This window comes from Aphanothece hegewaldii CCALA 016 (assembly GCF_003007785.1).
GTDB classification, from domain to species: Bacteria; Cyanobacteriota; Cyanobacteriia; order Cyanobacteriales; family Microcystaceae; genus Chroococcus; species Chroococcus hegewaldii.
Window position 1 is genome coordinate 1 of sequence record NZ_PXOH01000022.1, and the last position, 82,370, is coordinate 82,370.

At 38.4% G+C, this 82,370-nt stretch carries 81 protein-coding genes and 1 tRNA gene; 33 read left to right on the forward strand and 49 right to left on the reverse strand.

Going from position 1 to position 82,370, the window contains the following annotated elements:
- Positions 1–41: 41 nt before the first annotated feature.
- Positions 42–281, reverse strand: coding sequence for a hypothetical protein (locus C7H19_RS17290; RefSeq protein ID WP_106458177.1), 240 nt, complete (start codon positions 279–281; stop codon positions 42–44).
- A 401-nt stretch (positions 282–682) separates the two neighbouring features.
- On the reverse strand, positions 683–1,864 hold the full coding sequence (locus tag C7H19_RS17295) for an RtcB family protein (protein WP_106458178.1): 1,182 nt from the start codon (positions 1,862–1,864) through the stop codon (positions 683–685).
- Between the two features lie 128 nt (positions 1,865–1,992).
- Here C7H19_RS17295 and C7H19_RS17300 point away from each other — a divergent pair, with 128 nt between their 5' ends.
- Both C7H19_RS17300 and purF read left to right on the forward strand, forming a co-directional pair.
- Positions 1,993–2,586, forward strand: coding sequence for a rhomboid family intramembrane serine protease (locus C7H19_RS17300; RefSeq protein ID WP_106458179.1), 594 nt, complete (start codon positions 1,993–1,995; stop codon positions 2,584–2,586).
- A 218-nt stretch (positions 2,587–2,804) separates the two neighbouring features.
- A complete protein-coding gene (gene purF, locus C7H19_RS17305; protein WP_106458180.1) occupies positions 2,805–4,277 on the forward strand; it encodes an amidophosphoribosyltransferase in 1,473 nt (490 codons plus the stop codon).
- A 121-nt stretch (positions 4,278–4,398) separates the two neighbouring features.
- Here the strand turns inward: purF and C7H19_RS17310 are convergent, their stop codons facing one another.
- The 6 genes from C7H19_RS17310 to C7H19_RS17335 all read right to left on the reverse strand — a co-directional run bounded on the left by C7H19_RS17310 (position 4,399) and on the right by C7H19_RS17335 (position 11,521).
- Positions 4,399–4,956 (reverse strand): Uma2 family endonuclease, encoded by a 558-nt coding sequence (locus tag C7H19_RS17310; RefSeq protein WP_106458181.1) that lies wholly within the window; start codon positions 4,954–4,956, stop codon positions 4,399–4,401.
- 53 nt (positions 4,957–5,009) lie between these two features.
- Entirely contained in the window at positions 5,010–6,353 is a 1,344-nt protein-coding gene (locus tag C7H19_RS17315; RefSeq protein ID WP_106458182.1) for a TldD/PmbA family protein, read from the reverse strand.
- Positions 6,354–6,383: 30 nt separating this feature from the next.
- Positions 6,384–7,031 carry a DUF2834 domain-containing protein gene (locus tag C7H19_RS17320; protein WP_106458183.1) on the reverse strand — a complete coding sequence of 216 codons (648 nt, stop codon included), beginning with the start codon at positions 7,029–7,031 and terminating at the stop codon, positions 6,384–6,386.
- A gap of 237 nt (positions 7,032–7,268) precedes the next feature.
- The gene (locus C7H19_RS17325) at positions 7,269–8,705 is read right to left on the reverse strand and encodes an FAD-binding domain-containing protein (protein ID WP_106458184.1); all 1,437 of its coding nucleotides are present in this window, start codon (positions 8,703–8,705) and stop codon (positions 7,269–7,271) included.
- 141 nt (positions 8,706–8,846) lie between these two features.
- Complete coding sequence (locus tag C7H19_RS17330) at positions 8,847–10,667, reverse strand: peptidylprolyl isomerase (protein WP_106458185.1); 1,821 nt, start codon at positions 10,665–10,667, stop codon at positions 8,847–8,849.
- A 128-nt stretch (positions 10,668–10,795) separates the two neighbouring features.
- Positions 10,796–11,521 carry a 2-phosphosulfolactate phosphatase family protein gene (locus C7H19_RS17335; RefSeq protein WP_106458186.1) on the reverse strand — a complete coding sequence of 242 codons (726 nt, stop codon included), beginning with the start codon at positions 11,519–11,521 and terminating at the stop codon, positions 10,796–10,798.
- 191 nt (positions 11,522–11,712) lie between these two features.
- On the opposite strand from C7H19_RS17335, the gene C7H19_RS17340 reads away from it, so the two are divergent.
- Positions 11,713–12,828 carry a DUF3747 domain-containing protein gene (locus C7H19_RS17340; protein WP_245927600.1) on the forward strand — a complete coding sequence of 372 codons (1,116 nt, stop codon included), beginning with the start codon at positions 11,713–11,715 and terminating at the stop codon, positions 12,826–12,828.
- Between the two features lie 17 nt (positions 12,829–12,845).
- Here the strand turns inward: C7H19_RS17340 and C7H19_RS17345 are convergent, their stop codons facing one another.
- From C7H19_RS17345 to C7H19_RS17390, 10 genes are all read right to left on the reverse strand, one after another.
- The gene (locus C7H19_RS17345) at positions 12,846–13,163 is read right to left on the reverse strand and encodes a hypothetical protein (RefSeq protein WP_106458188.1); all 318 of its coding nucleotides are present in this window, start codon (positions 13,161–13,163) and stop codon (positions 12,846–12,848) included.
- 150 nt (positions 13,164–13,313) lie between these two features.
- Positions 13,314–14,171 carry a metal ABC transporter permease gene (locus C7H19_RS17350; protein ID WP_106458189.1) on the reverse strand — a complete coding sequence of 286 codons (858 nt, stop codon included), beginning with the start codon at positions 14,169–14,171 and terminating at the stop codon, positions 13,314–13,316.
- Positions 14,172–14,180: 9 nt separating this feature from the next.
- A complete protein-coding gene (locus C7H19_RS17355; RefSeq protein ID WP_106458190.1) occupies positions 14,181–14,933 on the reverse strand; it encodes a metal ABC transporter ATP-binding protein in 753 nt (250 codons plus the stop codon).
- A 2-nt stretch (positions 14,934–14,935) separates the two neighbouring features.
- Positions 14,936–15,919 carry a metal ABC transporter substrate-binding protein gene (locus C7H19_RS17360; protein WP_106458191.1) on the reverse strand — a complete coding sequence of 328 codons (984 nt, stop codon included), beginning with the start codon at positions 15,917–15,919 and terminating at the stop codon, positions 14,936–14,938.
- 143 nt (positions 15,920–16,062) lie between these two features.
- Complete coding sequence (locus C7H19_RS17365; RefSeq protein ID WP_106458192.1) at positions 16,063–16,554, reverse strand: Jag family protein; 492 nt, start codon at positions 16,552–16,554, stop codon at positions 16,063–16,065.
- A 6-nt stretch (positions 16,555–16,560) separates the two neighbouring features.
- Positions 16,561–17,715, reverse strand: coding sequence for a membrane protein insertase YidC (yidC, locus tag C7H19_RS17370; RefSeq protein WP_106458193.1), 1,155 nt, complete (start codon positions 17,713–17,715; stop codon positions 16,561–16,563).
- Between the two features lie 116 nt (positions 17,716–17,831).
- Positions 17,832–18,227 (reverse strand): PH domain-containing protein, encoded by a 396-nt coding sequence (locus C7H19_RS17375; protein ID WP_106458194.1) that lies wholly within the window; start codon positions 18,225–18,227, stop codon positions 17,832–17,834.
- Positions 18,217–18,585 carry a ribonuclease P protein component gene (gene rnpA, locus C7H19_RS17380; protein WP_106458195.1) on the reverse strand — a complete coding sequence of 123 codons (369 nt, stop codon included), beginning with the start codon at positions 18,583–18,585 and terminating at the stop codon, positions 18,217–18,219. The genes C7H19_RS17375 and rnpA overlap by 11 nt, the downstream gene beginning before the upstream one ends.
- Before the next feature lie 41 nt (positions 18,586–18,626).
- Positions 18,627–18,764, reverse strand: a complete 138-nt coding sequence (rpmH, locus tag C7H19_RS17385) for a 50S ribosomal protein L34 (protein ID WP_106458196.1) — start codon at positions 18,762–18,764, stop codon at positions 18,627–18,629.
- Between the two features lie 216 nt (positions 18,765–18,980).
- On the reverse strand, positions 18,981–19,694 hold the full coding sequence (locus tag C7H19_RS17390) for a biliverdin-producing heme oxygenase (protein WP_106458197.1): 714 nt from the start codon (positions 19,692–19,694) through the stop codon (positions 18,981–18,983).
- A 591-nt stretch (positions 19,695–20,285) separates the two neighbouring features.
- Here C7H19_RS17390 and C7H19_RS17395 point away from each other — a divergent pair.
- A complete protein-coding gene (locus C7H19_RS17395) occupies positions 20,286–21,026 on the forward strand; it encodes a response regulator transcription factor (protein ID WP_106458198.1) in 741 nt (246 codons plus the stop codon).
- A gap of 336 nt (positions 21,027–21,362) precedes the next feature.
- On the forward strand, positions 21,363–21,971 hold the full coding sequence (locus C7H19_RS17400) for a hypothetical protein (RefSeq protein WP_106458199.1): 609 nt from the start codon (positions 21,363–21,365) through the stop codon (positions 21,969–21,971).
- A 36-nt stretch (positions 21,972–22,007) separates the two neighbouring features.
- On the opposite strand, the gene dnaA is transcribed toward C7H19_RS17400, so the two are convergent.
- From dnaA to C7H19_RS17420, 4 genes are all read right to left on the reverse strand, one after another.
- Positions 22,008–23,372: a chromosomal replication initiator protein DnaA gene (gene dnaA, locus C7H19_RS17405; protein ID WP_106458200.1), complete on the reverse strand. Its 1,365-nt coding sequence runs from the start codon at positions 23,370–23,372 to the stop codon at positions 22,008–22,010.
- Between the two features lie 83 nt (positions 23,373–23,455).
- Positions 23,456–24,100 (reverse strand): glycerol-3-phosphate 1-O-acyltransferase PlsY, encoded by a 645-nt coding sequence (gene plsY, locus C7H19_RS17410; protein ID WP_106458201.1) that lies wholly within the window; start codon positions 24,098–24,100, stop codon positions 23,456–23,458.
- A gap of 5 nt (positions 24,101–24,105) precedes the next feature.
- On the reverse strand, positions 24,106–25,290 hold the full coding sequence (locus tag C7H19_RS17415) for a DUF3086 domain-containing protein (RefSeq protein ID WP_106458202.1): 1,185 nt from the start codon (positions 25,288–25,290) through the stop codon (positions 24,106–24,108).
- A gap of 29 nt (positions 25,291–25,319) precedes the next feature.
- Positions 25,320–25,706 (reverse strand): DUF3119 family protein, encoded by a 387-nt coding sequence (locus tag C7H19_RS17420; protein WP_106458203.1) that lies wholly within the window; start codon positions 25,704–25,706, stop codon positions 25,320–25,322.
- A gap of 166 nt (positions 25,707–25,872) precedes the next feature.
- Here C7H19_RS17420 and C7H19_RS17425 point away from each other — a divergent pair, with 166 nt between their 5' ends.
- Both C7H19_RS17425 and C7H19_RS17430 read left to right on the forward strand, forming a co-directional pair.
- Entirely contained in the window at positions 25,873–26,145 is a 273-nt protein-coding gene (locus C7H19_RS17425) for a hypothetical protein (protein WP_106458204.1), read from the forward strand.
- On the forward strand, positions 26,142–26,453 hold the full coding sequence (locus C7H19_RS17430) for a clan AA aspartic protease (RefSeq protein WP_245927602.1): 312 nt from the start codon (positions 26,142–26,144) through the stop codon (positions 26,451–26,453). Before C7H19_RS17425 ends, C7H19_RS17430 begins: the two co-directional genes overlap by 4 nt.
- A 73-nt stretch (positions 26,454–26,526) precedes the next feature.
- Here C7H19_RS17430 and C7H19_RS17435 read toward each other — a convergent pair whose 3' ends face one another.
- The gene (locus tag C7H19_RS17435) at positions 26,527–28,440 is read right to left on the reverse strand and encodes a long-chain fatty acid--CoA ligase (RefSeq protein WP_106458205.1); all 1,914 of its coding nucleotides are present in this window, start codon (positions 28,438–28,440) and stop codon (positions 26,527–26,529) included.
- 314 nt (positions 28,441–28,754) lie between these two features.
- Between C7H19_RS17435 and C7H19_RS17440 the strand changes: the two genes are divergently transcribed.
- On the forward strand, positions 28,755–29,816 hold the full coding sequence (locus C7H19_RS17440) for a DUF2157 domain-containing protein (protein ID WP_106458206.1): 1,062 nt from the start codon (positions 28,755–28,757) through the stop codon (positions 29,814–29,816).
- Between the two features lie 17 nt (positions 29,817–29,833).
- Here C7H19_RS17440 and C7H19_RS17445 read toward each other — a convergent pair whose 3' ends face one another.
- From C7H19_RS17445 to C7H19_RS17465, 5 genes are all read right to left on the reverse strand, one after another.
- Positions 29,834–30,241, reverse strand: a complete 408-nt coding sequence (locus C7H19_RS17445; protein ID WP_245927604.1) for a putative toxin-antitoxin system toxin component, PIN family — start codon at positions 30,239–30,241, stop codon at positions 29,834–29,836.
- Positions 30,231–30,473 (reverse strand): hypothetical protein, encoded by a 243-nt coding sequence (locus C7H19_RS17450; RefSeq protein WP_106458208.1) that lies wholly within the window; start codon positions 30,471–30,473, stop codon positions 30,231–30,233. The genes C7H19_RS17445 and C7H19_RS17450 overlap by 11 nt, the downstream gene beginning before the upstream one ends.
- A 116-nt stretch (positions 30,474–30,589) precedes the next feature.
- A complete protein-coding gene (gene rpmA, locus C7H19_RS17455) occupies positions 30,590–30,865 on the reverse strand; it encodes a 50S ribosomal protein L27 (RefSeq protein WP_106458209.1) in 276 nt (91 codons plus the stop codon).
- A 32-nt stretch (positions 30,866–30,897) separates the two neighbouring features.
- On the reverse strand, positions 30,898–31,287 hold the full coding sequence (gene rplU, locus C7H19_RS17460; RefSeq protein WP_106458210.1) for a 50S ribosomal protein L21: 390 nt from the start codon (positions 31,285–31,287) through the stop codon (positions 30,898–30,900).
- A gap of 152 nt (positions 31,288–31,439) precedes the next feature.
- Positions 31,440–31,526, reverse strand: a tRNA-Ser gene (locus tag C7H19_RS17465).
- A 156-nt stretch (positions 31,527–31,682) separates the two neighbouring features.
- Between C7H19_RS17465 and C7H19_RS17470 the strand changes: the two genes are divergently transcribed.
- Complete coding sequence (locus C7H19_RS17470; protein WP_106458211.1) at positions 31,683–33,308, forward strand: glycoside hydrolase family 15 protein; 1,626 nt, start codon at positions 31,683–31,685, stop codon at positions 33,306–33,308.
- 282 nt (positions 33,309–33,590) lie between these two features.
- Here C7H19_RS17470 and C7H19_RS17475 read toward each other — a convergent pair whose 3' ends face one another.
- A complete protein-coding gene (locus C7H19_RS17475) occupies positions 33,591–34,913 on the reverse strand; it encodes a dihydroorotase (protein ID WP_106458212.1) in 1,323 nt (440 codons plus the stop codon).
- Positions 34,914–35,022: 109 nt separating this feature from the next.
- Between C7H19_RS17475 and lepB the strand changes: the two genes are divergently transcribed.
- A complete protein-coding gene (gene lepB, locus C7H19_RS17480) occupies positions 35,023–35,634 on the forward strand; it encodes a signal peptidase I (protein ID WP_106458213.1) in 612 nt (203 codons plus the stop codon).
- Positions 35,635–35,735: 101 nt separating this feature from the next.
- On the opposite strand, the gene C7H19_RS17485 is transcribed toward lepB, so the two are convergent.
- The 3 genes from C7H19_RS17485 to C7H19_RS17495 are packed head-to-tail and all read right to left on the reverse strand — an operon-like array spanning position 35,736 to position 36,716.
- On the reverse strand, positions 35,736–36,092 hold the full coding sequence (locus C7H19_RS17485; protein WP_106458214.1) for a HepT-like ribonuclease domain-containing protein: 357 nt from the start codon (positions 36,090–36,092) through the stop codon (positions 35,736–35,738).
- On the reverse strand, positions 36,082–36,372 hold the full coding sequence (locus C7H19_RS17490; protein WP_106458215.1) for a nucleotidyltransferase family protein: 291 nt from the start codon (positions 36,370–36,372) through the stop codon (positions 36,082–36,084). Before C7H19_RS17490 ends, C7H19_RS17485 begins: the two co-directional genes overlap by 11 nt.
- A gap of 2 nt (positions 36,373–36,374) precedes the next feature.
- The gene (locus C7H19_RS17495; protein ID WP_106458216.1) at positions 36,375–36,716 is read right to left on the reverse strand and encodes a DUF433 domain-containing protein; all 342 of its coding nucleotides are present in this window, start codon (positions 36,714–36,716) and stop codon (positions 36,375–36,377) included.
- A 135-nt stretch (positions 36,717–36,851) separates the two neighbouring features.
- Between C7H19_RS17495 and C7H19_RS17500 the strand changes: the two genes are divergently transcribed.
- Positions 36,852–39,050 carry a phosphoketolase family protein gene (locus tag C7H19_RS17500; RefSeq protein ID WP_106458217.1) on the forward strand — a complete coding sequence of 733 codons (2,199 nt, stop codon included), beginning with the start codon at positions 36,852–36,854 and terminating at the stop codon, positions 39,048–39,050.
- A gap of 86 nt (positions 39,051–39,136) precedes the next feature.
- On the opposite strand, the gene C7H19_RS17505 is transcribed toward C7H19_RS17500, so the two are convergent.
- On the reverse strand, positions 39,137–39,568 hold the full coding sequence (locus tag C7H19_RS17505; protein WP_106458218.1) for a hypothetical protein: 432 nt from the start codon (positions 39,566–39,568) through the stop codon (positions 39,137–39,139).
- A gap of 102 nt (positions 39,569–39,670) precedes the next feature.
- On the opposite strand from C7H19_RS17505, the gene C7H19_RS17510 reads away from it, so the two are divergent.
- Positions 39,671–41,143 carry a DNA phosphorothioation system restriction enzyme gene (locus C7H19_RS17510; protein ID WP_106458253.1) on the forward strand — a complete coding sequence of 491 codons (1,473 nt, stop codon included), beginning with the start codon at positions 39,671–39,673 and terminating at the stop codon, positions 41,141–41,143.
- Positions 41,144–41,399: 256 nt separating this feature from the next.
- Positions 41,400–41,879 (forward strand): cupin domain-containing protein, encoded by a 480-nt coding sequence (locus C7H19_RS17515; protein WP_106458219.1) that lies wholly within the window; start codon positions 41,400–41,402, stop codon positions 41,877–41,879.
- A gap of 393 nt (positions 41,880–42,272) precedes the next feature.
- Here C7H19_RS17515 and C7H19_RS17520 read toward each other — a convergent pair whose 3' ends face one another.
- The 8 genes from C7H19_RS17520 to C7H19_RS17555 form a co-directional block, all read right to left on the reverse strand.
- Entirely contained in the window at positions 42,273–43,208 is a 936-nt protein-coding gene (locus tag C7H19_RS17520; RefSeq protein ID WP_106458220.1) for a permease, read from the reverse strand.
- A gap of 73 nt (positions 43,209–43,281) precedes the next feature.
- Positions 43,282–44,496: an S-layer homology domain-containing protein gene (locus C7H19_RS17525; protein WP_106458221.1), complete on the reverse strand. Its 1,215-nt coding sequence runs from the start codon at positions 44,494–44,496 to the stop codon at positions 43,282–43,284.
- 23 nt (positions 44,497–44,519) lie between these two features.
- Positions 44,520–45,743 carry an NAD(P)/FAD-dependent oxidoreductase gene (locus C7H19_RS17530; RefSeq protein WP_106458222.1) on the reverse strand — a complete coding sequence of 408 codons (1,224 nt, stop codon included), beginning with the start codon at positions 45,741–45,743 and terminating at the stop codon, positions 44,520–44,522.
- A 4-nt stretch (positions 45,744–45,747) separates the two neighbouring features.
- The gene (gene mtnA / locus C7H19_RS17535; protein WP_106458223.1) at positions 45,748–46,797 is read right to left on the reverse strand and encodes an S-methyl-5-thioribose-1-phosphate isomerase; all 1,050 of its coding nucleotides are present in this window, start codon (positions 46,795–46,797) and stop codon (positions 45,748–45,750) included.
- A gap of 71 nt (positions 46,798–46,868) precedes the next feature.
- Positions 46,869–47,129, reverse strand: coding sequence for a BrnA antitoxin family protein (locus C7H19_RS17540; RefSeq protein WP_106458224.1), 261 nt, complete (start codon positions 47,127–47,129; stop codon positions 46,869–46,871).
- A 2-nt stretch (positions 47,130–47,131) separates the two neighbouring features.
- Complete coding sequence (locus C7H19_RS17545; RefSeq protein WP_106458225.1) at positions 47,132–47,398, reverse strand: BrnT family toxin; 267 nt, start codon at positions 47,396–47,398, stop codon at positions 47,132–47,134.
- Positions 47,399–47,480: 82 nt separating this feature from the next.
- On the reverse strand, positions 47,481–50,162 hold the full coding sequence (locus C7H19_RS17550; RefSeq protein WP_106458226.1) for an ankyrin repeat domain-containing protein: 2,682 nt from the start codon (positions 50,160–50,162) through the stop codon (positions 47,481–47,483).
- Between the two features lie 118 nt (positions 50,163–50,280).
- A complete protein-coding gene (locus C7H19_RS17555; RefSeq protein ID WP_106458227.1) occupies positions 50,281–52,812 on the reverse strand; it encodes a S8 family serine peptidase in 2,532 nt (843 codons plus the stop codon).
- Between the two features lie 296 nt (positions 52,813–53,108).
- Between C7H19_RS17555 and C7H19_RS17560 the strand changes: the two genes are divergently transcribed.
- The 7 genes from C7H19_RS17560 to C7H19_RS17590 all read left to right on the forward strand — a co-directional run bounded on the left by C7H19_RS17560 (position 53,109) and on the right by C7H19_RS17590 (position 58,563).
- Positions 53,109–54,053: an SGNH/GDSL hydrolase family protein gene (locus C7H19_RS17560; RefSeq protein ID WP_425428914.1), complete on the forward strand. Its 945-nt coding sequence runs from the start codon at positions 53,109–53,111 to the stop codon at positions 54,051–54,053.
- Positions 54,054–54,065: 12 nt separating this feature from the next.
- Positions 54,066–54,593, forward strand: a complete 528-nt coding sequence (locus C7H19_RS17565) for a carbonic anhydrase (RefSeq protein WP_106458229.1) — start codon at positions 54,066–54,068, stop codon at positions 54,591–54,593.
- A 63-nt stretch (positions 54,594–54,656) separates the two neighbouring features.
- A complete protein-coding gene (locus C7H19_RS17570) occupies positions 54,657–56,384 on the forward strand; it encodes a succinate dehydrogenase/fumarate reductase flavoprotein subunit (protein ID WP_106458230.1) in 1,728 nt (575 codons plus the stop codon).
- A gap of 356 nt (positions 56,385–56,740) precedes the next feature.
- Positions 56,741–57,724 carry a sirohydrochlorin chelatase gene (locus C7H19_RS17575; RefSeq protein WP_106458231.1) on the forward strand — a complete coding sequence of 328 codons (984 nt, stop codon included), beginning with the start codon at positions 56,741–56,743 and terminating at the stop codon, positions 57,722–57,724.
- A 6-nt stretch (positions 57,725–57,730) separates the two neighbouring features.
- Positions 57,731–57,967, forward strand: coding sequence for a regulatory protein SipA (sipA, locus tag C7H19_RS17580; protein ID WP_106458232.1), 237 nt, complete (start codon positions 57,731–57,733; stop codon positions 57,965–57,967).
- A 174-nt stretch (positions 57,968–58,141) separates the two neighbouring features.
- A complete protein-coding gene (locus C7H19_RS17585; protein WP_106458233.1) occupies positions 58,142–58,375 on the forward strand; it encodes a hypothetical protein in 234 nt (77 codons plus the stop codon).
- Between the two features lie 2 nt (positions 58,376–58,377).
- Complete coding sequence (locus tag C7H19_RS17590; RefSeq protein WP_106458234.1) at positions 58,378–58,563, forward strand: DUF6887 family protein; 186 nt, start codon at positions 58,378–58,380, stop codon at positions 58,561–58,563.
- A 63-nt stretch (positions 58,564–58,626) separates the two neighbouring features.
- On the opposite strand, the gene C7H19_RS17595 is transcribed toward C7H19_RS17590, so the two are convergent.
- Positions 58,627–59,403: a tetratricopeptide repeat protein gene (locus C7H19_RS17595; protein WP_106458235.1), complete on the reverse strand. Its 777-nt coding sequence runs from the start codon at positions 59,401–59,403 to the stop codon at positions 58,627–58,629.
- Positions 59,404–59,922: 519 nt separating this feature from the next.
- Here C7H19_RS17595 and C7H19_RS25795 point away from each other — a divergent pair.
- From C7H19_RS25795 to C7H19_RS17630, 8 genes are all read left to right on the forward strand, one after another.
- The gene (locus C7H19_RS25795; RefSeq protein ID WP_425428915.1) at positions 59,923–60,834 is read left to right on the forward strand and encodes a hypothetical protein; all 912 of its coding nucleotides are present in this window, start codon (positions 59,923–59,925) and stop codon (positions 60,832–60,834) included.
- A gap of 22 nt (positions 60,835–60,856) precedes the next feature.
- The gene (locus C7H19_RS17605) at positions 60,857–61,354 is read left to right on the forward strand and encodes a DUF427 domain-containing protein (protein WP_106458236.1); all 498 of its coding nucleotides are present in this window, start codon (positions 60,857–60,859) and stop codon (positions 61,352–61,354) included.
- Between the two features lie 44 nt (positions 61,355–61,398).
- Complete coding sequence (locus C7H19_RS17610; RefSeq protein WP_106458237.1) at positions 61,399–61,644, forward strand: AbrB/MazE/SpoVT family DNA-binding domain-containing protein; 246 nt, start codon at positions 61,399–61,401, stop codon at positions 61,642–61,644.
- A 409-nt stretch (positions 61,645–62,053) separates the two neighbouring features.
- On the forward strand, positions 62,054–63,745 hold the full coding sequence (locus tag C7H19_RS17615; protein WP_106458238.1) for an iron uptake porin: 1,692 nt from the start codon (positions 62,054–62,056) through the stop codon (positions 63,743–63,745).
- A gap of 71 nt (positions 63,746–63,816) precedes the next feature.
- Positions 63,817–66,378: a phosphoenolpyruvate--protein phosphotransferase gene (gene ptsP, locus C7H19_RS17620; protein WP_106458239.1), complete on the forward strand. Its 2,562-nt coding sequence runs from the start codon at positions 63,817–63,819 to the stop codon at positions 66,376–66,378.
- A gap of 42 nt (positions 66,379–66,420) precedes the next feature.
- Positions 66,421–68,265, forward strand: a complete 1,845-nt coding sequence (gene ptsG / locus C7H19_RS17625) for a glucose-specific PTS transporter subunit IIBC (RefSeq protein ID WP_106458240.1) — start codon at positions 66,421–66,423, stop codon at positions 68,263–68,265.
- Positions 68,266–68,625: 360 nt separating this feature from the next.
- Entirely contained in the window at positions 68,626–68,778 is a 153-nt protein-coding gene (locus C7H19_RS25800) for a hypothetical protein (protein ID WP_181280654.1), read from the forward strand.
- An 86-nt stretch (positions 68,779–68,864) separates the two neighbouring features.
- Positions 68,865–69,119 carry a hypothetical protein gene (locus C7H19_RS17630; RefSeq protein ID WP_245927608.1) on the forward strand — a complete coding sequence of 85 codons (255 nt, stop codon included), beginning with the start codon at positions 68,865–68,867 and terminating at the stop codon, positions 69,117–69,119.
- Between the two features lie 11 nt (positions 69,120–69,130).
- Here the strand turns inward: C7H19_RS17630 and lepA are convergent, their stop codons facing one another.
- Positions 69,131–70,942 carry a translation elongation factor 4 gene (gene lepA / locus C7H19_RS17635; protein ID WP_106458241.1) on the reverse strand — a complete coding sequence of 604 codons (1,812 nt, stop codon included), beginning with the start codon at positions 70,940–70,942 and terminating at the stop codon, positions 69,131–69,133.
- A gap of 244 nt (positions 70,943–71,186) precedes the next feature.
- Here lepA and C7H19_RS17640 point away from each other — a divergent pair, with 244 nt between their 5' ends.
- The 4 genes from C7H19_RS17640 to C7H19_RS17655 all read left to right on the forward strand — a co-directional run bounded on the left by C7H19_RS17640 (position 71,187) and on the right by C7H19_RS17655 (position 75,845).
- A complete protein-coding gene (locus tag C7H19_RS17640; RefSeq protein WP_106458242.1) occupies positions 71,187–71,417 on the forward strand; it encodes a type II toxin-antitoxin system CcdA family antitoxin in 231 nt (76 codons plus the stop codon).
- Between the two features lie 252 nt (positions 71,418–71,669).
- Positions 71,670–73,277: a GAF domain-containing hybrid sensor histidine kinase/response regulator gene (locus C7H19_RS17645; protein ID WP_245927610.1), complete on the forward strand. Its 1,608-nt coding sequence runs from the start codon at positions 71,670–71,672 to the stop codon at positions 73,275–73,277.
- Positions 73,278–73,465: 188 nt separating this feature from the next.
- Positions 73,466–74,935 carry a TldD/PmbA family protein gene (locus C7H19_RS17650; protein WP_106458244.1) on the forward strand — a complete coding sequence of 490 codons (1,470 nt, stop codon included), beginning with the start codon at positions 73,466–73,468 and terminating at the stop codon, positions 74,933–74,935.
- A gap of 100 nt (positions 74,936–75,035) precedes the next feature.
- Entirely contained in the window at positions 75,036–75,845 is an 810-nt protein-coding gene (locus C7H19_RS17655) for a tetratricopeptide repeat protein (RefSeq protein WP_106458245.1), read from the forward strand.
- 138 nt (positions 75,846–75,983) lie between these two features.
- Here the strand turns inward: C7H19_RS17655 and C7H19_RS17660 are convergent, their stop codons facing one another.
- From C7H19_RS17660 to C7H19_RS17685, 6 genes are all read right to left on the reverse strand, one after another.
- Complete coding sequence (locus C7H19_RS17660) at positions 75,984–76,832, reverse strand: transglutaminase family protein (protein WP_106458246.1); 849 nt, start codon at positions 76,830–76,832, stop codon at positions 75,984–75,986.
- Between the two features lie 4 nt (positions 76,833–76,836).
- Positions 76,837–77,865 carry an alpha-E domain-containing protein gene (locus C7H19_RS17665; protein WP_106458247.1) on the reverse strand — a complete coding sequence of 343 codons (1,029 nt, stop codon included), beginning with the start codon at positions 77,863–77,865 and terminating at the stop codon, positions 76,837–76,839.
- 15 nt (positions 77,866–77,880) lie between these two features.
- Positions 77,881–79,317, reverse strand: coding sequence for a circularly permuted type 2 ATP-grasp protein (locus tag C7H19_RS17670; RefSeq protein WP_106458248.1), 1,437 nt, complete (start codon positions 79,315–79,317; stop codon positions 77,881–77,883).
- Between the two features lie 99 nt (positions 79,318–79,416).
- Positions 79,417–80,406, reverse strand: coding sequence for a GTP 3',8-cyclase MoaA (gene moaA, locus C7H19_RS17675; RefSeq protein ID WP_106458249.1), 990 nt, complete (start codon positions 80,404–80,406; stop codon positions 79,417–79,419).
- Between the two features lie 70 nt (positions 80,407–80,476).
- The gene (locus C7H19_RS17680; RefSeq protein ID WP_106458250.1) at positions 80,477–80,827 is read right to left on the reverse strand and encodes a type II toxin-antitoxin system PemK/MazF family toxin; all 351 of its coding nucleotides are present in this window, start codon (positions 80,825–80,827) and stop codon (positions 80,477–80,479) included.
- The gene (locus C7H19_RS17685) at positions 80,824–81,117 is read right to left on the reverse strand and encodes a ribbon-helix-helix protein, CopG family (RefSeq protein ID WP_106458251.1); all 294 of its coding nucleotides are present in this window, start codon (positions 81,115–81,117) and stop codon (positions 80,824–80,826) included. Before C7H19_RS17685 ends, C7H19_RS17680 begins: the two co-directional genes overlap by 4 nt.
- A 143-nt stretch (positions 81,118–81,260) precedes the next feature.
- Between C7H19_RS17685 and C7H19_RS17690 the strand changes: the two genes are divergently transcribed.
- Positions 81,261–82,181, forward strand: a complete 921-nt coding sequence (locus C7H19_RS17690; RefSeq protein WP_106458252.1) for an alpha/beta fold hydrolase — start codon at positions 81,261–81,263, stop codon at positions 82,179–82,181.
- The last annotated feature ends 189 nt before the right edge of the window (positions 82,182–82,370 follow it).

Here is an 82,370-nt window from a genome sequence, read left to right on the forward strand (position 1 = left end):
TTATTATTTTCTTAACAAGGGTTTTATTTGTTATCTGGCTTTCAAACTCTTGATTTGTCAAGGTTCAGGTCGCGTTCGGAGTTTGGTTTTTGGCGTTTCGCTTGAACCGCTCTCTTTACCGCGCATTTACCAATATAAGCAATTCTCCAAGGAATGTCAATACCCTTGCCAAAAGTTTTTTTCAGTCTCTCGATTCCTTTTGGGGTAAGGCTTTTGGCGATTTTGACCTCTAACATTCCTCCAAAATTCCCCAAATTTCTCAAAAAATATTGATGGCTCATCGGCTCAAATCCTTATACAGCAATCTTTATAAGCATTAAAAAATTTTCTTTCTCTAGGCGACTTTTTTTGAGTGAGGCTATATAACTTTGATACTTGCCTTATATATGTATCTAGGTAAGACAGTTGCCATAACTATATAGAAAATTTTTAGTTGGTTTCGGATTTAGCCAAACAATTCAACCAGAGGACAAAATCCTTAAAGAGAGCGACAATTTAAAATCAAGCGAATCTATACAATAGATTTAATACTATTGCTCATGCTTGATAGATAGAATAATTGCAATGTCTTCAACCTCGAAATTGTAATATCTACACTTTTTGCACAATTTTACAAAAGTTAATGTATGAAATGATGTTACCTCATGGTATAATTGCCGCCAAACCTTTCTTTATTGTTACTCTACCCTTTAACACACATTACTTGTTTGAGAGTGGCAACAATCTCTACTAAATCGGATTGTTGATTCATAACTTGTTCAATAGGTTTATAAGCTCCAGGAATCTCATCAAGAATTTTATAATCCTTGCGACATTCTACACCTTCGGTTTGCTGAATTAAATCATCAAGAGAAAAGTGTTTTTTAGCTTGAGTTCGAGACATTAAACGCCCTGCACCGTGAGCGCAAGAACAAAAACTCTCTGCACATCCTTTTCCTTTAACAATATATGATTTAGCTCCCATTGATCCTGGTATAATACCGTAATCATTTTCTCTAGCACGTACCGCACCTTTACGAGTTACATAAACATCTTCACCAAAATGATGTTCTTTTTCTGCATAATTGTGATGACAATTTACGGATAAAATGGGTTTAGTAAGTTTACCTCCTGCTATATTTTTTTCGACAATATGTTTAAACCGTGCCATCATAATTTCGCGGTTCATTCGTGCATAGTCCTGCGCCCATTGTAAATCTCGCCAATAAGCTTCAAATTCTGGTGTACCTGCAACAAAATAAGATAAATCTGGATCAGGTAATTTAATTTCAGTCAATTTAGCTAAATTTTTTGCTGTTGAAATATGACACTGAGCCAGTTGATTTCCAATACCGCGTGATCCAGAATGAAGCATTAGCCAAACTTGATTATCAGTATCTAAACAAAGTTCGATAAAATGATTTCCCCCACCTAACGAACCAAGTTGTTTAATGGCTTTTTTATCTAGGTTTTGTACCCCTTTATGTAAATCTTTAAAGTGTTGCCAACCTAACCAGTTAGTCACATTTTTTTCTATTTCTTTGTTTTCATCAAAACCAACAGGTATAGCTTCTTCAATCTCTAAACGAATTTTTTTCAGCTTTCTTTCTAGTTGATCTCCATGAAATGGCATTTTAAGAGCAGCCATTCCACAACCCACGTCAACTCCGACGGCTGCGGGAATTACTGCATCTTTGGTCGCAATAACTGAACCTACTAACGCCCCTTTTCCTAAATGTACATCGGGCATTAAAGCGACGTGTTTGTAAACAAAAGGCAAAGAAGCAACATTTTTCGCCATCTGTGTTTCTTTGGGTGCAAGGTCGTGACCCGCCCAAGACAGTATTGGTGATGCTGTCTTTAAATCTAAGGTATTGTATGACATATTTTTAATTACATTATATATTACAATTATAATACATAATGAACGGTTGTCAAGAATGACATACCTATAGCCGTTGTTTTGAGAGACAGGATAGAATAGAGGCGACCTCCCTCATTGAATAAACTGATATGAGCCGTCCCTTAAAAAATTCAATTCATCAAGAGTTCAAAACTCAAGTCACGATTTTAGGTAGTTTTTTAGTCACTTTTTGGATAGTAGAAATTATTGATCGATTCGTTTTTCGAGGTCGGCTTGATGTTTACGGCATTATTCCACATTATTTAATTGGTTTACGAGGTATCTTATTTGCACCGTTTTTACATGGAAATTTTGCTCATTTAATCGCTAACTCAGTACCCTTTGTAATTTTGGGCTGGCTAGTAATGTTACAAGAAACAAGTGATTTCTTTATTGTTACAGGCATTACCATGTTAGTCGGAGGTTTGGGGGTTTGGATTTTTGGTATTCCGGGTTCTGTTCATATTGGAGCAAGTATTTTAATTTTTGGCTATTTAGGATTTTTGTTATTAAGAGGATATTTCCAGCGTAACTTTGCTTCTATTATGCTTTCCGTTATTGTTGGTGTACTCTATGGTGGTACGGTGTGGGGTGTTTTACCTTCTCAACCTGGTATTTCTTGGCAAGGTCATTTATTCGGCTTTTTAGGTGGTGTTTTAGCCGCGAAAATAATTGCTAAGGAAAAACGGAAATATGATTCTTAACAAGAAAAATATTGACAATAATTACTTATCATTCTCATTAATTTTAACTATATTCGGATTTGAAGATTTTATTCTTTTTTGCAATACCCGATCGCTTGAAGATTGCTGATATAATCGGGTTAAAGGAATATTAAGATTAGTTAAATTTCTTCCGATTGATTAGTCTATATATTGAAAAATGCAACTTTATCGGCCGTCCACAGGAGCCACCTGATCCCATGACTGTTTACGACGAGTTTTTGATTGATCCCTACTCTATCAATTCATCTGACAAACCTGAAGAGGCTTGTGGTGTATTTGGTGTTTATGCTCCAGAAGAAGAGGTCGCCAAATTAGCGTATTTTGGTTTGTATGCTCTACAACATCGGGGTCAAGAGTCTGCGGGTATTGCAACTTTTGAGGGAGAGACTATCCACTGTTACAAAAATATGGGGTTAGTAGCTCAAATTTTTAAAGAAGATATTCTTAAAACTTTACCAGGAACGATCGCCGTCGGTCATACGCGCTATTCAACCACAGGCTCAAGTCTTCGGGCTAACGCTCAACCCGCAGTTGTTGAAACAAGTCTCGGCGCTCTCGCATTAGCACATAATGGTAATTTAGTCAATACTTTAGAGCTTCGTCAAACCTTAGAAAAACGGGGTTGTGATTTTGAGACAACAACAGACTCAGAAATGATTGCTGTAGCGATCGCTCAAGAAATAAATAGCGGACAGGATTGGATCGAAGCGGCGATTAATGCTTTTCGACTTTGCTCAGGGGCTTATAGTTTAGTCATTGGTACACCTGTAGGCTTGATGGGTGCAAGAGATCCCAATGGAATACGCCCACTGGTTTTAGGCGAAATAGAAACCGATGCAGGAAACACTCGTTATGTTTTAGCATCCGAAACCTGTGGTTTAGATATTATTAGTGCAACCTATATACGAGACATCGAACCTGGCGAACTTGTTTGGATTACAGAAGACGGTATTACCTCTCATTTTTGGGGAAAATCAGAACGTAAACTTTGTATTTTTGAGATGATTTATTTTGCTCGTCCTGATAGCATTATGCACGACGAGAGCTTATATACCTATCGTATTCGTTTAGGTGAACAACTCGCTAGAGAGTCTTATGTCGAAGCTGATTTAGTTATGGGTGTACCTGATTCTGGCATACCTGCTGCAATTGGTTTTTCCGAAGAATCTGGGATTCGTTACGGTGAAGGATTAATTAAAAATCGCTATGTGGGAAGAACTTTTATTCAACCGACGCAACACATGAGAGAACATGGTATACGGATGAAATTAAATCCATTAAAAGATGTTCTTAATGGCAAACGAGTGATTATTGTTGATGATTCAATTGTTAGAGGAACTACTAGCCGTAAAATTGTACGAGCTTTACGAGAAGCAGGAGCAACAGAAGTTCATATGAGAATTTCTTCACCTCCAGTAACTCATCCTTGCTTTTATGGGATTGACACCGATAATCAATCACAATTAATAGCCGCCACCAAATCAGTAGAAGAAATCCGTCAACAAATTGAAGTTGATTCTTTAGCGTATTTAAGTTGGCGAGGAATGTTAGAAGCAACAGGAAAAGATCCTAATAGCTTTTGTTCGGCTTGTTTTAACGGTGATTATCCGATTACAATTCCTAATAATCTTAAAGGAGCTAAATTAATCTTAGAAAAATCAGGAGTGTAATTTTAGAAATTCTCGAAGTGCGAGATCTTTTTAAGATACTTTGAAACTCTCGCCGCTTAACTGCTTTTGGTGGAAATTTAACGGCGGCGACTCGTCACTTCATTGAGCGGAGACTAAATTATTATTCAAATTCTGGCGGCCAAATTTCATTAATTGGGAGTTCCCAACCAGGTAATAAATCAGGAAGAGTTAAAACATCTTGATTTCTTAAAATAATGGGAGTAGCTTCGGGACGATAAATGATCACATTTTTTTGATCTGGATCAATTAATATACCTATTTTGGCTCCAAGTGATAAAAATAACCTAATTTTTTCTTCTATAAGTTTAACTCTATCACTTTGTGATTTAACTTCTACAACTAAATCGGGAACTAATTTTGCAAAACTTCTAACCGTGCGTTTTAATCTTGCTGCTTGTACAAAAGAAATATCGGGGGCTTTAACATCACTATTCGGTAAAATAAAGCCTCCCGCAGAATCAAAAACTCTCCCCAAACGACGAGGATAAATCCAATTTCCTAGGGAACGACTAAATAAAAATGAAACTTCGCTTGATGTAATATCTGAAGGACCCATAATCAATACTTTTCCGTCATCTATCTCAACTTGATAATCATGCCCCGCGTCTGATAAAAGACTTTGAATTTCTTTTAATTGTTTAATTGTCATATTAGACATAATTAATCACCTCTCTAGCTTAGAATTTAGGTGGGAATAACCCACCCAATTAATTATTGTTCTCCAGTAATCGAAAGTTCCTCAACCCAAATCCGAGGACAAATTCCACCTGGAGTTACTTCTGCTTCGGATTCGACAAAAATAATCGATTTTAGAAGCGTTAGAAAGTCACCAGCAACAGTCGCAGAATCGATACTTGTATATTTTCCTTTGTTGACTAACCAGCCATCAAATGGTAAAGAAAAAGAACCTTGTAAAGAATTTACACCCGCATGAAGGGCTTGTAAATTATCGATTAAAACAACATTTTCTGCTTCTTCTAAACGATAAGTTTGTGTCGAATTTTCGCAAGCATAAACATGATAGAAATGTGAACTAACACCAACTTTAGCCCCAATACTACCATGTCCAGTAGGTTCGGTATTCATTCGTTTAGCCGTAATCGTACTGTGAAGAAAATTCTTTAAAATCCCTTGGGAAATTAAAGTAATTTTGCGAGTTGGCGTTCCTTCTCCATCAAAAGTTTCAGCAGAAATATTTTCAGGATGAAGCGCATTATCATCTACACATAAATATGGTGCGGCAATTTGAGAGCCTATTGATTCTGGAGTCGATAAACTTTGTTTATCAAGAATACTTTGGGCATTAAAAAGATTAGAAAATCGACCAAATAAACTCAAGAAAGCACGAGGTGAAAAAACAACCCTATATTTACCCGTTTTAATTGGTTTATAGTCTAGATGGCTAATTGTTTTACTAACTGCTTCCTTGATACAACCATCTATATCAAGATCTTGTAAACTATGACTGATTTTAAATGCGCCAGAACTGCGAGGCTTTTTACCTTCTTGCTCAGTTTTAGTATACAGATAGATGGATGTGTAGGCGCGAACTTCTTCTCGCATTGCCCCTTCACTATTAAGATAAAAACGGTTGCCGTCCTGTTGACCTAAACCGTTGTAGGGTACACTTTCAATAGCAGGATGGGCATCTATTACCGTTTTTTCTGCATCAATCAATTTTTCAATGAGATCCGATACAGGTGCTTGATCTGGGGTTTCTTGGGGAATACTAACCGTCGGAGCTTTTGCTTGTGGACTAAAATCAGGTACATTATCTTTTACCCCAAAAAAACTCGCCTCAGATGCTGTTTTTAAGGCTAATTTTAAACCCGTTGGATCAACATCGGTAGTAGAAGTAACCCCAACTTGATTATTTTTATTCCACACTCTAACAATAACGCTAGAACGGTTAGACGCTTGAACCTGCTTGGGTTCTCCCTGAAAAACTTCGACACTGGTATCGTCTACCGATGAACCATAGATATCATATTTATCGATACCCAGTTCACGGGCGATCGCTGCGGCACTCTGAGCTATTTCTTGAACCTTCGGCATACTTTCAATAATCTTATTACGCTTTACTTCCTAGTCTATCGTTGTTTCCCTTAAAGGCGGGCGGATCATTAAATAAATAGCAGATCCCAATAATGGAACTAAAGAAACAAGCCAAAATAAAACATTATTTTTTAGTCCACGTCGTATCATGTCATCTTTCAAAAGAATGGGAAAAAGAAGACATAATAGGCAAAAATCTAAACTCATTACATGAATAAATCTGCTAGTTTGCCACTGTTGAATAAAATTACTCGAATCTCCCATTGAAAAAGCATAAAATAAAAATGCTATAGTACCTAAAGTGGCTGATAAACCTATCCAGCGAGAATCAACAATTTTGAGTAAGAGTGTTTTTTGTCCATCAAAGTTACTATTAGGTTGACGCAAAATTAAATAAGGCAAAATAGCAAAAGCACCTACAGCGAAAGAAAATAGAGCAAATGGCCAAGCGGGTATTTTTTGCATCCGTCCATCAGTAATTATCACGCCAGAATAAATTATTGGCCAAATTCCCATTATGTTAAATAAACTGGTAATTATTGGGTTAATGCCGTCCCATTTCCCAGTACTTAAATTAATGATTAAATCTAAAGTATCAGGTTGATTGGGTGGCGCAAAGAAAAAAGCGTAAATGACAAATACTAACCAAATTATACCTAGAATAATTTTTTGAGCCATGATATTTAGAGGATTTTATCTATTGTAAGGATTAGGATGCCAAAATTTTTTGATAACTATTTAAAATATAGCAGTTTTTTAATTAATGAAATATTTTTGTATGGTTATAAATTAAATTACTATAAAACTGGGTTTGAGACAAAACCCCGACAATGGATTTTATTTAATTGAGAAAAGATATAATTTAATAATTTTTTGAGAGGGTTTAAAGACTAAACCCCGACAATTAATAATAATTTATTCTACATTCTGTTTAATTTGTTGATATCTTCGCTTAAATTCTCGCTGTTGCTCATTATGATCGACAATAGGATCGGGATAATTACAACGATGACGTTCTAAGGGAGAAATTTTTCCTGTTACTAATTCTTCAGTATCTAGTGAGCGTAATTCGGGCAACCATTGACGAATGTATTCACCTTCTGGATCGAATTTTTGTGCTTGAGAAGCAGGATTAAAAATACGCAAAGGTTTAGGGTCCATACCACTAGATGCACTCCATTGCCAACCACCATTATTAGCAGATAAGTCGCCATCAAATAATTTTTGCATAAAGTATTTTTCTCCCAATTGCCAGTTAATAATTAAATCTTTGGTTAAAAAACTAGCAACAATCATTCTACAGCGATTGTGCATCCAGCCAATTTCATTCATTTGACGCATGGCTGCATCAACAATAGGATAACCTGTTTTTCCTTCACACCAAGCTTGAAAATGTTCGTCATTATTTTCCCAAGGAAACTCTTTAAATTCTTTTCGATATGCTCCTTTTGCTAATTCTGGGAAAAAGTACATACAATGTTGGTAAAATTCACGCCAAGCTAATTCTTGTTGCCATGCTTTGACACTATTTCTCACTTCATCACTACGACTATTTTCATAAACATCACTGGTTGCTTGCCAAACGGTACGAATACCGATCGCACCAAATTTTAAAGCTGCGCTCAGTTGAGATGTTCCGTCAACGGATGGATAATTTCTTTGCTCTTGATACTCATTAATAGCTTGATCAATAAATAACTCAAGTCTTTCTAGGGCTGCTTGTTCACCAGGTTCTAAAAGTAAAGGATTTTCCCAAATAAACCCTAAATCTTTAGCAGTTGGTAAATTAATTGTACCGACTTTAGAGGCTAGTTCTAATTCTTGTTCGTTTAAACCTTGTAGTTTTTCTATTTTAGGAGTCGGTGAGGCTTTTTTTTGCTGGCTCCAATTTTTCCAAAAAGGAGTGTAAATTGTATAAACTTTATTGGATTGAGTCAGAATATCGTTAGGTGCGTGTAAAAGTTGATCCCAAAAATTTCTATATTTAATGCCTTTTCCTTGTAGTATTTGTGTGACTTTTTTATCTCTTTCTTTAGCGTAGGGTTCAACGTCTAAATTAAAAAAAACTGCTTGTGCTTGTAATGTTTCTGCTAGGTTGGGAATAACTTGACTCGGTTCCCCTTTTATGATAAGTAATTGACTGCCAATTTTTTGATAATGTTCTTGTAATTTTTCCAAGCAACCAATCATATAAGTTACTCTTGCTGGTGCAATCGCATCTCCATTTAAGATAGTTGGATCTAGACAAAATACACCGACAATCTTTTGTGTTTGTTGATAAGCTGTGGCTAAACCAATGTTGTCAGAGATTCGTAAATCTCGACGATGCCAAAATAGAATTAAGTCTGTCATAGAAATTTGAATTAGATATAGTTTAATTGTACTAAATAAGGGTTAATTTTTCATCTAAAGCAAAATCTACCCTTATTGAAAGCTTTTTGCCCTCTGTCTAGGGTAGAAGTCTATTTTTGAGGCGAAGAATGTAGATTGTTCTTAAGCAATAGGACGATGCTCGTTAAAACCAGACAGGATATAATGCTGTGTCGCACCGGTAAGGGTTCCGAAGAAAGGATCGGCCGCGACATCCGCGTTGATCGGATTAGCAAGATAGGCATTAGGATCAAAGGTAATCTGTCGATAGCTTTCTCCTCGTCCAATCAAGAGATAATGATTAGAAGCGGCTTCTACTTTGGCTGCATAATCGGGAATTGAGGCAAAGTGGTTAATTAAATCAGGATTTGAAGCTAAATAGCGATCGCTGGGAAAAAGATTCGGCTCACGTCGTGGTTGTTCGTAAAAACCGTTCTGAATGTAATGTTTAGTAGCTTTTTGAGTATCCGTATCAAAAGCTCCGAGTAAATCATCATAAGAAACTAGATAACGAGCAGCATCAAAGGTAATCTGTCGATAGCTTTCTCCTCGTCCAGACAAAAGATAATGATTAGAAGCGGCTTCTACTTTGGCTGCATAATCAGTAATGGGTGCAAAGGTGTTAATTAAATCAAGATTAGAAGCTAAATAGCGATCGCTTGGGAAAAGATTCGGATTTCGTCCTTCAGCAAAACCATTAGTAATAAAATGTTTGGTTGCTGCTGCGGTATTAGTGCCAAAAGCGGTAAATAAATCTGGGTAAGAATTGATATAACGGGCAGGATCAAAGGCAGTTGTAGAACGTCCTTCGACGAAACCATTATTAATATAGTGTAGGGTTGCGCCAGCACTATCGATCGCTCCTGGGATGGGTTTATTCCCAAAAGCCTCGATTAAATCGCCATTACCAACATAGCTAGAGGCAATATAACGGAATTCATCAAAGGTATCTAAAGGACGATTTTCATTTTGTCCATTGGTTAGATAGTGATTGGTGAGTACAGCTAGCTCGTAGCCAGAGTTAATATAATAAGGAATTAAATCTATAGGGTTAGACGCTGCGTAGGATGCGGCATCAAAAGTAGAATCGTTGACAGTAACAGTAAATGTATCTAGTGCTTGCTCACCTAATAAATTAATAGCACTAATTGTGATTTCTGCTGTTCCTACTTGATTAGGAAGATAATCTATAAAAATTTCCTGACCATTAATTGAAACATTGACTAAATTGGGGTTAGTGTTATTCACTAATGAGAATTGAAGCTCATCGACTGAAGTATAAGTAATTTCTTGAAAACGGACAAAATCATCGGGACTGTCTATCTTAGGATTATTTGCGTCGATTATTAAAGGGATCTGATTAAAAGTTGAACTAGCATTAAAAACTGGAACAGCAGCGATCGCATCAATTGTCGCCAAATCATCATTAGATAATACTTGTCCAAAAACGGTAAACCCACCATTTTGATTATCAAGATTGCTTGAATTATTATTTAAGTTAAAAAACCATTGATTTGTTGCACTATTTGGGTTATTTCCGACTTTAGCCATCGCAATTGTACCCCGTAAATTAGAACGATTAGGACTATATTCGTTTTGTACAGGGGAATCGCTGGTAATTAATTGGGGGGATAATTCATCAACTGTATAGCCACCACCTTGAATAACAAAGCCTGGTACGGAGCGATGTATAATTGTATTAATATAAGCTTCTTGTTCAACATAATTCAGAAAATTGTCTACGGTTAAAGGTGCGCCCGCTCCATTTTGGTCAAATAAAACAATATTAATTACGCCATTTCCAAGGGTTGTATTATAAAGCTGAAAATTAGCAATTAAGCCTGTTGTCTTTGGATCATCGAAATAATTTAATAAATCGAATATTGTTTCTTCTGAGTTACTTCCTACTGTTATATCGCTGATTGGATTAATGATGATTGTCATAACTTTTTTCCTAAGTTTATAAATTTATTTCTATTAATTAGCTTAACATATCGTTTTTTTTGCTCATAAAAAAGAGGAAAATAAATTAATAAAAATTTTTCCTCTATGTGTAATTACTGAATCAGGCTTTACAACTTAACTAAAATGCTCGGTTCTTTTTGAATAGGTAGAATATCAAGATAATCAATTTGAGAACAGTATTTTAAATCTTCATGACAATTTAAACGAAGTAATCTTTTTCCATGACTGGATTGATTAAACATTTCTAATAAATTATCTTGCCAATGGTGATAAAGAGCAAGAGCCGCAATAACCTCATCATTACCGATGTCTATTTTATCGGTATGTTGTTTTAACGAATCAGCGATCGCACCTGCACAGGTAGTATCTTCGAGGGAGTATCCACCTTCCCAACCCGAACCCACTAACCAAACTGTTTCAGGTTGTTTGTGTAACAAATAGTTAACGGCGGCTTGACGATTGATCAGCGATCCAGTAATAACCGATGGAGACTGTTCAACTCGTTGCAAGGCTCTAGTACCATTAGTAGTGGTGATAAACAAGCGTTTACCGCCAACGATATCGGGGGTGCAATCTAAAGGAGAGTTTCCCATATCACAGCCCTCTACTGGTGCGCCGCCTCGTTCTCCGGCTCGTAACCTTTTTTCGGGTGGCCAAGTTTCACTCACTTGCATGAGAGTCGTTAGATCACTAAATGCTTGAACCGAGTCAGCACCAGCATTTAAAGCGGTTGCGATCGTGGTTGTTGCTCGTAATACGTCGATAACAACAGCGCAATCAGGCAAATGATCAATGGGGGTTAGTTCGGGAGTGTGATAAACAAAAACCTTCACTGTTATTATGATTAAACTATAAAGAGTTGGGGAAATTCTATCATGACATTAAATTGATTTATCAAGAAAACAAAAATTGATTGATCTCGTCTTGATTGATACAACTATCTTTTATTCTTTGAATACTTTTTACTAATTTACTTATGAGACTAGCGTTTTTGCAGCCGATTACTTCTTTTTTCGTGATAGTAATGACTTGTCTGGTAGGATCTAGTTCATCAGTACAAGGTGTTAACTTTGAGCAACAAGAGATTGAGCAAAATCAACTGATTGCTATTGCTCGACCTTATGGGGATCATCAGTATGATTTATTAATTTTGCAACAAATACCAGGTAAACAACAATGTTGGAGTGAAATAGGTTCAAATCCTGTGACAGTTGACCCATTATTACTTAATTTTGATTTTACTGGAAGTTGTGAGCGTAGTACTGATCCTAATGGTTATTCAATTCGGATTGATGGTCAAGATTATGGCATGGAATATCTTCTAAGATTGGTGATGCGAAACAATGAACTTTTTTTGATTGGAACAAGTCGTAATAATGCCAAAAAACCTGATGTAATTGTTGGTCGTACAAATGGCATTGCACCAGGTTTACTTAAAATTAATTTAAATCCGGGATGGCGATTTAGTAAACGTGCCTATCAAGGAAAAGCATTAGGTCATGTGTACTTAACTGGGAATAGTCAAGCCATTGCATCAATTAATATGAATATTTTAAATGCAGCAAACCCGACTCCAAGATCTTCATCTTCATCAAGTTCTATTAAACCACCAAAAGAATTAACGTTTACCGCAGAAGGAACAAAACCTCAACCCCCCGTTATGCCCGCGCTACCGCCCAAAAGTTCGCCATCGTCTTTACGACCTCTTCCGCCGGTTCCGTCTCTTCCTGAAACGAATAATTCTCAACCGCCGTTACGACCTCTTCCGCTGGTTCCGTCTCTTCCTGAAACGAATAATTCTCAACCGCCGTTACCTCCACCTCTGCCCAGTGTTGCTAGTACGACAAATAATTCATCATCCCGAAAAACCCTATCAGATACGCTTTCTAATTTATCAGGTACTCCCACCCCAACAGTGGCTCAATCACCCCCTCAAAGCCGATACAAGGTGATTGTACCTGCAAATAATAGTGAGCTAAAAAGCCAAGTGCGATCGCTCTATCCTGATGCTTTTCCAACTTCATATAAAGGAAGTTCAGTTTTGCAAATTGGAGTATTTAGCACTCAAGACAAAGCTAAACAAGCTTTACAAAGTCTGACGAGTGCTGGAATAAAAGGTCAGATTATCGCCGCCCCGTGAACGAAGTTTCAACGAGATCACGATTGAGAGCTAATAATATATCGAAATAGTAACAAAACAATTGCACCTAAGATAAAAACACTTAATATCGTTGCCACTAACTTTAAAACAGTAGTGAGTAGAGAGAAAACAAGAAAGATAACTCCCACAGTAACGCCAAGCTTGGCAATCATGGGTAAACCATCGTACCATGTTTGAATCTGATTTGCAGTTTTGGTGATTTCCTGATGAGCAGTTGATGAGTTGTCTGGATAAGATACAGGCTGTGGATCGATTTCAATCACTTCTATCGGTTCGGTTGCGTTGTCTTTATTTGGGTTTTCTGAAAAGGACATAGACGATTAACGCTCTTATAATCGTTTAATATAACTCAAAGTTGCTGGTAAGTTTTTTGACAGTCATAAAACTACATCTCATGTTACCAAAGATTTTTGTAAGCACAAAGCGGATCAAGTTTCAGGAGAGTGCTAAACGAGCATAGGTATTTATTCTAAAATCGATTGTTTTCGCATTTTTGCAATCAAACCATGTTTAGGAGCAACCACCATCGTGACGACAAAAATTAAAGTTTGCAACACCACAATACACCCGCCAGTTGAAGCATCTAGATAATAGCTGAGATAAGTTCCCATTACGCTAGAGAAAATGCCAGAAATTACCGCAAAAATCATCATATAATCAAAACGATCGGTTAATAAATAAGCGATCGCTCCTGGTGTAACCAGCATAGCTACAACCAAAACAATACCAACAGCTTGTAAGGCGACGACAATCGTTAATGATAGTAAGGTGAGCAAAATATAGTAGAGTGCTGTCGTATTTAAACCAATTGAACGCGCATGAGTTGCATCAAAACAAAATAGTAATAAATCTTTTCGCAGTACCAGAATAACAGCTAAGGTAATCGTACCAATCACAACGGTTTGGATCACATCTGGCGTAGAAATACCTAGCACATTACCAAACAAAATGTGCATCAAGTCAACATTGCTAGGATTTTTGGAAATTAGCACCAATCCTAAAGCAAAAAATCCTGTAAAAACTAACCCAATTACTGTATCTTCTTTAATACGAGTTTTAGATTGAATAAAACCAATTGCTAATACTGAACTAATACCAAAGATAAATGCTCCCAAGGCAAACGGTAAATTAAAAATATAGGCTAATACGACACCAGGCGTAACCGAATGAGAGACAGCATCCCCCATTAATGCCCAACCTTTGAGGGTCATGTAACACGATAGCACCGCACAAACCATCCCGACAAAAGCACTCATCAACACTGCTTTGAGCATGAAATCATATTGAATTGGTACGGCAAACCACTGCACAATTAGATCCATTTGTCAACCTTAATATTCTTGATTTAATCGGACATTGGGCATGACACCGCCAAAAGTGCGAGTCAGATTTTCTGGAGTAAATACGTCTTGTGTTGCGCCATAGGCCAAAATCGTTTGATTAATAAACACAACCTGATCACAAAAAGTGGCAACTGAATTAAGGTCATGAGTAGAAACTAGAATCGTATGTCCTTGTTGTTTTAGCTCAATAAGTAATTCTGCGATCGCTTTTTCGGTTTTGACATCGACTCCTGTAAATGGCTCATCTAGTAAAATTACTGATCCTTGCTGTGCTAATGCTCGTGCTAAAAAAGCTCGTTTTTTTTGTCCCCCAGATAGTTCACCAATTTGACGATCTTTAAAAGGAGTCATTTGTACGCGTTCTAAACTATCAGCTACCATACGGCGATCGCAATATTTAGGAATTCTTAAGAGATTCATATAACCGTAACGCCCCATCATCACCACATCCCAAACACTAATTGGAAAGTTCCAATCTACTTCTTCAGACTGTGGAACATAAGCCACAAGTCCTCGTTTTTGCGCTTGTCTAATGGGTAAGCCATTAATTAAAACCCGTCCTGTAGTGGGTTGTACAAACCCCATAATTGCCTTAAATAGCGTCGATTTTCCGCTACCATTCATCCCCACTAAACCCGCGATTGAGCCTTCGTTGAGAGACAACGTAGCCCCATGTAATGCTATCTTACCGTTATAGGCAACTGTGACGTTTTCTACCTGAATACGTGCTAAATTTTGCATTTTTAACCCTCTTGTAAACCTTTGATTAAAGTATTAATGTTATAGTCCAACAGCTTAAGATAGGTTGGAGCCACACCATCAGCCGCCGATAGAGAATCGACATAAAACACACCACCAAATTTCGCTCCAGTTTGAGCAGCTACTTGCTTTTGTGATTCAGCACTCACCGTACTTTCACAAAATATTGTCGGAATTTTGTTCGTCTTGACTTCATCAATTACTTTACGAATTTGTTGCGGTGTTCCTTGGTTTTCCGCATTCACTGGCCATAGATATAATTCTTTTAATCCATAATCTTGAATAATGTAAGAAAATGCTCCTTCACAAGTAACCATGTAGCGCTTGTTTGGGGGTAAAGCTGCTATTTCCTGACGTAATTTTTGATCAATCTCCCGAATTTGCTGGCTGTAGGTTGCTGCATTAGCGGTGTAATAAGCTTCGTTTGCTGGATCAAGTTTTATTAAAGCTTTACGAATGTTTTCCACATAGACTAAGGCGTTTTGTGGCGACATCCAAGCATGAGGATTAGGTTTACCCGCATAAGCATCATCAGCAATTAGAACTGGTGTCACTCCGAATGAAAGGGTAACATGAGGGACATCTTTGAGACTGCCATAAAATCTTTCTGCCCAGCGTTCTAGCCCTAAACCATTATCTAAAATTAAATCAGCTTTTGAGGCTTTTGTTAAGTCACTTGGTGTTGGCTCATAGCCATGAATTTCTGAGCCTGGTTTGGTGAGAGATTCTATAATTGCTTGATCGCCAGCCACATTTTGAGCGATATCGGCTAATACTGTAAAAGTGGTTAAAATTACTTTCTTTGATTCGGTCTGGTAACTGGTTTGGGACGGTGAGGGGTTGATTGCAGTTGGATTAGTCGAAGTGGTATTCGGGTTACAGCTACTTAAACAGATTAATAAAAATGAGCCGACTGCGATCGTCAGATTTGTCTTTTTTCGGTTTTGATCACCATATATCCGATTCATGGGTGATTCATTTCATAATCTTTTCATTTTTTAGCCTATCATAATCTGGAACAAAATGAAAGAATTATGATAATTGTCAAATTAAACAAAAAAATTCCTTCTGTGATCATCATTGCAGAAGGAAAGAAACAAAGAAGTTATTTTTAGCGTAACCGAATGACTAATCGTCGATCGGGTTCTTGACCGCGACTTTCAGTCTCAAGATCATCTACATCTTGTAAAAAAGTATGAATTTGACGACGTTCAGCAGAAGATAAAGATTTCATTTCCACTTCTTGCCCAGTTTGTCGGACTTGTTCAACAACACTTTTAGCCCAAGCGAGTAATTCAGCTTGTCGCTTGAGACGATAACCATTGAGTTCAACGGTAAAAGCTTGCTGATTTTCTTCTTCTAAATCAATATTGAGAATAGTATTAGCTAAATATTGAATAGCGTCGATGCCTTCGCCTTTAGGGCCAATAATAATTTCAATTTGTTCTCGCGTTAAGTTAGTTTGATCGATTAATAACCAAGATGCCCCTTGTTCAATTGGGTCTACTTTTTCGGCTCCAATGTTCACTTCAGTTGGAAACCCCATCAGTTTTAGTACTGTTTCTAACCACTCTTTCCCGCGCTGAATTTGCTGCTCCCTCATTTTTCTTTATCCTGATGTTTTTTCCTTTTTCTTAGATGACCGTTTCTCAAACGGTAATGCTTCTCTGACTTGCTCTGCTTTTTCTTGTTGTTCAATTAATTTTTGCAAGTTTTCGGGTAAAGGTTCTCGCATGAGAAGGACGGTTTGCAGGGTTTGGAAAATGTTTGCGACTAGGATGTACATTAACACCCCGGCAGGAAGTGGGAAAAAGAGAAACATTCCACTAAAAATGATCGGGGTAAGCTTATTCACCGTTTGCTGTTGTTGAGCATTTGCCCCACCACTGGAAGCACCGGTCCCCGATAACTCTTGGTTGATGTAGATACTCAAACCGAAGAAAATGATCATGGCGAGGATATCCCAGTTAATTTGACCATTTTCACCTGTTACGCCAACTTTTCCTAAAGCATCAATAAAAAGAAACCCTGTTTTTGCAGCAATTCCTGGAATTGTCGCTTTAATGGTGGCTTCTCCTGGGGCTAAAGCTTCTAAGGTTCCATCGGGGTTGACGGTAACGCGGTCTGTGCCTTTAATGACTTCATATTGGGGCTTTAGTTCAGCATTAGAAGATGTACCAACCAGTTTAGAAAATGATGTCCCTTCTGTGGTTTGAAATTCAACTTGTGTTTTGCTGCCAACGGCTAATTTATTACCGGTGGGTAATAAAGCAGAGATCGGGTAATGAATTCCATCATCGACATAAAAGTTCTGTGTTTTAGTCGCGTAAGGTTGGGGGACAATTTCGGTGATTTGCTCTTTGGGGAAAACTTGTACGTCAATGTTGTAGTTGACATCGGAAAAAGGTGATCCTCTAAGAGTAGCGAAAAGAGCCAATAAAATTGGCATTTGTACCAATAGCGGTAAACATCCAGCTAAAGGGTTGCCAAGCTCCTGCATGAGTTTGGCCATTTCTTCTTGTTGTTTTTGTGGATCGTTTTTATATTTTTTCTTGATTTCCTCTTGTCGTTCTTTCATCAAAGGTTGAGTAATTCGCATTTTTCTCATGTTGCGAATTTGACCGGCGCTCAGAGGAAAAAGAGCAAAACGAACCACAAGGGTTAGCGCAATAATTGCAAAACCATAGCTATGCACAATCCCATAGAAGAAGTCTAGGATAGGCAGCATGATGTTAGTGGAAATGAATCCGACTCCGAAGTCCATTGCGTCAAAATTGGGGGTTTCCCAACAGTAATGTTATATCTTTTTAACTACTTTACCGAAAACTGGTCATAGGTTTATGGTAGTGACAAAGGAACCGCTAACCGAACCATCTCTGTTTAAGTTGTGGTAATCGCTTCGACGGTGCGTCCTGTTTTGTCGGCTACTCGTTCGGCAATATAATCATGCACTTCTCTAAAGTTGGGCATTGAGCGCAGTTCTAAGCGACTTCTATCTTTAAGAGTGACAACGAGATCGCCCCAGAGTCCTATTCCTCGCGGCATTTTAGCAATTTTAACGATTTCCGAATAAATAATATCAGTGCGATCGCGCCCCATCCAACCACCTGTCACAGAAATTCTTCGATCTGTGATTTTATAACGCAACCAAATCGCTCGAACGACTGCGCCAATGGTTAGGGGTAAACAAATGACCGTAAACCCTAATAAGATATTGATGATTAAATCCCCGATATGGGGCCCACCCTCATAAAATGTGTTTTCTTTAATGCCCATTGATTAGTCCGGCCCTAGTTAATAACGTTTTTATCTCTTGCAAAAAATGCTCGTATTTACACTCTACCGCAGGAGGGCGTACTACGACTACTACTCGCCATCCGGGTATGATGTCTGCTAATAAGGCTCGGATTGCTCCTCTGATTTGCCGTTTTATGCGATTTCGGATGACTGATTTTTTACTAACTTTTTGACCGATGGATATCCCAAAACGAGTGGGTGAAAGCTGCATTACATGAGACGATACATCTTTTAAAACAATTAAAACAAGGTGAGAGGTCGCATGACGTTTTCCTTGTTCATATACTGCTTTAAAGTCGTTACGATGTTTGAGTCGATGGATTAAGGGCAATCCCACTGTATCTTATGTTTCATCTCTTAAAGTAAGGTAGGAATGATCTATACGCTCAGACGTTCACGTCCTTTTTTACGTCTACCTTGTAATACTTTTTGTCCCGTTGAGCTTTTCATTCTGGCTCTAAAACCAGAGGTTCTCTTTTGTTTGCGATTGGTTCCTTCTAATGTCCGCTTAGTCACGCTTTGTTTCTCCTGTTTTAGTCCTTAAAAACACAATTTTTAATTATACCAAATATCTTTCTACTTTTCTATTATTACTGGTCAGGACTTCACAAAAAACAGCAGACAATCCCAAAATCTAAACAGCGATCCCAAGCCAAGCGCTCGTCAATAGACCTGCTATCCAGTTTTCGAGATTGTCGTAAAGGTCGTCTTCCTTGAAAATGGAGTCATCAATTATTCGGCTGTAGCCAGTTCAGTACTACCTTTTTCACGACGACGGGTTAAGGTGTTAAAGAGCATGATACCAATGGCTTTGATCAAGTTGCCTTCTAATTCTTGGAATAATTTCATGTTCATCCCGAAAGCGTCATTAGCTTCGGTGACAATGCGATCTGCTGTTTCTTGATCAATTGGTAAGTCATTCATTGTCTGACGATATTGGTTTTTAAAAGCTTTCTCGTCAGAAATGTCTTTAAATTCATAAAAAGCGGTTCCACCGTTGTCTAGGTTCATCGCGTTTTGAGCGATTTTTTTGAGAATTTGTCCGCCAGATAAGTCTCCTAAGTAACGAGTATAGGAATGAGCGACCAATAATTCGGGGTTTGTTGCGGCTATGTCGTGAATTTGTTTGACATAAGCTGATCCGGCTGGAGATGGTTTTACTTCGTTGCGCCAGTTGGCTCCATAGTAGAAGTATAGGTCTTGTTCTAATGCTTGTTTACGGTTTAATTCGGGAAAATAAATTTTAGATACGATCGGATGTTGAGCTAGTCTTTCCATTTCTTCTTCCATTGCGGAATAGACAAAGTAAAGATTTGCGACTAATTTCCGATAGGAGTTTTTTTCGACAACACCTTTGAGAAAGCACTTGACAAATCCTACATTTTCTGCCATTGTATGAGACTTTTTCGTTCCTTCCCGTAACTGAGTTGCTAAGTTAACGCTCATAATGATGTTTCCTATACTTTTAGTAATTTGTAGGGGTGTATGATGAGTTACAAAAACTGAAAAACCGCCTAATTCGCTAGAGTAAACTTATTTGATGAGAATTTTCATTAAGTTTTCTTACAACAATGCAGCTTAAATGTTGAAGCCAACGCCAAAAATCAATCAAGTCAAATTGAATGAGTAATTTTATATAAATAAAATTTATATTTTTATTTACAATTAATTAAAATAATAGATACTTTTGCCATAATTCGGGAGCAATTCTCAAAGAAATTCAAATTAAGGCGATAGGAAGTGACAAAAAAGCTTTATATTACTGAGGCGCGTGTATTTTTTCACCAACCATGACTAATATAATTGATTAGCTTATCCAAACGTCCCATTTTCTCGCTGTACATAAATCTTAATAATTCCCCGAAATTTGTTACAATTGTTCATGTAAACTTGAAAAAAAGGAATCAATCATTACTAAAATTCAATAAAATTAGACCTAACTTAGTAAACGTGCTTATAATCGGTACAGTATTCTTATTTTTAGATTACATTTTTTATCTTATTGTTACATAACCCTTTAGCGATAACTTTTTGGTGATGCCTCGAATACTCGTAATAGATGATGACGCTGCAATTTTAGAATTAGTCTCCATTAATTTGGAGATGGCTGGTTACGATATTAATCAAGCCGAAGATGGGATCAAAGGTCAAGCACTAGCGGTACAGATCCAGCCAGATCTAGTCATGCTAGATTTAATGTTACCCAAAGTGGATGGTTTTACCGTTTGTCAGCGACTAAGGCGAGACGATCGAACAGCCGATATCCCAATTTTGATGTTAACAGCGCTAGGACAAACACAAGACAAAGTAGAAGGTTTTAACGCTGGTGCAGATGATTATTTAACCAAACCGTTTGAAGTCGAAGAAATGTTAGCAAGAGTTCGCGCATTACTCAGACGGACCGATCGTATTCCCCAAGCGGCTAAACATTCTGAGATACTGAATTATGGAGCATTAACCCTAGTTCCCGAACGATTTGAGGCCATATGGTTTGGTAAGACTGTTAGATTAACTCATTTAGAATTTGAGCTACTGCACTGTTTATTACAGCGTCATGGTCAAACTGTTTCGCCGAGCGATATCTTAAAAGAAGTTTGGGGATACGATCCAGATGATGATATCGAAACAATTCGCGTTCATATTCGCCATTTGCGGACAAAATTAGAACCCGATCCGCGTCACCCTCGCTATATTAAAACAGTTTATGGCGCTGGCTATTGCTTAGAATTGCCTAATGCAGAACAGTTAATGCTAGATTCAGATGTAGCAAGCGCATAAAGAATAACTTGCGTTAATTTATTTAAAGGATGAGTAAGCTGAAAAAGATTAAAAAATTCAGCAACACCCATCCTCTGTATAAGTCAAAAATTTAGGTTTACGCTAATACTTATACTGAAGTCGCTTATTTAACTGTAAGATATTAATTATTGATAAGAGTTGAAAGATGACAAGCTCATAGCACTAGCAATTTCATTACTTCAATATTTGTTAAAAAAAGACTTCTGTAAAAGCAACTAAAATTAAAATTGCCAAATTAATTTTAATTTTGGTGAGATAAGATGAATTTAGGAGCAGAAACCCTGATTATTTTTAATCAGTAATAGCATATTTAGTATGAGTTGGACGATAAAAAAGCAAGTTTTTTTTCAAGCGATCAGTTTAAATGTATTAATAGCAATCTTGGCAAGTGTTGTCTCATCTGAGCTAAAAGTAATGGCCCAATCAAAGTATATATGGTATAACTGCATGACTCGTGAAGTGTTTACCCCAGAAAAACGAGCTTGGTGCAATCGTTGGAAAACCTTACAAAATGCTACTTATACCGTACCAACAAACTTTGAGCCAAACGCTGAGTATATTACCGTCACACTGAATAATGGTCGTTATCAACGAGAAGATAGTCGCTTCTTCGTCGAACTCGTTAACGAAAAAGGATGGCTTGCTTTTGGTGATCTCAACAATGACGGAAAGGAAGATGTGGCAGCTATCTTCGGAGTAAGTTTAGATCCTGATGGTAAAAAGGTTGCGACATATCTAACAGCAGTATTAGATATTGACGGAAAAGCACAGGCACTAACTCCAGTTAGACTAGGAGAGCGAATTATGCTTAACAATTCTCTTACCATTAATAATAGCCGTATTACAGTACCTTTTTTAACTCAAACGGAGGTATTTGAGCGCTTTTATGTTATTGATGGAACTACCGTAAAATCTTTACAGTAATTTTAATGTAAGGTTGAGAAATCCGATACTTTTTTACTAAGGGGAGGAAGTCAACGTTAACTGTTTAATGCGATCATTGAGTTGAGATAAAGTCTGTCTAAGATGAAAATCTTTTTGTTGTAGTTGGTTAATCTTATCACAGCTATACATTACCGTTGTGTGATCCTTGCCACCAAATTCTTCACCAATACGAGGTAAACTCAGATCTGTGTGTTGTCGCATCAAATACATCCCAACTTGTCTAGCTAAACTAATTTCTCGACGACGCGAGTTACTTTTGAGATCTTCAACGGATACCTTAAACACATCAGAAATGAGGTTGATCAGAATGTCTGGAGAAGTCACCAAGCGATCGACTGGAGGGTTTAAAACGGGTGCAAGATTATCCACTGTCATCGGTAATGCAGAAATCGAAATATAAGTAATTGCTCGTAATAAAGCCCCTTCTAATTCACGTATATTAGAAGTATAGTTGGTTGCTAGATATTCGATGACATCTCGCGGTAATTGCATATTTTCGTAAGCGACTTTTTTCTGTAAAATGGCGATGCGAGTTTCTAAGTCGGGTACTTGAATATCTGCGATTAAACCCATCGAAAAGCGCGAAATCAGACGATCTTGCAAGCTAGGAATGTATTTAGGTGGACGGTCTGAAGCAATGACGACTTGTTTTCCTGCTTCGTATAAAGTATTAAAGGTGTGGAAAAATTCTTCTTGGGTGTATTCTTTTCCTTCAATAAATTGGATATCATCGACGAGGAGTACATCGGCTGTACGATAATGCTCACGAAACTTTTCTAGACTATCTTGACGAATGGCTGCAATTAAATCATTGGTAAATTGTTCGGTGGAAACATAAAAAATATTAGAAGTAGGATAGCATTCTAAACGATAGTGGGCGATCGCTTGCATTAGATGAGTTTTCCCTAGTCCGACACCTCCACACAAAAACAATGGATTAAAATCTCGTCCTGGTGACTCAGCAACGGACAACGCAGCAGCATGAGCCATACGATTAGTGGGACCAACGACAAAACGAGAAAATGTGTATCTTGGATTTAGTTTAGAAGGTTTTGGGTGTTCTGTGCCATCTACACTTTCTATCACTGTATTTAGCTCAATATGGTCAGGTTCCCCTAAAATTGCCCCATTTTCCCCAGTCGTTAAGTAAATTTCAATTGGATGACCTAAGATTTCTTGCACAGCTTCTGCAATAATTTTTAGATAGTTTTTCTGTAAATGATTCAAAATAAAAGGATTAGCCGCCTCAATAACTAAACAGTGATCCTGTAAGTCTTTGAGTTTTGCCGTTTGAATCCAAGTTTCAAAAGCGGGACGGGTTAACTGAGACTGGAGACGTTCAAGAACTTGATTCCAAAAAGTTTGAGCAGAGATAGACACAGGTTTACAAGATCTAAAAAATGTACGCGAACAAGGCGGGTCACTTCATTATATCCATGTAGAAAATAGGAGATAGGATCGCCTTAACCTTCTTGTAACTTTTGTCCGATGCGTGGTTCGGTTCCAGCGATAAGACGCTCAATATTACTACGATGTCGTACTATTACATAAATCCCCGCAAAAGCCGCAAAAAGTATATAAGGTAGGGGTTGTTGTAATAAAATCATCAGGAATGGAACAGCGATCGCACCTGTGATCGAACTAAAAGAAACAATGCGAGATATCCCTAAAACGGCGAGAAAACTGCCTAATGTTCCTAAACCCACCCAAGGACACATCATCAACAATACGCCTAAACTGGTGGCGACGGATTTTCCACCGCTAAAATTAAGGAATACAGATTTACTATGACCGATTAAGGATGCGATCCCAGCTAGAGTGATTAACCAAAATTTCCAAGTTTCAGGAAACGGGTTAATGTCGGTTGTATAAATGCTTTTGGCTAATGCGATCGCTCCAACTCCTTTAAGTAAATCAATGACTAAAACGGTTATTCCTGCTGGTTTTCCTAGATTTCTTAGTACATTTGTTGCACCTGTTGATCCCGATCCATGTTCTCTGATATCGATCCCTTTAAGATATTTTCCGAGTAAATATCCTGTGGGAATGGAACCGAGTAGATAGGCAAATAGGATCAATAAACCACTGGCTAAAAAAGGATTGATCATTTGTATTAGAAAGAGTAACTTGACATCTGTTGCGGATCGAGCGCAAAGGCTAACCACAAGGGGAATTGTAGCAGGGAAAGGTTGATCCGGTCTTCGGTGTCATCAATGATAATCAACGGTAGTAATTTTTCTTCCATCAAGCGATCAGCTTTTTGTAATAATGCTTCTGGAGATTCAAATAAAACAACGCCTCTTTCTGGTCCAAAATCAGCGCGAGAGATGCCTAAACAGTCTTGTAGCCCTCTGCGCCATTCGCCTAGTCTTTCGGGGCTATCGGCTAATACGAGTGTCCGACAGCGATCGTTATGAATATTGCGTAAGATGGAAATGATTGATGAAGCAATCAAGATATTTTGTAAACGGCTGCCCATTCCTCGAACTGCACCGCGCCCACCTTGATTAAAAAACCAGTTTTGGACTCGTTCGGCGTGGATTGGTTCAAATGTACGCCGTAATTGCCAAGCTGGGCCATAATAATCGGGACGACTGCGATATTGATCTAATAGTTCTCGGATACGACGATTTTGGTCTGAGAAGCCTTGTTTAGCGAATTGGGGCTGTTGAGGTTCATTTTGAGGTCGGGTACCTCCAGATACGAAGGGACGTTCTATAGGGCGTTCTGGGGGTTCATAACTGGGTAATTCTAATTGTTCGGCGGCGGCGGCTAAATCTTGTAAACTACCGACTAAGTATTCTTTAAATCCTTGAACGCGGATGGCTAAATCTTGGGAGACACCCGCAAAAGTGGTTCGCATTTCTTCCCTAATGCGATCGCGTCTGCGTTCGAGTTGTTCGATAGAAATTTCAAGAGCTTGTTTTTGCTGTTCTAGTTCTTTTACGCCCTCTTTTACCATTTTCTCGATGTTTTTTTGCACATCTTGAACTTGTTCGGCTAAAATGCGTTCTTTTTCGGCTTTTAGGTTAGTGACTTCGGTTTCTAGTTGTTTTTTTTGACTTTTTAAGTTTTCTATTTCCTGTTGGATGGAGTCGTCTGCTTGTTGGGACAAAATGGGGACACTGATTTCTTCTGGTTTTGCTGCTATTTTTAAAATTTCTACTTCTGTGTTTTCTTCGTCATCTTCATCAAAAGGAGATGGTAAAACATCAAATTCTTTAGAATTTGTTTTGACTTCATCATCTTTTTTAAGAGGCAAATCATCTAATGATTTGAGGAATTCTTCCGAGTTCATTAATTCTATATACCTATTTTTTTTAATTTTTATTCTTTGCTGCAATACTTTTCTAAGCAAGTTCTAAGCATTTTAGCATCAAAGATAATCGGTAAAAAGTGAATACTCTTGACTTCTTTAAAATAAAAAAGAATCGGAACCTTTGACCAGAAAATTTCCCAGTTTTGCCAATCTTGGTAGGGAAACTGACGAATCAATTGACCCGAACGATAGACATCTAAGGCTGTTTCCGTAAATTGTAGCCTAATTGCTACCGTCTGAAACATCAAAAATAGACCAAACAGTGAGAAAATTCCACCGATCCAAGGTTGAATCAGTAAAATTGGTAATGAAAGACCAACTAGCACCAATGGTATTTTGTAATTGGGTGCTAATTCTACTGAAGTCGTTACAGAAGACGAATTAACGCTAGTCATTGGTTGCTCACAGCTTCTAACAGACAATCCCATTGTACAGAAAAAGCTTAACCACCCGTAGAAAGATCATAAAAACGCTAGTAGAGTGGGTCTTAGCTCATCCTACCGAAGAGTGAGATATTATAGAGAAGTCCACAAAAGCCGAATAGCGATCAATAGTCAATATATGCAAGCAATTTTGTTAAGCCGTGAAGAGGTAGCCCGACGCGCCAAGCAATTGTATGAAAGCAGCATTCGCTCATTAGTGGAGACAGAAGAGAACATTGGCAAGATGGTTATTATTGACATTGAGACAGGTGACTACGAAGTTGATGAGACTGGCTTAGAAGCTGCACACAACTTGAATGCTTTGCATCCATTTGCTAGGCTTTTTGGGATTCGTATTGGATATAATGTGGCTGCTTCGTTGGGTGGTGTAATGGAGCGTGTCAGCAAGTGATTTCTGGGATTGTGATTGATAGACACGCGATCATTTCATTGACATTTCTTCTTCTCAATGGAGGGACATTTCCAATTGAGTTTGTCATAGACACAGGTTTTACCGACTATTTATGTTTACCACCAGAAGCAGTTATGCTGTTAAGGTTGCCGTTTCTGTATGACCTCTCTGTAAACTTAGCTGACAACAGTGAAGTTACAGTGGCAGTTCATGAAGCAACCATTCTGTGGGATGGAGAAAAACGAGCCGTTCGTACATTTGCAACAGGGCGACGACCACTGATTGGAACAGCTTTACAGCTTTGCTGAACGAGCAAGAACTTGTGATTCAGTTTACGGAAGGTGGCTTAGTGACGCTCAACGAGTTGTAAACCACAACCACTTACTCAAACATCCCATTAATCAAATCTTGATACTGTTGTGTGACCACAGGGCGCTTAATTTTTAGGGTTTGGGTCATTGTTCCGTTTTCCTGGGAAAAAGGTTCAAGTATTATTCTAAAAACTTTAATTTGGTCATCAGCGCGATATCCAGGGCGATTTCTCACTTCTCTATTGAGTTCCTGTTTAAATAAGTCTTGTACGGGTTTGCTGTAGAGATCACTTTTTTCGATTTCGGTTCTGGATGTGTGATAATCTGGAAAAGATAGATTAAACTGCCCATCTTGTGACCATTTTTTGAGTGCTTCTAAATTGGGTACAATTAATGCACCTAGCGCTTTTTCATCTTGACCGACTAGCATGATTTGGTCAATATAGGGACTACGGACACAAGCATCTTCTATCGGTTGGGGTTCGATATTTTCGCCGTTAGATAGTACAATTGTATCTTTAGCGCGACCGGTCAAAACGAGGTCATTCATCGGTGTCACCCATCCCAAGTCACCACTATCAAACCATCCATCAGCATCAATGACTTTTGTGGTAGCTTCGGGTTTTTTATAATATCCTTGCATAATTTGCGGTCCACGAATTAAGACGAGTCCCTTTTCTCCGTTGGGGAGAGGTTGACGGGTTTCGGGATGAACTATGCGAATTTCTGTATAAGGAAAAGGTTGTCCAGATGATCCTCTCAAGTTACGATCGAGAGTACGTGCATTCGTAACAGGTGAAGTTTCTGTTAATCCATAACCGACCAGTACAGGTATATTAATGATTTCATAAAAGGTTTCGATGTGTCTTGCTAAGGAACCACCACCACTAATAAAGGCTTTGAGATTTCCACCAATAGCCTGACGAATTTTATTATAGACTAAGCGATCGCCTAAAAAATGGATTGGGGCATAAACTAAAGATTTGAGACGAGCAATAATACGCTCACTGGGTGAAGCATGAAGATGATCTAAACTTAAATTATCGGCAATTCGTTTATTAATTACATAGCGTTCGGAATTTTTTAAAAAGAAATTGACTAACTTTTGCTTACTTTCGCTTTGTTCTCTAAATTGTTTTTGGACTCCTTCATACAAAGACTCCCAAATTCTGGGAACACCGACCATATAACGGGGTTTATACTGGGTTAAATCATTTTTAAAATAGCGAATATTCGTATAAAATTGTGTACAACCTTGGGAAATGAGAAAATATTCACAACTCCGCTCGTAGGAATGCCAAGAAGGAAGTATACTCAAAACATGATCGCCAGGTTCGGGTTGCACGATGACACCGATCGTTTTAATTTGATGTAGTAAATTACTATGAGATAACATTACTCCTTTGGGTTGTCCTGTCGTTCCTGAAGTATAAATAAGAGTAGCTAAATCTTTTTCGCTTAGATGAGACGGTTGTAAAGTAGATGTGGAACCTAGGTTAAGTAATTGTTGAAAATTAATAGTTTTTATCGGTGTTTCGTTTGTCGTTTCTTCTTCCGATAAAAGAATAATAAATTGAATTGGTAAATTTTGAATTTCGGGGAATAATTTCTTGAGAGTTTTTTGGTCTTCTACAACTAAAGCTACACTATCACTATCTTTTAGAATATACAGTAATTCGGAGCGCTCGGCTTGTGATGAACGGACTGCATTTGAACATCCTGCCATCATAATACCTTGATCGGCGACCAACCAACGAGGACTATTATCTGCAATTAGAGCAACTGTAGACTTAGTTTGAATACCTAATGCTTGCAGACCCGATGCAAAATGTTGAATATTCTGGCACAATTGCGAATAAGTTAGGATAGTTTCTGGTTTACTATGGGGGTCATGAAGTGCAACAATATTCGTAAACCGTTGTGCTGCAATTGCCCAAACTTCGGGTAAAGATTGAATAGCAGAATAATCAACTAGAGAACTCATGGTTTTATAGTTTGTCAAGGTGTGATGGATAAATAAGAGTATAAGGCTAGAGATGGACTCTTATTACTTAATCTATTTTATCGTTGAACGAGAACACAATCTATAGTAGACAGTTTCAATATTTACACAATTTTTATTTATTTTATGACAATTACTAAACCGTCATAGAATTAAGTTTGATTTTTTATATTTGTGAGCATTATAGAATTAATACCAAATCCACCATAAATTACATCCTTAAAATTCTGTAGGAATTTGGTCTCCAAATCCTGTAAAAACAATGATTTAGTATAACATCATCAGGAATTGAACAAATGAAGCTAAAAAGAGAAGATTTAGACTGGGTAACGCGAGAAGGAATTATTACCCCACAACAAGCAGAAGAATTATGGAATGCTTTATCACAACGATATCAGGATTCTGATGATTATCAAAACAAACCACGTTTCAACTTTGCCAATTTTGCCTATTATTTTGGAGCATTAATTGTCATTTTAGCGATGGGATGGTTTATGACAAAAGCTTGGGAAAGTTTCGGTGGTGCGGGACTTTTTTTTATTGCGATCGCTTATGCAATTAGTTTTATATTAGTCGGAAACAATCTTTATTTTCAGCAAAATTTAAAGATACCAGGTGGTTTATTATTTACGATGGCTGTTTGTATGAGTCCTCTGGCAATTTATGGTTTGCAACGTTGGACGGGTTTCTGGATACAAACTGATCCTGGAATTTATCGAGGTTTTTATGAATGGGTAAAAGGTAGTTGGTTGTTGATGGAATTAGGAACAATTATCGCGGCATTAATTACTTTAAAGTTTGTTCGTTTTCCTTTTTTAACTTTACCTATTGCTTTTTGTTTGTGGTTTATGTCAATGGATTTAACCCCGATAATTTTTGGTGAAAATAATTTTGATTGGAAAAATAGAGCTATAGTTTCTATGTGGTTTGGTATTGGTTGTATCATTGTTGCCTATTTAATCGATATAAGAATTAGAAGAAATCAAGGTGATTTTGCTTTTTGGTTATATTTATTTGGTTTATTTAGTTTTTGGTTTAGTTTACCATTTTTGGGTGATGATACTGAATGGTCTAGATTTTTGTATTGTTTAACTAATTTAGGATTAATTGTTTTATCTTTGCTCTTAAAACGTCGCTTGTTTATGGTTTTTGGTGGAATTGGTGTCTTTTACTATTTAGGACATTTAGCTTATCAAGTCTTTCAAGATTCTATTTTATTTCCTTTTTGTTTAACTATTTTGGGTCTTCTAATTATTTATATAGGGGTCTTATATCAACGTCATTATCGAAATATTGAGCGTTATTTAGAGAGTATTATTCCATCAGCAATTAGAGATTTATTACCAAGAGAAAGATAAATTTTAATAACATATTTTTAAAAATTAAAAAAATCTTGAGGTGTAATAATAGCAATGCCACGAAATGGATTAAGCACTAATAAATCTTGGTCACCACTAATAATAACTGTTGCCTTTCCACAAACGGCTAATTCAAGGAATTTATTATCTTTTGTATCTCGGCAAGCTTGTATGTTTTGATCTACATAAATAAATAAAGCTTCTAAAAGAAAATTTTCTAAAAAATCATATCTTAATTCAAAAGAAGCATATCGATCAAACTTTTTACGCTGTAAGACTTCTGTCAGTTCTTCTTCTATAGAATCCGAAATTAAAACAGTTCCTTGAATAAATGCTTTATCTATAGACATTCTAGGAATAGATTGAGGAAATATAGCTGCACTAACAATAACGTTAGTATCAAAAACATAAAAATTACTCATCATCAAGAATTGCTTGCAGTATTTCTGGTGTCAGCCCATTTGCTTGTGCTTCTTGCGCTAATTTATCCATCGCTTCTTGTAAAGATTCTCTAGGTTTAAGAGCTTTTCTTAACTGGAAGTTTAAAAATGCGACTATTTTTCTCTTTTTGTCTTCTGAAACTGCTTGATAGACTCTCGCTGTTTCGGCATCAACGGGAATTGTAATAAATTCCGTTTTGACAGTTGTATTTTCCATAGGTTTTTAAAGTTGTTGAGATTAATAACAATTATACTGTTTTAACTAATTATAGATAAAAAAAGATGCCATAAAAATGACACCTAATTTAATTCTAAAAAGTCTAAAAAAATATTCTAGCTTGCGGCCACTTCTTGAGCTACAGGATAGACACTGACTTTATAACGTTTTCTGTCTTTGTGTTCAAAAGTCACTACACCATCGGTTAAAGCATACAGGGTGTAATCTCTTCCACAACCGACATTGTTACCAGGATGAACGCTACTACCGCGTTGACGGATGATGATATTACCTGCTTTCACAACTTGTCCACCATAACGCTTAACTCCAAGTCGTTTAGCTGTAGAGTCACGACCGTTACGTGTACTACCTGTACCTTTCTTATGTGCCATTTTATCTCCTTATGTTTTTTTGTAAATGTTTTTTATTCTTCTTCAGCACTAGCATTAGTCAAGACAAGACGTTTCATATCTGTCTCTACCATTGCTAAAACTTCGCCATTGACGGTAATGGAGTTAATCATAAAACGAGTTAACTCTTGACGATGACCCCGTTTTTTGCGGGTTTTCTTTTTGGGTTTCATTTTGTAGACGAGGATTTTTTTACCTCTGCGATGGTCTAAAACCGTACCTTCTACGATCGCACCTTCTACAAAAGGCTGACCTACTGTTATTTGATCATCATGACTGATCAAAAGAACTTTATCAATCGAACAAGTTTCACTCGCTTCCACGTGTAAACGTTCGATATCATAAAAGCGTCCAGGTTCTACTCTTAACTGTTTACCGCCTGTTTCAATTATTGCGTAACTCATAAAACATTTCTCTTTCTTATTTGCCGTACAGGTATCTAGAAAAGAATTAACTCATCTAGCATTTGCCCATGTCTGAACCTGATCCGAGCAGGAATTAGACACACAATCTACAATTATCTAATATTTATTGATAATTTGTCAAGATAAAAAAGCGGAGAGGGTGGGATTTGAACCCACGTACGAGTCACCCCGTAACCTGATTTCGAGTCAAGCGCATTCAACCGCTCTGCCACCTCTCCATATTTCAGATTAATATTATAGCATATCGTTGTCTAAAAACATAAAAATGTGAACAACATCAACTAAAGTGAAGTTTTAAGCAGGGAATTTTTTAGAGTCTAAGTTCCGCTATACTTTACACATCAAAAAGCTGAATATAAAAGGATACTTTTTAAATGTCTGCTAAGATCAAACGATTTATTCTGCTGATTATTTTATTGCCGCTACTCTTAATGTCTTTTCGCTTAGTTGCTGCGCCTTCTGCTGAAACGAGCGCTTATCAAAAAGTTAAGATTTATACTGAATCTAAGAATCCCGCGCAAATTGTTATTGCTCCAGAAAAAGAGTTTATTACTTGTTTTAATGATAGTATAGCGGGTTGGGTAGAAAAAAAACTTACGCCCGCTTTAGTTAATCAAATAAACAACCGATTAGACCCTTATTTAAAAATAGAATTAAATGCCCAAGGTTTCGCCAAAGCAGCTACACGTGTTTTAGAAACCGAAAAAGATGAGACTAATTATGATGCGATATGGGTTAGAGATAATGTCTGGGTTTATTATGCTTTATTACAAAATCCTAATCGTCGTGCCGATGCGAGAAAATTATTATTAGCCTTGTGGGATTATTATGCGACAGATGCTCAAATTGCTAGATTTAGACAAATTATAGCCAATCCTGCTTTGTCTACAAATTCAATGGCGATGCCTCATATTCGTTTTGATGGTAATTCTCCCACTTTAGATGATGTGATGGTTGATGGGAAGCCTCAAGATTGGAATCATCGTCAAATTGATGCACATGGACTTTTATTTATAGCTATTGGTGAAGCTATATCCCAACAATTAATTGATCTTAATGAACTTACCGAAAAACGGCTACGGGTTCTCGCTTTATATCCTTTATTTTTACAAAGAATTAAATTTTATGATTATGAGGATGCGGGAGCATGGGAAGAAATTCCTCGTAAGAATACCTCTAGTATTGCTTTAGCGACACGTTCTCTACAAGTGTGGGGTAAATTAATGTCTGCTCAAAATAATTCTGCTTACTCCAAACGATTAAAAGATTTTCTTTTAAAGCAATCTACTGATATTAGCAATGTTTGGTCAGAACCTTCACTTAATACCTTAATTTCTCAGGGATTAAATACCGTTAAAATACAACTTCGTTTAGGGGGAGAGTCACCTAATTATAAGCCGGATGACGTTCGTTTTAGAAGAGCGGATGCAGCTTTAGTGGTACTCATTCAACCCTCACCTTTAGAAGGATTAACAGAAGATGAAATGCGACACGCTCTTTTAATTATAGAAACATTAAAGCGACCAACGGGAATTTTACGCTATACCAGAGATAGTTATCAAGAGGGGAATTATTGGATTAAATCTCCTGTTGCGGATAAAGATGCGCCTACTTTAACGGGGGATACGTCTTCAAATGATGCTTTTATGTGGCGACTAAGTCAATTAATTCCTGATACCGAAGCGCAATGGTTTTTTGATAGTTTACTCGTTTTAGCCCGCTTACATTTAGCAGAAATTACCAAAAATCCTCAACTACGTCAACAAGATATTCATGCTGCTACAGTACACCTAAAACGCGCATTAGGGCAAATAACTGGACAAGGGTTAATAACAGCCGATGGAAAAAGTGTAGGAGCTTGGCAAGCCCCAGAAAGTATTAATACAATAGTGATAGATGGTCGAAGATTCTTTTTACCTTCTCCTATTACGCCGCTAAATTGGGCGAAAGCGGGTTTAAGTATGGCTTTGGATAAATACGAAACCGCAATTAGTCAGTAGTGGTTTGGTTTATGGAAATTAACAAATTAATTTGGTCATCGTTAGTATTGCCAGTGAATGAATTCACTGTCTCACAGCTAAAGTCGGTTTCAACCGACTAATTGTAAGGAGTTTAGTCCGTTTTAACGGACTTTAGCTATAAGACAGGGGTTTAAACCCCTGGCGAACCAATTAGAAGAATGAAAATCTCCAGAATTAACCTAAAATCCTTGAACCATCGTGGAAAAATCTGGGTTATTGGAGATGTCTAATTAATGTTTTATCTTCTGTTGTCTTTATTATCTACTCCCCAAACGTTAAAGCTTTTCCTCTAATTTCTGTATTTAGTTTTCCTTTTTCGTAGACGATTTGACCCCCAACAATGGTATAAACAGGCCATCCGGTTAAATTCCATCCTTCAAAGGGACTCCAAGCGCATTTAGTTTGTAATTCTTCGCGCAAGACAGGCTTATAAGTGTTTAAATCGACTAATACTAAGTCTGCATCATAACCCGGTTGAATGAGTCCTTTATTGGGAATTTTATAAGCTTTGGCGACAGCAGTAGACATCCAGTTAGACACCTGAGAAATGGTACAGTTTCCCTGCATGGCTTGGGTTAACATGATGGGTAAGGATGTTTCAACTCCTGGCATTCCAGACGGACTATTGGGATAAGTTTGGGCTTTTTCGGCTAAAGTATGGGGTGCATGGTCAGTCGCAATAAAGTCGATGACTCCATCTCGTAAAGCTTGCCATAATATTGTAGGGTTATTTTGCGATCGTAATGGCGGATTCATTTGCGCTAATGTGCCAATTTTTTCGTAAGCATCGGTGTTTAAAACCAAATGTTGGGGAGTTACTTCAGCAGTTACCCAACTGGGTTTATCTTCTCTGAGTAATTCAGCTTCAACACCTGTAGACAAATGCAGAATATGTAAACGTCGTTGATATTTTTTCGAGAGTTTGAGGGCTAATTTTGTGGCGTTGAGGGCGGCGGTTTCGTCTTGTATGATTGAATGTATCGATGGACTGGTAATATCTTTGTACTGCTGACGGCGTTCGAGAATACGCGCTTGGTCTTCGGCATGAACCGCAATTAAACGTGTACCATTAGCAAAAATAGGTTCTAATTCTGCTTCGGTTGACACTTGTAACGGGCCGTGCATTGAACCCATAAAAATTTTAATACCACAAGTCGGGTGTGCTGTCACTAAATCGGGTAAATTTTCGGCAGTTGCACCAATAAAAAAACCATAATTAACTAAACATTTTTCCGAAGCGCGTTGTAGTTTATCGTTTAAAGCTTCTTGGGTGGTTGTCAAAGGGCGAGTATTGGGCATCTCTAAAAAAGATGTTACGCCACCTTTAGCACAAGCACAAGACGCGGTATGTAAATCTTCCTTGTATTCTAGTCCAGGTTCGCGGAAATGCACTTGTGGGTCGATGACACCAGGTAACAAAGTTAAGCCCGCAGCGTCTATGATCTTACTATGTTCACTCTCAGAAATATTAGAGGCAACTTGAGCAATCTGTCCACCTTGAATGAGAACATCTCCAGTCAAAAAGTGACCATCGCTCAAAAGAATTTGTGCCTGACGAATAAGTAAAGTGCTAGGATTCGACATGATAGAGTAGGATGGACGATATCTTAATCATGACATCATGTTGATGTAGTTACACTAGATAAGGAATTTATCTGTTACATTAGTTCCTATTCATCGCTGTTAAATAATTATGACTCGTAGCGTGAACCCTAAATCAAAACATCAATCAAAAACCTCTGATGAAAATCCTTGGATAGAGGGCATCAAAACCGTTGCTACTGCAGCTATTCTAGCATTTGGTATTCGGACATTTGTCGCCGAAGCCCGCTATATTCCATCATCCTCGATGGAACCGACTTTACAAATTAATGACCGACTGATTATCGAAAAAGTAAGTTATAAATTTGGGGAACCCGATAGAGGAGATGTCGTCGTCTTCTCACCAACTGCTAAATTAAGAGAAGAAAATTTTAAAGATGCTTTTATTAAACGAGTCATTGGTTTACCTGGGGATAAGGTAGAAGTTAGCAAGGGAACCGTTTATATTAATGGAAAAGCTTTAGAAGAAGATTATATTGCTGAGAAACCTAATTATGACTTTGGGCCAGTTACCGTTCCCGAAGGACAGTATTTAGTATTAGGAGATAATCGTAATAATAGTTATGATTCGCATTTTTGGGGATATGTACCCAAAGATAATTTAATTGGTCGTGCGGTGGTGCGTTTTTGGCCAGTGAATCGTGTCGGTGGAATTGACCATACACCAGTTTATCCAAAAGGGTCAGTTGGTTCTCAAAACTAAACAAAAATTTAATTGAAAACCTTTCATTCTGCTAGGTCTTACGCTCTGATTTTTTATTCCAGGGCGATATTGACGTTTTTTCCGATTATGTTAATGATTAATCAACAAAAATTATCTTTTTCTAATTTTAATAAAATATCCTTAACTTGTTCGAGCAATGGAGCAATTTTATTTTCTACTATATCCCAAAGAATTTCATCTTCTAAGCTAAAATAAGAATGAGCCAAAATATCCCGCAAACCTGCAATTTTTCGCCACTCAGTTTCAGGATATTGATTTCTGATTTCCATTGGCACATTTTTTACTGCTTCACCAATAATTTGTAGATTTCTTACTACAGCATCATAAGTTTTTTCATCACTCACAAAATCTTCTACTTTCATTCCTTGGGTATAACGCTGAATTTTCGTCCCACTCGCTAAAATATCTTCCAAATATAATCGGAGACTACGTGACATCTATCGCTTCCTTTAAAACTGAACTGCGAATTTGAGGTTTTAGCATTTTTTGACTGACTAAATCCACCTTTACTCCTAAATAATCTTCTAAATAAAATTTTAAATCCATATATTGATCAAACGTTACTTTTCCTTCAAATTCAACCAGTATATCTAAATCACTTTCTGGTTTTGCCTCATCTCTTGCTACCGAGCCAAAAATTGCCAGCGATTTAACTCCAAAGCTAGTAATCATTGTTTGCTGTTGTCGTAATTTAGCTAATATTTCATTTTTAGTCATATTTACTCATTTTCTTGAATATCTTGTTCAATTTCTTTAGCAAAAAATTCAGCATAAAGCCAAGCATTCGCTAAATTTGTAGCTGAAATAGTTGGATAATCTTCTAAAAGTTCTGCTTTAGTAATGCCTAAACGACGAGCATTTACTAATATCCAAACAGGAATCCGAGTCCCCATAATACACGCTTTACCGCCACAAACTCCAGAGTTTTTCTCAATTCTTTGCCAAGCATTCGCTAAACTATTCGATAATATTTGGATAACTTCTGCTTTTTCTTTGGGCGTAAGATTTAATAATTTTGGAGTTAATTCAGCTAGATTAGATGATTGTTCTGAGGTTGTCATTCTCGGTTGTGCAAAAATTGTATAGAGAACTATAAACTATTCTATCCATAACCCCTGACTAACCCAATCTTATGAATACACCCAAAACTGTAAGATTAATTTAATACTTGCAGATTATATTTAAGGGTTATCTGAATGACAGTTACAGCCGCTATTCCTGCTTTTTGTCAAGGAATTCAGCATTATGGAGAAAATATCCCAGAATTTGAGAAATATGGAAGAGAAGCCGCAATACAAGAAGGAAATACCGCAATTACATCGCCTAGTGACGCGAGAGCCGTTTATCAAACCCTACTCGCTGCTGATGCGCTACGTTATCTCACTCTACAAACTACAGCAACAAAAGAGTCAGGACATCCGGGTGGTTTTGCGAGTGTGGCTGAGGGTATCGCTTCATTAGTGATGTTGGGTTACAAAAATCTAATTACAGAAGTTGGCCATCATGCCCCTGGATTTTATAGTAACGTATTTCTTGATCGCTCTCTCGAAGCAATGGGCATCAATACGGTACAGCAACTCGGCGAACGTTTTCGGGAAATGCACGGACTTCTAGGACATCTTTCGGGGCAAATACCCGGACTCCTCAACCCCGCAGGGCCTTTAGGACAAGGGCAACATTTTGCAATGGCAGGGGCGAAATTACATTCAAATGTACTATTTCCTGTAACGATTGGTGATGGGGGTTTGGGTGAACCATACATCATGAGTAGTTTTGCTCACTTTCATACGGCTTATCCAACTGTAACGAATTTTTTGCCTATTTTGGTTTGGAATGGTTACTCACAGGAACATCATAGTATGGTGTCCATCAAATCAAATGAGGAAATGATTAACTATTGGAAAGGGAACGGTTTTTCTGAAGTTATCCTAGTTAATGCGAAAGACTTTGATGATGTGAACCAACCTAGTGAATATGTCGATAGCACTAAATTTTCTTTTCCTCAACGGTTAGCGTTTACCCAAGCGGTTCTCGAAGCAACCGATAAAGCGGCTAAGTCGGCATTAGGTGGCACATTAACGGTTTTAATCATTAAACAACTTAAAGGCGCAGGAGTCCATAAACGCGGCGCACAGTCCCATAATTTATACCCCGGTGACACTCTAGAAAAAGATTACATTGTTAATGCGCTCAAAGAACGGGCTTTATCTCCTGATGCTTGGGCTATAGTACGAACCAACTACGAACGCGCTGCAGGTGGGCCAGCATCTAAGATAGTAGTGACTGAAACTGAATTACCTTTACCCGACTTAGGAACACTCCCGATGACTGAATATGCAGTTGGAGGAGATAAAAAAGTAGCGACGACTGCGATGGGTGAACTGGTGGTACACGTCGGAAAACAAGACCCTAATTTTGTAGTGACGAATGCAGACGGTAACGCAGCATCAGGCATCAATAATATTAATGTTGGTCTAAAAATTGTTCACCCTACTGTTGATGATATCTATTTCCAAGCCCCACAAGGTCAAGTTTATGAACCTCTTAGCGAGGATGCTTGTGCAGGTTTAGCCGTCGGTTTAGCGTTATTTGGTGCGAGGACGTTATGGTGTTCCTATGAGTCTTTCGCTATAAATGGTTTACCTATTTTCCAAACCGTTACCCAAGCAATGACCGAGTTACGTCGTCCGACTCCTTCAACGGTTACACTGTTTACAGCAGGTGCTTTAGAACAAGGTCGTAATGGATGGACTCACCAACGCCCTGAAGTAGAAAACTATTTTGCTGCAATGATGCGAAATGGGAATGTTTTTCCCTTATTTCCCTGTGATGCCAATAGTATTCAAGCGTGTTATGAATGGGCATTAAATACGAAGAATAAAGGTATTGTCATTACCGCGAGTAAGTCACCGTTACCTGTACGAGTCACTTTTGAGCAAACCCGTCAAGCTTTAGCCGATGGTGGCGTTATTCTCCATGATAGCGAAGGAACGAAAAAGGTCGTATTTGCCGTTATTGGGGATATGACGTTACTCCCTGTATTCGAGGCTGCAACTCAGCTAGAAAGCCAAGGAATGGGGGTTAGAATTGTTTCTGTAATTAACCCGCGTCGTCTCTATCGTTCGAGTGATGTGATGTCAGAAACTTGTACAGATGCCGATAATCATTTCTTAGATGATACAGGTTTTGAACGCTTATTCGGTGGTGATGCCTTAATTGGTGTCACGGGTGGTGCAAGTGGAATGTTAGAACCCATTATGTTACGCAGTACGTCTAAACGCGATGTTTTTGCTTGGAAACGAGGCGAAACAACGGCGAGCGCTGGGGAAATTATGGCTTTTAATGGTTTAACGGCTACAGAATTAGCAAAACGGGCTACAGAATTAACTCACTAATTCCGTAGTTTAATTGTAGGGGTTTGGTCTCCAAACCCTAAACAATATAGGCAATTTATTTACTGGCAATATTGATGTTATAACCATTACTCTTTAATTCGCTCAAAAATCGTTTCAATCAATTTTTGACTAATTATTTGATTATTAATCACAGGTTTACTCGCAGGAAAACACGATATACCAAATAATTCTATCGGATATTTTACCCCTAACACTAAATCACTGCTGTTAAAAATTGGCTCGTATTCTTGAGGTACCTTAATATTTTCTATCCAACACTCTCCATAAATAGTCTTGGGATCAAAAACAGCGATTCCTAATTGTCCATCATCGTAGCGAAAAAACTTAATTTCTCTAACATAGCGTTTTTTGGTACGAGATAAATCTTCAAATAAGTCTTTTAAGTTTATTTCCGTGCTTAACAAACTTAGAACATCCATAACTGCGTCTACATCACTGCCAAAGAGTCTAAGCCTATCATAGCATTGATCGATCGCTTTGTCTGTGATTTGAATCACGCTCTTTGTGTGATTTGGATCACAAATATCAATTCAAATCATTTAACTACAAACTCAAGTCATGTTTATAATTAATTTTATTTGCTTGTTTGCTCAATGACGATGCAAAATGAAATTGATTGTTATACATTAGAAATTAACTGGGAAAAATTAGCACAAGATTATGTAAAATCTTGGCAGTCTCAACGAGTATCAGAAAAAAGAGTCTTTTATAAAACTTCCCCTTCTGGTTATCCAACAATTCCTAATTCAATTTCCATACGAGACTATCAACAAAACGCGATTTTAAGTTGGTTTCAAAATAAAGGACGCGGCACTTTAAAAATGGCTACAGGAAGCGGGAAAACCATTACAGCTTTAGCCATTACTACAGAACTCTATCAAAAAATTGGTCTACAAGTTCTTTTAGTCATTTGTCCCTATAAACATCTCGTTACACAATGGGCGCAAGAATGTGTAATATTTAATTTAAGACCAATTTTAGCAATGATGAGTGTTTATAATTGGCAAAGTCAGTTATCAAATGAACTGTATAATCTTAGCTCAGGACATCATTCCTTTTTAACCGTTATTACGACTAATTCAACGTTTATTTCCGAAGGTTTCCAAACTCAGCTTAAATTCTTTCCCATCAAAACATTAATCATTGGTGATGAAGCTCATAATTTAGGCACACCGCGTCTAGAAGAATGTTTACCTCGTAAAATCGGTTTAAGATTGGCTCTTTCTGCAACCCCTGAGCGTTATTTTGATGAAGAGGGAACCGATGTCGTTTTAAACTATTTTGGTGATATTTTACAACCCGAATTTACTCTAGCAGATGCCATACAAAAAGGGGCTTTAGTTCCCTATAATTATTATCCGATTTTTGTAGAACTCACAGAATCCGAAGCTTTACATTATGCTAAACTAACTCAACGCATTGGTTGGGCATTAACTAAAAACGATCGTCTTAATGGTAATGATACCTTAACTTCTCTTTTAATGCAGCGATCGCGTTTAGTTGGTGCTGCAAACAATAAACTTAATGCGTTACGAACTCTAATGCAAAATAGACTTTGTACTCATCATACTTTATTCTATTGTGGTGATGGTTCAGTCGATCAATCCACTTCTGCTCATCGTCGTCAATTAGAAGCTGTTACCCATCTTTTAGGGAGACAATTAGGTTATCGTGTTAATACATATACCGCAGAAACACCAATCACCGAAAGAGAACAACTAAAGCAACAATTTGAAAGCGGAGAATTACAGGGTTTAGTCGCTATTCGTTGTTTAGATGAAGGGATTGATATTCCATCGATTCAAACTGCTGTTATTCTAGCCAGTACTGCAAATCCTCGTCAATTTATCCAGCGTCGCGGCCGAATTTTACGCCCTCATCCAGGCAAAACTCAAGCTAATTTATTTGATATGATTGTATTACCACCAAAATTAGATAGAGAAACTTGGGAAGTCGAACGAAATTTACTCCGCAAAGAATTAAAACGGTTTGTCGAATTCGCTCAATTAGCACTCAACGCAGATGAAGCAACCCAACAGTTTTTAACTTTGCAACAACAATATTGTTTATAACTTTTTGTCAATATTTTTGTACTAAATATCGAGTCTGAGGAAAATTTTGTCTATAATAACTTTTAACTTGCAAATTAGTTGCTAATAAAATGATGACAACTCAATTATCACCTTTAGCTAAAGGAAATTTTTTGATGAAGCAACTCAGCAATTTTTCAAAGTTAGATTTTGTCAATATTTTTGTACTAAATATTGAGTCTGAGGGAAATTTTGTCTATAATAACTTTTAACTTGCAAATTAGAAGTCAATAAAAATATGACAACTCAACCATCACCTGTAGCTAAAACTGGGGAAAACTTTACGGTTGCTGATGTGGGGGAATTTTCCCAACTCCATCAATATGTATTCGAGCATCACAAAAAAGGAGTTGCTATAGAAGGTAAGATTTTCCTAAAACAACTGCTAAGTCTGACAAGCGCAGAAGTTTCCCTTAATACCTTATCTCCTAAAACTTCAATTCCCTTTTATCACAAACATAAACTGAATGAAGAAATCTATATTTTTGTACGAGGTGTAGGAGAATTTCAAGTTGATGAGCAGGTGTTTACTGTGAGTGAGGGTACAGTTGTTCGGGTTGCTCCTGATGGGGTACGTTGTATCAGAAATACTTCGGATGTAGAGGGTTTAAATTATATTGTTATTCAGTCTCAAGTCAATTCTTTTTTAGATTCAACAATTGCAGATGGAATAGGAGTACCCAAGCAAGTTAGTTGGGAAGATAAACAAAAAATTTAGATACTCAAACAATAGCAGCAATCGAGATCTGATTTCAGTGATTTCCTTAAATATGGTGAGACTTGCTGGAGTTATATTAATACTTCGTAAATGAAGCTTTACTCCCTGCTCAAACTTAGTATAGGAAATATGAAACACACGAATGATTGCTGCTATTGACGGCTAACGAGACAGAGGTTAACTTAAACAGGGTTTTCTCCTAACTTGACTTTAACTGCAACCTTGTAAGTTATATCTGTTGCTTCAAGCTGATGTAGCTTTAATTATTAATTTATCACCCTTTTCGGGTGGTGTCTTGTGTTCGCAATTAAAGTTTACACAACAGGGATCGTGTTAAACAATGTTGATTTTGATTAAAATTGATTAAGAATCGTTTTTACTTCTTTAGATAGATTAAGCAAGATAATAACCAAAAATTAAACTAAAAAATAAAGTAAATAAAAACAGAAGCAGAATTAAATACAAAACTACCTTGGGATGAAAAACAGTGATTAATAAATTAAATCCTTTTAGATCAATGACAGAACTAAATAATAAAAATGATAGCCACGCTCCTGGTAACAAATTAGATAAAATCGGATATAAGACAAAACTGTTATAAGGCGATCCTAGAGATAATAAAAATCCTAACAGTAACATAATCAAGATTTGAGATATGGTATTTTGCCCCCATTGCATCATCTGAATTTGGGGTAAAAAAGTGTGTACAATAGATGCGATCGCACATCCAAAAACTAACCAAGTTCCTAACTCAATGCTTTCTCGAATAAAATTACTGAGAAATAGTTTTAAAGATGAATTTTTGGGTTTTTCTAAATCATTTTGAGGATCATTAACTAAAAAAGTTCCTGTTTTGAGTAAAGTTGAGCGAGTGTAAGATAAGCTTTCGGTTTCATCAAAAATAATCGATTTATCACGAGAAAAACTAAAAATAATACCCACTGCGATCGCAATAATTCCAGTTGCTAAAACGCGATAGAAAAGAAAATTATTAAAATCGGGCAAAGCTTTGTATGTTAACCAAATCACGACAGGATTAATAGTAGGTGCAGCAACCAAAAAACTAAATACAATAGATAAAGGCACACCTTGTAATAATAATCTTCTCGCTACAGGAATATTGCCATATTGAGTTACAGAAATAATTAAACCTAAACAACTGCCTAAAATCGCGCCTATAATACGATTACGAGGTAATAAATTCGCTAATTTTTGTTTAGGAAGAAAAACCAACAACCCGCTAGATACAATAACCCCAAAGAGTAACCAAGGTAACGCCGTCACCAGTAGAGTAAAAAATAGGGTTATCGCTTGCTCAGTTAGATACATATCATCATATTTAGGGGGGGTTAGTTTGTTTTAGTAAATCATAGTACATCCCCCAATCACAACACCCAAGGGTTTATTGTGTAGGTTGAGTTTGATTTTTTGCTTGTAAGACTTCTTCTGCATTTATTCCCTCACCCTGATAGCCAAAATACCACAATGTTGATGCTGCTTCAGCACGAGTAACCGCTTTTTTCGGTTGAAAAAGAGTAGTATAACCGAAGACACGACGAATATTTGCTAAATCACCATTTTGATAATCAGCATACAGCGATCGTAGTGCTTTTGGATCAACTTTAGAGACATCTTGAAAACCCCAAGTGTCTTTAACATTTTCTATTGTCGCAGTCGGTAAACCTTTACGAAGATCAAAAGGAACTTTCCAAGACACCAAAACTTCTCTTGTTAAAACGGCTGTGGGGCGAAATAATAAAGCATTATTATCCCCAGTCAAACGAGATGGAATAATTCCCGCTTCTGCTAAACCTTGAATATAAGGAAAATCAGGATCAGAAACATTGACATCTTGAAAAGCACTTTGAGAAGTTGTCTCACCTAAACGAATTTGTTTACCTGGATCATTTTGATAAAAAGTATTATTTGCTCTTACCAACCAACGGGCAAACTCTCGCCTAGTAATAGCCGTATTTGGACTAAATAAATTGCCATTTTGGGGTGTCAAAACTCCTAAAGTTCCTAAATCTTGAATATGACGGCGTAAAGGATCAGAAACTTGTGCTATATCCGAAAAACTTACGCTTTCTTGTGTAGGTAATTGGTTTGGAGTGATTGTAGGAGATGGGTTTGGCGAGTATGAAATTGTACCGCCTTCTCGTTGGTAGTCGATAGTAAATTGAGTTTCAGATGAATTACCTTCTAGAGTAATAGTTGTTTGTAAGCCATCTTTACTAGCTACTAATGTATTATTGCCATCAATCGACGAAAATGGAGTAATAATCTGCCAGTTATTCCCTTGAAATTGCTGTTGATAAAATTCCCCAATCTGATTAATTGGATCAGGCGTAACCCATCTTGTTTTTCCGATATTTTCTGTTGAATTAGGTTCAACTGAAAGTAATTTTGCTGTGGGATATTGGGGAATTTCGGGGGGTAAAGTATTGGTATTGGGTGTGCTTCCAACTTCGGGTGTAATGGTGGGTGTTGGATTATTTTGTAAATTTGGATCTGGGGTAAATCTGCCTTCTAAAAATTTATTCCCACTACAAGAATTCAGAAGACTTAAAAGTGTTATTAAGAGCGTAAAAGAAGTATATAATCTAACTTTTGGCATAGTTTTTTTAATTATTATATAACTTAAGATAGATGAATATTTTTGAATAATTTTTTTCCAAAAAGTTTAATTTTCTGAATAAAAAATCCTTTCAAACCTTTGGTATATTTTTCAAATGTGTAATGGAATAGAATATCGATAATATCGTCTAAAGATAGATATTTTAGATAAGATACTCCTTGATCTATTCTAGCATCGCTATATTCTAAATAGACTTTACGACTAATTTGTTCTGACCAATTCCAGCGTTGAGAAAAATATTGCTTTAATTCTGCTTCATAACTTTTAAAATCTTGATGATTATTCTGTAGATAATCTTCAATATATCGACAAGCAACCTCAGCACTTTTCATCGCGTATCGAATTCCTTCACCACCTAGAAAATTAACTGTTGATACCGTATCACCAATAGCAATGATTTGATTTTTGTAATAAATATCATTTAATTTAGGTGAATATTCTAAAATCGAGCCATGAATATCAATAATTTGATAGTGTTCTAACTTAATATAATCTTGTATAATCTGATAAATATATTCTTTAATTGGCTTATTTTTTTGAATAAATTTATGTTTACCTTCCAGAATGGCTGTACCTACTTTTAGTTGATTATTCTCCATCGGAAAAATCCAAGAATAACCTTGTGGACTCCATTTATAACCTAAAAAGAAAATTAATGAATCACTATATTTTTGATATAATTCCTCATCAACTTGAATTAAATATTCTATGCCAATTCCTTTTAAAAAATTAGGTTTATCTTTTTTGTTCGGATAAATAACAGTTCTAGAATAGCCTGTTGCATCTACTAATAATTTAGTTTGTATCGTAAATGGTTCGCCGCCTTTTTTATGCAGATAAACTGTAATTTTGCCATCTTCATTACCATACTTTAAATAACGACAACCCAACCAAACAATACCGCCATTATTTGCGACATCTTGGGCTAAAAATGCTCTAAGTTTCGCAAAATCAAAAACCACACCTAATGGTTGTTTAGCTTGCCAACTGCGATAAATATTAGTCGAAATAATCTCGATATTTTGCCAGTAACGAGAGACAACAGATTCAGGTAAATTGTAGTTTTGTAAAGTTTCTAGAGGACTAGCTGCACTCGAAAAATTATTATTTTGAAAGTCCTCATGCTGTTCAACCAATAAAACCAGATAGCCTAACTTTGCTAATAATCTAGCACAGTGACCACCTGCTGGCCCTGCGCCTACCACTACCACATCAAAAAACTGCATTGACTTAATATTTTAATCCTAACAATTCACTCGGTTTAACGGCTCCTCGTTCAGTAATAATAGCAGTAATCAACTCAGCAGGAGTGACATCAAAAGCAGGATTATAAAAATCAGCCCCTTGGGGAGAAATAATCGTTTTTCCGACTTGATAAATTTCCGAGGGATCTCGTTCTTCAATAGGTATTTCTGCCCCCGTTGCTAACTGAAAATCAACCGTTGATAAAGGTGCAGCCACATAAAAAGGGACATTGTGCATTTTCGAGACAACCGCTAGACTGTAAGTACCGATTTTATTCGCAGTATCGCCATTAGCCGTAATGCGATCGGCCCCAACAATCACCGCATCAACCATCCCTTGTTTCATACAATGGGCAGCCATACTATCCGTAATCACAGTGACTGGTATCCCCTCCTGAACACACTCCCAAGCCGTTAATTTTGCCCCTTGTAGACGTGGACGCGTTTCATCCGCAAAAACTTTCAAAAGTCGGTTAGCTTGCCATGCAGACCGAATAACCCCTAATGCAGTGCCATACCCAGCCGTTGCCAAAGCCCCTGTATTGCAGTGGGTTAAAATTCTCAGTTTGTGGGGTTGAGTTGGGAGTACAGCAAGACCATTTTTGCCGATAGTTTCACAAGTTTGGACATCTTCAGCTTGGATATCTTGGGCGGTTTGTAGTAAAATTGCTCTAATTTCTTCTACTGTGCCTGGTGTTTCATAAGCTATTCTGAGCATCCGAGAAATTGCCCAAAATAAATTAACTGCGGTGGGGCGAGTTTCTCTCAGTAACTGGGCGACTTTTTCGAGTTCTTTTAAAAATACATTAGTTTGGGTGGTTTCAATTTCCCTTGCACCGAGATACATTCCATACGCAGCAGCAACCCCTATAGCGGGCGCACCTCTCACGATCATTGATTTGATCGCCTCCGCCATATCATTACAGCGACTAATCTCAACAACGGTGTATTCTTGAGGTAGACGAGTTTGATCAATTAAAGACACTTTATCATGGTGCCAACGAACAGGAGAGATACGACTAGAGACGAGGGTCATGGATTTATCGATTAATAGAGTCCGACCTCTATTCTAGACTTTCGGTTAAAAAGTTGAACGTTTGCCAAAATTCATTTCTCAATTCTTTCGAGTTCTTCTCTTAAAACTCTACGCAAAATATCTTCTAAGTGTTCATGATTTTGTTGCTGAATATGTTGACGTAGTGCCTCATTGATTAGAGTTTGGTAGTTACCACCACCTGCTATATGAACCTTTTCACGAAACCACGCTAAAACATCGTCATCTAGTCGGATAGTAATGCGAGTCTTTCTGGGTGGGATCGGTTCGATCGCTCCTTTTTTACCTTGACTAAAATCGTACTCAACCTCCATATTTAACCTTCCTCATATTGTGTACGTTCTTGTCGAGTAGCTTTACGAGCGGAGATAACTCTAATTTTATTACCACGCCACGTAAAGACAACAACTAAAATTCTGCCCAAAGCATCCATACCAATGGTAATCTGCCTTTCTTCGTCAAACCGTTCATCTATGATCGTGATGGCGTGATCGTCATTAAAAACGGATACCGCATCAGCAAAATCTATACGATGTTTGCGAAAATTGGTTATTGCTTTGTCTTTGTCCCATTGGTATATCATTTAATTATAGTATGTACATCTGTACACCTATAATAAACACAAATATTGATGACATGAAAGTCTACCATTGCACTGACTTTGCTCAATCCCACCAGAAGTAAAGACGATCGCTATTATCTAAATTTTCTGCTAAAATTTCAACTGAGCCACAGCCTTGATCGACAATATCTGGACAAAAATCATACATCAAATTAGCCAAACCCTCTGGCTCTTGAATTGGATTAAGAAATCTTCCCCCAAGCGTATCATGGGCAATACAAGTCAAGATAAAAGACTGTTTTGCTTCAAGATCTTTTAACCATTGAATTACATAACCTGGCCCGATACCATAATTACAACCATTGGTTTGATGCAGGGCAATTACTTCATATTTATCAGTAGTTGGAACAATACATAAGTTTTCGGGGCCATTTCCATAATAGCTATCAGGTTCATAAACAAAGCAACCCCGTTCTAAAAATTGGCGTTGTAGTTCTTCCGTATTAATATGTTGACGACGCTTACTGTCTACATGAATAGAAAAGCAACCTAGCCAATACTCATTACTAATAGGTTTACTACCACAAAGATTGGCTAAATCATTGACTGCTTGCAGATAATTAGGATTTTGTGCAGCAACAGAAAAGTCAGGTTGTTCTATCTCTTCACCCCATCGATTTTCTTCTGTTTCCTCATCATCTTCTGTTTTTGTATTTTCAAACTCACTGAGATCAGTTCCTGTGTACTCTTGCAAAAATTCCAAAATGTGCAGATGATTATAAAGTTTAGCCAGAACTACGGCGGTATCTCCATCCGATGATCTTACTTCTAGACGCGCTCCCGCATTTAATAAGGTTTGTAGTAAGTGTAATTGATTATTTCTCGCCGCTTCAATTAAAGGAGTCGTTTCACAATTGGGTAAATTAGGATCGGCCCCCGCTTGTAAAAGAACCTGCACCACTTCAATAATATGGTCTTCGTTTAAAGGTTGCCATTCCCAACACTTCCCATCACCGCGATATTCTCGATGTGTAAACTTAGAATTTGGAGCGTTTGGCTCGACTTGTACATAATGACTCGCTCCGGCGGCTTCGGCGATCGCTGTTTTTCTTTCTTTAGAAACCGCATTAACATCAGCACCATGCTCGATGAGAAGACGCACTAAAGGAAGACTACTAACTTTTGCTGCTTTCATTAAAACCGTTTCACCATCACGGTTAGTTTGCGTAATACTAGCCCCATGAGTCAGTAACATTTCTGCAATTTCAACCGCACCGGCTGTACAGGCTAGAATTAAAGGTGTATTGCCATAAGCCACCGCTTGATTAACATCCGCACCGGCTGACACTAATAACCGAACGACGGCTAAATGGTTATTTTCTGAGGCTAAAGCTAGAGGCGTGTAAGCAATTGTATCTTGGTCATTGGCATCAGCACCCAATTGTAATAAAGTTTGAACAATCTCAGAATGTCCTCCTGCTGCTGCGTACATTAGTGGGGTGCGTCCAAAACGATAATTCATACTAAGAATTGTTTCGGGATCGGTATGTTCTAACAAGGTTTTAGAAACAGGTTTTGCATCAGCCCCTAGATCTGTCAAATGGAAATCAGCACCCGCTTTTAGTAATAACTCGACAATTCTAAGATATCCTGCACTACAGGCTAAAATTAATGGTGTTCGATCAAGAGTTTGACGACGGATATCTCGTGCGTTAGGATTTGCTCCTGTGTTTAAACAATCTTGAACAACGGCAAGATCGCCATTTTCTGCGGCTAACAAGAGTTTTTCATCGGCACTGATGATCTTTCCATTGACCCCAAATCGGCGCAGTACGTCTAGAATATTGGGATACTCGTTTCTGATCGCCCAATCATAAGCGGATAAACCTTCACCATCTTTTTGATGAGGATCGGCACCTGCTTCTAAAAGAGTCGTCAAAGCTGCTGTATGTCCGCAACGAGCCGCAATAATCACAGGATTTGTATCTATAGCGTTTTCGGGTTTTGTTGAGTGAGTTTTTTGTTGAGTTGATGCAGCCTTGATCTGGGCGATTTCGCTTTGAATTTGAGCCATGCGATCGCTATTAATTTCCTGATCATTCTCTACACCTTCTAATGATTCCATCATCCGCCCCAAAGCTTCCATTGCTTCAAATGCTGTACCTAGAGCCGATGACGCTTCTTGCTGAATAACTAATTGATTTAGCGTAATATGACGTACTTTGGTATTAATTTCTGCACCTGAAGAGATTAGTGCCTGAATGACATCGGGAAAGCCCTGAGCCGCCGCGATCGCAATTGGTGGAGTCCCTCCTATAGTAGAGTTATAATTGGGGTAAGCACCCGCAGCAATTAGCTTAAGAGCAATTTCAGTATATCCCTGTTCGATCGCACTCATCAAAGGTGTTCCACTGAGATTTCCCGCGTCCACATCAGCACCCGCAGTAATCAGCATTTCTACAATTTCTAGATGTCCAATACGAGCCGCAGCATGAATCGGTGTACCAGAGTATGTTTTAACGTTTATATCTGCACCTTTGTCAATGAGTGTTTGTACTGCTTTAGTGCGACCCGTTATCAGCACCCAAACCAGGGAAGTTTTAAGCTCAGGATCTTCGGCACCTGCTTCGATCAAGGCACATTTAATCTGATCCCCACCATGAGGAACCAGTTGATAAGCGGTTTTCGTTCCTTTAGTGGCGTTAGGATTTGCTCCGGCGGCTAATAATTCTTCAACAAGAGCGAGATTTTTTTGCTCGATCGCTGTAATTAATTGTTCATCCATAAATCATTTGTTCCAGATTTGTACTAATGATTAGTATGCCCAAAATTCCAACAAAATCTTACAAAAAAAAAGACGCGATATTTTTACCACGTCTTTATAAAAATGTTAAGTGATTTAATTAAATAATCTCTTTATTTGTGAGTTGAGATTGGAACACCAAACCTGTAAGCTGATCGAAACTGGTTAGAGAAGCTTGCTCATATTCATATTGACTAGAAATATGAACGGTTTCTCCTGTGATGAAAATCGATTTTTCAGAATCATTTCTTGTCCATGTTGGCTGCGTGTTAGTGGCTGCCCCCGTAAATTGAGACTGGGTTAACTCCATATCGACTGGCGACAAGAAAGCAGATAATGAGTTAGTCTGTGAAGCAGTCGGGCTATTTTCCGAGGTTGAAATTAAAATCGAACGAACTTGAGCATCGGTTAAAGTACCTTTCGCACTGAGCATCAAAGCGATAACACCCGCCATGTGAGGGGTAGCCATTGATGTACCACTATAAGTATCATATTTGTTATTGGGAACAGTCGAGTATACATCAACCCCAGGTGCAGTAATATAAGCAAGATTAGTACCACCAGCGCGATTAGAGAAATCAGCCATATTATTACGTTTGTCCACGGCTCCGACAGCTATTCCCCATTGAGTCGCATAAGCGGCCGGATAATGCCCCATTGTGGTCGAATCCCCGTCATTTCCCGCAGCCATCACAACAATAGCACCTTTACTGCTGGCATATTCTACAGCCGCCCGCAACTCAGCGTTATTGTTACCGCCCCCTAAACTCATATTAATCACACGAGCACCGTTATCAGCAGCATAGCGTATTCCTTTAGCGACACCTCTATCAGATCCCGAACCCGAATCACTAAGCACTTTAACGGGCATAATTTTGGCATTGTAAGCTATTCCTGTTACACCAAAATCATTTTTCACACCAGCGATCGTACCTGAAACGTGTGTACCATGACTATGACCATCCATTGTATTATTATTGTTGCCGTTGAAATTCCAACCCCAATAATCATCAACAAAGCCATTGTTGTCATCATCAATGCCATTACCGTTGATTTCGCCAGGATTATGCCAAATATTACTACTCAAGTCGGCATGATTGCGATCGACTCCTGTATCTAGCACGGCAACAATAATACCATTTCCTGTATAGCCTTTTGCCCAGACTTCAGGTGCTTTGATCAGATCTGCCCCCCAATTCTTGCCCCCTAAATTGGGTACACTAGGAAAGGGATTTTGTCCAAGGGCTTTAGCCACTGCTTCAGCCGCATCAACTAAACCATAACCATTAAATGAACTATAACCATCTAGAGAAGGCGTGACTTGAATCGATGTGTAGAATGTATTATTGTTCTCATTCTTTTCGACAAGATCATTATTTCCATCAGCTTTCGCAATTAGATAATAGTTTCCGCCCGCAAGCTTAGAACTTAGAGCGATTGAAGCTTTTTCAGTACTAGAAGTGTCTGGATCAACGTAATAAGAAGATACTTGATCTAAATAAGTATCATTAGCATCAATCACCGTATCTTGAGATAAATAAAATTTAGTATCGCTACCATACCAACCTGTAGAAGCATCTCCCTTATTTCTCAGAGTAAATGTTACATCTAGGGAATAACCCGCCGTCACAGTTTGCGGTGCAACAAGTTTAGTAATTAATAAATCAGGTTTGGGAGCTTCTGTAATATTAATAGTCTTGTAGCGTAAATTATTCGTTTCGTTACTTTCTGCAATATATTTATCGCCATCTGCTTGAGCAAAAAGATAATAAGTTCCTGTTGTGATGGTTTCATCTAAATAAATATAGGCTGAACTGTTTTGACTTGTTCCAGCTTCCATAGAATAAGTATAGTCAGAACCTATATAAATATCAGAATTAGTGAGGGTTGCATCAGTAGAAAGATAAAATTTATTGTTGCTACCGTTCCAGTCTGTCGAGCCTAGTCCTTGATTTGCGATCGTATAATCTATTGTTAAATAATCACCGCCCACCGCATCTGAAGGAACTGTCAGATCACTAATGACTAAATCAGGTTTCGGAAGTTCTTGAATCGTAATCGCTTTAGCAAAAATATTATTACTTTCATTACTTTCTTCTACATAATTATACTCATCTGCTTTCGCTAATATATAATAGTTTCCAATCGCTAAATCACTACTCAGATAAAAATAAGTAGACTCACTCCTAGAAGCTCCCGCAGCCAAAGTATCAGAGTAGTCATCTGTTAAGTAAATGTCTGAATTATCTAACGTTAAATTCTTCGATAAATAGAAACTGGTGTAACCTCCAGACCATCCAGTAGAAGCAGTTCCCTGATTTTTTATCGTATAGTTAAAATTAATGGTACTGGTGACTGTTGCCGATGTAGGGGTTGTCATTTTATTAATGACTAAATCGGGTTTACCTGCTTGGATTAAACTGTCATTGGAGACTAATTGTGTTTGTTGAGCGAGAGAATTAGAAAGACCTGTAAATTGTTCTAAAATCGTCTCAAAATTTTTCTGCTCTGAAATTGAATTCAAAATGAAATCGGAATTCATTCTAGAATCAGGGAGTAAGCTATTAGCTGGTTGAGGCTCTAAAGCTAATGTAGAAGGATTGATATCGAGAGGTAAAGCGTTGTCGAACATATTTTGTAGCTCCTAAATTGGTTGAAGTCAACCACCCAATAAATAACGATCAAGTAAATAGTTTCTATTCGGGAAAAAATGAGCAGTTAATTCAAGACTCTTAAATGTTTGTTGCCCTTGACATTAACAGTTTTTAATCAAATGAAGAACATTAAAGTAATCCCTCTAGTCCCTATATTTTTTATAATAATGCTCAATCGGGAAGAAGTAGGGAAGATAAATTTTAAACTTATGTACCAAAATGTTGCACTTTTGTAGATAATGAGTTAGCGAAAACTTTATTACTCTTGTTTGAAGTGAGACGAGTGAACATTCTCTATATTTTCTTGGGTATTCTAGTTACAATTGTCGCGTTGCTAGAAGGTGGTTTACGATATATCGGTTTTGGTAATCCTTTGCTGTATCAAGCTGATGGAGAAATGGGTTATCTATTAGCTCCTAACCAAAAAGTACGCCGCATGAATAACCGAATTTGGATCAATGAATATTCAATGCGAAGCGATCCAATTGAGAAAAAACGTCCTGAAAATACTTTAAGAATCTTATTAATTGGTGATTCGATCGCAAATGGGGGATGGTGGACCGATCAACACGAAACTATCTCATCTTTGCTCGAAAAACAATTAAAAAATCCTAAATTATCTCAATATAATCAAATACAAGTGTTAAATGCTTCGGCTAATTCTTGGGGTCCCAGAAATCAACTCGCATATCTAAAACGATACGGTTTTTTTGAATCACAAGTTGTTATCTTACTTTTAAATACCGATGATTTCTTTTCAGGTATGCCCAATTCTGAAGCGGTGGGAAAAGATATCAATTATCCTGATCATAAACCTGCACTGGCGATTAATGAACTCTATCGCCGATATTTTCCCTCACCTGAACCACAAAAAGACAACACACCAAAGCCACAAGAAAAAGATATTGTAGGAATTAATTTAGCAGCTATTAAAGAAATTTATCAAGTATGTCAAGCCAATAACGCTCAATTAATCATTGCGATGACACCCTTATTACAAGAAGTCGAACAATCATCTAAAGAATTTCAACAACGAGCCAAAAACCGCTTAATGGAATTAGCCAAAACAGAATCTATTTTTTATCTAGATTTTTTACCGCGATTTAAACAAATAGAACCACCCAAATCAATTTACCGCGATCGTATTCATATTACACCCGAAGGTAATAAAATTGTTAGTAAGTATTTAAGTGAAAAAATCGAAAAAATTATAAAATAAGAGGTAAATACTTTGAATACAACTTGTAATTGTCATCGACGTTGGTTTTTACGTTCTTTATTAAGTGCCTCAATTCTCTTACCTTCCCTATCTTTCTCTCGTTCGGCTTTTTCCTTACCTATTCAACCTAAAGCCTTAGTTTTAACCTGTATTGACTATCGTTTTTTTGATGGTGAACAAACGTTTTTAAAAGAAAAAAACTTAAAAAATCAATACGACTGGACAGCTTTAGCCGGAGCCTCTTTAGCATTAACAGGCTTTCCTCATGACGAAGATGCCGTCGCTTTTTGGGATCAACTTGCTTTATCTGAACAACTCCATCATATTCAAAAAGTAATAATTATTGATCATCAAGATTGTGGCGCATATGCTAAAAAAATAGATACTAATCTTAGCAAAGATCCCGAACGAGAAAAACAAATACATCGTCAATATCTCACCAAAGCCTCTCAAGAAATCTTATCCCGTTATCCTCAACTTGAGATCGAAATGTACTTAGCCACACTCGCAGGAGAATTTATAGAAATATTACCGAATTAAACTGCTCCATCCATCAATAAATCAGTCACCATAGAAAAAGAACGCTCTACCGACGATCCAAAAATGAGAGAACACGATGTAATAATAGTAGGCGGTGGTTTAGCTGGTTGTCGTGCCGCCCTAGAAATTAAACGCCTTGCCCCCAATACTGATGTAGCAGTTATCGCCAAAACACACCCCATTCGTTCCCATTCCGTAGCAGCACAGGGAGGTATCGCCGCCACCCTAAAAAATGTTGATCCGACTGATACTTGGGAAGCACACGCCTTTGATACCGTCAAAGGATCTGACTATTTAGCGGATCAAGATGCTGTTGCTATTCTGACGCAAGAAGCCCCCGATGTGTTAATCGACTTAGAACATTTAGGGGTTTTATTTTCTCGTCTTCCGGATGGCAGAATTGCACAAAGGGCATTTGGTGGACATTCCCACAATAGAACCTGTTACGCTGCCGATAAAACTGGTCATGCTATTTTACACGAACTCGTCAACAACCTCCGCCGCAATAATGTCCATCTCTACGAGGAATGGTACGTTATGCAACTCATTCAAGAAGAAGGAGAAGCTAAAGGAATTGTTGTCTATCGTATTCGAGATGGTGCATTAGATGTCATTCGCGCTAAAGCGGTGATGTTCGCCACTGGAGGTTATGGCAGGGTCTATAATACTACATCCAATGACTACGCTTCGACAGGAGACGGATTAGCCATGTCCGCGATGGCTGGTATTCCCCTAGAAGATATGGAGTTTGTTCAGTTCCATCCAACGGGACTTTATCCAGTCGGTGTCTTAATTTCCGAAGCAGTACGCGGAGAAGGAGCATATCTTATTAATAGCGAAGGTCAACGCTTTATGGAAACCTACGCACCCTCACGCATGGAACTCGCACCCCGTGATATTACCTCTCGCGCCATTACTCTTGAAATACGTGCCGGAAGAGGTGTTCATCCTGATGGTAGTGCGGGGGGACCTTTTGTCTATCTCGACTTGCGTCATATGGGACGCGAAAAGATTATGAGTCGTATTCCCTTCGCTTGGGAAGAAGCACATCGACTCTTAGGTATTGATGCTGTGGTGGAAATGATGCCAATACGTCCGACGGTACACTATTGTATGGGTGGAATTCCCGTTAATACAGAAGGTCAAGTGCGCCGTAGTCCAGATAGTTTGGTTGAAGGGTTTTTCTCGGCTGGTGAATGTTCTTGTGTTTCGGTACATGGTGCGAACCGTTTAGGAAGCAATTCTCTTTTAGAATGTGTAGTCTATGGACGACGCACAGGCAGAACTATAGCACAATATGTGCAAAAGCGCAAGTATCCTGAAATAAACGCCGAATTATATTTACAAGAAGCAAGAAAACGTATCCAAGATTTATTAGAACAAACGGGAACCATTCGTATTGGCCATTTGCGACAACAATTTCAAGATTGTATGACGGAACATTGCGGCGTGTTTCGCAGTGAAAGCGTCATGAAAGAAGGTTTAGAAAAACTACAACAATTGAAGCAACAATACAATAATATTTATCTCGATGATAAAGATCAATTTTGGAATACAGAGTTGATCGAAGCACTAGAATTACAAAGTATTATGATGGTCGGCGAGATTATTTTAACCTCAGCCTATCAACGTAAAGAAAGTCGGGGCGCACATTCTAGAGAAGATTATCCCAGTCGAGATGATGGTAATTTCCTACAACACACTTTAGCTTATTATTCTTCGGCTGGTATTGATATTAATTATATGCCTGTCGTGATTAATATGTTTGAACCACAAGAAAGAAAGTATTAATACCACCAGTGAATAAATTCACTGTCTCACAGCTAAAGTCGAGGGGCTGTGTCTGCCGTCGTACGGCTGACCTTGTAAGCCCCGTCGGTTGAAACAGACTAATTATAAGGATTTTAGTCCGTTTTAACGGACTTAAGCTTTAAGACAGGGATTTTAATCCCTGAAAATATTAATGATCTAATAATGACCTAAATAATTTTTCATCTTCCATCATTCACAAAGCGGGATTAATATTCTGACAATATCTATTTGTCGCCCCTTCAAGCCCTTCCCCTGCATTTAAGATAAATCTAGAATCAGTTAAGATAACTAAGCGTCTGATTACACCCCTTCAAGCTAAGGAGAACATCGAGTTAATGCTCGTCACATCTAGTCATATAGAATCATTAAATCTAACTCCACTACCTCTAAATCGCCCTTTACTCATTATCGGTCACGGTACAAAGGATGAAGACGGTCGTCAAACCTTTATCGACTTTGCCAACGCTTACCAAGAATTAGATCGATCGCGTCCCGTTATTCCTTGTTTTCTCGAATTGAGTGTCCCGACGATTCAAGATGGGGTAGATTATTGCGTATCTCAAGGATACACCGAAATTTCAGCGATTCCTCTTTTATTGTTTGCTGCCCGCCATAATAAATTTGATGTGACCAATGAACTCGATCGCGCTCGTTTGCGTCATCCTGAAGTAAAGTTTTATTATGGTCGTCATTTAGGCATTACACCCAGTCTGATTGAGCTATGGCGAGAAAGATTAGCTCAACTAGACAAACCTGAATTTAATCCTCATAATATCCCTCGTTCTGAAACAGTATTATTATTTATTGGTCGAGGATCGAGTGATCCCGATGCAAATGGCGATGTTTATAAGTTTGCGAGAATACTATGGGAAGGTAGCGGTTATTCAACCGTCGAAACTTGTTTTATTGGGATCACTCATCCCCGTTTAGAAGAAGGGTTTCGTCGTGCTTCTTTATACCAACCTAAACGTATTATTGTACTACCATACTTTTTGTTTACAGGTGCATTAGTCAAAAAAATCTATAACATTACAGCCACTCAGCAAGAGAAATATCCTCATATTTCCATGACTGGTTTACCCGAAATGGGTATTCAGTCCCAAATATTACAGCTTGTTCGAGAACGGGAAATCGAAACTCAACTGGGACAAGTACAAATGAATTGTGAAATGTGTAAGTTTCGACTTGCTGCATTATCCGATCATCACCATCACCATGATCATAATCATTCCCATGATCATCACCATCATCATCATGGAAATAGCGATCCCTATGCTAAGTTAGAAGATTATCATCAAAGGATCTGGCAAGTACCATAACGCATCATGAGTGAAAATATAACAATTGGGGGAAAAGTCCGCTTAATTACTCTTCCCCCCTATCTTAAAACAGCCGAACCGATGCCTATGCTGCGACCGGCGGATCTGTTAGAAATTGGTGCAGAAGGAGTTGTGATCGATCGTCGTCCGGGGGGTTATTGGGGAGTTCGTTTCGCTAAAGGCTCGTTTTTACTTGAAAGTCAGTATCTAGAAGTCGTCGAAACTCATCTGGATACTCTTTAATTAACGTCAGTTCAAAATCACACTTTCAGCTTATCTTGAAAAATAGTTTTTGTTCTGTCTGGAGAAATTTGTAGTAAGTTTCTTGCTCGTATTATTTTTGAATTATGCTTAGACTATTTTCGCCAACAGTATCTAAATATTTGATATCCTAAAATTATATTTCTTTGGCGTTGGATGAAACCAACAGAAGCTCAACTGAGGCAACTTTACGAACTGATTCGAGCTAATTGGCAAAGAAGCGGACTTCTGTATGATTTGGCCCCAGATTTGGAGAGTTTTTATTTTGGATGTTATTTGGCGATCTTTGGCACACCTGTCAATTCTTCTGAATGGGAACTGACGAAAGCTTATTACATCTACCCTGATGGTTCTTTCTTGGATGAAGATGATCTTTTTGGAGAAGACTAATCATGAGTGAATCGAATTTTGAGCTAATGAGCCGAGATGAGTTAGCACATTACATAGTGGCTCATCGAGACACGTCAGACGGGATGGAAGCCAGAAGAGTGTTTATCCGTCGTATGGCTCAAAAAGCAAAAAAACAGGGGATCGAACTTCAACGACCGACCCTTCTTCCACAACAAAACCGCGAATGAGTTAATCTTGGAAGAAGACATGATAACGAGAGAATAGAAGTTTTAGCTTATATTAAACTCACGTTAATTACTAACTGCCATCATTTTAACTTCATCTTTGTACTCAATGGGGGCAAGCATTACCGCTTCTTCAAATAGGGGCGTAGCTAAAGTTTGTTGTCCTTGTTCTCTAAAAACGAGCGCTTTTGCTAAAACAGGGCGAAAATCTTTAGGATCGGTTTGAATCGCTTGATCATAAATAGCGATCGCCTGATCCCATTGTTGTTGATCGACATAAATTTCCCCTAACAGTAGATCAAGGGAATTAACATCAATTTGTTTTGTTTCTTTGTTTTTAGCTAAGGTTTGTTCGACTAAACTAATAGCCTGTGAAGCTTTATTTTGTAAAAGCAACAAATCAACTAACCCTTTTAACGCCCGCATATCTTCAGGATGAGAGGCTAAAAGCGTTTGATAAGTGGTGTTTGCTCCTTCAAAATCCTGAATTTGTTGTTGTACTTGAGCCAGTAAAATTGAATAATCTGTTTGAGTCGAATTTAACTGGGCTAACTTTTCTAAAGGTGCGATCGCCTCTCTTAGATTACCTTGTTTTAAACGAGCATTCAGTAAACCTCTCAAGGCATTTTGATTATCGGGTTCTCGCTGCAAAACCATTTGATAACCCAATGCTTCTGTATCCCATTTCGAGGGTAAAGAAGACGGTAAACTATGATTCGTTTGATTTGAGACGAGAAAAAAACTACTAATTAGAGGCATCATCGAAAAAGATACCAAAGCAAAAACCATAATCGCTAAACTAATAGATAACCAGCGTTTTGGCTTTTGTTGAGAAGTACTCATAGAGAATATCCTAGAAGAAAGATCATTCGATCAGCTTAAACAAAGTTAACGAATCTATCTGTTTTCCGACTCGTTATTGAGTACAATTAGCAGACAGTCAACTTTAATCAAAGGCTTTGCCGTGGCAACTGATTTTTAAGATAATTGATCTTGAAGCAGTCTCCAAGCCTTGATTAACGAATCTATAAATTATCCTAGTGAGTTAAATAAGCTCTCTAGTATAAATTTCTTATTATTTAGTGTGTCTGTTGCCCCTAGGAGTATAATATGAATCCTCCAGTGAATCGGTCATCCGAATCACCCAAACAACCAAAAAAAACAAAGCCGCCTAAATCATCTGAACCCGAACAGCTTCAGGTGACAACGCCTGATATTATTTCTGGGCTGCCATCATCTGATGAGGTGGAAATAGTGCCATCTCAACCTATAGAGGTTCCAACCCTTCCTACTACAGTGTCTCCAGTACGACCATCTACGGCTCAAGCACCCCAAGCACCTCGCGTCTTACATCCAAAAGAGGTGGCCCCGACTGCCATTCCAGCCGATGCGAGAATTACATTACCAAAGCCTTCTAAACCAATCAAACTTAAAGCGTCATCAGACTCAGTTTCATCTCAAACCCCTGAAAAAGATAGCACTGATAGTTTAATCGATCGCAATCAACCCATTCCACCGCCCAGCCATCCACGCCAATATAGAGCAATTGGGCTAGTTTATGGTCAATATCAACGTGAAGATGAGCAATTAACCAAAGGTAATATCGTCACACCCGACGGTGCAGCCTTAGACGCGGTTGTTTTAGGTCGGGTCATTAGTTTAGTAAAAAATCACCTTGATCTTGAAAAACCTCATTTGTGGGTTGTCTATCCTCGGACTCGCCAAGAAGACGATCATTTACACGTACAAATTGTTGGCGTTTGGGAACCAGAAACCCTCAATAAAGAAGATCCAGAAGGCGAAGAGACTGCAACACAAACAACACCAAATCCTGGTTATTTTTCCATTCGAGGTGAAGTAATTTTTGCTTCATTTGAAGAAGAATCCGTAATTATTAAGATTCGTCAATCACCGAAAAAAGACGAAGAAAAGCCCAAATTCTTTAAGCTGAAATTAAAAGGAACGCTACCGAGTAATAGACCTTTTAAACGTTTTTGGGATTTACAAGTTCAACTAGAAGGCTCAAGTCTCATGATTGTGCAAGGAGAAGATTTAGGCTTTGCTTCTAAGAAAAAACCCTTTGACAGACGGGGTGGCGGTGGTGGTAGACCCTTTGGACAGAAACGGTCTTTTAGAGATGAAATGGGTAATACCCCAAGCGATCGTCCTTTTAGACCTTCCACAAGACCAGAAGGCACCGAAGGCTCACCTATCAAGCGGCCTTTACCCTCTAAACCCGTCAAAGGTAATCAGGAGTTTAAAAACCCTGAATAAATATTGACAATTTGACTTTATTATGCAGCGACCCTTACCTATTCCGCCAAAACCAGGACAAGAATCAGTTTGGGATTATCCGAGGCCGCCTCGTCTAGAACCAGTCTCAAAACACCTAAAAATCTTCTTTAATGGGGTGATTATTGCCGAGAGTCGAAAATCCTATCGCGTCCTAGAAACCAGTCATCCTCCCGTCTATTACATTCCGCCAGAAGATATTAAAATGGAATATCTCAAGCCGAGTTCACAGGGTTCTTTCTGCGAATGGAAAGGAAAGGCGGGATACTATGCGATCGTTGTTGGCGATCGACAAGCGGTTAATGCTGCATGGTATTACTCCCATCCAACGCCTGATTTTGCGCCAATTAAAGATTATGTGGCTTTCTATCCCGCTTTGATGGATGCGTGTTATGTCGATGGCGAAAAAGTCACCCCTCAACCGGGTAATTTCTATGGCGGCTGGATCACAAGCGATATCGTCGGCCCCTTTAAGGGTGAGTCTGGTAGCTGGGGCTGGTAACAGCGAATCAATATAACTATAATTATTGGTAAGGAATATAAGTAATGATTTATGCAACGATTACCAGTAAAGGACAAATAACCATTCCGAAGGAAATTCGAGATTATCTCAAATTGGATACAGGTAGCAAAGTTGATTTTGTGATTGATGAAACGGGACAAGTTAAAATTATTCCCCTCAATATTCCTATTGAATCTTTATCAGGAATCTTACACCGTCCTAGCATGAAGGCAGCAACTATAGAAGAAATGGAGCAATCAATTCAGAACAAGGAGCTTTATTTGACTTGATACTAATATACTTGTTCGTTATACATAGCATTTATTAAATTAAATTCTATAAGATTTGGTGACCAAACCTTTACACTTTCATTAATGGTATCAATTGTGAAAAAAAAGTAATGTTAATAATCAAATGATTATTACTATTCCATACGTTTACAAAAAGTAATTTTTAACTTAAACTTAATAATTTTTAATTTACTGATCTTTTTATATGTATTTCAAAATACATATTTTATTTTTTTAATCAAACTAGCTTATAATTTTATTTTAAATAACTTTAGAGCATTCAATAGGGAAATAAAAATTAACATTTGTTGCTTTTAAACAAAATCTTAAAATTTGATAATTTATCTCATACACTTAAGTCAAAAGGAGATATTCTAAGCTATATATGATTGATAAATAGCTTAATAGTATGTCGTTTCATAACAATAGTCTAAATAAATCAAACTGGCTTAACATAACGAATTTAGGGTTTAGTCTAGCACTTTCTTTAGGCCTAGTAACACCCGTTTTAGCAGAGCCTCAATTGAATCCAATTACAGGCCTCAGAGAAAATATCAGATACAATGCTCAACAAAACCGGCAACCATCAGGCTATATCGGAAATGCTAAACCACCTGAAACAATTGAACAAGTTACCTCAGTTTCGGAACTAAAAGACGTTGAACCGACTTCTTGGGCGTTTGAAGCACTTCGGAGTTTAGTCGAACGCTATGGCTGTATAGTAGGATATCCAGACCGCACCTTTCGCGGAAATCGTGCTTTAACTCGTTGGGAATTTGCAGCAGGGTTAAACGCTTGTCTAAATACAATGGAACGTTTGATACAAGATGGAGTCGGTGTTCTAAGAGAAGATATCGATAAACTCAAACGATTAATGCAAGAGTTTGAATCGGAATTAGCTGCTTTAGGAACACGCATCGATAATCTAGAATCAAGGGTTGCATTCCTCGAAGATCATCAATTTTCAACGACGACTAAACTCAACGCTCAAGTAATATGGTCAGTAAATGATACATTCGGTGATGCAGTTGGTTCAGATAGCGATCAATCAGAAACACAATTTGCTTACCGTATTCGCATGAACTTTGAAAGTAGCTTCACAGGTAAAGATTTATTAAGAACTCGTTTACAAATGAGTAACTTTGGTTCTATTGCCGAGGTGACGGGAACAAATATGACCCGTTTGAACTACGATGATAATTCAGAGAATCAGGTACAAGTCGCTCACCTATTTTATCTCACGCCAATCAACGATTATATAACGCTCAGAATGGGGCCAGTCGGTGTCGGATATACCGATATTACTGATACGATCACTCCTCCTACCATTGCAGATGACGCATTAGGTATCCCTTCACGATTTGGGGAATATAACCCAGTCTATCGTCGCGGGGGTGGTGGTGGTGCCGTTAACCTGAGATTTGTCAAAAACTTGGAATTAACCCTAGGATATCTAGCAGGAGAACCCAACAACCCCAGAGAAGGAAGTGGGTTATTTAATGGAACCTATCATGCTCTAGCGCAATTGGCTTTATATGGAGAGAATGGAGCCGTCGGATTTGCCTATTCACGTTCCTATTTTACAGCAGGACAAACCGATCTGACCGCCAGTACAGGAAGTAAACTAGCAATTCAACCTTTTGGTGATGATATTGCAACTTCGGGGGATTTCTTTACGCTACAAGGTTATTATCGAATTACTCCAAACATACAGATTCATGGTTGGGGAGGCTATATTAGTGCCGATGCTCATGATTCAGGATTAAGCGATCTTAGTAATGGTCGAGGTGGTACGGTTGCAAAAAATGTTCAAAATGGGGATCATGCTGATCTTTGGTATGGTGCAGTTGGACTGAGTTTTCCTGATGTGGGTGGTGAAGGCTTTTTACCTGGTATCTTATTTGGTATTCCGCCGACTGTAACCCATAGTGATGTTAGCGAAGATCGCAATACAGCCTATCATATCGAAGCATTCTATAGATTACAACTCAATGACAATATTTCGATTACTCCTGGTGTATGGGTGATTCTCAATCCAGAAAATAACGATCGCAATAGTACCCAATGGGTGGGACATATTAGAACAAGCTTTCTTTTTTAATGGTTGCATTAAGGATGAATTAGTGTTAAGGCATCCTTTCAAAATTTTTACAAATCAATTCTATTAAAGCTATGACTCAAACAGCCCCTATTTCCAGTAAAACAGCAGTTACACTCATAGCCCCCTTATCTGGCTATATTTATCCGATATATCAAGTACCTGATCCCGTTTTTGCTCAAAAAATGGTCGGCGATGGTATATCGATCGATCCTGTTAGTCAAAGTTTACTTGCGCCTTGTGATGGTGAGGTGATTCAACTCCATCCCTCACACCATGCTGTCACCATCAGAAACCCAGAAGGTTTAGAAATTTTGATGCACATCGGTTTAGATACCGTAAAACTGCGAGGTGAAGGCTTTAACCCAAAAGTGAAAGAGGGCGATCGCGTCAAAAAAGGCGATATACTGATCGAATTTGATGCAGATTATCTTGTATTGAATGCCAAAAGTCTGATCACAGTTATTGTGATTGCTAATAGCGATCAAGTCGCTCGATTTTTGCCCCGTAGTGGTAGTGTAACTGCGGGACGTGATGCCATTCTCGAACTCAATTTAGGAGATGTGCAAGCCGAAACCAGTAACGGGAAAGGAATTACAGTCACATCCGATCCGATCATCATCCTTAACCCAACAGGACTACACGCCCGTCCATCGGCGGTTTTGGTCAATTTTGCCAAAAAATATAAATCTAAAGTCACCCTTAAAATGGGAGATAAAGAAGTTAATGCCCGTAGTGTTACTGGTTTGATGGGTTTGCAAGTGGGCAATGGTGCAACGGTTCATCTTGTAGCAGAAGGAGAAGACGCAGAACTCGCAGTTAAAGAACTGACTGAGGCTATTCGTTCGGGGTTAGGCGAGGAAGTCTCGGCCCCAGCACCTGCTAGTATTGTGCAATCTCCTTTATCTGCCCCTGCCACTCCGCCACCCTATCCCCGTTCAGAAAATCCTAATATTGTTTTAGGGGCTTCTGCTTCTCCTGGAGTTGGTGTTGGTTATATTTATGTCGTCAGACAACAGGAAATTAAAGTCACTGAAAAAGGCGGAAACCCTAACGAAGAACGACGCAAACTAGAAAAAGCGATCAATCAAGCGACTCTAGAAATTGAAGCATTACGGGCTAAAGTTCATGCCCAGGGTGATCCCAGTAAGGCGGCGATCTTTGCAGCACACCAAGAATTACTAGAAGATCCTGAATTGATCGATGTTTCGACCAGTGCGATCGATAAAGGCAAAAGTGCGGCTTATGCGTGGCAACAAGCTTTTACAAATCAAGCGACAATCTTATCACAACTGGATAATCAATTATTAGCAGAGCGGGCTAATGATTTACGGGATGTGGGAACTCGTGTTTTACGCATCTTAACAGGTGTGGTGGAAGCCGAGACAAGCTATCCCGATAATGCGATCTTAGTAGCTGAAGATTTAACGCCTTCGGATATGGCTAATTTGGATCGTACCAAAGTCAAAGGTTTTTGTACTGTAGGAGGTGGGGCGACTTCTCACGTTTCGATCATGGCGCGTTCGATGGGCATACCTGCGATCGCGGGTACTGAACCAAGAGTCTTAGATTTAGCCGATGGCACACCTGTTATTTTAGATGGAACCAAAGGCAAACTCAAACTGAACCCCGCATCCGAAGAAATGGAACGGGTAACAAATCTTCAACGCAGAATAGCTGCCAAACGCGAAGAAGATCTAACCCACACGATGGAATACGCCCTTACCCAAGATGGCAAACGCATCGAAGTTGTGGCTAATATTGGCAGTCAAAAAGATGCTGAAGAAGCGGTTAAACTTGGTGCTGAAGGGGTTGGGTTGCTACGAACGGAGTTTATCTTTATGGAACGAGTTAAAGCACCTACTGAAGACGAACAAACCGCCATTTATTCAGGCATTGCTAAGGTTTTGGGGCCAGAACGTCCTTTAATTATTCGTACTCTTGATGTTGGGGGTGATAAACCTATTTCTTATATGCCCATTCCCAAGGAAGAAAACCCCTATTTAGGCGAACGCGGTGTCCGAATTGGTTTTGATCGTCCCGAAATCCTCCGCACTCAAATTCGAGCCATTTTACGCGCTTCTGAAGTCGGTAAAGTCTGGGTTATGTTTCCGATGATTGGACGTTTAGAAGAAATTCACATGGTCAAAAATATGATCGAAGAAGAACGCCAAAACTTAGGTGTAGCCCCCATTAAAACAGGAATTATGGTGGAAATTCCTGCCGCCGCAGTGATGGCGGATCTCTATGCCAAAGAAGTTGATTTCTTCTCTGTTGGTACAAACGACCTAACTCAATATACTCTAGCAATGGATCGCGGACACCCGAAACTCGCGCCTTATGTCGATGGTTTGCATCCAGCGATTTTAAGACTCATTGCTCAAACCGTCAAAGGTGCCGATAAACACGGTAAATGGGTTGGTGTGTGTGGTGGCATTGGTAGCGATCCTCAAGCCATTCCGATCCTAATTGGTATGGGAGTTAAAGAGTTAAGCGTCAGTATTAATAGTATTCCCACGATTAAGGCTCAGATTCGCACCCTCAATACTGCTGACTGTCAGAAAATGGCTGAACTTGCCCTAAGCGCCGAAACAGGTGCCGAAGTGCGCGAAGTGTCACCGTTACCTGAAATTTAGTATTTGTATTCATTGATACAACATTAAAACAAATTATCTGCTATGTATAAGAACGCTTTTGCACTGCTTCAAAAGATGGGTAAAGCCTTGATGCTTCCCGTCTCCGTCTTGCCGATCGCAGGTTTACTCCTCGGACTCGGTAGCGCAAGACTGATCGAACTACAACAAATCAAAGATGGTGTCATTAATAGCCCCAGATTTTGGTTTATTCCCGAACAATTAGCCCAGATTATGAGAGCGTCGGGGGATGCTGTATTCGCTAACCTACCGATTATTTTTGCCATTGCGGTAGCCATTGGTTACACCAATAATGACGGGGTATCGGCAGTAGCTGCGATCGTTGGATTTGCCATTTTTCTCGCGTCGATGGGAATGGCAGCCGTTCACCTCTTTGGGGCTGATCCAGAAACCCTCAAACCCGTACTAGGTATACCAACCCTTGATACTGGGGTATTCGGTGGCTTAATTGTTGGTTGCTTGGCTGCTTATATGTTTATCAAGTTTTTCCGCCTTCAACTACCACAATATCTCGGCTTTTTTGCAGGTAAGCGTTCCGTTCCAATTTTGACGGGTTTAGCCTGTATTTTACTAGGGATTGCCATGTCAGTAATTTGGCCACCTGTAGGCAATGCAATTAATACCGCAGCAAACGCAGCAGCCGAAGGGGGAAACATTCCGCTTACTGGTTTTATCTATGGTGTTGTAGAACGATTACTTCTACCATTTGGTTTACATCATATTTGGAATGTACCCTTTTTCTTCCAAATTGGCTCATTTACTAATCCAGTAACGGGAGAAGTTGTCAGAGGTGATATCGCCCGCTTTTTCGCTGGAGACAAAACCGCAGGTATCTTAGGGGGTGCGTATTGGTTTAAAATGTTTGGCTTACCCGCAGCAGCGATCGCTATGTGGCATTCAGCTAAACCCAAAAACCGTAAACTAACTGGCGGGATCATGCTATCGGCTGCTTTTACCGCTTTTCTAACTGGAATTACTGAACCGATCGAATTCTCATTTATGTTCGTTGCACCTGCGTTGTATGGGATACACGCACTGATGGCGGGTTGTGGCAACTGGTTATTTACCACCCTCGGCGGACGCATGGGCTTTACCTTCTCCCAAGGTGGTATTGACTTTTTACTGTTTAATGGCTTAGGGACAAAAAGTTGGTTAGTCCTAGCAGGTGCGCCGTTTTTTGCAGCATTGTATTACTTTACTTTCAAATTTGCGATTAAATACTTTGACTTCAAAACCCCAGGGCGAGAAGATGAAGATACAGCCGCAGCAGGTGTAGAAGAAGGCGACTACGGAATGGCAAAAGCGTTGGTTAGAGCGTTTGGCGGTCGTCATAATATCGCTAGTATCGATGCTTGTATCACTCGTCTACGGATGACGGTTAATGATATGAGTAAAGTTAATGTCGATCGTCTTAAAGCACTTGGCGCATCGGGTGTATTACAAGTCGGAAACAGCGCACAAGCGATCTTTGGCCCCCGTTCGGAAAACCTTAAAACCGATATGGTCGAATATCTTAAAGTAGCAGGGCCCGAAGCTGATGTCGCCGACCTACCCACGACACCCACCGCAACCGCCGAAGTTGCAGCCACAGAGATCGAAGCAAAACCCCTAAAAGCAGAAGAATTAGCTCATGTTAGCGAAATGATTAACGCCCTAGGTGGTAAAAATAATATTCGTAAAGTTGATTCGGCCGCCATCACCCGTTTACGCTTAGAAGTAGCGGATCAAGAATTAGTCGATGAGAATGCCCTACGAACTGCTGGAATAAAAGGAATTATGCCTTTATCTGATTCGGTTATTCATCTATTAATAGGATTAAATGCCGAACAATACGAAAAAGAAATGAAAACGCAGTTAGCACGTATTTAATTTTGTTAACTTTTCTTTCTGTTCCTCTCTAATCTATAAAAAGTATTCCTTATAGTTCCCTCTCAACAAATAAACAAATTCCTCATAGTTCCCTCTCCTACGAGGAGGGGGTTAGGGGGCGGTAGGAGAGGTTTTTTATTAATTCTGTTACTTTTATTCAATTATCTTTACAGGTTATCTTTAAAGAAATTAACTTGTATTTATTAAAGATATTTCTTACAATACTAATTAAAGACGGATGACATTTAGAAAGTCTGAAGTAATTGTTAGTAATTTAAAAGATTTCTGAATGACAGAGTTTTGGGCAATGATCAAACAATAAGTTGATAAATCGTCTAAAAATTTAGGGAGATTAAAACAATGAAACCGATGATTTGGCATCCTGAACCCAAAGATCAAAAAGTAAATCAGTATCTAGACAACATGAACAAAGAACCCTGGTTTGCTATTTATGCAGGGATCATTCTATCTGTCAGTTTGTTTACCTTTTTGGTTTTATTAGGGGTTTTTTAAACAATAAATTAGTTCACGATAAATTCTGTAAGCTGAGTGGCATTCCATCGTGTTAAGGTAGCCATATCACATAGATTTTATTTATTATGGCTCTTTTCCCCAATGATTCTAACGGCGACTCAGCCTCAAATTTTCCCCAGAAAACACCCGAAGATTTTGGGATAGAAACAGCTAGAACAAAAGCTGTTAAAAGACAAGCCCTAAATGTGTTTGCTATTCTTGTTGCGATCGGGCTAGTTTTAGGGGCGATCATGTCGATAGGAGTCGTTAAGCTGATTAATAAGCTAGGATTGACCGAAAAGCCTGATCGGAATGCCCCTATTGAGCTATTTCGCAAATAATAGCCAGTTTTTTACTGATTATCTAATCTTAAAACCGCCATAAATGCTTCTTGAGGAACATCGACCGTTCCTATTGCTTTCATGCGTTTTTTACCTTTTGCTTGCTTATCGAGTAGTTTTTTCTTGCGGCTAATATCTCCACCGTAACACTTCGCTAATACATCTTTGCGTAATGCGGGGATATGTTCACTGGCAATAATTTTAGATCCGATCGCTGCTTGAATAGGAATCTTAAACTGATGACGAGGGATCAATTCTTTTAGCTTTTCCGTAAGACCCCGACCCACATTATAAGCTTTATCTCGATGTACAATCATGGCTAAAGCATCAACTGGATCACCATTTACCAAAATATCTAGCTTAACTAAAGGATTTTCCCGATAGCCAAGTAGTTGATATTCCATGCTTGCATAACCTCTTGATCGAGATTTTAGCTGATCAAAAAAGTCGGTGACGATTTCTGCTAACGGAATTTCATAAATCAAAGTAGTACGCGTTTGGGTAAAAAAGCGCATATCCTTAAAAATACCCCGCCTATTTTGACACAATTCCATTAAAGTACCGACATAAGTTTCAGGGGTAATAATTTCGACTTTTACATACGGTTCTTCCAGTTTTAGACGATGTTGTGGGGGAGGAAGTTGACTAGGGTTATCGATTTCCTCGACGGTTTCATCCATTGAAGTAACGCGATAGACTACAGATGGAGCAGTTGTAATCAGATCAAGATCGTACTCTCTTTCTAAACGTTCTTGGACAATTTCCATATGCAGCAGTCCCAAAAACCCACATCGAAAACCAAAACCCATTGCTGAAGAGGTTTCAGGTTCAAAAGATAAAGCCGCATCATTTAAACTAAGTTTATCCAAAGCTTCTCGTAAATCACCATATTGATCCGCATCAGTGGGAAATAAACCACAGAAAACCATCGGTTTAGCTTCCGTATAACCGGGTAAAGGTTCAGCCGCCGGTTTAGTCGCTAAAGTAATCGTATCGCCAACCCTAGCATCAGCAACCGCTTTAATGGCTGCGGCAAAATAACCAACTTCTCCCGCGTGGAGTTCATCAATTTGAATTTGATGGGGAGAAAGTATACCAAGTTCATCGATTTGGTATTCTTTCCCAGATGCCATCAGACGAACTTTATCGCCCTTTTTGACGGTTCCATCCATAACGCGAAAATAGACGATCACACCGCGATAAGCATCATAATAACTATCAAAAATCAAAGCCCGTAGAGGTTCGTTTACTGTATCTCGTGGGGGGGGTACTTGGTGTACGATCGCTTCGAGAATGTCATCAATTCCTAACCCGGCTTTTGCTGAAGCCCTAATAACGTTACTACAATCTAATCCAATAATTTCTTCTATTTCGTGGGCAACTCGTTCTGGTTCCGCACTAGGCAAGTCGATTTTATTTAAAATGGGAATAATTTCAAGATTATTTTCTAAGGCTAGGTAGACATTAGCCAGAGTTTGCGCTTCTACCCCTTGGGAAGCATCAACGACTAATAACGCACCTTCACATGCAGCGAGTGAACGGGATACCTCATAGGTAAAATCAACGTGTCCTGGGGTATCAATTAAGTTAATCACATAATGTTGACCATCTTTAGCCGTATAGTTCATTCTAGCGGCTTGAAGCTTAATCGTAATGCCTCGTTCCCGTTCGAGATCCATATTGTCGAGAAATTGTTCTTTCATTTCCCGTTGTTCGACGGTTCCTGTTAGTTGCAACATACGATCGGCTAAAGTAGATTTGCCATGATCAATGTGGGCAATAATTGAAAAGTTACGAATGCGAGAAACAGGAACATCAGTCATATATCCTTTGGGGGTTGCAAAAATCAAGATTCCTTAATCTATTGTAAAGTTCTTTGTCAAATCTTGGTACAATCATCGTTGGTACAGCTTTCATCTACTGTTGAAAGTTGAGTTAGAATGCGTAAACGCCAATTATTTTTTATCATTAGGCATAATTTTCATGTCATAAAAGATGGTTCAAGGAGCCCAATGATTACAATAGAGGAGGAAGAACCAGCATTCTTAGGAACCAAACATTAAGTCTATGAGCGAAAATGTCATGCCTACTCAACGCACAACCGATAAAGTCGAGATTTCTATTCATCTTGACTCAGACGTTTTAGAACAAATCAAGCATCTCACGAATGATCCTAGTCGAGTCATCGAAACAGCGATTAAACAATGGTTAAGAGGGGAAAAAGATCAAGATGATGATCTGACTCGTACTTTTAAACGTAATCCACCTGTACCACCTAAAGGCGAATGGAATGATTAATTAATTTTGGAATGCTCAGATCAGCCCAGCCCACAATTAGTGTAATCCAAAACACTTAACTCAGATCAGTCCATTTTATTTTTCTTTTATAAAGGTAGCGAAATTTTTCGGATAGTTTGGGAATCCTAGGTCTACATGATGCTTTTGTGTTGAAGGCTGTTGATTCCTATGTATGATGCCGTTAAGTCTTTGGTTGAACCCCTTGCTTGTTCTAATACGATCTTCTCAGAAGAGAATTTAACCGATTCTTCGATGTCAATTTCTTCAGCATTTGGGGCAGAATTGCTATTTGTACAGGATCAAACAGGGCGTTATCTCAATTTTTATTGGTCTGATGCCCCTATCTATCAATTAGATTATAAATCCCTCAATGGTAAATTATCCGAGTGCGCTTTTAGTCCCATTGATTTTCAGTCTTATTATGAGCGACTGCAACGAGTTTTAGAACGACGTATCCCAGAACAATATCGCTGTTGGTTTGAATACAAAGAACAACGTTTTGCTTTTGAATTAGTCATGAGTCCCATTTTAGTTAAAAATAACGCACCTCAGACGGTTTTGGTGATGGGACATTCGTTAGAGCCAAAAGATTTTTCTTTTTTTAACCCCGACTCTTGTCAGCAGCTTTTGACTTCTATTTCCCGTCAAATTCGCCGTACTCTGGATCTTGACACAATTTGGCAACAAACAGTAGATAGTATCGGAAAAGCGTTACAAGTCGATCGCTGTTTGATGGTTGCTTATGATTCAGCAAAAGATCAATTATCATTAAAAGCCGAATATTGTCAATCTTCAATTTCTTCTATTTTAGATATTAGTTTAGATTTACATTCAGAATTTTACTGGAAACAAGCTTTACAAGAGCGATCGGTAATTATTGAACACATTAAACCTGAGCATTTACAAGCTTATTCCGTTTTGGTTGTTTCGACTTTTCATCAACAACAATGTAATGGTTTAATTTGTTTACAACAGTGCGATCATCGTCGGATTTGGAGTCAAACAGAAATCGATTTTATTCAAGAATTAGCCGAGCAAGTTGGCACAGCGATCGCTCATGCTACACTATACAAAGAACTCGAACAAGCCACACTCGCCGCCCAAGAAGCATCACGTCTTAAAACTGAATTTCTCACCAGTACAACCCATGAATTACGCACACCTTTAAACGGAATTATTGGCTTTTTAAAGTTGCTCTTAGATGGCATGACAGATAGTATAGAAGAACAACGAGAATTTATTGAAAAATCTTACAAATCTGCTTTATATTTATTAAACTTAATTAATGATATTTTAGATTTAGCTAAAATTGAAGCAGGCAAAATGGATTTAGAATTAATGCCTGTTGAAATTGATGGATTATTGCAAACTGTTGATACTTTGACCCGTCATCAAGCCCTCAGTAAAAAACTTAGTTTTCAGATCAAAAAACCTCAAACTTTAACGCCTATTATTGTTCATGGAAATTATCAAAAATTATTACAAGTTCTTTTAAATTTAGTAGGAAATGCAATTAAATTTACCAATGAAGGAGGAATATCTCTAAGTTTAGAAATAGTCAAGAAAAAAACAATTTGGCAAAATCAAGAGTTTCCAGGAATCGTAAAAATTAGTGTAGTAGATACAGGAATTGGTGTATCTTTAGAAAAACAAGCTAAATTATTTGAAAAATTTGTCCAAGTCGATGGCTCACGCACCAAAGCCTATGGAGGAACAGGATTAGGGTTAGCTATTTCCCAAAAGCTAGTTCAAGCAATGGGCGGAAAAGTAGAATTTTATAGTATGGGAGAAAGTTTAGGCTCTACGGTTACTTTTACAGTTCCATTAAGTCATGTTCCTATTATTAAAATGTCGAGTTAGAAAATATTTTAGCTCATTTTAAATTTATAAAGAATCTTAATTCAATCCTTCTTAAATATTTCTCTATCGTGAGGTATAAGGAATAGATTAATCGAAAGAGAAATCATCAATGTACTCAGATACCCTCTCAAACTTGTTAAACTAACAGATATCAGCAATCGTCAATCTGAGCCGACAGCTATTTATTTATGCCATCTACCTTACTTATCTCCAAAGAAATACCCTCCTTGCAGTATAAACCGAGTAGCGATCGCTTTGATCTAACTTGGGCTTCTCCTCTGTCTACCCTTCTCGGTTTAGGGCGTGCTGCGGGTGCAGATTTTATCGAATTTTTCCTCGAAAAAGTCAATTATATTAGTTGTTTAGCGGAAGATGATCTAATTACTAGCATTGCCCCACGTTTGTCTACAGGTGCAGGAATTAGAATCTTTAGGGGAAAAGCTGACTGTTATGTTAGTACCAATGATTTAAGCTTTACAGGATTAAAAAACGCCTTAGAAAAAGGATTATCTATTCTCGGTTTAACTCTTCCTTCTCCTAATGCTTTTATTCCCGAAATTAATCTGGAAATGTTTAGAGATTATGCCAGCGCGAAAGGCAAAGAAAACTGGCTGCGTGATAGTAGCTCAATGCAAGAAATGGGCGATATTTTACTATCAGCTAATGATTATATTAACAAAAAAGCGTCCCATGTACAGTCCCGTCGTGCGGCATATTTCCGTGACTGGCAAGAAGTTTTAGTGGCTTCTTCCGATGGAACTTTTGCCCGTGATATTCGCTTAACTCAGTCCGTTGGTTATAATTTATTGTGTGCCGATGGTGCTAATCGTTCTTCGATTGGAAAACGCGCCGGAAATACCAGTGATCCCAATTTTTTGAAAACATGGGATTATCAAACGGAAGCTCTTGATGTGGCGGAGTCGGCAGGTAAAATGCTCTATGCTGATTATGTTGAGTCGGGAACTTATCCAATTTTAATGGCAAATCAGTTCGGTGGCGTAATTTTTCACGAAGCTTGTGGACATCTTTTAGAAACCACTCAAATTGAACAAAAAACAACACCTTTTATCGACAAAAAAGGAGAAAAGATCGCCCACGAAAATCTTACCGCTTGGGATGAAGGTTTATCAAGTAATGCCTTTGGTACGATCGATATGGATGATGAAGGAATGCCCGCACAGCGTACATTATTAATTGAAAATGGTATCCTCAAAAATTTTATTGCAGATCGCGCAGGAGCGATGAAAACTGGGCATCCGCGTACAGGTAGCGGTAGACGACAAAGTTATGCTTATGCAGCAGCGTCTCGCATGAGAAATACCTACATTGCGCCAGGAAACTACACCTTAGATGATTTATTTGCTTCGGTTGATAAAGGAATTTACTGTAAAAAAATGGGCGGTGGTAGCGTTGGTGCAACTGGTGAATTTAACTTTGCTGTCGATGAAGCATATTTAGTCGAAAATGGCAAGATCACTAAACCCCTAAAAGGTGCTACCCTCATTGGTGAAGCCAAAGAAATTATGAATAAGATTTCTATGTGTTCCCAAGATTTAGGATTAGCGGCGGGTTTCTGTGGCTCAGTTAGTGGTAGTGTCTATGTAACAGTAGGTCAACCTCACTTAAAAGTTGATTCCATTACCGTTGGTGGACGTTAGAACTCTTTAACATTTTGTTACAATTTGAACAATCAGTAAGAACCGATCGCGTTTTAAGACGAGACGGTTTTTTTTCAAAAAAATATAATGGTCAATTCATATGAAACGTTGGTTTTTAAGTTTATTGTCAGGATGGATAATTTTAAGTTTAACTTGGAGTGCCTACGCGGCCCAGACCCCCAAAATTTCCTTTACAGAAGCCCAACTGCAACAGGGGGAGGAAATCGCCAAAAAAGCCTTAGAAGCCACCGATAAGGGCGATTTTGTGCAAGCTGAAGCCTATTGGACACAGCTAACTCAAGACTTTCCCACCAATCCGGCGGTCTGGAGTAACCGAGGTAATGCGCGAGTCAGTCAACATAAACTCGCAGAAGCTATCAGTGATTATGATCAGGCTATTAAACTAGCGCCAGATGCGACAGATCCTTATTTAAACAGAGGTGCAGCCCTAGAAGGACAAGGACAATATCAGGATGCGATCGCCGACTATAATCGAGTTTTAGAACTTGCGCCTAATGATGCTCTTGCTTATAATAATCGAGGCAATGCCAAAGCAGGTTTAGGAGAGTGGGAAGACGCTTTAGCAGATTATCAAAAAGCGGCTAATATGGTTCCTGGTTTCGCTTGGGCTAATGCAAATGTGGCGGTAACACTCTATCAATTAGGACAAAAAGACGAAGCATTACGTCAAATGCGAAATCTTGTGAGAAAATACCCGATGTTTCCTGATATGAGGGCAGCTTTAACCGCGACTTTGTGGGAAAAAGGATTACAAGGAGAAGCAGAAAGTAACTGGGTTGCAACTGTTGGTATGGATAACCGTTATCAAGATTTAGAATGGGTAAAAACTATTCGCCGTTGGCCACCAAATTTGATTTCTGCTTTGGATAAATTTTTAAATTTGAAGTAATTTTTTTCGGTTACAAAGAATCAAAATAAAATCGCGGAAAAGCCTGAAACCTTTATTAAAGAATCGAGTAAAAAATCATTTAAAACTAAACTATTGATGTTTTACTCAAAAATTCTTTTTCTTGAATCATCATTACACTTAACTGATTTTTTCGATTCTGATTTTTGCTTGCATTTTAGAGTGAGCAACGGGAGTCACTGAACCGATAATAGGAGAAGTATAGCTAGGATTGGCACTACTGACTAAAGCAATATGACGATCGCTCACTAATAACCCATGAGTCGGATCATAACTCCGCCATCCCCCACCTGGTAAATATACTTCTACCCACGCGTGAAGATCAAATTCTTCTGTATCTGGATCGCCCTCTTGATAACCACTGACAAACCGTGTCGCTAACCCAACTGAACGACAAATATCCATAAATAAAGCGACAAAATCTCGACAAGCCCCTTGCTTTTTTGTCCAAATTATGGTAGGCGACCACAAATCCTCGCTATGTCGTGCCACCTGTGTACAATTGCGGTAGATTTCATCCATCAGTTTAAACAAAAAATCTGATGTTTTTCCATCGACTTCGTGTAAAAATTCTTGCGCTAGATAAATCGAAATCGGGTCAGGCAAATTGTTATAAGGTGTTAAATAGGGCTGTAATTGTTTCAACAACGAACTAGGATAATCTATTGGTACTTTTAACGCCCAAGGTTCATAAAGAAAATCAAAAGGGTTTGTTTTAAAAGTTTCGATATCGCTATTGATTTCAATTTTTAGCTGTTCTGTCTCTTGTTTAAACCATACTCTTAAACAAGCATTACCATCTAAATCAATAATCTCTGAAATTCCCGTTGGTTCAGGTGTAATCACATAAGAAAAATCATGGAGTTTTTGCCATCCATCCGATCGAGGACGCAAGCGAATTAGATGAGGATGTGGAAAAACGGGTTTATCATAAGTATAAACCGTTGTATGATTAATTAAATAACGCATTTTTTCACCCCATGCTCATACTTTGACTCATATTACCTAAACTTTGACTCCCCAAACTTTGACTCATAGTCATCCCTGGTTTGTCGGATATGGGTTCAATTGCGAAAAACGTTTCCCACATTTTTACCCCAACTTCATTGATGCGTTTTTGCATTTGATCGAGAAATTCGTGTAACCCGACTTCAATCACATCATCCATCGTAAGATAACTCAACTCTGCACATAATTTTCCTATGGAACGTTCAGCAGAATTACACCAAGTTCCGATCGGTGTTCCGGTAACTTCGTGTATACTGCGTTCAACTTCTTTTAAACAAAAATGTATCGAACGGGGAAACTCACGATCGAGGATCAAAAATTCTGCAACACTATTAGGTGTAATTCTACGTTGAGATTTACGATACATCTCATATGCACTTACTGATCTTAGCAGCGAAATCCATTGAATTTGATCTAATGGTGTTCCGACCCATTCTACAGAAGGTAACAAATAAAAGTATTTTACATCTAGAATACGTGCAGTTTTGTCGGCCCGTTCTTGGAGTCGTCCCATTTGGCCAAAATGCCACCCTTCATTATGAGTCATTGTTGCATCCATGACACCCGCAAACCGATGCGAAGCGAGTTTAGTTTGCGTGAAGAAATTGGGTAATGTGGTTCTAACAGGACGTTGTGAAGCATCTTTCACCATCAGATAAAAACCGTTTACCTGTTCCCACATTTCCGAGGAAATAATCTCACGAATCGATCGCGCATTTTCACGAGCTAAGTTGACACATGAGAGAATAGAGTTAGGATACTCCGCATCAAAGGTAAGAAACTGTATTACATTATCTGCGGTTGCTTTCCCATAGCGTTTTTTAAATAAATCTAAATCCCCTGTTGTTAATACTAGCGGTTCCCATTGTTGGGTCATGCCATCGGGTAGATCGAGCATAAGATTTAGGTTAACATCGATAAAACGCGCTACATTGTCGGCCCTTTCTATATAACGATTTAACCAATAAATTGAATCAGCGACTCTACTTAACATTATTTTCTTACCTTATTATTGATTTAAAACCCAAGTATCTTTACTTCCACCACCTTGAGACGAATTCACCACTAAAGACCCTTTTTTCAAGGCCACACGGGTTAATCCTCCAGGATGCACATATATTTCGTCACCGCGATGTAAAATATAGGGACGTAAGTCCACGTGACGACCTTCTATCTGATCATCAATAAGAGTCGGCACACGGGATAAACTGAGAATAGGTTGAGCGATATAATTACGGGGATTCGCTTTGATGCGATCGGCAAATTCTTCGCGCTGTTCAATGGTAGAATTAGAACCGATTAACATTCCATAACCCCCAGATTCATTCGCTGCTTTGACGACTAATTTTTCTAAATTGTGTAAAACATAATCTTTATCTTGATCGCGCCAACACAGATAAGTTGGTACATTATTTAATATTGGTTCTTCTCCCAAATAGTAGCGAATCATTTCAGGAACATAAGCATAAACCACTTTATCATCTGCGACCCCTGTTCCTGGTGCATTTGCGATCGTCACTCGTCCTTGTTGAAAAACGTCCATTAAACCTGGAACCCCTAACAAAGAGTCTGGACGAAAAACGAGGGGATCTAAAAAATCATCATCAACGCGACGATAAATAACATCGACTCGACGTAACCCTTTAGTGGTTCGCATCTGCAAGTATCCATCAACCACGACTAAATCTCGTCCTTCGACTAATTCTACTCCCATTTGTTGGGCTAAAAAGGAGTGTTCAAAGTAAGCAGAATTATATATACCTGGGGTGAGAACAACAACCGTTGGATCGCTTAATTGAGGCGGTGTAAGATTAAGAAGGGTTTCTAGTAAATGACTGGGATAATCATCAACTGGTTTGACATTCATTGTCTGAAAGATTTCTGGGAAAGTACTTTTCATTACCCGTCGATTTTCTAGGACGTAGGATGCACCCGATGGAACTCGTAAGTTATCTTCTAGAACATACCATGCGCCATCTTTATCTCGAACTAAATCGGTTCCTGTAATATGACACCAAATGCCGCCTACAGGTTTCATTCCTAAACAGGGTTTGAGAAATCCTGTCGCTGAGTGTATGATTTCTGCTGGAATAATCCCATCTTTAATGATTTTCTGATCGCTGTAAATATCGCCCAAAAATAGGTTTAAAGCCTTGATACGTTGTTTTAGACCTTTTTCGAGGTTTTCCCATTCATTAGCGGCAATAATGCGGGGAATAATATCAAATGGGAAGACTTTTTCAATCCCTTGGTTATCACTATAAACGTTAAAAGTTACTCCTAGGTTGAATAAGGCAATTTGCGCGGTTTCTCGATGTTGTTGGAGTTCATGAAGCGGTAAATCTTTCATCCATTGGACTAATGGTGCAGCAGAGGGTCGGGGTTGTCCAGATTCCGCAAATAGTTCATCATAGAATAATTCAGGGTCATAGTTTTCTAATTGCACGATCGCCTCTCTTATACAATTTTACCTTTACTTTAGTTTCAACAAAATTGACGTAAGGTTTGTAACTCAGACAACAATTTTAACTTTAGCTCAATGAAATTATCCGCCAATTTGTGACATGGTACGAGTATAGGTTCCTGTTGTTGTCCCTGAATCTCTCAGTTTATAGTTAATTTCGGGTTTCAATTGTAATAAAAACTGAACTTTATGTCTGAGTTCATCTAAGCTAATATTATTGCGTAATGCGGTTTTTAGATCGATTTGACTCGTTTCATTGAGTAAGCAAGGACGTAACCACCCATCAGCAGAAAGACGCATTCGGTTACAGCGATCGCAAAAACATTCCGACATCTGACTAATAAATCCTAGTGTACCTTTTGCCCCCCGAATTTGGAAGATATCGGCTGGCCCATTTCCTTTAACTTTTCCTTCTTCTAAACCCCATTTATTGCGAATGCGTTGACGTAGTTCTTCTGAGGGTATCCATTGTCTGTCACCAAATAAATTAGAATTTCCAATAGGCATAAATTCAATAAATCTAACGTGCCAATTTCGTTCTATTGTTAAAGCTGCTAAGTCTTCTACTTCGTGATCATTAACCCCCGGAATAACCACTACATTTAGTTTAAGCGGATCAAAACCCACACGATACGCTTGTTCAATACCTCTCCAAGTTTTTTCCCAACGACTGCGCCCATGATTGCCAATAATATGATCAAAGGTTTCCCAATTGAGAGAATCTAAACTAATATTAACTCGTCTTAAACCCGCTTTATACAAATCTTCGGCCATGTTTTCCAGTAAATAGCCATTTGTCGTCAAAGATAAATCTTGTGTTTCTTTTAAAGTAGCAATTTGATGAACCAAGTTTACTACATCAGGACGAATTAGAGGTTCACCCCCAGTCAGACGAAATTTTCTAAACCCCACTGGAATAAAAACCTCTTTGAGTAAGGTCATTAATTCTTCATTTCTTAGAAGATCTTGACGTAGAATATAGTCTAACTCTGCATCCTCTGGCATACAGTATAGACACCGAAAATTGCAACGGTCAATCAAACTGATACGCAGATAGTCAACTTGGTTCATATAGTCATTGATATTTTCTCTCTATCTTAAAGGATATCTACTTTAACAACCTTTGTGTTGCTAATCTAGATTAAAACTGTCCGGGTAAATCAAAAGTTATTAATAATGCTTGATTGATCAATTCTATAGCTTGATCACTTAATTGCCCTATTCGTTTAAGAAGCTGGGTTTTAGATAAGACACGTACTTGATCGGCCATTGCAACTGAATCTTTAGTCAGTCCACCATCCGGAGATAGAATTAAGGCTTGAGTAGAATAAACTCTTTGACCAGATTGATAAGTTGTACAGGGAACAGCTAAAACAACTGGACTATAAATATTAATAATATCACGACTAACAATAATAATCGGTCGAGTTCCACCTTGTTCGGAACCTTCAACAGGTTCTAGACGTGCATTGTAGATCTCACCTCTTTTCATTCCTCTTTTTCTCCTAACTGAAAAGCTTCCCAACTCGCTAGGGCAAATTCAGCATCCAATTGCAATACTAAAGCTTGATATTCAGGATCTTGAGCCATTTCTGCTAATTCTGCATCAATTTCGGCTCTTTTTAAAGCAGCTAGTTCATTTTTAATCGCTTTAGCTATAAATTCATTACGACTTTTTACCTTACCCTGAATAACGAGTTGATCCGTTGCTTCTAAAAGTTTAGTTGGTAAAGTTAATGTTGTACGTGTCGTTAAGCTACGGTTTGTTGAGGGATTGGTCATTTGATGCTTAAATTGATGTTAAAATTGTTACTAATAATAGCATTTTTTTAGGTGATAGATCTGATGTATGTTGTTCAAGCAGTGGCAAGACTCAGCAAATTTTGTCAGGATAGTAAGAAAAGACATCATCAGATTAACTTTTAATGACCACTCAACAACTGATCCCGACGCAATCTTTAGAAAAACTTATTTGGAACTGGAGAGGACATCCCATTCAATATACGGTGATGGGAGAAGGTAAACCCTTACTTCTAATTCATGGTTTTGGGGCTTCTATCGGTCATTGGCGTAAAAACATCCCCCCGCTTGCAGAGGCAGGTTATCGAGTCTTTGCGCTTGATTTACTGGGGTTTGGTGGGTCAAATAAACCGGTACTCAACTACACTGTGGAACTGTGGCAACAACAGTTACGGGATTTTTGGCAAGAACATATTAAGGAACCTACCGTATTTGTCGGTAACTCCATTGGGGGTTTACTCACGATGATAATGATGAGTGAATATCCCGAAATGACAGCAGGTGGTGTTTTAATTAATTGTGCAGGTGGATTGAATCATCGTCCTGAAGAATTTAATTTCCCGCTACGATTAATGATGGGGATGTTTACTAAAATTGTTGGTTCTCCCATCACAGGAAAAGTTCTGTTTAATGCAATTCGACAAAAAGAACGCATCCGTAATACTTTACATCAGGTATATTATGATCGCAACGCCATCACCGACGAATTAGTCGATATGCTATATCAACCCTCTTGTGATCCAAATGCACCACAAGTCTTTGCATCTATTTTAACTGCTCCTGCCGGGCCAAAACCTTCAGAATTATTACCGCGTATTCAACATCCTTTATTAATATTATGGGGTGAAGCTGATCCTTGGACACCCATTCAAGGTGCATCTTTGTATCAACAACGGGCGAAAAATGGTCAAGATACTGAATTTCATGGTATTCCAAAAGCGGGTCATTGTCCTCATGATGAAAACCCAACGGTTGTCAATGAATTAATTATAGATTGGTTAAAACGACATCATATCTGTCGGGGTTTGGTAAAAGAACCCTCCTAGAGACTCCGATAATCAAGAGAAACTATAATAGATAAACCCTAGTCAAATGACTAGGGTTTTTTTAATGCGAGGATTGACGCGCACAGTTGACATCCTCACCGCCCTTTAGGGACGATGATTCCCAAACCTTACGATTTGGGTTTCTGCTTCAATGCAGTTGCCTTGACAGATTTACTCTGTTCGGGTCTT

Bases quoted from the DNA above. Each gene is read 5' to 3' on its own strand.
- C7H19_RS17350 (WP_106458189.1), bottom strand. From the start codon at position 14,171: ATGGATCTAATTGTGCAGTGGTTTGCCGTACCAATTCAATATGATTTC.
- C7H19_RS17300 (WP_106458179.1), top strand. From the start codon at position 1,993: ATGAGCCGTCCCTTAAAAAATTCAATTCATCAAGAGTTCAAAACTCAA.
- C7H19_RS17650 (WP_106458244.1), top strand. From the start codon at position 73,466: ATGCCATCTACCTTACTTATCTCCAAAGAAATACCCTCCTTGCAGTAT.
- C7H19_RS17310 (WP_106458181.1), bottom strand. From the start codon at position 4,956: ATGTCTAATATGACAATTAAACAATTAAAAGAAATTCAAAGTCTTTTA.
- C7H19_RS17570 (WP_106458230.1), top strand. From the start codon at position 54,657: ATGAGAGAACACGATGTAATAATAGTAGGCGGTGGTTTAGCTGGTTGT.
- C7H19_RS17475 (WP_106458212.1), bottom strand. From the start codon at position 34,913: ATGTCGAATCCTAGCACTTTACTTATTCGTCAGGCACAAATTCTTTTG.
- C7H19_RS17495 (WP_106458216.1), bottom strand. From the start codon at position 36,716: ATGACAACCTCAGAACAATCATCTAATCTAGCTGAATTAACTCCAAAA.
- C7H19_RS17440 (WP_106458206.1), top strand. From the start codon at position 28,755: ATGAAGCTAAAAAGAGAAGATTTAGACTGGGTAACGCGAGAAGGAATT.
- C7H19_RS17435 (WP_106458205.1), bottom strand. From the start codon at position 28,440: ATGAGTTCTCTAGTTGATTATTCTGCTATTCAATCTTTACCCGAAGTT.
- C7H19_RS17500 (WP_106458217.1), top strand. From the start codon at position 36,852: ATGACAGTTACAGCCGCTATTCCTGCTTTTTGTCAAGGAATTCAGCAT.
- C7H19_RS17540 (WP_106458224.1), bottom strand. From the start codon at position 47,129: ATGGAGGTTGAGTACGATTTTAGTCAAGGTAAAAAAGGAGCGATCGAA.
- C7H19_RS17290 (WP_106458177.1), bottom strand. From the start codon at position 281: ATGAGCCATCAATATTTTTTGAGAAATTTGGGGAATTTTGGAGGAATG.
- C7H19_RS17655 (WP_106458245.1), top strand. From the start codon at position 75,036: ATGAAACGTTGGTTTTTAAGTTTATTGTCAGGATGGATAATTTTAAGT.
- plsY (WP_106458201.1), bottom strand. From the start codon at position 24,100: ATGATCAATCCTTTTTTAGCCAGTGGTTTATTGATCCTATTTGCCTAT.
- C7H19_RS17555 (WP_106458227.1), bottom strand. From the start codon at position 52,812: ATGTTCGACAACGCTTTACCTCTCGATATCAATCCTTCTACATTAGCT.
- C7H19_RS17515 (WP_106458219.1), top strand. From the start codon at position 41,400: ATGACAACTCAACCATCACCTGTAGCTAAAACTGGGGAAAACTTTACG.
- C7H19_RS17585 (WP_106458233.1), top strand. From the start codon at position 58,142: ATGAAACCAACAGAAGCTCAACTGAGGCAACTTTACGAACTGATTCGA.
- C7H19_RS17510 (WP_106458253.1), top strand. From the start codon at position 39,671: ATGCAAAATGAAATTGATTGTTATACATTAGAAATTAACTGGGAAAAA.
- C7H19_RS17490 (WP_106458215.1), bottom strand. From the start codon at position 36,372: ATGACTAAAAATGAAATATTAGCTAAATTACGACAACAGCAAACAATG.
- lepB (WP_106458213.1), top strand. From the start codon at position 35,023: ATGACTCGTAGCGTGAACCCTAAATCAAAACATCAATCAAAAACCTCT.
- C7H19_RS17415 (WP_106458202.1), bottom strand. From the start codon at position 25,290: ATGAACTCGGAAGAATTCCTCAAATCATTAGATGATTTGCCTCTTAAA.
- C7H19_RS17315 (WP_106458182.1), bottom strand. From the start codon at position 6,353: ATGCCGAAGGTTCAAGAAATAGCTCAGAGTGCCGCAGCGATCGCCCGT.
- C7H19_RS17545 (WP_106458225.1), bottom strand. From the start codon at position 47,398: ATGATATACCAATGGGACAAAGACAAAGCAATAACCAATTTTCGCAAA.
- rplU (WP_106458210.1), bottom strand. From the start codon at position 31,287: ATGAGTTACGCAATAATTGAAACAGGCGGTAAACAGTTAAGAGTAGAA.
- C7H19_RS17485 (WP_106458214.1), bottom strand. From the start codon at position 36,092: ATGTCACGTAGTCTCCGATTATATTTGGAAGATATTTTAGCGAGTGGG.
- C7H19_RS17530 (WP_106458222.1), bottom strand. From the start codon at position 45,743: ATGCAGTTTTTTGATGTGGTAGTGGTAGGCGCAGGGCCAGCAGGTGGT.
- C7H19_RS17365 (WP_106458192.1), bottom strand. From the start codon at position 16,554: ATGAGGGAGCAGCAAATTCAGCGCGGGAAAGAGTGGTTAGAAACAGTA.
- C7H19_RS17375 (WP_106458194.1), bottom strand. From the start codon at position 18,227: ATGGGCATTAAAGAAAACACATTTTATGAGGGTGGGCCCCATATCGGG.
- C7H19_RS17680 (WP_106458250.1), bottom strand. From the start codon at position 80,827: ATGAAAAGAGGTGAGATCTACAATGCACGTCTAGAACCTGTTGAAGGT.
- C7H19_RS17320 (WP_106458183.1), bottom strand. From the start codon at position 7,031: ATGGCTCAAAAAATTATTCTAGGTATAATTTGGTTAGTATTTGTCATT.
- C7H19_RS17660 (WP_106458246.1), bottom strand. From the start codon at position 76,832: ATGCGTTATTTAATTAATCATACAACGGTTTATACTTATGATAAACCC.
- C7H19_RS17355 (WP_106458190.1), bottom strand. From the start codon at position 14,933: ATGCAAAATTTAGCACGTATTCAGGTAGAAAACGTCACAGTTGCCTAT.
- moaA (WP_106458249.1), bottom strand. From the start codon at position 80,406: ATGAACCAAGTTGACTATCTGCGTATCAGTTTGATTGACCGTTGCAAT.
- C7H19_RS17295 (WP_106458178.1), bottom strand. From the start codon at position 1,864: ATGTCATACAATACCTTAGATTTAAAGACAGCATCACCAATACTGTCT.
- C7H19_RS17690 (WP_106458252.1), top strand. From the start codon at position 81,261: ATGACCACTCAACAACTGATCCCGACGCAATCTTTAGAAAAACTTATT.
- C7H19_RS17615 (WP_106458238.1), top strand. From the start codon at position 62,054: ATGTCGTTTCATAACAATAGTCTAAATAAATCAAACTGGCTTAACATA.
- lepA (WP_106458241.1), bottom strand. From the start codon at position 70,942: ATGACTGATGTTCCTGTTTCTCGCATTCGTAACTTTTCAATTATTGCC.
- ptsG (WP_106458240.1), top strand. From the start codon at position 66,421: ATGTATAAGAACGCTTTTGCACTGCTTCAAAAGATGGGTAAAGCCTTG.
- C7H19_RS17450 (WP_106458208.1), bottom strand. From the start codon at position 30,473: ATGGAAAATACAACTGTCAAAACGGAATTTATTACAATTCCCGTTGAT.
- C7H19_RS17685 (WP_106458251.1), bottom strand. From the start codon at position 81,117: ATGACCAATCCCTCAACAAACCGTAGCTTAACGACACGTACAACATTA.
- C7H19_RS17630 (WP_245927608.1), top strand. From the start codon at position 68,865: ATGGCTCTTTTCCCCAATGATTCTAACGGCGACTCAGCCTCAAATTTT.
- C7H19_RS17445 (WP_245927604.1), bottom strand. From the start codon at position 30,241: ATGATGAGTAATTTTTATGTTTTTGATACTAACGTTATTGTTAGTGCA.
- C7H19_RS17520 (WP_106458220.1), bottom strand. From the start codon at position 43,208: ATGTATCTAACTGAGCAAGCGATAACCCTATTTTTTACTCTACTGGTG.
- C7H19_RS17595 (WP_106458235.1), bottom strand. From the start codon at position 59,403: ATGAGTACTTCTCAACAAAAGCCAAAACGCTGGTTATCTATTAGTTTA.
- C7H19_RS17590 (WP_106458234.1), top strand. From the start codon at position 58,378: ATGAGTGAATCGAATTTTGAGCTAATGAGCCGAGATGAGTTAGCACAT.
- C7H19_RS17575 (WP_106458231.1), top strand. From the start codon at position 56,741: ATGCTCGTCACATCTAGTCATATAGAATCATTAAATCTAACTCCACTA.
- mtnA (WP_106458223.1), bottom strand. From the start codon at position 46,797: ATGACCCTCGTCTCTAGTCGTATCTCTCCTGTTCGTTGGCACCATGAT.
- C7H19_RS17395 (WP_106458198.1), top strand. From the start codon at position 20,286: ATGCCTCGAATACTCGTAATAGATGATGACGCTGCAATTTTAGAATTA.
- C7H19_RS17390 (WP_106458197.1), bottom strand. From the start codon at position 19,694: ATGAGCGTTAACTTAGCAACTCAGTTACGGGAAGGAACGAAAAAGTCT.
- C7H19_RS17640 (WP_106458242.1), top strand. From the start codon at position 71,187: ATGAGCGAAAATGTCATGCCTACTCAACGCACAACCGATAAAGTCGAG.
- sipA (WP_106458232.1), top strand. From the start codon at position 57,731: ATGAGTGAAAATATAACAATTGGGGGAAAAGTCCGCTTAATTACTCTT.
- C7H19_RS17400 (WP_106458199.1), top strand. From the start codon at position 21,363: ATGAGTTGGACGATAAAAAAGCAAGTTTTTTTTCAAGCGATCAGTTTA.
- C7H19_RS17360 (WP_106458191.1), bottom strand. From the start codon at position 15,919: ATGAATCGGATATATGGTGATCAAAACCGAAAAAAGACAAATCTGACG.
- yidC (WP_106458193.1), bottom strand. From the start codon at position 17,715: ATGGACTTCGGAGTCGGATTCATTTCCACTAACATCATGCTGCCTATC.
- C7H19_RS17550 (WP_106458226.1), bottom strand. From the start codon at position 50,162: ATGGATGAACAATTAATTACAGCGATCGAGCAAAAAAATCTCGCTCTT.
- C7H19_RS17525 (WP_106458221.1), bottom strand. From the start codon at position 44,496: ATGCCAAAAGTTAGATTATATACTTCTTTTACGCTCTTAATAACACTT.
- C7H19_RS17330 (WP_106458185.1), bottom strand. From the start codon at position 10,667: ATGACAATCATCATTAATCCAATCAGCGATATAACAGTAGGAAGTAAC.
- C7H19_RS17470 (WP_106458211.1), top strand. From the start codon at position 31,683: ATGTCTGCTAAGATCAAACGATTTATTCTGCTGATTATTTTATTGCCG.
- ptsP (WP_106458239.1), top strand. From the start codon at position 63,817: ATGACTCAAACAGCCCCTATTTCCAGTAAAACAGCAGTTACACTCATA.
- C7H19_RS17425 (WP_106458204.1), top strand. From the start codon at position 25,873: ATGCAAGCAATTTTGTTAAGCCGTGAAGAGGTAGCCCGACGCGCCAAG.
- rpmA (WP_106458209.1), bottom strand. From the start codon at position 30,865: ATGGCACATAAGAAAGGTACAGGTAGTACACGTAACGGTCGTGACTCT.
- C7H19_RS17645 (WP_245927610.1), top strand. From the start codon at position 71,670: ATGTCAATTTCTTCAGCATTTGGGGCAGAATTGCTATTTGTACAGGAT.
- purF (WP_106458180.1), top strand. From the start codon at position 2,805: ATGACTGTTTACGACGAGTTTTTGATTGATCCCTACTCTATCAATTCA.
- C7H19_RS17610 (WP_106458237.1), top strand. From the start codon at position 61,399: ATGATTTATGCAACGATTACCAGTAAAGGACAAATAACCATTCCGAAG.
- C7H19_RS17340 (WP_245927600.1), top strand. From the start codon at position 11,713: ATGACTTGTCTGGTAGGATCTAGTTCATCAGTACAAGGTGTTAACTTT.
- C7H19_RS17345 (WP_106458188.1), bottom strand. From the start codon at position 13,163: ATGTCCTTTTCAGAAAACCCAAATAAAGACAACGCAACCGAACCGATA.
- C7H19_RS17665 (WP_106458247.1), bottom strand. From the start codon at position 77,865: ATGTTAAGTAGAGTCGCTGATTCAATTTATTGGTTAAATCGTTATATA.
- C7H19_RS17605 (WP_106458236.1), top strand. From the start codon at position 60,857: ATGCAGCGACCCTTACCTATTCCGCCAAAACCAGGACAAGAATCAGTT.
- C7H19_RS17325 (WP_106458184.1), bottom strand. From the start codon at position 8,705: ATGACAGACTTAATTCTATTTTGGCATCGTCGAGATTTACGAATCTCT.
- C7H19_RS17420 (WP_106458203.1), bottom strand. From the start codon at position 25,706: ATGACTAGCGTTAATTCGTCTTCTGTAACGACTTCAGTAGAATTAGCA.
- C7H19_RS25800 (WP_181280654.1), top strand. From the start codon at position 68,626: ATGAAACCGATGATTTGGCATCCTGAACCCAAAGATCAAAAAGTAAAT.